Annotated in this window: 100 protein-coding genes, 3 tRNA genes, 3 pseudogenes and 1 riboswitch (2 of these 107 running past the window's edge); of the genes and pseudogenes, 53 read left to right on the forward strand and 53 right to left on the reverse strand. The window is 62.3% G+C overall.

The window, feature by feature from the left end; all coding sequences use genetic code 11:
- From LB543_RS02895 to LB543_RS02920, 6 genes are all read right to left on the reverse strand, one after another.
- Positions 1 to 204 carry the 5' portion of a type II toxin-antitoxin system VapC family toxin gene (locus tag LB543_RS02895; protein WP_140758924.1) on the reverse strand. 189 nt of this gene lie to the left of the window's left edge, so 204 of the gene's 393 nt are visible here — the first part of the coding sequence; its start codon is at positions 202 to 204; its stop codon lies off the left edge, out of view.
- Positions 204 to 446 (reverse strand): type II toxin-antitoxin system VapB family antitoxin, encoded by a 243-nt coding sequence (locus tag LB543_RS02900; protein ID WP_140812922.1) that lies wholly within the window; start codon positions 444 to 446, stop codon positions 204 to 206. Before LB543_RS02900 ends, LB543_RS02895 begins: the two co-directional genes overlap by 1 nt.
- A gap of 65 nt (positions 447 to 511) precedes the next feature.
- Positions 512 to 1,825, reverse strand: a complete 1,314-nt coding sequence (locus LB543_RS02905; protein WP_224612990.1) for an NAD(P)H-dependent oxidoreductase — start codon at positions 1,823 to 1,825, stop codon at positions 512 to 514.
- A gap of 168 nt (positions 1,826 to 1,993) precedes the next feature.
- Positions 1,994 to 3,382, reverse strand: coding sequence for a multicopper oxidase family protein (locus tag LB543_RS02910; RefSeq protein WP_224612991.1), 1,389 nt, complete (start codon positions 3,380 to 3,382; stop codon positions 1,994 to 1,996).
- A gap of 131 nt (positions 3,383 to 3,513) precedes the next feature.
- Entirely contained in the window at positions 3,514 to 5,085 is a 1,572-nt protein-coding gene (locus tag LB543_RS02915) for a DUF882 domain-containing protein (protein WP_224612992.1), read from the reverse strand.
- 1,470 nt (positions 5,086 to 6,555) lie between these two features.
- Positions 6,556 to 6,630: transfer RNA gene (locus tag LB543_RS02920), tRNA-Thr, on the reverse strand.
- A 161-nt stretch (positions 6,631 to 6,791) separates the two neighbouring features.
- On the opposite strand from LB543_RS02920, the gene LB543_RS02925 reads away from it, so the two are divergent.
- The 9 genes from LB543_RS02925 (at position 6,792) to yacG (ending at position 12,631) form a co-directional block, all read left to right on the forward strand.
- Positions 6,792 to 6,968 (forward strand): hypothetical protein, encoded by a 177-nt coding sequence (locus LB543_RS02925; RefSeq protein ID WP_224612993.1) that lies wholly within the window; start codon positions 6,792 to 6,794, stop codon positions 6,966 to 6,968.
- 129 nt (positions 6,969 to 7,097) lie between these two features.
- Entirely contained in the window at positions 7,098 to 8,390 is a 1,293-nt protein-coding gene (gene murA / locus LB543_RS02930; protein WP_224612994.1) for a UDP-N-acetylglucosamine 1-carboxyvinyltransferase, read from the forward strand.
- A gap of 304 nt (positions 8,391 to 8,694) precedes the next feature.
- The gene (locus tag LB543_RS02935) at positions 8,695 to 9,126 is read left to right on the forward strand and encodes a DUF2948 family protein (RefSeq protein WP_224612995.1); all 432 of its coding nucleotides are present in this window, start codon (positions 8,695 to 8,697) and stop codon (positions 9,124 to 9,126) included.
- A gap of 7 nt (positions 9,127 to 9,133) precedes the next feature.
- Positions 9,134 to 10,426, forward strand: coding sequence for a histidinol dehydrogenase (hisD, locus tag LB543_RS02940; protein WP_224612996.1), 1,293 nt, complete (start codon positions 9,134 to 9,136; stop codon positions 10,424 to 10,426).
- Positions 10,427 to 10,432: 6 nt separating this feature from the next.
- Complete coding sequence (locus tag LB543_RS02945; RefSeq protein ID WP_140812926.1) at positions 10,433 to 10,918, forward strand: UPF0262 family protein; 486 nt, start codon at positions 10,433 to 10,435, stop codon at positions 10,916 to 10,918.
- Positions 10,906 to 11,376, forward strand: a complete 471-nt coding sequence (locus LB543_RS02950) for a low molecular weight phosphatase family protein (protein WP_224613130.1) — start codon at positions 10,906 to 10,908, stop codon at positions 11,374 to 11,376. The genes LB543_RS02945 and LB543_RS02950 overlap by 13 nt, the downstream gene beginning before the upstream one ends.
- 197 nt (positions 11,377 to 11,573) lie before the next feature.
- Positions 11,574 to 11,792 carry a translation initiation factor IF-1 gene (infA, locus tag LB543_RS02955; protein WP_006329283.1) on the forward strand — a complete coding sequence of 73 codons (219 nt, stop codon included), beginning with the start codon at positions 11,574 to 11,576 and terminating at the stop codon, positions 11,790 to 11,792.
- 18 nt (positions 11,793 to 11,810) lie between these two features.
- A complete protein-coding gene (locus LB543_RS02960) occupies positions 11,811 to 12,437 on the forward strand; it encodes a Maf-like protein (protein WP_140758914.1) in 627 nt (208 codons plus the stop codon).
- Positions 12,434 to 12,631 (forward strand): DNA gyrase inhibitor YacG, encoded by a 198-nt coding sequence (yacG, locus tag LB543_RS02965; RefSeq protein ID WP_140812927.1) that lies wholly within the window; start codon positions 12,434 to 12,436, stop codon positions 12,629 to 12,631. The genes LB543_RS02960 and yacG overlap by 4 nt, the downstream gene beginning before the upstream one ends.
- Before the next feature lie 15 nt (positions 12,632 to 12,646).
- On the opposite strand, the gene LB543_RS02970 is transcribed toward yacG, so the two are convergent.
- The 6 genes from LB543_RS02970 to LB543_RS02995 form a co-directional block, all read right to left on the reverse strand.
- Positions 12,647 to 14,017, reverse strand: a complete 1,371-nt coding sequence (locus LB543_RS02970) for an alpha-glucosidase/alpha-galactosidase (protein WP_140812928.1) — start codon at positions 14,015 to 14,017, stop codon at positions 12,647 to 12,649.
- Between the two features lie 19 nt (positions 14,018 to 14,036).
- On the reverse strand, positions 14,037 to 15,704 hold the full coding sequence (locus tag LB543_RS02975) for an ABC transporter ATP-binding protein (protein WP_224612997.1): 1,668 nt from the start codon (positions 15,702 to 15,704) through the stop codon (positions 14,037 to 14,039).
- A gap of 10 nt (positions 15,705 to 15,714) precedes the next feature.
- Positions 15,715 to 16,851, reverse strand: a complete 1,137-nt coding sequence (locus LB543_RS02980; RefSeq protein WP_224612998.1) for an ABC transporter permease — start codon at positions 16,849 to 16,851, stop codon at positions 15,715 to 15,717.
- Positions 16,852 to 17,859, reverse strand: a complete 1,008-nt coding sequence (locus tag LB543_RS02985; RefSeq protein WP_140812931.1) for an ABC transporter permease — start codon at positions 17,857 to 17,859, stop codon at positions 16,852 to 16,854.
- A 157-nt stretch (positions 17,860 to 18,016) separates the two neighbouring features.
- The gene (locus LB543_RS02990) at positions 18,017 to 20,098 is read right to left on the reverse strand and encodes an ABC transporter substrate-binding protein (protein WP_224612999.1); all 2,082 of its coding nucleotides are present in this window, start codon (positions 20,096 to 20,098) and stop codon (positions 18,017 to 18,019) included.
- A 165-nt stretch (positions 20,099 to 20,263) separates the two neighbouring features.
- Positions 20,264 to 21,730 carry an alpha-glucosidase/alpha-galactosidase gene (locus LB543_RS02995; protein WP_224613000.1) on the reverse strand — a complete coding sequence of 489 codons (1,467 nt, stop codon included), beginning with the start codon at positions 21,728 to 21,730 and terminating at the stop codon, positions 20,264 to 20,266.
- Between the two features lie 213 nt (positions 21,731 to 21,943).
- Between LB543_RS02995 and LB543_RS03000 the strand changes: the two genes are divergently transcribed.
- Positions 21,944 to 22,852, forward strand: coding sequence for an AraC family transcriptional regulator (locus tag LB543_RS03000; protein ID WP_181178607.1), 909 nt, complete (start codon positions 21,944 to 21,946; stop codon positions 22,850 to 22,852).
- 22 nt (positions 22,853 to 22,874) lie between these two features.
- Here LB543_RS03000 and LB543_RS03005 read toward each other — a convergent pair whose 3' ends face one another.
- The 5 genes from LB543_RS03005 to LB543_RS03025 all read right to left on the reverse strand — a co-directional run bounded on the left by LB543_RS03005 (position 22,875) and on the right by LB543_RS03025 (position 29,152).
- A complete protein-coding gene (locus LB543_RS03005; protein ID WP_224613001.1) occupies positions 22,875 to 24,902 on the reverse strand; it encodes an aldo/keto reductase in 2,028 nt (675 codons plus the stop codon).
- Between the two features lie 36 nt (positions 24,903 to 24,938).
- On the reverse strand, positions 24,939 to 26,018 hold the full coding sequence (locus tag LB543_RS03010) for an ABC transporter ATP-binding protein (RefSeq protein WP_224613002.1): 1,080 nt from the start codon (positions 26,016 to 26,018) through the stop codon (positions 24,939 to 24,941).
- 8 nt (positions 26,019 to 26,026) lie between these two features.
- On the reverse strand, positions 26,027 to 26,863 hold the full coding sequence (locus LB543_RS03015) for a carbohydrate ABC transporter permease (protein WP_224613003.1): 837 nt from the start codon (positions 26,861 to 26,863) through the stop codon (positions 26,027 to 26,029).
- Complete coding sequence (locus LB543_RS03020; RefSeq protein WP_224613004.1) at positions 26,860 to 27,720, reverse strand: carbohydrate ABC transporter permease; 861 nt, start codon at positions 27,718 to 27,720, stop codon at positions 26,860 to 26,862. Before LB543_RS03020 ends, LB543_RS03015 begins: the two co-directional genes overlap by 4 nt.
- Positions 27,721 to 27,880: 160 nt before the next feature.
- On the reverse strand, positions 27,881 to 29,152 hold the full coding sequence (locus tag LB543_RS03025; protein WP_140758902.1) for an ABC transporter substrate-binding protein: 1,272 nt from the start codon (positions 29,150 to 29,152) through the stop codon (positions 27,881 to 27,883).
- 83 nt (positions 29,153 to 29,235) lie between these two features.
- Between LB543_RS03025 and LB543_RS03030 the strand changes: the two genes are divergently transcribed.
- The 4 genes from LB543_RS03030 to LB543_RS03045 all read left to right on the forward strand — a co-directional run bounded on the left by LB543_RS03030 (position 29,236) and on the right by LB543_RS03045 (position 32,675).
- On the forward strand, positions 29,236 to 30,129 hold the full coding sequence (locus LB543_RS03030) for a helix-turn-helix domain-containing protein (protein WP_224613005.1): 894 nt from the start codon (positions 29,236 to 29,238) through the stop codon (positions 30,127 to 30,129).
- Positions 30,130 to 30,300: 171 nt separating this feature from the next.
- Positions 30,301 to 30,376: transfer RNA gene (locus tag LB543_RS03035), tRNA-Phe, on the forward strand.
- Between the two features lie 86 nt (positions 30,377 to 30,462).
- Entirely contained in the window at positions 30,463 to 32,124 is a 1,662-nt protein-coding gene (locus tag LB543_RS03040; RefSeq protein ID WP_224613006.1) for a tyrosine-type recombinase/integrase, read from the forward strand.
- 71 nt (positions 32,125 to 32,195) lie between these two features.
- Complete coding sequence (locus LB543_RS03045) at positions 32,196 to 32,675, forward strand: hypothetical protein (RefSeq protein WP_224613007.1); 480 nt, start codon at positions 32,196 to 32,198, stop codon at positions 32,673 to 32,675.
- Positions 32,676 to 32,732: 57 nt separating this feature from the next.
- On the opposite strand, the gene LB543_RS34040 is transcribed toward LB543_RS03045, so the two are convergent.
- From LB543_RS34040 to LB543_RS03070, 6 genes and pseudogenes are all read right to left on the reverse strand, one after another.
- Positions 32,733 to 33,029, reverse strand: coding sequence for a M48 family metallopeptidase (locus tag LB543_RS34040; protein WP_318012949.1), 297 nt, complete (start codon positions 33,027 to 33,029; stop codon positions 32,733 to 32,735).
- A pseudogene (locus tag LB543_RS33850) lies at positions 33,004 to 33,459 on the reverse strand (M48 family metallopeptidase); the annotation flags it as partial. The gene LB543_RS34040 and the pseudogene LB543_RS33850, both read right to left, overlap by 26 nt.
- On the reverse strand, positions 33,446 to 34,711 hold the full coding sequence (locus LB543_RS03055; RefSeq protein ID WP_224613008.1) for a UvrB domain 3-containing protein: 1,266 nt from the start codon (positions 34,709 to 34,711) through the stop codon (positions 33,446 to 33,448). The pseudogene LB543_RS33850 and the gene LB543_RS03055, both read right to left, overlap by 14 nt.
- Positions 34,712 to 34,749: 38 nt before the next feature.
- Positions 34,750 to 36,744 carry a type I restriction endonuclease subunit R gene (locus LB543_RS03060; protein ID WP_224613009.1) on the reverse strand — a complete coding sequence of 665 codons (1,995 nt, stop codon included), beginning with the start codon at positions 36,742 to 36,744 and terminating at the stop codon, positions 34,750 to 34,752.
- Positions 36,741 to 37,955 (reverse strand): restriction endonuclease subunit S, encoded by a 1,215-nt coding sequence (locus LB543_RS03065; protein ID WP_224613010.1) that lies wholly within the window; start codon positions 37,953 to 37,955, stop codon positions 36,741 to 36,743. The genes LB543_RS03060 and LB543_RS03065 overlap by 4 nt, the downstream gene beginning before the upstream one ends.
- Positions 37,945 to 39,459 (reverse strand): type I restriction-modification system subunit M, encoded by a 1,515-nt coding sequence (locus LB543_RS03070; protein ID WP_224613011.1) that lies wholly within the window; start codon positions 39,457 to 39,459, stop codon positions 37,945 to 37,947. Before LB543_RS03070 ends, LB543_RS03065 begins: the two co-directional genes overlap by 11 nt.
- Before the next feature lie 93 nt (positions 39,460 to 39,552).
- Between LB543_RS03070 and LB543_RS03075 the strand changes: the two genes are divergently transcribed.
- Together LB543_RS03075 and LB543_RS03080 are read left to right on the forward strand one after the other, a co-directional pair.
- Positions 39,553 to 40,428 (forward strand): GIY-YIG nuclease family protein, encoded by an 876-nt coding sequence (locus LB543_RS03075; protein ID WP_224613012.1) that lies wholly within the window; start codon positions 39,553 to 39,555, stop codon positions 40,426 to 40,428.
- The gene (locus LB543_RS03080; RefSeq protein ID WP_224613013.1) at positions 40,421 to 40,909 is read left to right on the forward strand and encodes a hypothetical protein; all 489 of its coding nucleotides are present in this window, start codon (positions 40,421 to 40,423) and stop codon (positions 40,907 to 40,909) included. The genes LB543_RS03075 and LB543_RS03080 overlap by 8 nt, the downstream gene beginning before the upstream one ends.
- A 918-nt stretch (positions 40,910 to 41,827) precedes the next feature.
- Here the strand turns inward: LB543_RS03080 and LB543_RS03085 are convergent.
- The 7 genes and pseudogenes from LB543_RS03085 to LB543_RS03115 all read right to left on the reverse strand — a co-directional run.
- Positions 41,828 to 42,760 carry a DUF2971 domain-containing protein gene (locus tag LB543_RS03085; RefSeq protein WP_224613014.1) on the reverse strand — a complete coding sequence of 311 codons (933 nt, stop codon included), beginning with the start codon at positions 42,758 to 42,760 and terminating at the stop codon, positions 41,828 to 41,830.
- A gap of 1,100 nt (positions 42,761 to 43,860) precedes the next feature.
- Complete coding sequence (locus tag LB543_RS03090) at positions 43,861 to 45,057, reverse strand: hypothetical protein (RefSeq protein WP_224613015.1); 1,197 nt, start codon at positions 45,055 to 45,057, stop codon at positions 43,861 to 43,863.
- Positions 45,058 to 45,884: 827 nt separating this feature from the next.
- On the reverse strand, positions 45,885 to 46,496 hold the full coding sequence (locus tag LB543_RS03095) for a hypothetical protein (protein ID WP_224613016.1): 612 nt from the start codon (positions 46,494 to 46,496) through the stop codon (positions 45,885 to 45,887).
- Between the two features lie 757 nt (positions 46,497 to 47,253).
- Entirely contained in the window at positions 47,254 to 47,847 is a 594-nt protein-coding gene (locus LB543_RS03100) for a hypothetical protein (RefSeq protein ID WP_224613017.1), read from the reverse strand.
- 95 nt (positions 47,848 to 47,942) lie between these two features.
- Positions 47,943 to 48,539 carry a recombinase family protein gene (locus tag LB543_RS03105; protein WP_224613018.1) on the reverse strand — a complete coding sequence of 199 codons (597 nt, stop codon included), beginning with the start codon at positions 48,537 to 48,539 and terminating at the stop codon, positions 47,943 to 47,945.
- A gap of 318 nt (positions 48,540 to 48,857) precedes the next feature.
- On the reverse strand, positions 48,858 to 50,180 hold the full coding sequence (locus tag LB543_RS03110) for a hypothetical protein (protein ID WP_224613019.1): 1,323 nt from the start codon (positions 50,178 to 50,180) through the stop codon (positions 48,858 to 48,860).
- A gap of 907 nt (positions 50,181 to 51,087) precedes the next feature.
- Positions 51,088 to 51,314 (reverse strand): annotated as a pseudogene (locus LB543_RS03115) (transposase); the annotation flags it as partial.
- Positions 51,315 to 51,585: 271 nt separating this feature from the next.
- On the opposite strand from LB543_RS03115, the gene LB543_RS03120 reads away from it, so the two are divergent.
- Positions 51,586 to 54,288, forward strand: coding sequence for an EAL domain-containing protein (locus tag LB543_RS03120; RefSeq protein ID WP_224613020.1), 2,703 nt, complete (start codon positions 51,586 to 51,588; stop codon positions 54,286 to 54,288).
- A 20-nt stretch (positions 54,289 to 54,308) separates the two neighbouring features.
- On the opposite strand, the gene LB543_RS03125 is transcribed toward LB543_RS03120, so the two are convergent.
- Together LB543_RS03125 and LB543_RS03130 are read right to left on the reverse strand one after the other, a co-directional pair.
- Complete coding sequence (locus LB543_RS03125) at positions 54,309 to 54,530, reverse strand: hypothetical protein (protein ID WP_224613021.1); 222 nt, start codon at positions 54,528 to 54,530, stop codon at positions 54,309 to 54,311.
- A 710-nt stretch (positions 54,531 to 55,240) separates the two neighbouring features.
- Entirely contained in the window at positions 55,241 to 55,384 is a 144-nt protein-coding gene (locus LB543_RS03130) for a hypothetical protein (protein WP_224613022.1), read from the reverse strand.
- A gap of 131 nt (positions 55,385 to 55,515) precedes the next feature.
- Here LB543_RS03130 and LB543_RS03135 point away from each other — a divergent pair, with 131 nt between their 5' ends.
- The 4 genes from LB543_RS03135 to LB543_RS03150 all read left to right on the forward strand — a co-directional run bounded on the left by LB543_RS03135 (position 55,516) and on the right by LB543_RS03150 (position 58,822).
- Positions 55,516 to 56,190, forward strand: a complete 675-nt coding sequence (locus tag LB543_RS03135) for a GntR family transcriptional regulator (protein WP_224613023.1) — start codon at positions 55,516 to 55,518, stop codon at positions 56,188 to 56,190.
- Positions 56,191 to 56,911: 721 nt separating this feature from the next.
- Positions 56,912 to 57,208, forward strand: a complete 297-nt coding sequence (locus tag LB543_RS03140) for an adenylate cyclase (RefSeq protein ID WP_140758875.1) — start codon at positions 56,912 to 56,914, stop codon at positions 57,206 to 57,208.
- 430 nt (positions 57,209 to 57,638) lie between these two features.
- Positions 57,639 to 58,079 (forward strand): hypothetical protein, encoded by a 441-nt coding sequence (locus LB543_RS03145; protein ID WP_140758874.1) that lies wholly within the window; start codon positions 57,639 to 57,641, stop codon positions 58,077 to 58,079.
- A gap of 254 nt (positions 58,080 to 58,333) precedes the next feature.
- Positions 58,334 to 58,822: a hypothetical protein gene (locus LB543_RS03150; protein WP_224613024.1), complete on the forward strand. Its 489-nt coding sequence runs from the start codon at positions 58,334 to 58,336 to the stop codon at positions 58,820 to 58,822.
- A 16-nt stretch (positions 58,823 to 58,838) separates the two neighbouring features.
- Here the strand turns inward: LB543_RS03150 and LB543_RS03155 are convergent.
- Positions 58,839 to 59,000 (reverse strand): annotated as a pseudogene (locus LB543_RS03155) (alpha/beta hydrolase); the annotation flags it as partial.
- A 305-nt stretch (positions 59,001 to 59,305) separates the two neighbouring features.
- Here LB543_RS03155 and LB543_RS03160 point away from each other — a divergent pair.
- Positions 59,306 to 59,647 (forward strand): hypothetical protein, encoded by a 342-nt coding sequence (locus LB543_RS03160; RefSeq protein ID WP_135916977.1) that lies wholly within the window; start codon positions 59,306 to 59,308, stop codon positions 59,645 to 59,647.
- An 84-nt stretch (positions 59,648 to 59,731) separates the two neighbouring features.
- Here the strand turns inward: LB543_RS03160 and ggt are convergent, their stop codons facing one another.
- The 3 genes from ggt to LB543_RS03175 all read right to left on the reverse strand — a co-directional run bounded on the left by ggt (position 59,732) and on the right by LB543_RS03175 (position 65,319).
- Entirely contained in the window at positions 59,732 to 61,465 is a 1,734-nt protein-coding gene (ggt, locus tag LB543_RS03165; protein ID WP_224613025.1) for a gamma-glutamyltransferase, read from the reverse strand.
- Between the two features lie 365 nt (positions 61,466 to 61,830).
- Positions 61,831 to 63,123, reverse strand: a complete 1,293-nt coding sequence (gene rhaI / locus LB543_RS03170; protein WP_224613026.1) for an L-rhamnose catabolism isomerase — start codon at positions 63,121 to 63,123, stop codon at positions 61,831 to 61,833.
- Between the two features lie 93 nt (positions 63,124 to 63,216).
- Entirely contained in the window at positions 63,217 to 65,319 is a 2,103-nt protein-coding gene (locus tag LB543_RS03175) for a bifunctional rhamnulose-1-phosphate aldolase/short-chain dehydrogenase (protein ID WP_224613027.1), read from the reverse strand.
- 187 nt (positions 65,320 to 65,506) lie between these two features.
- On the opposite strand from LB543_RS03175, the gene LB543_RS03180 reads away from it, so the two are divergent.
- The 7 genes from LB543_RS03180 (at position 65,507) to LB543_RS03210 (ending at position 72,650) form a co-directional block, all read left to right on the forward strand.
- Positions 65,507 to 66,310, forward strand: coding sequence for a DeoR/GlpR family DNA-binding transcription regulator (locus LB543_RS03180; protein WP_140758870.1), 804 nt, complete (start codon positions 65,507 to 65,509; stop codon positions 66,308 to 66,310).
- Between the two features lie 54 nt (positions 66,311 to 66,364).
- Entirely contained in the window at positions 66,365 to 67,360 is a 996-nt protein-coding gene (gene rhaS / locus LB543_RS03185; RefSeq protein WP_140758869.1) for a rhamnose ABC transporter substrate-binding protein, read from the forward strand.
- A gap of 83 nt (positions 67,361 to 67,443) precedes the next feature.
- Positions 67,444 to 68,985, forward strand: a complete 1,542-nt coding sequence (locus tag LB543_RS03190) for a sugar ABC transporter ATP-binding protein (protein ID WP_224613028.1) — start codon at positions 67,444 to 67,446, stop codon at positions 68,983 to 68,985.
- The gene (locus LB543_RS03195; RefSeq protein ID WP_140758867.1) at positions 68,982 to 69,962 is read left to right on the forward strand and encodes an ABC transporter permease; all 981 of its coding nucleotides are present in this window, start codon (positions 68,982 to 68,984) and stop codon (positions 69,960 to 69,962) included. Before LB543_RS03190 ends, LB543_RS03195 begins: the two co-directional genes overlap by 4 nt.
- Entirely contained in the window at positions 69,959 to 70,960 is a 1,002-nt protein-coding gene (locus LB543_RS03200) for an ABC transporter permease (RefSeq protein ID WP_224613029.1), read from the forward strand. Before LB543_RS03195 ends, LB543_RS03200 begins: the two co-directional genes overlap by 4 nt.
- Positions 70,960 to 71,277, forward strand: coding sequence for an L-rhamnose mutarotase (gene rhaM, locus LB543_RS03205; RefSeq protein ID WP_140758865.1), 318 nt, complete (start codon positions 70,960 to 70,962; stop codon positions 71,275 to 71,277). Before LB543_RS03200 ends, rhaM begins: the two co-directional genes overlap by 1 nt.
- Positions 71,274 to 72,650, forward strand: a complete 1,377-nt coding sequence (locus LB543_RS03210; protein ID WP_224613030.1) for an FGGY-family carbohydrate kinase — start codon at positions 71,274 to 71,276, stop codon at positions 72,648 to 72,650. Before rhaM ends, LB543_RS03210 begins: the two co-directional genes overlap by 4 nt.
- On the opposite strand, the gene LB543_RS03215 is transcribed toward LB543_RS03210, so the two are convergent.
- The 3 genes from LB543_RS03215 to galE form a co-directional block, all read right to left on the reverse strand.
- Positions 72,651 to 73,454, reverse strand: coding sequence for an arginase family protein (locus LB543_RS03215; RefSeq protein WP_224613031.1), 804 nt, complete (start codon positions 73,452 to 73,454; stop codon positions 72,651 to 72,653).
- Between the two features lie 453 nt (positions 73,455 to 73,907).
- Positions 73,908 to 75,158: a D-amino acid dehydrogenase gene (locus tag LB543_RS03220; protein ID WP_224613032.1), complete on the reverse strand. Its 1,251-nt coding sequence runs from the start codon at positions 75,156 to 75,158 to the stop codon at positions 73,908 to 73,910.
- A 120-nt stretch (positions 75,159 to 75,278) separates the two neighbouring features.
- Complete coding sequence (galE, locus tag LB543_RS03225; protein WP_224613033.1) at positions 75,279 to 76,274, reverse strand: UDP-glucose 4-epimerase GalE; 996 nt, start codon at positions 76,272 to 76,274, stop codon at positions 75,279 to 75,281.
- Between the two features lie 279 nt (positions 76,275 to 76,553).
- Between galE and hemA the strand changes: the two genes are divergently transcribed.
- Entirely contained in the window at positions 76,554 to 77,831 is a 1,278-nt protein-coding gene (gene hemA / locus LB543_RS03230; RefSeq protein WP_224613034.1) for a 5-aminolevulinate synthase, read from the forward strand.
- A gap of 13 nt (positions 77,832 to 77,844) precedes the next feature.
- Here hemA and LB543_RS03235 read toward each other — a convergent pair whose 3' ends face one another.
- Positions 77,845 to 79,011, reverse strand: a complete 1,167-nt coding sequence (locus tag LB543_RS03235) for a pyridoxal phosphate-dependent aminotransferase (RefSeq protein ID WP_224613035.1) — start codon at positions 79,009 to 79,011, stop codon at positions 77,845 to 77,847.
- Positions 79,012 to 79,119: 108 nt separating this feature from the next.
- Positions 79,120 to 79,539: a large conductance mechanosensitive channel protein MscL gene (gene mscL, locus LB543_RS03240; protein WP_140765131.1), complete on the reverse strand. Its 420-nt coding sequence runs from the start codon at positions 79,537 to 79,539 to the stop codon at positions 79,120 to 79,122.
- A 246-nt stretch (positions 79,540 to 79,785) separates the two neighbouring features.
- Here mscL and LB543_RS03245 point away from each other — a divergent pair, with 246 nt between their 5' ends.
- Entirely contained in the window at positions 79,786 to 83,295 is a 3,510-nt protein-coding gene (locus LB543_RS03245) for a NahK/ErcS family hybrid sensor histidine kinase/response regulator (protein WP_224613036.1), read from the forward strand.
- A 66-nt stretch (positions 83,296 to 83,361) separates the two neighbouring features.
- Here the strand turns inward: LB543_RS03245 and LB543_RS03250 are convergent, their stop codons facing one another.
- Both LB543_RS03250 and LB543_RS03255 read right to left on the reverse strand, forming a co-directional pair.
- Positions 83,362 to 84,021, reverse strand: a complete 660-nt coding sequence (locus LB543_RS03250) for a response regulator transcription factor (RefSeq protein WP_027145680.1) — start codon at positions 84,019 to 84,021, stop codon at positions 83,362 to 83,364.
- Positions 84,022 to 84,143: 122 nt separating this feature from the next.
- Positions 84,144 to 84,575: a hypothetical protein gene (locus tag LB543_RS03255; protein WP_140765119.1), complete on the reverse strand. Its 432-nt coding sequence runs from the start codon at positions 84,573 to 84,575 to the stop codon at positions 84,144 to 84,146.
- 107 nt (positions 84,576 to 84,682) lie between these two features.
- On the opposite strand from LB543_RS03255, the gene LB543_RS03260 reads away from it, so the two are divergent.
- Positions 84,683 to 85,030: a DUF952 domain-containing protein gene (locus tag LB543_RS03260; RefSeq protein ID WP_224613037.1), complete on the forward strand. Its 348-nt coding sequence runs from the start codon at positions 84,683 to 84,685 to the stop codon at positions 85,028 to 85,030.
- Complete coding sequence (locus tag LB543_RS03265; RefSeq protein ID WP_224613038.1) at positions 85,030 to 86,109, forward strand: quinone-dependent dihydroorotate dehydrogenase; 1,080 nt, start codon at positions 85,030 to 85,032, stop codon at positions 86,107 to 86,109. The genes LB543_RS03260 and LB543_RS03265 overlap by 1 nt, the downstream gene beginning before the upstream one ends.
- Here the strand turns inward: LB543_RS03265 and LB543_RS03270 are convergent.
- Positions 86,102 to 87,442: an MATE family efflux transporter gene (locus LB543_RS03270; RefSeq protein ID WP_224613039.1), complete on the reverse strand. Its 1,341-nt coding sequence runs from the start codon at positions 87,440 to 87,442 to the stop codon at positions 86,102 to 86,104. The two genes, LB543_RS03265 and LB543_RS03270, sit on opposite strands and share 8 nt — an antisense overlap.
- Positions 87,443 to 87,572: 130 nt before the next feature.
- Here LB543_RS03270 and LB543_RS03275 point away from each other — a divergent pair, with 130 nt between their 5' ends.
- Positions 87,573 to 88,475: a histone deacetylase gene (locus tag LB543_RS03275; protein ID WP_224613040.1), complete on the forward strand. Its 903-nt coding sequence runs from the start codon at positions 87,573 to 87,575 to the stop codon at positions 88,473 to 88,475.
- A 3-nt stretch (positions 88,476 to 88,478) separates the two neighbouring features.
- Here LB543_RS03275 and LB543_RS03280 read toward each other — a convergent pair whose 3' ends face one another.
- A complete protein-coding gene (locus LB543_RS03280; RefSeq protein WP_027047739.1) occupies positions 88,479 to 88,742 on the reverse strand; it encodes a DUF6460 domain-containing protein in 264 nt (87 codons plus the stop codon).
- A gap of 476 nt (positions 88,743 to 89,218) precedes the next feature.
- Between LB543_RS03280 and LB543_RS03285 the strand changes: the two genes are divergently transcribed.
- From LB543_RS03285 to LB543_RS03325, 9 genes are all read left to right on the forward strand, one after another.
- On the forward strand, positions 89,219 to 89,836 hold the full coding sequence (locus LB543_RS03285; RefSeq protein ID WP_224613041.1) for an outer membrane protein: 618 nt from the start codon (positions 89,219 to 89,221) through the stop codon (positions 89,834 to 89,836).
- Between the two features lie 186 nt (positions 89,837 to 90,022).
- Positions 90,023 to 90,418: a hypothetical protein gene (locus tag LB543_RS03290; RefSeq protein ID WP_224613042.1), complete on the forward strand. Its 396-nt coding sequence runs from the start codon at positions 90,023 to 90,025 to the stop codon at positions 90,416 to 90,418.
- 46 nt (positions 90,419 to 90,464) lie between these two features.
- The gene (locus tag LB543_RS03295) at positions 90,465 to 91,139 is read left to right on the forward strand and encodes a response regulator transcription factor (RefSeq protein WP_224613043.1); all 675 of its coding nucleotides are present in this window, start codon (positions 90,465 to 90,467) and stop codon (positions 91,137 to 91,139) included.
- Positions 91,136 to 92,566 (forward strand): ATP-binding protein, encoded by a 1,431-nt coding sequence (locus LB543_RS03300; RefSeq protein WP_224613044.1) that lies wholly within the window; start codon positions 91,136 to 91,138, stop codon positions 92,564 to 92,566. The genes LB543_RS03295 and LB543_RS03300 overlap by 4 nt, the downstream gene beginning before the upstream one ends.
- Positions 92,567 to 92,690: 124 nt before the next feature.
- A complete protein-coding gene (locus LB543_RS03305) occupies positions 92,691 to 93,716 on the forward strand; it encodes a glycosyltransferase family 2 protein (protein ID WP_210241194.1) in 1,026 nt (341 codons plus the stop codon).
- Positions 93,709 to 94,410, forward strand: coding sequence for a class I SAM-dependent methyltransferase (locus LB543_RS03310; protein ID WP_140765097.1), 702 nt, complete (start codon positions 93,709 to 93,711; stop codon positions 94,408 to 94,410). The genes LB543_RS03305 and LB543_RS03310 overlap by 8 nt, the downstream gene beginning before the upstream one ends.
- A 230-nt stretch (positions 94,411 to 94,640) precedes the next feature.
- Positions 94,641 to 96,131, forward strand: coding sequence for a hypothetical protein (locus tag LB543_RS03315; protein ID WP_224613045.1), 1,491 nt, complete (start codon positions 94,641 to 94,643; stop codon positions 96,129 to 96,131).
- A gap of 83 nt (positions 96,132 to 96,214) precedes the next feature.
- Entirely contained in the window at positions 96,215 to 97,339 is a 1,125-nt protein-coding gene (locus LB543_RS03320) for an acyltransferase family protein (RefSeq protein WP_224613046.1), read from the forward strand.
- Positions 97,340 to 97,391: 52 nt separating this feature from the next.
- Positions 97,392 to 97,465 (forward strand) — tRNA-Gly (locus LB543_RS03325).
- Positions 97,466 to 97,708: 243 nt separating this feature from the next.
- Here LB543_RS03325 and LB543_RS03330 read toward each other — a convergent pair.
- Entirely contained in the window at positions 97,709 to 98,017 is a 309-nt protein-coding gene (locus LB543_RS03330) for a hypothetical protein (protein WP_224613047.1), read from the reverse strand.
- A 75-nt stretch (positions 98,018 to 98,092) separates the two neighbouring features.
- On the opposite strand from LB543_RS03330, the gene LB543_RS03335 reads away from it, so the two are divergent.
- Together LB543_RS03335 and LB543_RS03340 are read left to right on the forward strand one after the other, a co-directional pair.
- Positions 98,093 to 98,926: an FkbM family methyltransferase gene (locus LB543_RS03335; RefSeq protein WP_224613048.1), complete on the forward strand. Its 834-nt coding sequence runs from the start codon at positions 98,093 to 98,095 to the stop codon at positions 98,924 to 98,926.
- Between the two features lie 29 nt (positions 98,927 to 98,955).
- The gene (locus tag LB543_RS03340; protein WP_224613049.1) at positions 98,956 to 99,189 is read left to right on the forward strand and encodes a hypothetical protein; all 234 of its coding nucleotides are present in this window, start codon (positions 98,956 to 98,958) and stop codon (positions 99,187 to 99,189) included.
- Here the strand turns inward: LB543_RS03340 and LB543_RS03345 are convergent.
- A complete protein-coding gene (locus LB543_RS03345) occupies positions 99,158 to 99,910 on the reverse strand; it encodes a Stf0 family sulfotransferase (protein WP_224613050.1) in 753 nt (250 codons plus the stop codon). The two genes, LB543_RS03340 and LB543_RS03345, sit on opposite strands and share 32 nt — an antisense overlap.
- Positions 99,911 to 100,240: 330 nt before the next feature.
- On the opposite strand from LB543_RS03345, the gene LB543_RS03350 reads away from it, so the two are divergent.
- Positions 100,241 to 100,507 carry a hypothetical protein gene (locus tag LB543_RS03350; RefSeq protein WP_224613051.1) on the forward strand — a complete coding sequence of 89 codons (267 nt, stop codon included), beginning with the start codon at positions 100,241 to 100,243 and terminating at the stop codon, positions 100,505 to 100,507.
- 85 nt (positions 100,508 to 100,592) lie between these two features.
- Here the strand turns inward: LB543_RS03350 and LB543_RS03355 are convergent, their stop codons facing one another.
- On the reverse strand, positions 100,593 to 101,582 hold the full coding sequence (locus tag LB543_RS03355) for a LysR family transcriptional regulator (protein WP_140765085.1): 990 nt from the start codon (positions 101,580 to 101,582) through the stop codon (positions 100,593 to 100,595).
- Positions 101,583 to 101,873: 291 nt separating this feature from the next.
- On the opposite strand from LB543_RS03355, the gene chvE reads away from it, so the two are divergent.
- From chvE to LB543_RS03380, 5 genes are all read left to right on the forward strand, one after another.
- Positions 101,874 to 102,944, forward strand: coding sequence for a multiple monosaccharide ABC transporter substrate-binding protein (chvE, locus tag LB543_RS03360; protein ID WP_140765083.1), 1,071 nt, complete (start codon positions 101,874 to 101,876; stop codon positions 102,942 to 102,944).
- A gap of 165 nt (positions 102,945 to 103,109) precedes the next feature.
- The gene (gene mmsA, locus LB543_RS03365; protein ID WP_140765081.1) at positions 103,110 to 104,642 is read left to right on the forward strand and encodes a multiple monosaccharide ABC transporter ATP-binding protein; all 1,533 of its coding nucleotides are present in this window, start codon (positions 103,110 to 103,112) and stop codon (positions 104,640 to 104,642) included.
- A complete protein-coding gene (gene mmsB, locus LB543_RS03370) occupies positions 104,639 to 105,931 on the forward strand; it encodes a multiple monosaccharide ABC transporter permease (RefSeq protein ID WP_140765079.1) in 1,293 nt (430 codons plus the stop codon). The genes mmsA and mmsB overlap by 4 nt, the downstream gene beginning before the upstream one ends.
- A 203-nt stretch (positions 105,932 to 106,134) precedes the next feature.
- A complete protein-coding gene (gene araD1 / locus LB543_RS03375; RefSeq protein ID WP_140811320.1) occupies positions 106,135 to 107,127 on the forward strand; it encodes an AraD1 family protein in 993 nt (330 codons plus the stop codon).
- Between the two features lie 233 nt (positions 107,128 to 107,360).
- Positions 107,361 to 107,630: a hypothetical protein gene (locus tag LB543_RS03380; RefSeq protein WP_224613052.1), complete on the forward strand. Its 270-nt coding sequence runs from the start codon at positions 107,361 to 107,363 to the stop codon at positions 107,628 to 107,630.
- An 83-nt stretch (positions 107,631 to 107,713) separates the two neighbouring features.
- Here LB543_RS03380 and LB543_RS03385 read toward each other — a convergent pair whose 3' ends face one another.
- Positions 107,714 to 108,808 (reverse strand): 2'-deoxycytidine 5'-triphosphate deaminase, encoded by a 1,095-nt coding sequence (locus LB543_RS03385; RefSeq protein ID WP_224613053.1) that lies wholly within the window; start codon positions 108,806 to 108,808, stop codon positions 107,714 to 107,716.
- Positions 108,809 to 108,886: 78 nt separating this feature from the next.
- A riboswitch (SAM riboswitch) is annotated at positions 108,887 to 108,964 on the forward strand.
- A gap of 57 nt (positions 108,965 to 109,021) precedes the next feature.
- Here LB543_RS03385 and LB543_RS03390 point away from each other — a divergent pair.
- Complete coding sequence (locus LB543_RS03390) at positions 109,022 to 110,212, forward strand: O-succinylhomoserine sulfhydrylase (protein ID WP_224613054.1); 1,191 nt, start codon at positions 109,022 to 109,024, stop codon at positions 110,210 to 110,212.
- Between the two features lie 27 nt (positions 110,213 to 110,239).
- Here the strand turns inward: LB543_RS03390 and LB543_RS03395 are convergent, their stop codons facing one another.
- On the reverse strand, positions 110,240 to 111,391 hold the full coding sequence (locus tag LB543_RS03395; protein ID WP_224613055.1) for a ceramide glucosyltransferase: 1,152 nt from the start codon (positions 111,389 to 111,391) through the stop codon (positions 110,240 to 110,242).
- A gap of 220 nt (positions 111,392 to 111,611) precedes the next feature.
- On the opposite strand from LB543_RS03395, the gene apaG reads away from it, so the two are divergent.
- On the forward strand, positions 111,612 to 112,004 hold the full coding sequence (gene apaG, locus LB543_RS03400; protein ID WP_224613056.1) for a Co2+/Mg2+ efflux protein ApaG: 393 nt from the start codon (positions 111,612 to 111,614) through the stop codon (positions 112,002 to 112,004).
- A gap of 75 nt (positions 112,005 to 112,079) precedes the next feature.
- On the opposite strand, the gene LB543_RS03405 is transcribed toward apaG, so the two are convergent.
- From LB543_RS03405 to LB543_RS03415, 3 genes are all read right to left on the reverse strand, one after another.
- Positions 112,080 to 113,111, reverse strand: a complete 1,032-nt coding sequence (locus tag LB543_RS03405; RefSeq protein ID WP_224613057.1) for an Hsp33 family molecular chaperone — start codon at positions 113,109 to 113,111, stop codon at positions 112,080 to 112,082.
- Between the two features lie 129 nt (positions 113,112 to 113,240).
- Positions 113,241 to 114,152: an ornithine carbamoyltransferase gene (gene argF, locus LB543_RS03410; RefSeq protein ID WP_140757822.1), complete on the reverse strand. Its 912-nt coding sequence runs from the start codon at positions 114,150 to 114,152 to the stop codon at positions 113,241 to 113,243.
- Positions 114,153 to 114,168: 16 nt separating this feature from the next.
- On the reverse strand, positions 114,169 to 115,343 hold the 3' portion of the coding sequence (locus LB543_RS03415; RefSeq protein ID WP_224613058.1) for an aspartate aminotransferase family protein. 25 nt of this gene lie beyond the right edge of the window; the window shows 1,175 of its 1,200 coding nt (coding positions 26-1,200); the start codon falls outside the window, past its right edge; the stop codon is at positions 114,169 to 114,171.

The raw sequence follows: 115,343 nt of genomic DNA on the forward strand, positions 1-115,343 counted from the left end.
TTCGGCCTCGCTCAGCAGCGCCTCTATCGCCATTTCCGCGACTACCGGTTCGACAGCAAGCATCGTAGAAAGCCGCATCGACGCTTCGAGCACAACCAGCGCGGACGTTATCTTGTGAGGTGCAGCCGCCATCCGGTCGCTCCACTCGCCGGCATCCCCTTCTCCCGAAAGAATTGCGACGATTACGGAGGTGTCAACGAACATCAGGGATGTCCCCACATGTCGTCGATTTCATCCTTGCTCATAGGTCGGCCGCCGGGGCCGGCCTTGGCTTTAAGTTCATCCGCGATGGCAGCCAGCCGTTTCGCCAGGGGGATGTGTCCGTTTTCCCGTTTCAATTCAGACTCAAGCGCTTCGATAACCGCTTCGGTCATCGAAATCTTGCGTTTGGCGGCCAGTCGCTGTGCCAGTTCGCGTGCACGCGGGTCTCTGATTTGGAGGTTCATTGGTCGATCCTCGGCGACATTGCCACTACAATATAGTGCATTTGTCATGACTGCACCACGACGCACTATTTTCCGTATAGCATCTCATCCTGTAGCCAGCGCAGCGCGAACAGCTTGGTCGTCTGGTCGGGGGCCGCATTGTCGGCGGTCAGCAACTCGCCTTTCCTGACCTGTTTCAGCACCTTGCCGCCCTCGAGCAGGCCGACCGGGACGGCGTGCTGGGCGCGGGCTTCGCCGACGGTCATGGTCCAGGAGCGATAGCAGGTTTCGCCGATCGCATCGAAGGTCTCGCCGGCGGCGAGGTCGCGCTTGGCGACGGCGCAGACCTCGGCAACCGGCCGCGGCAGCGGCACCATGTCGGGCTTGCCGAACAGCACGATGCGGGCCGCTGTCAGCGGCACTTCCAGCGACGTCAGATGGTAGGGCCGGAACAGGCTGTAATAAGGGCCGTGGCCGATATGCAGGTCGTCCATGCGCTCGATGATGCGCGAATGCGTCGCCTCGACGATGACGAAGACACCAGGCGCCACACCCTTGCCGATGGTGTAATCGACGACGCCCTTCTTCAGCAGGAGGCCACCGTCCTCGCGCGGGATCAGCACCTTGACGAGGTCGTCGCGGTCGGTCTTGGGACCATGCATGCCCGGCACGTCGGGCACCAGCCCGGTGGCGTTGGCGATGGCGCACATCTCGACCATGGTCTTGGAGCCGTCGACGAACTCGACCAGCATGCGCGGGTTCATGTTGCGGCGGATCGCTTCGTCGCGATAGTCGTCGGGCATGGCATCATGGTTGAGCGGATTGTTCTTGCCCTTGCCGGCCGAGACGATGGTCAGGCCGAGTGCGGATGCGAACTCGATCAGCTCCATGCAGCTCGACGGCTCGTCGCCGGCGCCGACCGAATAGACGACGCCAAGCCGGTCGGCCTGCTGTTTGAGATAGCACCCGATGGTGACGTCGGCCTCGACATTCATCATCACCAGATGCTTGCCGTGCTCCATCGCCATCAGATCGAAGTCGGCGGCGACGCCAGGTTTTCCCGTGGCATCGATGACGACGTCGATCAGTGGATTGGTCACCAGCATCTCATTGGAGGTGATGGCGATCCTCCCGTCCTCGATGGCACCGGTGACTTTCGACGCGGTGTCGGCTTCGACCGCCATCGCCTCGTCGCCATAGGCGATGCGGATGGCGTCACGCGCGGTGTGCGGACGACGGGTCGAGACGGCGCAGACCGCAATGCCTGGCATCAGCATGCCTTGCGTGACGAGGTCAGTGCCCATTTCGCCGGAGCCGATGACGCCGATGCGCACGGGCCGGCCCTCGGCGGCGCGTCTGGCGAGATCGCGGGCAAGTCCCGTCAAGGCGACATTGGTCATGCAGGAATGTCCACAGCTTCTTGATTTCGGCCGAATTAGCAGGGACTGGGGCCCTGTGCCAACGAAACCGCCCGCGACCGGCGATTTCCAACGGAATCGTCGGCAAAAGGCGCGTTCGCCGCAAATTATTGGCCCAAAGGGTTGCCAATTGACATTGTCGTGACGGCTTCAGACCACCCTGACGTAGCTCGTCATGCCTGATTTCTGGTGCTCGATGATGTGGCAGTGCAGTAGCCAGTCGCCGGGATTGTCGGCGACGAAGCCCAGGCTCACCTTTTCATTGGGTTGGATGAGATAAGTGTCCGAAATCAGCGGCTGCACCGGACGCGTCGAGGACGACAGCACCTTGAAGCTCATGCCGTGCAAATGCATCGGATGCGATTGCGGCGTTAGGTTCTCCATGTCGATGATGTAGCTCTTGCCGAGCTTCAGTTCGGCCAAAGGTGCGGTTGGATCGGGCGTATCGCCCGGCCATGGCACTTTGTTGATCGCCCAGAAACTGTAGCCGAGCGAGCCGCAGATGCTGTCGCTCGGGACGTTCTCCGCCGTGGCGCTCAGCGCCAGCGAAATATGCTGGGCGGCGGTGAGATCGACCTCGGCCACCGGATTGGCCTCCAGCGGTGCAAGATCGCGACTATCCCGCTCGAGCGAGTTGCCCGTCGCGCGCAGCGTCGCGAGCACCTTGGGCTTGGTGCCCCTGACGTCCCGCAGGCTGACGATCGCGCCCTCTTCATCGGGCATGCGGATGACGAGTTCCATGCGTTGCCCCGGCCCCAGCAATAGGGCATCGGGTGCAAAACGATGCGGCACCGGGTTGCCGTCCAGCGCGATGACATCAGCTTCGGCGCCGTCGACGCGAAAGGCGTAGATTCGGGTGACATCGGTGATTGCAACGCGCAGCCGCACCAGCCCGCCGGCCGGCGCGTCATATTGCGGCTGGTCGAGCCAGTTCGCGGTGCGCACCGTGCCGTAAGTGCCGGTCCTGGCAGCATCGCGCGGCCGGAACTGGTCGATGAACTGAGCGTCGTCGCCAAGGCGCCAGTCGCGCAGATTGAGGACAAATTCGGCGTCGAATTTCGGATCGTTCGGGTTTTCGACCACGATCATGCCGGTCAGGCCGTGCCCCATCTGCGCCAGCGTGTTGCAATGCGGGTGGTACCAGAAGGTGCCGGCGTCGGGCGGCGTGAAGGCATAGTCGAAATGGTCGCCGGTGTAGACATAGGGCTGCACCAGGAAGGGCACGCCATCCATCTTGTTCGGCAGGCGAATGCCGTGCCAGTGGATGGTCGTCGGATCATCGATAGCGTTGACGAGGCGCGCGGCGAAGGGCTCACCCTTTTTCATCCTGACGACCGGAGGCATTCCGGCGTTGCCGTAGGTCAGCACATCCCTGGTCTGGCCGACATCCATGAGCTTCGCCCGGATTTTCGCCGTCTGCAGAACCACCGACTCAGGCGTGGCCGCGGCCCAGCCGCCAAGCCTGCTCATCGCGGCAAGCCCAACCCCGCTCGCGCCGGCGCTGGCGGCGGTTTTCAAAAGCCTGCGGCGTGTGATCATGTTGCGCTCCAACGGAAAAGCTGACTGCCATTCGCATCTTTTACCGTCAATAGCCGGACTGGCATCCGTTTGCCAACGACACCGGTCAGGGCGTCGCTTCTCGCGTGCCAGTGAACGGATGCCTTCGAGCTTTATTTGAAGCTGGCGATGGGCAGGAATTTCACCGCGGAGCCGGTGAAGCGGCGGTGATCGGACGCCTGTCGCCGTGGCTGGAATCCATCGAGATAGACCTGCTCCGGCGCCGTGCGGATGAAATTGGCGGCAATGATGGTTGCCGCTTTCGACCCGGCTCCGCCGGTGATGCGGCGACCGGTCTCGAGCGGCACGATGACGGCGCTGGCTTCGGGATCGAGACGCCGCTGGACACGGTCGGCCTTGGGGCTGGTCCTGACATGATCTTCGGGCTTCGATGCGGGGAGTGCAACCCGCTGGCCGGCCAGCGGATCGAGACCATCGTCGGCGTGACGCATGGCCAGCAAGGCACCGATTGCATCGGCGGGTTTGGCCGCGTCCGGCCGACGCGCCGGCCCCGTCTGGTCTTCCGGCCGCCATGTCGGGACCGGGATGTTTAGCGCTACTATGTCCGGACCAGCAATCGGGGGAGCGGCACCGGCCTTGCTCAAGGGAATCTCGGTGTTGGTTGCCGCCGGCAGTTCGGCCTGCGTCATAGACCCGGCGCGCGGCGCGAAGGCCGGCAACGGCACTGCGCTGGGCGCCATCGCCATGACGATCGCTTCAGGCGTCTTGCCGCCCTGTCCAGCCGGCGATTCCTCGGCCTGATCGACGGAAGCGATCTGGATATCCGTGCGTCGGGCTGCCTCCGGCGCCACGATGGCGATGCCCTGTCCGGCCTGTTTGAGTTCAACTGGCTTGGCCGGCTTGCGTGGCGCAGGCACGGCTTGCGCGGCATCATCCGCTTCGTCCGCGCCGCGCCCACCCAACAGCGACGCCAGCAGGCCGCGAGCCGGCTTGGGCTGGCCGCCGACGGCGCTTGCAAGTTCGATGTTGGGCGTGCCGGCGGCCTTGCGGGATTTGTAGGCGGCAAACGCCTGCTCGTAGCCAGGCAGCGGCTTGCCGTCGCTCGGCACATGCAGCGTATTGCCGTCCGGGAAGACCCTGGCCAGTTCCTGGCGGCTGATGCCCGGCCAATGCCGCACATTGCCGACATCCATGTGGATGAAGGGCGAACCGGAGGTCGGGTAATAGCCGACGCCGCCGCCCTGCATCTTGAGGCCGATGTCGCGCAGCTTCTTCAGCGGCACATCCGGCAGGAAGAAGTCCATGGCGCGGCCGACCATGTGCTGGCTTTCCCGGGCCACTCCTTTCGAGCGGCCGCGCAGCATCGCGTTGGTTGCCGGCGAGCGATAGGCGCTGACCACGTGGATATAGGCTGTCGAGCCGCTGGCGCGGTAAGCCTGCCAGACAAGGTCGAGCAGGCGCGGATCCATCCTGGTTGGCTCGTTGCGGCGCCAGTCGCGCAGCATGAAATTGATCTTCTTCAACCCCGTCTGATCGTAGCGCCCGTTGCGCTTGAAGACGATCTCGGCCTTCTCGCCGGTATGGAGATGCTGAATTCGCAGAGCGCGCGTTTCGGCGAACGCATCGGTGATGCACATGCAGAAGAAAGCGACGACGAAGGCCGGCAACCGGGTCCACCAGCGGAAACCGCCGGGCGCGCTCTGTTGGCTTTCAATCACACTCATGCCTTGCACATCGTTCCTGTTTCGGGCGATTCGACGTCCTCGCCGGATGCGGAGCCTTCTTTTCAGCACTCTCCTTCGCGCCGGCTTGACAAGGCGCACAGTCAGCCATCCCACAACACGTCATGTCGAAGAACAGCATCTTGGTTAACGAATCGTGTCATGCGGGGAACGCGTTTCGGCTGGAGATTGCCGAACGCCCGCCTTTGGGCGAAGCCACGTTGTCTTCCGGCTGAACGCGCCAACGGCAGATGCTATCGGACTGTTGCTGACACCGAGACGACTCCGCTAACGTTGAAGTAGGTCAGCCTCGTAGCAGATTTGCCCGCCTTTGCCTCTGGCACAGCTTGCGTTAGCATAGGTACAGATTAGCTATGCCTGACGAATAGAATTTCGCTGAGAACTGGGCCGAGCACCTGCTGTGGTCTTCGCTGTTGCTTATCGTGCTGACACGCGGCGCCGGCGCCTTCTCGTTCGAGGGACAGCAGCGGGGAACGCAATCGCGACTGGAAGCCGGCTTTCGAGCAGCGCCATTTTGAACGAAGGTCCTCTCCTGTCCCATTTCAGCACTAAGGTGCTGGTATCGTTCTTGCACATGACAGATTGCCGGTTGATCCCGGCCCTGGTCGCATAATCCGATCAGGTTGTAGGCTCGCCGGGCCAGATGGCGGGGTCTCCGCCCGGCGAGTTCTACCCATATCAGCCGTGCCATTGACAGCGGCTGCTGCCCGACAGGCTGTCGAGGTGTGTTCGACTGACCGTCGGCCTGACCGGCTTGGGCCCTTGTTGAGGCAAGCCGGCGTGTCGAAGCGGCTGGATGCCGGGATCGTCAAAGTGCTGTTTTGCCAGCCGCGCCGCGACGCTGGGGCCTTGACCGCAAGATAGCGTTTCACCAGCCATCCGCAGACATCAGATCAGCGGGCATGAACGGTCGGCCCAGCGGCATGGGTGCTAGGGGGACTGGCAGCGTCAGGCCGCTGGGCCTAACCGGCGGGGCTTTGAGGAGCGGGCGGCACGCCGGCTGATTTAGAAATATATGGTCCAGCTAATATAATGGGAACACATCAATACGAACGAAGGAACCGGTAAAAGGTGGAACATAGGCCGGTGGCGAAGTGTGTCACGAGCGTGTTCGAGAACGGGCGTTCTGCAAAGCCGATGTGCCTTGCATTGGGTCAATATGTCTGGCTCCGCTGACATCTCCGCACAGCAGGTCAACTCGGCACGTTACATTGCGCGTTGATCTCCCGGGCTCCATGCCCCGACGAACCGGTCGCCATCAGCGCTGCAGCTATCACGGGGCTCGTCGCAATCTGATCGACGATCCTGCTATTAATAGCGGCCGTCCCGAAAAAGCAGATATCGATTGCGTCCGGCCGCGAGATTCATGCCCTCTTGTTACGACTTTTGTAACGGAATAATGGGCGCAACGCCTTGCGTGTCAAATGGTTGAGGGATTTCAACAAGATAGACTGGTGCTGCGAGAGAGGATTGAACTCTCGACCTCTCCCTTACCAAGGGAGTGCTCTACCACTGAGCTACCGCAGCCGCCGATGGCGGGGCTTCTGCCATATCGAACCGGTAAGCGCAAGGCCAAGAACAACGCTTCTGTGAAAGCCTTTGCCGGATAGCTTTCCATGACATGGCGGCGCCACAATGTTGGCTATCCCTGAATGGCGGGTTGGCTGGTCGCCAGCCGGGGCGGGACGATGAGCGACAAGACAAATCCACCGAAGAGCAGCGAAATAATCCGCAAGAACCGGCTCGCCGAGCAATTGCGCGCCAATCTGCAGAAGCGCAAGGCGCAGTCGCGCTCGCGCCGCACAGGTGAGGCCGACCAGCGACCCGACGGGCTCACTGCTTCAAAGGAAATGCAGAAAGATTAACTCAAATCGGTCACTCTTGGACCGGGGTGGGCGAAATCCTATTTCTTGAACCAGATTGGCCAATGGTCTAGACGGGCCGATACTTAAACGATTGAACCGGCCTTTTCTGGCCGAGAGGGACGTTCTCCAATGGATCGCATCAGAATTGTCGGCGGCAACAAGCTTGCCGGAAGCATTCCGATCTCGGGTGCGAAAAATGCCGCCCTGCCGCTGATGATCGCCTCGCTTCTGACCGACGACACGCTGACGCTCGAAAACGTGCCGCATCTGGCCGATGTCGAGCAGTTGATCCGCATCCTCGGCAATCACGGCGTCGACTATTCGGTCAACGGCCGCCGCGAGAAGCAGAACGAGGGCTATTCGCGCACCATCAACTTTTCCGCCCGCAACATCGTCGACACCACCGCTCCTTACGAGCTGGTGTCCAAGATGCGCGCCTCGTTCTGGGTGATCGGGCCGCTGCTGGCCCGGATGGGCGAGGCCAAGGTCTCGCTGCCCGGCGGCTGCGCCATCGGCACGCGCCCGGTCGACCTGTTCCTCGAAGGCCTGCAGGCGCTGGGTGCCGATATCGATGTCGACACCGGCTATGTCATCGCCAAGACGCGGAATGGCCGCCTTGTCGGCAACCGTTACGTCTTCCCCAAGGTCTCGGTCGGCGCCACCCATGTGCTGATGATGGCGGCATCGCTCGCCAAGGGCGAGACGGTGCTCGAAAACGCCGCCTGCGAGCCCGAGATCGTCAATCTCGCCGAATGCCTCAACGCGATGGGCGCCAGGATTTCCGGCGCCGGCACGCCGACCATCACCATCGACGGCGTCGAAGCGCTGTCGGGGGCGCGCGTGCGCGTCATCCCCGATCGCATCGAGACCGGCACCTATGCCATGGCTGTGGCGATGACCGGCGGTGACGTCGTGCTCGAAGGCGCGAGGCCGGAGTTGCTGCAGACGGCGCTCGACGTGATTTCGCAGACCGGCGCGGAGATCACGCAGACCAATTCCGGCATTCGCGTGAAGCGCAATGGCGCCGGCATTTCGCCGGTCGACGTGACGACCGCGCCCTTCCCGGCCTTCCCGACCGACCTGCAGGCGCAGTTCATGGGCTTGATGACCATGGCCAAGGGCAAGTCGCGCATCACCGAGACGATCTTCGAAAACCGCTTCATGCACGTCCAGGAACTGGCCCGGCTCGGCGCCCACATCACGCTTTCGGGCCAGACGGCGATCGTCGACGGCGTGGCGAAACTGAAGGGCGCGCCAGTCATGGCGACCGATCTTCGCGCTTCCGTCTCGCTGGTCATCGCTGGCCTGGCGGCCGAGGGCGAGACCACGGTCAACCGCGTCTACCATCTCGACCGCGGCTTCGAGCGGCTGGAGGAAAAGCTTTCCAATTGCGGCGCGGTGATCGAGCGTATTTCGGATTAGCGATCCGCGGTCGCTTGGCGAAATCATCTGCGAAGCGCCCTTCTCCCCTCGCTATACGGGTAGAAGTGCTTGGCAGCGGCCGATGAGGGGTGCGCAAAACCTGAGGCAAATGCCCCCACAGCATGTCGCGGCGAATAGGATTCGCCCGACCTGCCGTAAGCTTCTGATTTTATGCATGTCGTTATCCCGGAACCGAGGACACTTCCAGGCGACATGCATTAGCAGGACCCCTGTCGCGGTTGCACCGATCCGAAAGACCGCCTAACAGAAAGGCTGATTGCCAACCTTCAGGTGTGAAATCCGCATGGCCTTGAAACTCATTGCGCTCGACGACCAGGATCTGAGCATCGTCTCGGCTCATCTCCAGGACGCCGTGATGAAGGTCTCGGACCTCGAATTCCTGCCCAAGGCCAAACGGTTCGTGCTGACCACGAACCGTTTCGTGTGGGAGGCCAAATCCGGCCTGTTTCGCCAGCACAATGAACGACGGCAGGCCGTGCTGCATTTCGACCGGGTGCTGGGCGCCAAGACCAACGGCATCGCCCGCGACAAGCCGGCCGAAATCCTCTCCCTGCTGGCGATCAGCTTCATCGAGATCAGCAAGCCCGCCGGCATCGTCGAACTGATCTTTTCGGGCGGCGGCACGATCATGCTCGATGTCGAATGCATCGAGGCCCGCCTTGCCGATATCGGCGGCGCGTGGGAAGCCACGTCGCGTCCCATACACAGGGCTTGAACATACGATGGCCATCACGCTCCGCCAGTCCGACGCCGATTTCGAGCAGCGTTTCGCCGCGTTCCTCCTGACCAAGCGCGAGGTATCGGCCGATGTCGACGCCGTGGTGCGCGACATCATCGCGCGCGTGCGTGCCGAGGGCGACGCGGCACTGATCGACTACACGCAGAAATTCGGCGGAGGCGACCTCGCCGAGCTCGGCATTGCCGTCTCCGCGAAAGACATCGCCGGCGCCTATGCCGAGGCCGATCCGGCCACGGTCGAGGCGCTGAAATTCGCACGTGACCGCATCCGGTCCCATCACCAGCGGCAAAAGCCGCAGGACGAACGCTACACCGATGCCGCCGGCGTCGAGCTCGGCTCGCGCTGGACCGCTATCGAGGCGGTCGGGCTCTATGTGCCGGGCGGCACGGCAAGCTATCCAAGTTCGGTGCTGATGAACGCCGTGCCAGCCAAGGTAGCCGGCGTCGAGCGCATCGTCATGGTCGTGCCGGCACCGCACGGCGTCGTCAACCCGCTGGTGCTGGTGGCGGCGGATATATCAGGCGTTTCCGAAATCTACCGCGTCGGCGGCGCGCAGGCGATCGCGGCACTTGCCTATGGTACGCAGACGATCAAGCCGGTGGCCAAGATCGTCGGCCCCGGCAATGCCTATGTCGCCGCGGCCAAGCGGCGGGTATTCGGCACTGTCGGCATCGACATGATCGCCGGGCCGTCGGAAGTGCTTGTGGTGGCCGACGGCGGCAATGATCCGGAGTGGATCGCGGCGGACCTGCTTGCCCAGGCCGAGCATGACGTGTCGTCGCAGTCGATCCTGATCACCGACGACCCGGCTTTCGGCAAAGCGGTCGAACAGGCGGTCGAACGCCAGTTGCAAAGCCTGTCGCGGGGCGAGACGGCGGCGGCGAGCTGGCGCGATTTCGGCGCGGTAATCGAGGTCGATACGATCGAGGCGTCGCTGCCGCTGGTCGACCGTATCGCAGCCGAACATGTCGAGTTGGCCATCGACGATGCCGAGGGCTTCCTCGCAAAGATGCGCAACGCGGGCGCGGTTTTTCTCGGCCGCCACACGCCCGAGGTCATCGGCGACTATGTCGGCGGCTCCAACCACGTGCTCCCGACCGCGCGCTCGGCGCGCTTCTCGTCGGGCCTGTCAGTGCTCGACTTCGTCAAGCGCACCTCGGTCCTGAAGCTCGGGCCGGAGCAGTTGCGCATGCTGGCACCGGCGGCGATCGCACTCGCGCAGGCGGAAGGGCTCGACGCGCATGGTCGCTCCGTCGCCATACGGCTGAACATGTAGGCCGGCATGACGGGCCACCATCAAACCCGCGCAAAACTGATCGATGTCGAACTCGATGAATCGATCGGCCGTTCGACGCCCGATGTCGAGCATGAGCGGGCGGTGGCGATCTTCGACCTGATCGAGGAGAACAGTTTTAAGCCTGTCAATGACAGCGGCACAGGTCCTTACCGGCTGAAGCTGTCGCTGGCCGAGTCCCGCCTGGTCTTTGCCGTGGCGCGCGAGGACGGCGCCGCCGTCGTCACCCACATCCTGTCGCTGACGCCGCTCAGGCGCATCGTCAAGGATTACTACATGATCTGCGAGAGCTATTACGACGCCATCCGCTCCTCGACGCCGAGCCACATCGAGGCGATCGACATGGGCCGCCGTGGCCTGCACAATGAGGGCTCGCAGACACTGATGGATCGGCTCTCCGGCAAGATCGACATCGACTTCGACACGGCGCGACGCCTGTTCACGCTGGTCTGCGTGCTGCACTGGCGGGGCTGATCCTGGTCCCCGGCGCCCTGCCCCACTCGGTCCTGTTCCTGTGCGGCATGAATGCCGTGCGCTCGCCGATGGCCGAGCAGCTGGCGCGCCGGGTGCTGCCCGCCACAATTTTCGTCGCCTCGGCCGGCGTGCGCGCCGGCGAGCGCGACCCGTTCGTCGACGCCGTGCTTGCCGAGGACGGCCTGACGCTGGGCGAACGCCATCCAGGGAAGCTGGACGATCTCGAGGACGACTATTTCGACCTGATCGTGACACTGGCGCCGGAGGCGCACCATGCCGCGCTCGAACTCACCCGCTCGCTTGCCGTCGAGGTGGAATACTGGCCGACGCCGGACCCGACCGGTGCCGGCGGCACGCGCGAACAGATCATGGCCAGCTATCGCGACGTGCGCGAGCGGCTGAAGTTGCGCATAAGCCGACGTTTTTTGCTTCCCGAAGCAAAAAACGCGACGGATTAAGCGTGTTCACAAGCGCACGATTATCATATAGGTTCCGCCGAAATTCCGGCTAGAGTCGGATGATTTCAGGTCTGTCCGACCTGAAATCATCCGACTCTAGGTCAAAGAAGTAGAGCATGATGTCGTCGGAAATCCGCTTCACACTTTTCGGCATCATGCTCTAGGCGCCGGAACTGTCATCCAAGCAAAGGTATCGAATGCCGAAGGAAGAAGTCCTCGAGTTTCCGGGTATCGTCACGGAATTGTTGCCCAACGCGATGTTCAGGGTGAAGCTCGAAAACGAACACGAGATCATCGCCCATACGGCCGGCCGCATGCGCAAGAACCGCATCCGCGTGCTGACCGGCGACAAGGTTCTGGTCGAGATGACGCCATACGACCTGACCAAGGGCCGCATCACCTACCGTTTCAAGTAAGATCAAGACCCGAGCGCGATGAGCATTTCGCAAAAGCTGGTGCTTGCCTCGGGTTCGCCGCGCCGCATCGAACTCTTGCAGCAGGCCGGCATCGAGCCGGACCGCATCCTGCCAGCCGATATCGACGAAACGCCGCTGCGTGCCGAGCATCCGCGTTCGCTGGCCAAACGCCTGTCGAAGGAAAAGGCCGAGAAGGCGTTCGCGTCGCTGAAGACCGAGACGGACTATGCGCCGAGCTTCGTGCTGGCCGCCGATACGGTGGTCGCCGTCGGGCGGCGCATCCTGCCCAAGGCCGAAACGCTGGATGACGCCGCCAACTGCCTCGGGCTGCTGTCCGGCCGTTCGCACCGGGTCTATTCCGGCATCTGCCTGATCACGCCAGGGGGCAAAATGCGCCAGCGGCTGGTCGAGACGCGGGTGCGTTTCAAGCGGCTGCCGCGCGAGGAGATCGACGCCTATGTCGCCTCGGGCGAATGGCGCGGCAAGGCCGGCGGCTATGCCGTCCAGGGTCTCGCCGGCTCCTTCGTCGTCAAGCTCGTCGGCTCCTACACCAACATCGTCGGCCTGCCGCTCTATGAGACGGCGGCGCTGCTCTCGGGCGAAGGTTTCAAGGCCCATCAAAACTGGCTGTCCGCGCGGCCATGAGCCTCGACGACAAAGTGACGCCGTTGCGGCCCAAGCGCCCTTGCCCCGAATGCGGCAAGCCGTCAGCGCGCGAGACCTATCCGTTCTGCTCGACGCGCTGCAAGGACATCGACCTCAACCGCTGGCTAAAGGGCGCCTATGTCATCTCGGCGCGCGACGACGAGGAAGAACCGGACTCTGACGAGCCGAAATGAAGCCAGGGCCGCCGGTCAGGCGGCCTGGTTCTTGCGATTTCCACGCGTCCAGGCTGGCAGCCAGTCGCCGTGAGCGGCCAGGAGATCATCGACCAGTGACCAGATCTGGTCGAGGTCGAGTTCGGCCGCAGTGTGCGGGTCCATCATCGCCGCGTGGTAGATGTGTTCGCGGTTTTCGCTCATCAGCGCCCGCACCGTCAGTTCCTGCACATTGATGTTGGTGCGGATCAGCGCCGTAAGCTGCGGCGGCAGGTCGCCGATATAGGTCGGCTGGATGCCGGAAGCATCGACGAGGCACGGCACTTCGGCGGCACAATCGCGGGGCAGCGAGGTGATGCATCCATTGTTGCGGACATTGCCGTAGATCACCGACGGCTCGCCGGTCCAGACCGAATTCATGATCGATGAGGCATATTCCTTGGACTCCTCGACCTCGATGCGCTGGGCCGAGTTATAGGCCTGCGCCTGGTCTTTCCAGCGCTCGATCTGCTCGATGCAGCGCTTGGGGTACTCATCGAGCGGAATGCCGTATTTCTCGATCAGATCGGGGCGGCCGTCCTTGATGAAATAGGGCGTGTATTCGGCAAAATGTTCCGAGCTTTCGGTGACGAAATAACCCAGCCGGGTCAGCATCTCGTAGCGCACCTTGTTGGGGCAGCGGGGGTTCCAGCCGGGCTTCGGCGCGCGGCCTTCGCGATAGGCGCGCACAAGATCGGGATAGAGGTCGCGGTAGGATCCGTCCGGCTGGCGATGTTCGAACTTCAGGTAGAAGGCCATGTGATTGATGCCGGCCGAGCGGTAACGAATCTCGTCGTAGGGAAGGTCGAGATCGTGCGCCAGTTCCATCGCCGTGCCTTGCACCGAGTGGCACAGCCCGACCTGCCTGATCTCGGGGTATTTCTCCGATATCGCCCAGGTGTTGATCGCCATCGGGTTGACGTATTGCAGCATGATCGCCTGCGGACACACGGCAAGCATGTCCTCGCAGATCTTCCAAAGATGCGGCACGGTCCTCAGGCCGCGCATGATGCCGCCGACGCCGAGCGTATCGGCGATCGTCTGGCGCAGGCCGTATCTCTTCGGCACCTCGAAATCCGTAACGGTACAGGGCTCATAGCCGCCGATCTGGAAGGCGACGACGACGAAATCGGCGCCCGCCAGCGCCTTGCGCTGGTCCGTGTAGGTTTCGGCCTTCGCCTTGACGCCGAGTGTGGCGATCAGCTTGTTGACGACGACGGCGCTTTCTTCCAGCCGCTGCGGATTGATGTCCATCAGCGCGATCGTGGCGCCCGAAAGCGCCGGGCGCTGCAGCACGTCGCCGACGATGTTCTTCATGAACACCGTCGAACCGGCACCGATGAAAGTGATCCTGGGATGTCTTGCCAATGTAACCTCCGGCATGTGTTCAGGCCACGTCGAAAGCGGCCCTGACGAGCCGTTCGGTGTAGGCAGTCTTGGGATTGGTGAGGACCTCGTCGACGGGTCCCTGCTCAACGATCTTGCCGTGCTGCATGACGATGACGCGGTGGCACAGCGCGCGCACCACCTTGAGGTCGTGCGAAATGAAGAGGTAGCTCAGGCCGCGCTCATCCTGCAGCTTGCGCAGCAGATCGATGATCTGCGCCTGGACGGAGAGGTCCAGCGCCGATGTCGGCTCGTCGAGCAGGATGAATTCGGGTTCGAGCGCGATGGCCCGCGCAATCGCGATGCGCTGGCGCTGACCACCGGAGAATTCATGCGGAAACCGCGACAGGATATCGCCCGGCATGCCGGCGCTGACCAGCGCCTCGCGCACCCGCTCGACCCGTTCGCGCCGTGTCGCGCCGATGCTGTTGACGATCAGCCCTTCCTCGATGATCTGGCCGATCGTCATGCGCGGGTTGAGCGAGGAGAACGGATCCTGGAAAACGATCTGCATGCGCGAACGCAGCGGCCGCATCTGCGCTCGCGACAAGCCATGGATAGGCTGGCCATCGAAGCGGATCTCGCCGCGTTTGGCGTCGGTCAACCTCAGCAGCGCCTGGCCGAAGGTGGTCTTGCCGGAACCGGATTCGCCGACCAGGCCCAGCGTCTCGTGGCGGCAAAGCTTGAGGTCGAGATCGTTGACGGCGACCAGTTCACGCCAGTCGGGCTTCAGGAACGTGCCGTGGCGCAGCATGAAGCAGACGCGCACGCCATTCGCCTCGAGGATGGTGCCTGAGCCCTCCGGCAGCGGTTGCGGTCGGCCGCGTGGCTCGGACGCAAGCAGCCGCTGCGTGTAGGGATGACGCGGAGCGGCGAAGAGCCGTTCGGTGACGTTGTGCTCGCACATTTCGCCATGCTGCATCACATAGACATAGTCGGAAAACTTGCGCACCACGGTGAGATCGTGGGTGATCAGGATCACCGCCATCCGCAGCTCTTTCTGCAGATTGCGGATCAGGTTGAGGATCTGTGCCTGGACAGTGACATCAAGCGCGGTCGTCGGCTCATCGGCGATCAGCACGTCGGGATCGTTGGCGAGCGCCATGGCGATCATCACGCGCTGCCGCTGCCCGCCCGAGAGCTGGTGCGGATATTGTTTGAGCCGCGCCTCGGGTTCGGGAATCTGCACATGCCGCAGCAGTTCGAGCGCCCGTGCCCAGGCTTGCTTGCGGCTCACCTTGCGATGCACCCGGATCGCCTCGACGATCTGGCTGCCGACGGTGTAGATAGGATTGAGCGAGCTCATCGGCTCCTGGAAAATCATCGAGATGCGGTTGCCGCGCAGCTTGCGCCGGGCGCTTTCGGGGAATTTCAGGATGTCCTGACCGTCGTAACAGATGCTCGATTTCGGCGACACGGTGGCGCGGCGCGACAGCAACCCCATGACGGTGCGCGCCGTCACCGACTTGCCGGAACCGGATTCGCCGACGATCGCGATCGTCTCGCCGCGATAGAGCTGGAACGAGATGTCCTTGACCGCCTCGACGACGCCGTGCTCGACCTTGAAGGCGACCTCGATGTTGCGGGCATCGATGACGGGCTCTCCCTGGCGCCCATCATGGTCAAGGCGGAAGGCTGGTGCGAAGGGCTCGGCGAGTACGACGGTCATCCCGGTCCCCTCAATACGGATCGACGGCATCGCGCAGGCCGTCGCCCAGCGCGTTGAAGGCAAAGACGGTGACGAGCACGAAACCGACCGGCGACAGGATCCAGGGATAGGTGCCGATGACCGAATAGGTCGCGGTGTCCTGCAGCATCAGGCCCCAGGAGATCAGCGGCGGCTTGACGGCAAAACCGAGGAACCCGAGGAAGGATTCGAGCAGCACCACCGTCGGGATCGCAAGCGTCACGGCGACGATCACGTGGCTCATCACATTGGGGAAGATGTGCTGCAGAATGATGCGTCGGTCAGTGGCCCCGACAGCCATGGCGGCGCGCACATACTCGATGCGCGCCAGCGCCAGCGTCTTGCCGCGCACCTCGCGCGACATCTGCGCCCAGCCGAGCGCCGACATGACGATGATGACGAAGGCGAGGAACACATCGGTCGGCGCGGTGACCGGGATCAGCGTCGTCAGCGCCAGATAGAGCGGCAGTTGCGGGAAGGCGAGCACCAGTTCGACGAAGCGCTGCATCCAGACATCGAACCGGCCGCCGAAATAGCCGGAGACCATGCCGACGGTGGTGCCGATGACGGTGACGATGAAGACGACCGTCAGCGCGATCATCAGCGAGACGCGCGAGCCGTGGATGGCGCGCGACAGCACGTCGCGGCCGAACTTGTCGGTGCCGAGGAAATGCACCGGCTGGCCGTCCGTCGAGGCGAAGAAATGCCGGTTCGCCGGTATCAGCCCGAAGAGCTTGTAGGGTGCGCCCTCGACGAAGAAGCCGAGCAGCCTCGGATGGTCGTAGTCGGGGCCGACGATGGGCTGGAAGGTGACCGGATCGAGGTCGGCCGAATCGGCCAGCGCGTAGACCCTCGGCCGCGCGACGAAATTGCCGTCCTTGTCATGGAAGGACGGCACTTGCGGCGGAGCGAAGCCGACATCGGTCGCCTTCGGGTCCATCGGCGCCAGGAATTCGGCGAACACGGCCATGACCAGGAGCAGCACCACCAGCCAAAGCCCGGCCATACCGGTCCAGGAGCGCTTCAGCCGGCGCCAGACCAGCGCCATGTAGCTCTCATTGCCGCGTGTGGGCGCCACCGTGGCTCGCTCGGCCGGCAGTGGCGGTGGTGAAGGGTCCCGTGCCAGCATCTAGCCCTCCCCGAACTGGCGCACGCGCGGATCGAGCAGGACGAGCAGCATGTCGGCGATGATGTTGCCGACGATCAGCGTCGCCGACAGCACCATCATGAAGGTGGCGGTGACATAGACGTCGCCGACCGCCATCGAGCCGACGATCGCCGGACCGACGGTCGGCAGCGCGAAGATGATGGCCGTCTCGATCTCGCCGGTCAGCATATAGGGCAGCACCACGCCCTGATACATGACCAGCGGATGCAGTGCGTTGGGCACCGCGTGGCGCATGACGACGGCTCCGCCGGTCAGTCCCTTGGCTCTCGCCGTCTCGACATATTGCGCGTTGAGCGTGTCGAGCAGATTGCCGCGCATGACGCGCATATTGTAGGCGAGGCCGCCGAAGGTGGCGATGGCCACCACCGGCCAGACATGCTTGACCAGGTCGACGAATTTGGCCCACGACCATGGCGCACCGCCATACTGCGGCGAGAAGAACGAGCCGATCTCCGACACGTTGAACTGGAAGACCAGGAGATAGACGATGATCAGCGCCATCAGGAAGCGCGGCACCGTCATGCCGAGGAACGAAATCGCCGACAGGGTCGAGTCGATCCAGGTGTATTGCCGGGTCGCCGCCCAGATGCCGAAAGTGATGCCCAGCACCGAGGCGAGCAGATGGCAGACCAAAGCCAGAAGCAGCGTGCGCGGCAGGCGCTCGCCGACGACGTCGGCCACCGGCTTGTTGTAATAGAGGCTGTAGCCGAAATCGCCGCGGGTGACGATGCCGCCGACCCAGTTGAGGTACTGGACGGGCAGCGGCTTATCGAGGCCGTGTTCGACGCGATAGGCCTGGGCTTGCGCGTCGGCCTCGGCGAAAGAGGCTCCGCCCTGGTTGATGAGCTGCGAGCGGATGTAATCGGCATAGTCGCCCGGCGGCGCCTGGATGATGGCAAAGGTGACCAGGCTCAGAATAGCGAGAACCGGTATTGCCGACGCTATGCGCGTGAGCAGGAATCGCAGCATGGACGGTCCGCTTCCTCATCTCGCCGGGTCGCTCCCTTGGAGGGGCGTTCGGAGGGTTGGTTTGTCCCGGCCGCGCCCGCGGCGCGGCCGGGTCTCTCTCAGTCAGGGGAGGTAAACTTACATCGGGGCCCTTAAACTTACATCGGGGCCCTTAAACTTACATCGGCCCCTTGTCTCCGGGCTTGCCGGGAAGCTCTTCGGGGAACAGTTCGTATTTGGCCTGCTTGTCGGCCGCGACGAAGACCCGTTCGCGGATGATCGAATCCTCGGCCCAGTTGAACATGAAGATCGGCGTGCCCTGCGGAATGTTCGAGAAGCGCTTGTTGATGATCAGCGCGCCGGGATATTCCGTCAGGCCGATATTGTACACGTGTTCGGTCGAGATCTTCTGGAAGTCCCGCATCAGACTGGCGCGCTGGTCGTTATCCGCCGACGAGACGAACTTGTTGACGATGTCGACGAGATCCTTCTCGAAAGGCATCAGATCGACCTCGCCACTTTCCGGCGCGCGGTGATCCCAGCTGGTCTTGGGGCCGACTGGAGCGAGCTGCACGGTGTTCTGCACCACGGAGGTCAGCTCCTGCTCATTGCGCCGGATCAGCCAGTCGAAGCGGCCTGAGTATTGCGTTGCATCGCGCTGGGTGCCGTTAAGCCCGTTGAGCACGATCCGGAGGCCAAGCTTCTCCATCTGCGCGACCACGCCTTCGGCGAGGCTCTTGTCGGTCGTGTAGTCGTTGTTGACCAGCATCACGATCTCGACATTCTTGCCGCCGGCGGTACCGGCCGGGAAGTTGACGAAACCATCGCCGTCGGTGTCCTTCAGGCCGGCCTTGGCGAGTTCGGCCTTGGCGCCCTTGAGGTCGAAAGGATAGTAGACGGTGGATTTGCGGTCATAGAAGCTGGTGCCCGAGGAGAGGCCGCCCGGATAGATCGCGGTGAACGGCCCCTTGACGAGGGAATCGCCCAGCGCCTTGCGGTCAAGCGCCATGGTGACGGCCTTGCGGAAATCCTCGTTGCGGTTCAGTTCGCGGATCGCCTGGCCGCGCTCGTCCGGGTTGCCCCAGCCATTGGCGGAAAAGTTCAGGCGCAGATTGTAGCCGATCAGCCGCGGGCCGAAGGCCAGACGTGCCGGCGCATTCGGCTCCGCCGCGCGCTTCAGAGAGGCAACGAAATTTTCCGGCTGCTCAAGATTGGAGAAGTCGCCTGCACCGGCGACAGCCTGAACGTCGCGGTCGGCCCAGGTCGACAGCTTGTAATGCAGCTCGTTGAGATAGGGCAGTTGGTTGCCCTTCTCGTCCACCTTCCAATAGTACGGATTGCGGCGCATGACGATGATGTCGTCGGCCCGATATTCGACCGGCACCCAGGCGCCCATGACCGGCATGTTCATATATTCCGGCGGGAAGGCGTTCTTGAACTGGTCGTAGGTGTTCTTCGAATATTTCGGGTGCTGCGGCTTCAAGATGTGCGAGGGACCGGGGCAGAAGGTGCCATAGGCCATTGCGTAGAGGTGCTGTTTCGGGAAGGCATCCTTGAAGGTCCACTCGACGGTGTAGTCGTCGATCTTCTTGAGCGTCGTGCCGACGCCGAAGGTTTCCTGGGTGGCGCCATTGAGCGGCGAGACGTTGGGATCCATGACCTCGTCGTCCCAGTAGAACATGACATCGTCGGCGTTGAATGGCACGCCGTCGGACCATTTGGCACCTTCGACGAGATGCATGGTCAGCTTGTGGCCATCGGTTGACCAATCCCAGCTTTTGGCGAGGTTGGGCAGCGGCTCGGTGTCCTTCGCCTCGACCTGGAACAGCGGCGCGGTGCGCGTCAGGCATTCGGAAAGGCCGATGTCGATGCCGCCCCAGCCTTGGGTCTGGCCGGCGCCGTAGTTCCAGCCTTCCGGCCGGCCCCCGATGACATGGCGCATCGTATCGCCGTACACGCCGATGCCGTCCGGCATGTTGCCGGTCTTGAAGACCAGCGGCTCCTTCGGCAGCCGATCTTTCACCGGCGGCAGCTTGCCTGCCTTGACGTATTTTTCCGTGACCCAGTCGGGCTCGTGATACTCGGGCAGCGCCTTGAACTCCAGGATGGAGTCGCGCGCCACGTACTTGATCTTGCCCTCGGCCGGAAACGTCGCCGGCACCGGCGGGACGGTCGGTTCGGAAGCGAAAGCGTTGAGCGCCGGAACGGAGACGCTCAGCGCCAGTCCTGCGGCAATGCCAATGCTGCGTAGGTTCCTCATTGTCTCCTCCCTCGTGTTCAGACGTCTGCTGCTGCTCGTCTTGTCTTGTTTATGCCTCGACGCAATTGCGGATGGAAAACCGCTTCACACTTTTCCTGGAACTGCTCCCGGACGACTGACTGCGATGGACCTGCCTCCCGTGGGTCCGCCGCCGCGCCCGGTTTTTCAGCCAGCCTGTTTCAGTGCGGCTTTTTCGGCGCGCAATTCCTCGATCGAGCGCACGTTCCGCCGCGCGGCACCCGCCCATTCGCGGGTCTTGACCGCTGATTTCGACAACCGCTCCTTGGCCGGCGGAACCGCATGGGCATATTGCGGCAACCACTGTGCCTGGGCGACGACCATTTCGTCGACCATCTGCCAAACCTCCTCCGGCGTCGAGACGGCGCCGACCAGCGGGTCGTGCAGCACGGCGAGCTTCAGAAGATCGATGTCGCCTGAGATCGCGGCATGGACCGACATGCGCTGGACGTTGATCGAGGCCATGCAGGTGGCGGCACAGGCTTCCGGCAGCGTGATGCCGGCGGCCATGTTGATGCCGAAGCGGTCGACGAAACCGGGTGACTCGATAATGGCGTCGCGTGGCAGATTGGTGATCACGCCGTCGTTCTTGACGTTGAAGTGGCCACGATAGACGCGGTTGGTTTCCAGCGCCTCCAATATGTGGCTGGCATGCTCGTTGGAGCGCTTTGACGCATCGATCGGCTTCGACGCCGCTTCGAGGAATTGCGGGTATTCGGTCTCGAACCAGTTGCGGGTCTCAGTGGAATAACGGAGGTAACCGCCCGTCTCGCCATGGATCCAGTCCGACATGTCGATCCAGCGCGTGATCTCGTCGGGACGCTTGCGGTACCAGGGCAGATATTCGGAGAGATGCCCGTTGCTTTCGGTCGAATAGACGCCGAAACGCTTGAGCACGTCGATGCGAAGCTTTTCCTGCCGGGAATAGACCGGGTGCGCCTCGAAGGCGGCGACCAGTTCGTCCTTGCCGATTTCACGGCCGTTCAGCCGCAGCTCGATGAACCAGGTCTGGTGGTTGATCCCGGAACAGACATAATCGAGTTCCCGCGGCGATTTCGCGCCCAGCACCTCGGCAATCTGTTCGGCGCCATGCTGGACTCCGTGGCAGAGACCGACCGTGTCGACCTTGCCGTATTCGATCGCCGCCCAGGTGTTCATCGCCATCGGGTTGGCGTAGTTGAGGAATTTCGCATTCGTCTCCGCTACCTCGCGAATGTCCCGGCAGAAATCGAGGATCACTGGAATGTTGCGCTGGCCGTAGAGGATGCCACCGGCGCAGATGGTGTCGCCGACGCACTGGTCGATGCCATATTTCAAGGGAATGCGGATATCGTCGGCATAGGCTTCGAGGCCGCCAACCCGCACGCAGCTGATGATATAGCGCGCGCCCTCGATCGCCTTGCGGCGGTCGGTCGTCGCGGTCACCCTGGTCGGCAATCCGTTCGCCTCGACGATCCTGTCGAGGATCGCCTTGATCATCCCAAGATTGTGCTCGCTGACGTCAGTCAGCGCGAATTCGATGTCCTTGAATTCCGGCACGCAGAGAATGTCGGTGAACAGCTTCTTGGTGAAACCAACGCTGCCTGCGCCGATAATAGCGATTTTGAAACTCATCACCTTCACCTCGATCCAATCGAATGCTAGGCAAGGAGCAGCAAGGGAGGAAAACGGCCACACGCCTTGGCGTGCAAGCCATTCAAGCCGGAATCCGGCTTTCTCTCCTCCCGCCCGCTCCTCGATCGCGGGTTATTCGCGTTCTTCGAGGCGGGATTATGCGCATATTCGCGGGCGCGGCCAGAGAAGGATTATGCTTTCAGGGGTAATTTTGTGCTGCGGGATTTGATCGCCAACGGACAGTCGATGCGCACGGTCTCGCTGCCGCGCGGCCGCCAGCGCCTGCATGCCATGCCGACGAGCACGGGCTATGAAGTGCGCGAGGACGTGACCTATGACTGGGACGGGCGAAAGCGCGGCCAGACACCGTTCACCGTGCTGCAGCATACGATCAGCGGTACCGGCCGGCTGCGCTACGAGAGCCGGGATTACCGCCTGCAGACGAACGACACGCTGCTGGTGCTGGTGCCGCACAACCACCGCTACTGGCTGGCGAAGGGCGACCGCTGGGAATATTTCTGGATCTCGATGAACGGCGAGGAGGCGTTGCGCATCCACAAATCGATCCTCGACGTGTCGGGACCGGTCTTTCGGCTGCAGCCGGCGACGATCGATCATCTCGCCGATTGCAGCCTTCGCCTCATCCAGGGGGCCGCTTCGCCAGGCGCTGCTTCGGCCATCGCCTACGAGGCGGCGATGGCGCTCTATGACGATGTGTTCGGCTCGCACGCCTTTGCCGAAAAACAGAGCGCCATGCAGCCGGTCATCGATCACATCAACGCCAATCTCGACAAAGCCCTGCCGGTGGCGGACCTCGTCCAGATCAGCGGGCTCAGCCGGGCCCATTTCTCGCGCTGCTTCGCCGAGAGCGAGGGCCTGCCGCCCGCCGAGTTCGTGCTGCAGCAGCGGCTGCAACGGGCGGCGAAACTGCTGACCAAGGCGGACTTCCTGCCGGTAAAGGAAGTGGCCATCCTGTGCGGTTTCGAGGACGCGAATTATTTTTCGAAGGTCTTCCGCCGGCTTTACGGCACGACGCCCAGCCAGTTCCGCACGACCGGCATGTATGCCAGCCTGCAAATGCCGGCCAGGCGCGGCGTCAGGCTGTCGGACGACGAAGCCTGACGCCGCTTGGGACCTTGTTTTGTCAGGCCGCGTGCAGGCTGCCGCCGTCCAGCCACTCGAGTTCGGCAGGCGAAAGCGCGATGTCCAGCGCACGCAAGCTGTCGTCCAGTTCGCCCAGCGTGCGGGGCCCTATCAACGGAACCGACGGGAAAGGCTGATTGAGCACATAGGCCAACGCAATGTGGATCGGGCTCTTGCGCAGCCGTGCGGCGAGTTCGATCGCGCGGTCGCGGCGGCCGAAATTGCGCTCGGAGTACCAGACCCGAACCAGTTCCTCGCTGTCGCGCCTGTCGCGCCCGGCGCGGTCGGTGAAGAAGCCCCGCCCCTGGCTCGACCAGGCGAAGTTCGGCATCTGCCTGGACGTCAGCCAGGCTTTCCAATCATCGGTGGAGGAGGTGACGCAGCCGGCCCAGATCGGCTCCAGCATTTCGGCCAGCGAGAAGTTGTTGGAGAGCACGCCGGGCTTCTGCTTGCCGGTGCGCTCGGCATAGGCAATCGCCTCGTCCATGCGCTGCATCGTCCAGTTCGAGCCGCCGAACGGACCGCGAATGCGCCCGGCCTTGACCTCGCGGTCCATGGCGTCGACGAATTCGCCGACCGGCACGTCCGGATTGTCGCGATGCATGAAATAGACATCGACATGGTCGGTCTGCAGGCGGTCTAGCGACTGGGCAAGCTGCTTGGCGATCACGTCGGGATAGCAGAGCGGCGAATGCGCGCCCTTGGCGATGACGACCGACTGCTCGCGCACGCCACGGTTCCTCAGCCATTGGCCGAGCAGCGTCTCGGTGTAGCCGCCGCCATAGACATAGCCGGTGTCGAAGAGATTGCCGCCAGCCTCGAAGAAGGCGTCGAGCAGGATCGACCCGGAGGAAAAGGTGCGAAAATCCTCGAAGCCGAGCGCCACCACGGAGGCCGGCTTCGCCAGGCCCGGAATGGTGCGCTTGCCGATCGCGGTGCCGCCCGGGCGCAAGGGTCGCCCGGAGATGGTGTTGGTGCGTAGCGAGGCCTTCTCGATCTCATATTCCAGCCCCACCGCCGCGCGCCATCTGTCGAGCACGCGCAAGGTGCCGAGGCTGTCGGCCCAGCCCATGCCCGGCCAGGCGAATTCCTGACGCCCGGCGCGGATCGCCTCGCCGGCGGCATCGACCTCGAAGGAATAGACATGGCGCTTCTCGTTGACGCTGATGGTCTCTTGCGCGCCGTCGGCACCGATCACGTCGATCCGGCCGAGGCCGACATCACGGTCGCCGCCGGCGAACCAGAAGTCTGGCACCTCGATACGCCCCTTGGTGCCGAAGATGCGCAGGACGTTGTCCTGGTTGAGCGAGATGCTGCAGGAAACCTCGGCGACGATGCCGCCGGGAAAATGCAGCAGGGCCGAGGCCCACTCATCGACGCCGGACTGGCCAAGATGGGCAGCGCCGGCGACCTTGTCGGGTTCGGCGAATGGCGTTCCTGCGGCAGCGCCGGCAATCAGCCGCACCATCGAAACGGGATAGCCGCCGACATCGAGGATGCCACCGCCGGCGAGATCGTTCGCGTAGAGCCGGTGCTGCGGCATGAAATCAGGCATGGCGAAGCCGAAGCTCGACTTGATCATCCTGATCTCGCCGATGACGCCGGACTTGATCAGGTCGACCAGTTGCAGCGTCTGCGGATGCAGCCGGTACATGAAAGCCTCGCCGAGGAAGATGCCGGCCTTGCGCGCCGCATGCATCATGGCGTCGGCCTCGAAGGCGGTCAGCGCCAGCGGCTTTTCGCACAGCACATGCTTTCCGGCTTCCGCCGCCCTGATCGCCCATTGCACATGACCGGGATGCGGGACCGCGATATAGACGGCGTCGATCTCAGAGTCGGCGAGCAGAGCGTCATAGCCATCGAGGACGCGGGCGCCGGGAAAGCTCTCGGCCAGGCCCGGCTTGCCGGGATTGCGCGCGCCGATGGCGACCAGTTTGCCGGTATGCGAACCGGCGACGCCGCCGGCAAAGGCCTTGGCGATGCCTCCCGGCCCAAGAATGCCCCAGCGAATGGGCGTGGTTGAAGTCATGTCATTCTCCTTGCGGGCTGGGAAAGGGGCGGCCGGTCAGCGCAGCCGCAGCCCTTTTTCGTCGAACAGGTAGGATTTGCGGATGGAAACGGTGACATCTGATGTCTCGGGGACTTTTGCCGCGTCGCGCTGGATCACCACGTCCTCGCCATGGGCCGTCCTGGCATAGAGAAAGCTCGTGCCGCCGAGGTGCTCGACCACGTCGATGGCGACGGTGAGGTCGGCGTCGCCCTCCCCCGCACTGCCGAAATGTTCCGGCCGCACGCCGACGATGACCTTGCTGCCCGGTTCGGGCGCGGCGCCTGTCAGCGGTTGGACGACACGGGTCTTCTCCTCGCCCGCCAGTTCGACCACAACGCCTTTTGCATCACGCCCGACAATGTGGGCCTTGATGAAGTTCATCTTCGGCGAACCGACAAAGCCGGCCACGAAAATATTGTCGGGATTGCCATAGAGATCGAGCGGCCGGCCGATCTGCTCGACATGGCCGCCGCGCAGCACGACGATCCGGTCGGCGAGCGTCATCGCCTCGGTCTGGTCGTGGGTGACATAGACCATGGTGGCGCCGAGTTCCTTGTGCAGCCTCGAGATCTCGACCCGCATCTGGACGCGCAGTTCGGCATCGAGATTGGAGAGCGGCTCGTCGAAAAGGAACACTTGCGGCTCGCGCACGATGGCGCGGCCGATGGCGACACGCTGGCGCTGGCCACCGGAAAGCTTCTTGGGGCGGCGATCCATCAATTCGCTGATGCGCAGGATCTCGGCCGCGCGCTTCACCCGCCGCTCGGTGTCGGCCTTGGGGTTGCCGGTCATGCGCAGCCCGAAGGAGAGGTTCTGTTCGACGCTCATATGCGGATAGAGCGCGTAGGACTGGAACACCATGGCGATGCCACGGTCGGCCGGCTCGACATCGTTGACCACCTTGCCGCCGATGGCGATCTCGCCGCCGCTGATGTCCTCCAGCCCGGCGATCATCCGGAGCAGCGTGGACTTGCCGCAGCCCGACGGGCCGACGAAGACGACGAACTCGCCATCGGCGATGTCGATGTTGGCGCCATGGACGACCTCGAAGGCGCCGAAGCGCTTGGCGACATTGGTGAGTGTGACGGTGGCCATTCTGCTCCCTACTTGACCGCGCCGGCGGCGATGCCGGCGATGAAATGACGCTGCAGGAGCACGAAGACGATGAGCATCGGCACGGTCAGCATCACCGCGCCCGCCATGATGCCGCCCCACGATACTTTGGTCAGGCCGATCAGCGTGCCGAGCGCCACGGGTGCTGTCATCGAACCCGGCTGGCTGTTGATGAGCAGCGGCCACAGATAATTGTTCCAGGAGGCGAGGAACAGGATGATGCAGAGCGCGGCCAGCATCGGTCGGGCCAACGGCAAGGCGATGAAGACGAAGATGCGCCACTCCTTGACGCCCTCGACGCGGGCGGCATCGAACAGGTCATCGGGCATCATGGAAAAGCTCTGGCGCATGAACAGCACGCCAAGCGAATTGAACAGCGGTGGCACGACCAGCGCCACCCATGTGTTGGCGAGCTTGAAGTCGCGCGCCACCATGATGAATTGCGGGATCAGCACCACCGCATAGGGCAGCGTGATGGTGCCCAGGATGATGGCGACGACCACGCTTTTGCCGAAGAACTGGTAGCGGGCCAGCGCCCAGCCGGCCATTGAGGTCAAAAGCACCGACAGGACGGTGTAGGTCACCGCCACGCAAACGGAGATGATGATGGCGCCGACGAAGTCGGTGTCGCGCTGCAGATTGTTGAAATTGTCGATGAAATTGCCGTGCGGCAACAGTTCGATGCCGGGGCTGAAGATGCCGTTGTCGGGCATGGTCGAGAACACCACCATCATCCACAGCGGAAACAGCCAGATCAGCGCCAGCGGCGTGAGGAAGAGGTGCAGCGCGATGCTTCGTTTCAGTCTTGCCGATGAGAGTGAGCTCATTTCGGTTCCCTCGTCAGCCACAGCTGCACCAGCGTGATGGCGATCGCGAGACCCGCCATGGTGTAGGCGACGGCCGAGGCATAGCCGAAGTTGAGCGAGCGGAAACCCTGGCGGTAAAGCAGCAGGCCGAGCGTCTCGGTGCCACCGCCCGGCCCGCCACGCTCGGTGATCAGGAACGGCTCGGTGAACAATTGCATGGTGCCGATGATCGACAGCACGGCGCAGAAGACGATGACCGGCTTCAACAGCGGCAGGGTGATGTGGAAGAATTGCTTGAGCTTGCTCACCCGGTCGAGCGTCGCCGCCTCGTAGACATCGTCGGGAATGGATTGCATGCCGGCAAGCAGGATGATGGCGTTGTAGCCGGCCCAGCGCCAGGTGACCGCGATCATGATCAGCGCCATGGCCGGCGTGACATTGGAGAACCAGTCGATCTTGGGCAGGCCGATGCTGTTCAGGAGCTTGTTGACGATGCCGAAATCGAGGCTGAACATCAGCCGGAACACCGCCGAATAGGCGACCTCGCCGACCACGACCGGGGCGAAGAAGGCGAAGCGGTAGAGACCGCGCGCCTTGAGCAGCGGCGAATTCAGCAGCACCGCCATTACCATGGCCAGCGCGATCATCACCGGAACCTGGATGACAAGGATGAGCAGCGTGTTCTTCAGCGCGTTGAAGAAGGCAGGGTCGCCGATCAGCCGGCCCCAGTTGAAGCTCGGTGCGAAGCGCCACGGCACGGTGCGCGTCGCCTGGAACGAGATCAGGAACGAGGAGATGATCGGCCACACCCAGAAGATGGCGAAGATCAGGAGATAGGGTGTGAGGAAGCGATAGGCCGTGGCATTGCGGTTGCGCATCTTTTCTCCTCCTCCTTTCTGCTTTTCTGGTTTGTGCAGGCGGCAATTGCCGAAGTAGGCGCCGCCCCTCATCCGCCTGCCCGTCCTCCGCAGCAGCTGCGGAGAGTGGACCGGCACCTTCTCCCCTTATAGCGACGGGGAGAAGGAAGCTGTCGGCACCTCAGGACTTGACAGGCAGGCCAGTCGCCGAGGCGATCTGGCTGGCGGCATCGTCGAGTGCCGCCTTGGCGTCGGGATAGCCGCCGGCCAGATATTTGGTCTGCACGGCGCGCACGATGATCTCGGCATCGCTCTGGAACTGCGTGCCGCGGCTCGGAACAACCTTGGGCAAGGTGCCCAGAATATCCTTCCACACCGCCTGGCCACCCCAGTAGGGCAGGCCCTGGCTGACATAGGGGTCGTTCAGGGCCGAGACCAGCGAGGGGACGAGACCGAACTCCTTCAGCATGGTGATCTGGCCTTCATTGGTGCCGAGCGTGTATTTCAAATACTCGTAGGCGGCTTCCTTGTTCTTCGACGCCGAGGTGATGGCGAGCGAGGAGCCGCCGAGATTGGCGGCGCGCGGGCCGTCCGCGGTCAGGCTCGGCATCAGGTAGACGCCCCATTTGCCGTTTTCGCCGGCCGATTCGGTGCGGATGGTGCCCTCGTACCAGCCACCATAGACCTGGGTGGCGACGGTTCCGGCGGTGTTGTTGGTGATCTTGGTGCTCCAGTCGGCGGAAGAGACGATGCCGGCGTCCTTCATCTCCTTGACCTTGGTCATGGCGTCGACGCATTTGGGCTGGTTGACCGTGATCGACTGGCCGTCCTCGGCGAAATAGGCGCAGCCCTGTTCGTTGGAGATCATGCGGAAGAATTCACTGTCGCCGTTGAAATCGGCGTTGGTCATCGAGACCCCCGGATTGGCGGCCTGGATCTTCTTGCCGGCGGCGATGAAATCGTCCCAGGTCTTGATCGATGCCGGATCGACGCCGGCCTTCTCATAGAAGTCGCGGCGATAGAAGGCGGCGACCGGGCCGGAATCCCACGGCATCGCATAGGCCTTGTCGCCGACTTCGAGTTCGGTGCGCTTGAAATCGGGGAATTTCTTCTGGTCCTCAGCCGTGTAGCCCAGCGTGTGCAGGTCGACGAAACAGTCGGGGAACTGGCTCCAGTAATTCTCGGCCTCGCCATTCTCGATGGTGACGATATCGGGCAGGCCGACGCCACCGGCCGCGCATCCGGCGATCGACTTGTCATAGGTCGGCTGGTTGCCGAGATCCTGGACCGTGACCTTGATGTCGGGATGCAGCTTGTTGAAGCCGGCAACCGTTGCTTTCAGGGATGAAGCGGCGATATTCCAGCTCCAGATCGTGATTTCGCCGGATTGTGCGAAAGCCGGGGCGGAGCCCAGGGCAAGCGCTAGCGCGGCGCAGGACAGTGTGATGCGCATTGAAATCCTCCCATTTCATTTGCTCTCTCTGCGAGCGTGGCTAGATTAGGCACCGGCAAAGGCCTGTCCCTGACAGAGGGAATATGAAATTGGCGGAAAGTAAGATGTCTGACAGGCCGTTTTACCAGCCCGGCGCCAGCAGCGTGGAAGGCCTGCCGCTGCTGTTACAGATGTTCCACACCAATCCGCTGGTGATGCTCAAGCCGCACTGGCACGCCCAGGTCGAGGTGAATTTCATCGTCCGCGGCACCGTCCACTACCGCATGAACGAGCACCAAATAGCGCTTTCGGCCGGCGAGATGTGCCTGTTCTGGGGCGGCCTGCCGCACCAGATGGACGATTTGAGCGACGACGCCGTCTATGCCGGCGCGCATCTGCCACTGGTGCACTTCTTTCGCCTGCATTTGCCGGCGGACGTACGCCACCGGCTGATGACGGGTGCGACGCTGGTAACCAGCGCCACCGATCAATCCGACAACGACAATTTTGCCCGCTGGAACCGCTATGCCCGCTCTGGCGATCCGGCCAAGGCCGAGCACGCCGTCAACGAACTCCTGCTCAGGCTGGAGCGGGTGCGGTTCGAGCCCTACCGGCTGGTGCCGGGAAACGCCGCCGGGCAGGAAGGGGGCACTCCCTTCGACCAGCAGTCGTCGCGCAATGTCGGGCGTATGTGCGATTTCATCGCCGAGAATTTCCTCTACGACATCGATTGCATGAACATAGCGGCGGCCGCCGACATCCACCCGAAATACGCCATGAGCCTGTTCAAGAAATCGACCGGCATGACGCTCAACGAATATGTCAACCTGTTGCGGCTGAGCTACGCGCAGGCGCTGTTGATGCATCAGGACGCCAATGTGCTGCGCGTCGCCATGGATTCAGGCTTCGGCTCGCTCAGCGCCTTCAACAAGTCCTTCCGCAAGCTGGCCGGCATGACGCCGTCCGACTTCCGCAAGAGACTGGCAAGCGCCAGATAGGCGTGCGCACGGCATGGAAACAGGCCGATCGAACGGCATTTCTTTTCCTCAAGGAAATCCACATCTGGGCGCTGGACAGGCCGAATTCCCGTGCTATAACCCACGCGCTTTCAAGGGGCGCCACGGCGTCGCCATGAAATCCGGAACACGAGTTTTCGTTAGCCGGAGCAGGCCCAGATAGCTCAGTTGGTAGAGCAGCGGACTGAAAATCCGCGTGTCGGTGGTTCGAATCCGCCTCTGGGCACCATCTTTCTTGTCACCCCAACAAGATCAAGAAGATAAGCCAAATCAGCATGTTGCGCTCGCCTGACTGTGTTACAAAGGTGTGCAACTATGCTCTATCGGCTGGTCCGTCCCGTGAAGCGAACAGGTTCCTCCAAACAGCAATTCGTCCAGCGCATCCCCGCTGACCTGCGAGATCGCATGGTCGGCATGAAGCTGGCTGTCCCGATCGGCGGAGAGACGGCGTTCGTCACCATCACACCGAAGACCGAAAGCATTCGCTTCTCGTTGAAGACCGGGGACCCCAGCGCGGTGAAGAACCGGCAGGCGGACGCAGCGGCATATCTGGAGCAAATCTTCCGATCGCTGCGGGAGGATAAGCCGGTCGCACTCACGCATCGTCAAGCCGTGGCCCTTTCTGGCGAGCTCTACCGTGCCTGGGCGAGCGATTACGATCATCGCAGCACCATCTCCTTCGTGCAGAATGCAGATGGCACCGTCGAGCGCGACGACAGCTTGGACCTTGACCTGTTGGAGGCGGGCTATGCGTCTATCGTCAAGAAGCTCGGGAGGCTGAAGGAGGACGGGGATGCCCCAGCTGTGGAGAATGCCTTGGGGCCGCTCGTCGATCGGTTGCTGCTTGCTCATAGCATTCCTGCGATCGACCCGGCGTCCCGCCCGATGGTGCTTCGTGAATTCTTGAAGGCACTCCGTGAGGGGATGGAGGTGCGACAGCGGAAGGCGGGCGGCGATTATTCGCCCGATCCTCGCTCCGAGCGGTTTCCCGAGTGGAAGGCTCCCGGCAGGCCGCAGACCGCGCCGAGCGTCTCGCTAACGGGCCTGGTCGAATCCTGGTGGCAGGAGGCGAAGGCGTCGGGCCTCACTGCAAGCACGCACGAAAGCTACCGCAAGGCGGCTGCAACGCTGGCGGCGTTTCTGAAGCACGACGATGCCTCCCGCGTGACTGCCGACGACCTCGTTCGCTTCAAGGATCACCTCTTAGTCACCGTCAATCCAAAGACCGACAGAACCCTCAGCGCCAAGACCGTGAAGGACAGCTACCTTTCCGGCCTTCGGAGCGTCTTTAGCTGGGCGGTCAATAACAGGAAGATGGGGGCGAACCCCGCTACCGGCATCACCATCAAGGTCGGCAAGCAGCGACGGCTTCGCGAAAGCTGGTTCACCCCCAGGGAAGTCACAGCCATCCTTACAGCCTCGGCCAACGCAAAGAAGGGTCCAAAGGAGAAGCCGCAGCGCCATGGCCTCATGCGATGGGTTCCCTGGCTTTGCGCGTATACCGGCGCTCGCGTCGGCGAGATCGTGCAGCTACGCAAGGAGGACGTCCGCCAGGAGGGCAAGCACTGGATCATCACAATCACGCCGGAAGCGGGGACTGTGAAGGATAAGGAACGTCGGGAAGTGCCGCTGCACCCGCATCTGGTTGAGACGGGGTTTCCGGCGTTCGTGAAGGCTGCGGCGGACGGGCATCTCTTCATGTGGTCTGGTACTGACCGGTCTGCCTGGAGGACAGCCAAGAATCGCCTCACCGAATTTGTGCGCACCGTCGTCAAGGACCCGAACATTCAGCCGAACCACGCTTGGCGGCATACGTTCAAGACAATGGGCTCGGAGGCCGGAATCCAGGACAAGGTGCTCGACGCAATCTGCGGCCACGACCCGCGAACGGTCGGCGAAGGCTATGGCGGAGTGACACTGGTCACCAAAGTGAAGGCGATGGACGCTTTCCCCCGGTTTAAGATCGACCGAAACTAACTCGCCGTCAGAGGGCCTCGATTATCCGTTGCAGTCTGCTATGACCTCGGAGGTGGCTAGGGAAACACATTATGATCGAAAAGCAGGACCGCCAAAAGCAGCTCGCCGTTCGGATTGCGGAGAACGCCACACCCGACCAGAATCACGCCCTGCAGACCCTTGTGGTAAAGCTACTGGATCTTCACCAATCGGACTTGCCCGTTTACGAGAAGGGGCGAGCCGCTATCTCCGCGACAATCAAGAGCAAGGCGATCTGGCCTGTCCTGAAGATCATCGCCTTCGAAACCAAGAAGCATGGTTGGGATAAGCGCTCGGCCGCGCAACGATTAGGGCTCAGTGCGGCCGCTGTCGGAGTTGCGATGTTTGGCGGTGCAAATGCAGGGATTGCCGCCCTCGGCGGCGCGGTTGGGGTTCCACTTTGGGTGGTTCTGGGCGGCGGCGCGATGTTTGCTCGATACCTTTATGAGGAACTTCAACGATCGCAAAAAGGCGAGAGTGGAGCGACATATTCGGTGTTGGATGGTGAACGCGTCGAGCCTCCGAAGAAGTAGCACCCATGACGCCAGCGGTGCCGCCGCTTGCTCTGCGCCCCGTCATATCCAAATCACTCAGTCATTTAGGATGATCTCGGCGCTGTGATCGAGACGGGACTTGACTGCCTCCCAGCCTGGCATGGAGCGCGTCAGGAGGCGGAAGAACTCGGGGCTGTGGTTGTGTTCCCTGAGGTGGCAAAGCTCGTGGGTGATGACGTAGTCGATCGCCTCGCGCGGTGCCTTGACCAGGAACGGATTGAGTGTGACCGAACCGCCTGTCGCGCAACATGTCGAGCAGGCGAAATGCCGGCGGCTCCTGGACCCACGGCAGCGCCTTCGAGATTGCCTCGATGCGGCCGGCGAAATAGTCACGCGCCCTGATGCGATACCAGGCCCGGATGCGAGCCCGAAGCGCCGACCCGTCGATGCTGTCCGTGGCGACGATTAGAAGGCCACGCTTCAGCTTTATGGACCGCTCGGCCTTGGGGACCTGCACCACCTTCAGGACATAACGGCGGCCGAGATAGAGCGCCTGCTCGCCGCTGACATATTGCCGGGGCAGGACATGCTCGAAGCGTTTGCGGGCATCGGTGACGTGCTGGATAACCCAGCGGGCACGTTTCATTACCGCCTTGCGGATGGCCTCCTCGCTGGCGTTCTCGGGCGCTTCGACCTCGACGGCCCCATCGGCATGAACGTGGATGGCAATGCGCTCGCGGCGGGCCGGGTTGACCCGCACGGAATAGGCGATGCTCTCGTCGCCATAGCGGAGCGTCGACAGGTTGCGCTCAGAGAGTGCCACGCGAGGCCCCCAGGCGGACGATCTCGACAATCCGGTCTACTAGCGCCTGAGCCTTGTCCAACCCGCCCAGCGCCCTGAAATAGCGCGGCAGGAGTTGCCTCCTGATTTCGGCTTCGATGTTGGCCGGGTTGATGGAGAGCGTCGCCACCGCGTTGCTCACCACCTCGTCGACATGGAAGGCCTCGGCGACAAGCCAGTCCTCGCCGCGATCCCGCGCCGTCACCTCGCCCAGCACCAAGGGGAACAGACCGAAATAGGCCTGCGCGTGTGGATTGTCGGGAAAGCGGTGGGGAACATGGGGATTGGCCCGCATTCTCGCCTTTTCCTCCAGGTCCTTGAACAGGATGTATTGCTTATGCGGATGATCGAAGAGGGATTCCGCCTCCTTGATCGCTTGGCGTAGCAGGTCGGAAAAGACCGCTTGGGCATACGGGTCATCGGCCAGCGTTTGCTCGATGGTCTTTGTCAGCCGCGTCTTGATGACATCGGTCTCGGCTCGGGTCTTGTCGTCGCTCCAGCCGGTGTCATAGCCGGCCTGTTTGTTGTCGCTGAAGCCGGTGAGGTCGATGACGCCTTCCGATTCCTTGATCTCGACGCCGACGACCTGCTTGTCGACCAGCTTGCGTATCTGCTCCTCATAGGCCGAGAAGTCGACCGTCTCCATGGCGTCCTGCTTGGCCTGGATGCGCAGCTCGGTGAAGAACTTCAGGTCCGTCTTGTAGCCGGCGATCGTGGCCTCGCTAAAAGAGCCGTCCTCGAAAAAGGCGCGGGATGACAGGGCGAGCTTGAGGCACATGCCGAACTCGGTCAGCGCCGCATAGAAATCCTCGCGCACCTTCTGGTTTCGGTCATAGCTTACGCCACCGTCACCCAGGACCGAATCCGGGGTCAGCACCAGACGGAACTGCTCGCGGTCACCCTTGTTCTTGACGCTTGCGAAGGTTGCCCACAACGCGGCATGGAGGCCGGGCAGGCGCTTGTATTCGGTCGAGACGCTGGCGAAGGTGCCTTCAAGGTCCTCGATGTCGTAGCCGCCTTGGGTGCGCTCGGCGAGGTCCTGGTAGTCCTTCAGCGAGGTGTCGAGTTCCTTCAGGATGCCGCGATAGTCGATCAGAAAACCGAACTGCTTGGACTCATGAAGCCGATTCACCCGCGCAATGGCCTGGAGCAGGTTGTGCTCCTTCAAATATTTGTCGATGTAAAGCACCGCATTGCGCGGCTCGTCGAAGCCGGTGAGCAGCTTATCGACCACGATGAGGATGTCGGGCCTGCCGGGGGTGGAGAAATCCTCTATGACCGTCCGCTCGTAGCCTCCGGATCGTTACCGACATTGGCCGCCCACCATTTCTGGACTTCCGGGGTCTTCGCCTCGTCGGTGTCCTCATGGCCTTCACGGGTGTCGGGCGGCGAGATAATGACGGCGCTGGTGACGAGACCGGTGGCGTCGAGCGCTTGCTGATAGCGGATGGCGGAGAGCTTGCTGTCGGTCGCCAGTTGCGCCTTCAGCCCGGTGCCAAGCTCCTTGAAATTCTGCGAGAAATGTGTGGCGATATCCCAGGCGATGAGGTCGATGCGGTTGCCGGCGCGGTAGACACTGCCTCGGGTGGCGAACTTCTTCTTGAGGTCGGATTGCTGCTTGTCGGAAAGCCCCGTGGTGATCTTGTCGAACCATTTGTCGATGGCTTCGGCATTCACGTCGACCACCGGCCGGCGCTCTTCATAGAGAAGCGGGGTGACCGTCCCGTCCTCGACCGCCCGCTGCATGGTGTAGGCGTGAAGGATCGGCCCGAACTTGTTCTGCGTCTTATCGTCCTTCAGCAGCGGTGTGCCGGTAAAGGCGATGAAGGCGGCATTGGGCAGCGCCTTGCGCATCCGCTCGTGGTTCTCGCCGCCATGGCTGCGATGTCCTTCGTCAACTAGCACGATCAGGTCTTCAGAGGCGTTGTGGCATTCCTTGAAGCGGGTCGCCGAATTGAATTTTTGCAGCAGCGTGAACATGATGCGCTCGGTGCCCGTGCCGATGCGTTGCGCCAGGTCGCGGCCGGATGAGGCCTTGGCGTTCTCGCCCTCCTTCTTCGTCGCTACCGCAGAGCCGAAAGCTCCGCCCGCCATGAAGGTGGTCGACAGTTGGCGCTCCAAGTCGACCCGGTCGGTGATGACGAAGATGCGGCAGCGGGCAAGAGCGTCATGGATCAGCAGCGCCTTCAGCAGGAAGACCATGGTGAAGGACTTGCCGGAGCCGGTCGTGTGCCAGATGACGCCTCCTTCTCGGCCGCCGTCGCGGTTGCGCTTCTCCATGCGCTCCAGCATCGACTTTACGCCGAAGACCTGTGGATAGCGGGCGGCGATCTTGCCCAGCTTGCGGTCGAAGAGCAGGAAATAGCGGATGGACTCCAGCAGGCGATCGGGCCTCAGCAGGGAGACAATGAGCCGATCCTGTCCGGTCGCGGCGACAGGCTTCGACCAAAGGCCGTCGAAGAAGGCACGGACATAATGCGGGCGCTCGGCGAACAGGGCGGAATGCTGTTGCGCCGTCAGTGGGGCATTGGCAAGCGTGTCGATCGCAGCAGCCGGGATTTCCTCCTCGCGCCACATCGACCAGAATTTCGCCGGGGTCTCGGTGGTCGCGTATTTGCCATCCTGCCCGGAGATGGAAAGCAGGAGCTGGGCATGGGCATAGAGCGCGGGGATGCCATCCGGCTTCTGGTTGCGAAGGTGCTGCGAGACCCCCTCGGCCAGCATCAGTTTTTCGGCACGGCTTCCGGTCGGGCGCTTCGCCTCGATGACGGCTAAGGGGACGCCGTTGACGTAGAGCACGATGTCGGGCCGGAAGCGGCCATGCCCGCCCTCGCGTTCGACGGAAAGCTCCTCGGTGACCTGGAGGCGGTTGCTCATTGGGGCCGCGAAGTCGACCAGCGGCACGGTAACGGAATGCTTGTGGCCGTCCGGCATGAACTCGGAGACGGTGACGCCAAGGGCAAGATGCTTCCAGATCCGCTCATTAGCCGCCGTCAGGCCCTCGTTGAGGCCGGTGTCATTGAGCGCCTTCAGCACCTGGGCAATGCTGCTGGCGGAGAGCGCATGGCTCGTGCCGCGATAGGAGAACCGCCAGGCGGAAAGATGGTCGCGGACGGCGGATTCCAGGATGACGGCGCGTTCGGACCCGCGCAGAATGAGACATTGGGCCGGCGACAGATAGGACCAGCCGAGCTTCAGCAAGAGGGCGAGTGCCGGGACCTTGGCCTGGATTTCTTCTTCGGTCCTTGGGCGCTCGGGAGCGTTCACACCGTCACCCGCCACTTGCCCGTCAGGAGCTGCTGCATGAGGGCGGCCTTCTCCGCGCGGTAAAGCTTGATCGAACTCTTGAGCCGCTTCGCTTCTGTCTCCACTGTGGCAATCGCGTCCGCAATCCGTTCCTGCTCTTCAAGGGTCGGCAGTTGGATAGGAGCCTCCTCGATGGAGCCTACCCTTAGGCCAAAGCGCGTTGCCCCGTTTGCGCGAGACGCAAAGTAAGTCTGTGTGTGAGGATGCTCAAAGTAGAACTTGAGGAAGCGGCCTGACGCGCGAGGGCCCGGCCGAATAATTGCGAGATGATAACCGCAAACCAGATCATCGGCAGTCGCCGAAACGTATGCAGGCACCGCTATATCGCTCGGGGTTTCGCTGTCCTTTGTTATCAGCACATCGCCAACATGAAGCCCAAATTTCTTGATCTGAGCGGATGTAGCTGTTGCTTCCATAAATGGGAGTGACGGTTGCAATATATCGTTGGCATAGACATCCATATAATTGCAGAGCCTGACCGGGATGTCGCCATCGACCGATTTCTTGTCGACGTTCGACACGATGACCTCGGCGACGTCCCGTAGAGTCTGGCGAGCCCAAGGCCCTCCAAAGCCATTCAATCGTCTCTTTCCCGTGAGCAGTTGCTGCATGAAGGCACGCTTCTGAGCCACTGCATTGGCGAGCAGTTTTTCGGTGGTCTCAATGGCCGCATCCCAGGTCGAGAGGATTTCGGCGATCTTCTTTTGCTCAGGAATTGGAGGGACAAGAAACCGGAGTTGCCCAAGGTGCCGAAGAGATATGAATGGTTGTGCTCCGCCTGACCTGGCTTCCCGGCCAATTCGGCTTTCCTCCGACCGAAATGCCTGGAATAGAAACTTAGGATCGATGTGTTCGGGGTTTGGTTTTAGCAAAGCAACATTCTTCATGCTGAACTCGAATGTCACGTTCACCGCCGCGCATTGGCCAACTCCAGCGCCAATATTCACAACGACAAGATCGCCAAATTGCGGATTGCATCGTCGATAGATTTCGCGGTGATCATCCTCCGTCAGAAAAAGACAATCGTCAAAACGTATGTGTCCGTCTTTTACATGAATGGCTGTAATATATGGAATGCCGCCATCGACTGGGGTCGGGGTATCATGCGTACCGTCCGTAACTTTCGAGCAGAGCTGACGGACATTCGCGGTTCGCCACTCCTCAGGCACCATAGCCAAGTTCCCTCAAGAAGCGTTCCATCCTCGTCTCAAGTTCATCCATCTCCACCTTCAGCTTCATTCGCTCGGCCCGCACCGCCAACAGGTCTATCTCCTCCTCCTCCTCGAAGGTGTCGACATAGCGCGGAATATTGAGGTTGAAGTCGTTATCGGCGATCTCTTTTGCCGTGGCCAGATGGGCATATCTGTCGATCGAAACTCGGTCATCGAAGGCGGCGAATATCTTCAGAAGCTGCTGCTCGCCGAGGCGGTTCTGGTTGGTGCCTTCCTCGTAGTCGCGGCTGGCGTCGATGAAGAGCACGGTGTCGTCCGGCTTCTTCTTTCGGAAGACGAGAACGGCGGCGGGGATGCCGGTGCCGAAGAACAGCTTTTCGGGAAGGCCGATGACAGTATCCAGAAGGTTCTCCTCGACCAGCTTGCGGCGGATTTCGCCCTCGCTCGATCCCCTGAAGAGCACGCCATTCGGTACGACGACAGCCATGCGGCCAGTGCGTTGCTTCATGGTCTCGATCATGTGCAGGATGAAGGCGTAGTCGCCCTTGGTCTTCGGCGGCAGACCGCGACGAAAGCGGCCGAAGCGGTCGGCGCCGGCCTTCTCCGAGCCCCATTTGTCGAGGCTGAAAGGCGGATTGGCGACGACGACATCGAAATGGCGCAACCGGTCTTCCGCCGTGCGTAGCTTCGGGTTACCGATCGTGTCGCCCCACTCGATCTGGTGGTTGGTCTCGCCGTGCAGGAACATGTTCATCTTGGCCAGCGCCCAGGTCGAGCCGATCGCCTCCTGGCCATAGAGCGCGTATTTCCTGGAGCCGGTGTGCCTGGTAATCTCCTGCCCGCATTTCATCAGCAGAGACCCCGAGCCGCATGTCGGATCGCAGATGTCGTCACCTTCCTGGGGCTCGACCAGCCGCGCCATGAGGGTGGAGACTTCGGCGGGCGTGTAGAACTCACCGGCCTTCTTGCCGGCGGACGCCGCGAAGCGAGAGATGAGGTATTCGTAGGCGCCGCCGATAATGTCGAGGCTACCTACCCGGCTTGGCCTCAGGTCGAGGCTATCCTTGGCGAAATCCTCCAGGAGCAGGCGCAGGATGTCGTTCTTCTGCTCCTCGTCGCCCAGCTTGTTGGCATTGAAGGAGATGTCTTGGAACACGTCGCGCAGCTTGTTCCCGTTCGCTTCCTCGATGGCGTGAAGGGCCTTGTCGATCCGCTCGCCGTTGCCGGCCTTGTGGCGGTCACGATGGAGGTCATAGAAGCTCGCGCCCTTGGGCAGCACGAACTGCTCGTTCTTCATCAACGCCTCGATGAGGTCGGGATGGTTGCCGTGCTCCTTGCGGTAGGTCTCGTAGTGGTCCTTCCACACATCGGAGATGTATTTCAGGAACAGCATGGTGAGCACGTAGTCCTTGTAGACCGATGCGTCGACTGTACCCCTAAAGGTGTCGCAGGCCGCCCATGCCGCCTTGTTGATTTCCGCCTGCGTTACGCGACCTGATGCCATGATGCCCCCTTCGAATCGGCTCGAATACACCAGCCTGCATCACTCTTTGCAATCTCAAACGCACAAGGCATTCTGCGGCGGGGAGGCGAAAGAATGAAAATCTACGCAAAGTACTTCCATGGGTTCGATCCGATCGATTGGCCCGCAGTGACCTTCAGTTTGGAAGCTGCGGCCCATTCTCTAGTCGAACGATATGAACCGGGAAACAGGATGGTTTTCTTAGCCACCAGAGGAGCCCCCGTTAACTCGATGCGCGGCAAGATCGTCGGGATGATGGAGTTCGGTCAAGAAAGGGGGCGGGTAGAGCAGTATTTTACAGATGCAATGATTGCGGCAGGGACGGAGCGTTACGGGGCGTTTCAGTGGCCATGGGCGGTGAAGGCACTTAGGGCCTGGCAATTCGACGAGCCGTATCCCCTGACACGGGCCATACTCGGCAAAGTCCCGATGAAGGCCATCCGCCATCCATGGCTTTTGCCGGCCAAGCTTGCAAGCAGGGTGTTGAGGCTCCCACACCACGAGGTCCCATTGTCTAGGCCCTTCACGATGTCTAGCAGCGAGCTAAGAAAGGTCCAGCGACGAACCTCCTACAGGCGGTCGCGGTCTAAGGGACCTCCCCCAACCAGCTATGAGGCACTGGTCCTTAGAAGTTGCGACGGCCCGTGCTTCACCTATCTGTTGAGGTTTGGCGCCCGCGATATTTGGAAAATCGGAATCAGCATCGATCCTGATCGCCGATTAGCCGAAATCAACGCTCACGTCCCAACAGAAGTTCTGGATGAGCAATGGCAGATTGAGCGACTTGCTCGCTTCGAGAATGCCATGACAGCATACGATGTCGAACAGGCGATGCTGGATCACTTCCGCTCCCATCGAACAAGAGGCGAGCGCATCTGGCTCCCATTGGCCCAAGTCTCTGCGGGTTGGGATGCCATGGTTAGCGTAGAGGGGCGGCTGGCGAATGCATGAGAATTTTCGGGCGACGGTTGAAACGCTGGTGCCATCGTTCAACCGACTTCTGGAGATGCATCCCATTGTTGGAGAGCGTTTCCCGACGGTGCACCTGCCACAGGACGGACGCCTTCGAGGGGTATATCTGCTCACGGAAGGTGGCTGCCACCTCTATGTCGGACGCACGAACGACATCGTCGGCCGGTTCTACGCACATCGTCGGGAAAGCTCCGGCGACGGGGTCGCCCCGTTCGCGTATCGGCTGGCATGCCTAACGAGCGGGCGAACCGGCAGGTCTTATGTCAAGGGTCATCCCGACACCCGCGCCGAAAAGATGAGGGATCTGGATTTCCAAAAGCATTTTTCCGCCGCGAAGGCCCGAATTCGAAACATGGCCTTCCGGTATGTGATCGAACCGGACGCGGTCAATCAAGCAATTCTGGAGGTCTACTGCGCCGTCGCTTTAGAAACTCCCCACAACACGTTCGACAACCATTAGCGAAATTACGGAACGCTCAACGTTCAGCGAAGGGGGAACTATGGGATGGGAATCAATCGCGGCGCTAGCTGCCGTGTTGTTCGGTACGACGACGGTCATTCAGTCTTATCTGGCTCTGCGGACGGACAAGCGTTATCGGGAGGGGGAAAAGAAGGACCGGGAACGCCAGCGCGACACGGAGATGACACGGTGGGGCAGTGAGGTCATCGACGTTATGGCGGAAATCGAAACGGCGTGTGCGCCGCTGACCGAGGGGGGCAGTTACAGTTTGGCCGCTATCGAGACGCTTAGCCATCGCGCCAGCGCTTTGCTAGACCGAGGCCGACTATTCTTTCCGAATGTGCCGTCTGGAGACGGATCACCGGCTGACGAAGGTGTACGCGTACGCGTGTTGGATCAGGTACTGAAGGCCTGCTACGTCGCAAGACATCTGGTGGTTCACGGTCACAGCGAAGGTCTAGAGTTAAGGCAGCAAATCTGGCAGGCGCGAGGCAGTTTCGTAAGACTTCTGCAAAACGAGATGGCGGGCTCGCTCCGTCAGGTTGGCGAGGATAGCAAAGGCGACCACGTGCCCGTTGACCCACTGACTTGGGACCCGGTTACCCGCATCCTGCGACTTCCTGCTGTGGATGGGGAACCCGCAACGAACTCTGTGTTGCCGAGCCGTGCAACAACCAGACGGCAACGGCTAAAAAACTCATAGAAAATTGCGTGCGGCGATATCGCATGCGCAACCCGTCTCTGGGCACCAATCGCTTAGGCAGGCAGCTTTACTGCCTCCACAAGCGCCTTCTCCGGCTCCTGCTCTGCATAGACATTCAGCGAAAGATCAAGGGTGCCTACGAGGTCCAGCATGGCGCGGGTTCGCTCGCGGATGGAGATTGCACATGTGCGCCTGCAGCATCGCCCGGTGAGCACCTACCCGGCAGGCCGGTGCAGGGTTCGAATTTCGTGCCGAAAGCCGACAGAAGAGCGAACCGCCTCCATGATCTCGACATTCGGATATCTATCTGCCAGCGCCTTCAACTCCTGGCGGCCTTCGTCCGGCACCGCGAGGCCGAAGATGAGACCGTCTAGTTCCAAATCATGGAAGGGAAGGTCCTCGGGAGCCTCTGTCTTGTTGCGGCCCGCGCCAGCGAAAATGCGCCACTCCTTCTCATATGACCAGTCTGATCCTTTAGTGAAGACCATTCGATGGCTGGCAACGGAAGGGTTAATCGAAGCAAGTCCGGCAAACATTTCGGCCAGGAAATCCTCATCCACGAGCTTTGGTAGATGATCGACGTACTCTACCGGCTTGGCCATCCCGAAGGGGCTGCTGAGCGCAGCGATCGATCGAAATCTCAGCACCGCGCCCCGATTTAGCTCACCATAGTGCGCCCACATGGACGTGTTGATTGGATCGGTCGTCAAGCACAGAATCTTGCTGTCCGCCATCAGCTTACGGATATCGGCATTGATCCCCGGTAGGCTGGCCATCATCCGATCAAAGCCCTCTTCAAAGCCCTCGCCAAATTCCTTCTCGAATTGATCGCGGCTAAGATCGGGAACACGCAGACCCATGGTCCGGACCACGGCTCCAAGGATGTTGCCCGCCACAACAGCCCTCTCGCCTTTGAAGACTTCCCACAGCTTGGCTAGGGATGCTTCCTTGAGCCTGGCTCTATCTGCCGTAATCGCCAGATCGAATTGGATATCATAGGGATCGTTCAATGTGCCGGGCGTTGACCACCTGAGAGTCCCGTTAGTCAAGACGGCCTTCGCTGTACTGAAGCTCATGTATTTGAAGAAGTGAACGCGGCTGTTATTCCAGCTTGTCGGGACGCAAGGCAGCATCTCATCAAAGTTCATTGGTATGCCCGCTATGGCAGAACGCCAGATTCGATGTTCAATTGATAAACGTTAGTCGGGCGATTCGGGAACAGACCGCAAGCCGATCTCACCGAGGCTACAGCGGGTCGGCGAGCGGAGGGTATCGCGGTGGGAGAAGCCAGGAGGCGGGAGACGTTCTCCCAGCGAATCCGAAGAGAGCAGCCCTTCTGCATCTTCTGCGGCGGTGGGACCCCTAGCGAGACCGTAGAGCACTACCCCCCGCGTGGCATCTTCGATGGCAAGCATCGTCCGCGAGGTCTTGAGTTCGGAGCATGCAAAGTATGCAACGAGGCATCGCGCGAGGCTGACCTCGTGGTCGCAATGCTGAGCCGCATGATGCCCGACTCCAAGACAGCGGCCGGGCGGGCGGAGGGTCAGAAGCTCATCCACTCGACGCTTCGTATACCGGGATTCTCCAAGGAGGTGCGCCCCGAGAGAGACCAGCTTAGCACTTTGATGCGTTACCGAGACATCGCCGCCCAGCTCCCTTCATGGAGCTTCCTGAGGATCGACGGGCCGATAGTGGCCAGGTCCATGACCATCTTCGCCTCCAAGCTGGGCCTCGCGCTACACACGGCCACCACAGGGCGCATCCTACCGACCACCGGGGCCGTTGCTGTCCAGTGGTACTCCAACCTCCAAGCCTATCAGGACGCGTTGCCGAAGGAGTTTTGGCTATGTGTGGCCCAGATCGAACGCTCCGCCAGGGCGACTTTGAGGTGGGCGAGCAGTTTCGCGTCGCCAGCGTACTCCCCGAAGACAGTAGCGCAATGTCAGCTCATTTCGCAGTCTTCAGGCAGTCGTTTGCCGTCTTGATGTTTGCCACCGAAGAGCCCGATGAGGCCCAGAAGGGCTGGGCTGTCTCGCCAGGGTTCCTGAAGCGGCCCCTTGAGGTGATCCCTGTGCAGCAGACCCTTAGCTGAGAGAGGGCTTCGCCCCTCATCGTCACCTCAAGGTAATGCGAGAGTCCGGTGCTTAAGGCAGTCACATTGAGCACCTATTTCCGGTGGGCCGACGATGAGGCGGAGCGGGGGCCTTCCAATACCCTAAGGCCCCACCTGGAGCCCTTTAGCAGCGAGTTATTTCCTTATAGCAGCGACTTGTTGGCCAGCCTTCTCCTCGACCGGCAGGGCTGCCCCCACCAGCCGCCTGGACTCTTCACGCATTGCCGCCATGGCCGCCGCCTTGGCGCTTTCGGCCACAAGCACACAGTCATGGATGGGCAGCGCCACCACGCCCTGTGCGATGAGCCGGAGAAGGACAGCCACCAGGATGTTACTCTCGGCGTTGGCAAGCTTTGGCCCGATGTTGGTTCCAAGGAGGTGCGCGATGGGGGGATGCTTCGCCTCTATCCCCGCCGTGAGCCGCTTGGCCGTCCACCCCGCAGGCAGTAGTTCCCGCAGTTCCCCAGAGAGGCGGCGCAAGGTCCCATCCCGGAAGAAGAGTGACGCGACGGCCTTCTTTACGGCGTCCCGGTGCCCTTCCAAGCCTGCCACCGCATACGGGTCTCCAGCCGGCAGGGCTGCCCCGTGGAGGGCGTAGGCGAGGTGAACGTACATGGCGCGATAGTCCAACTCCACCAAACGCTCCCCGCCAATTGTGAGGCCTACCCGCCTCGCCCGTGGGAGAGACTGCCAGAAGCCCCCGAAAAGCCTCCCGTGGCCATCGAACGTAGGCGGAGCCTCTGGACCGTCGACGAGAAAGACCCTGACGAGTTGATGAGGGGGTTGCCGCTCGCCGCAGAGCCGAATGTCGGCCTCCGCCAGTGCATCGTTGATGGTCTCCATTTCCGCTCGCAGCCGCAAGGTTTCCCCTGTGTCCGGGTAGTCCACCAACGGCTTCGGCCTAGCCCTCCCGACGACCGCTTTGAGGATGACCGTCTCTCCACCAGGAGCGCGGCTGATGTCCACCAGCGATGCGCCGGCCTGGGTCAACATCAAGCGGAGCCGTGCTGAAGGCTCGGCGGTTGTCCGCAGATGCTTGAAGACCGCCGGGTGATAGACCGCCAGCCCGTCCTCGGCCAGCGACTTGAGGATGTCGATGAGGGGGCCGCGCGGCAAGTCCCTACGGTCGTAGCGAGTGGCGGCCTTCTTGTCGGCCTGGAAGGCAAGGCGCGTGCCCGACGGATGGCGAAGGGCCACCAGTGCGAGGTTGACAACGAGGTTCTGGATAATCGCAAGGCGGCGCTCGGCGGCGTCGGCCCGTGGCTTACGGGTTGGGTTGCGGGCGAAGGCTGCCTCAACCTTGGCGTGGAGTGAGGCCGCTGCGTCAGCCAAAGGGGATTGCTCCCGCACGGTCAGCCACGGGTCGTGCATGAGGGTGGGAGGCAGGGGAGGTACGGTGCGCTGCCCCAAGTCTTCGCCACCTAGAAGGACCAGCGGTGGGTCATGGTCCTGTTCCGATCTCTCGTCAAAGTGCGTCACCGTTCGTGCCTCCCCGCCGCCTCCACCACCTCACTCACCGCCTCTGAGTCCGCGACGATCCCGGCGATGTCCTCGATGTTCTGCCCGAGGAGCCGCATGAATGCCCCTCCGCGCGAGGGTAACGAGAGAAGGTGCCATAGAGGGCGGAGCGGACATGGGTTCCCGAGGCAAGCCGATGGGCCATCTTGGCGATCTGGACATACTGGAACTCCCGGTTGGCCCTCGGCCCCAGAGCTGACTGGGCGGCCTTCACGGTGAGGGTGATTAGGAGGAGCTGTCCCCCCGATTTCCCGGCCTCATGAAGCCGCGCCAAGGCGTTCCGCACCTTCTCTTCCGTACCGGCCCATCGAGCGTCCTGCGCCGTCCGGGAGGCGCCACTTCCAGCCAGGAGGCCATTCAGGGCGGCGACAACCTGGGTCAAGCTGAGGTCGCCCTGATGAGCCTTGAGCCACTGCCGCGCCGCCGCCTGGAAGGGGCGCAGCTCTGCCATCGTGTAGCTCCTCCGCCAGTGGGTGCCGTGGCGACGTCTGAATTCGACGTGGCGCTTGCACAGGGTCTCCGAGAGGCCGTTCCTGGCGGAGCGCTGCGTGAGATTCTTGCAGCCAGGGGCGACACAGCGGCGGGGTGAGAGGTCGGAGGGAGCGGCAGCGCGGTACTCGATGTCGCAAGGAGACCCGCTGCTATCCATGGGCAGCCTCCAGGCGGCTTATCAGGCCATCCGGGTCGGGGTCGTTGTCGGTAGCCGCGATGAAGTTGAAAGGGTCTTTGTGCTGGGCGGCGATGGTCGAGATTATGCGGAGCATCTTGAGGGCGACACGGAGCCCGGACTTCGCCGACTGGACCGCGCGGTGGTATCCTTCTGGCTCCTCCACCCTCGCCTTGAACGGCACCAACCCCCACTCTCCGCGATCCCGGGCCTCCTGGATGGGCTTGAGAAACTCGAAGCCGTCGAAAGGCGTCTTACGGTCGGCCTTGAAGCCCCTGCTGCGGGACACGTGGACGAGCTGGCCCACCAGCCCCTTAGTGTGGACGATGAGCTTGGTGTCCTCTTGCCGGTGCTCTAGGACGCGGAGTACGGCGGCAGCTCTGAGGGTATCGTCGCTCTTGGCGCAGCCGGCCCCCCAAAGGTAACGCAAGTTTCTCTGCCCCCATAGAACGACTCCGTAGGAACCGGCGTGTTGAGGCGGGGCAAAGGCTTCCGGTTGCGGCCCTCGGTCAATTTCGATGATCGCGCGGAGGGTAGTCGGATCGTTTCTCTCCTCAGGGTCGAATGGAACTTCGATAACAGACATTAGTTGTCTCCTTCCTCGTCAGCGTTGGCATTGGGTTGGTCGCTGCGCCCGCTCTCGGCCTTGCCCGGGCCTGGAGGGTGGGCGATGCAGCCACTCTATGCGTGGCCTTTTGCTTGTTGGGGGGCGATAGGTGCGCGGCTCGTGCACAGCGGTTTCGACACTGCCGTGTCATCATCAGCGGGAGGGCGTCACTCCCGGACCATTTCCACCCCTCATCCCGTGTTCTCCACCTAGCTACCTAGGCGCCGTAAGGGAGGAGCAGCACCGACCCTCTTCGAGCCGAGTGGACAGATGGTATGTGCTTAGGCCCGTCTGTCAGAGGCCGCCCTAACCCTCGCGCGGAGGGCCGTAGTTCATCGCTTCAAGGGGAAGCGGAGTAGGCATCATCCGGGCCGCGCATCGGCGTGTCCAAATAGAGGGCGACTCCCCGGACGTATGTCTTGGGCATATCCTGGCGCCGCCCTGTTGGAAGAGGGCGCTTCGGAGTAGTGTTCAATTTTTGTGAGTGATGTATTTTGAATACGGCCTTCAAATAGCGAAAACCTCTGGAAATCGCAAGCAGTATTTAGAAATTTCTCAAACAACCTCAATATGTTGCTCGAACAGTGGCGGATTTACTAGACGCACTATTTTACTATCCGAGGAATTTCAACGGGCTGCCCTCGATCAGTGGCGGCATCGTAAGAGCCTACCGGGCGCGAGAAAGCCTCCAATTCGCCCACCGTAAGGACCATCGCAGCGCCGCCCTTTCAGCTACTTAGCCGGGACCAGCCAACAGGCGGTCGACCTTCGCTATAAGGTCGCGCCCCTTGGCAGTCAGGAAGACGATCTTCTTGCGGCCATTGTCGGGATGTCGCGCGGTCTCCACCAGCCCGAGGCCAGGCGTTCCCTTCCGGTATCCGGGGCCAAGGTACCTAAGATGCTGGGACATTGTGGTGGGCGATACGTCCACGCGTTTCGCAAGTTCCTCTAATGTCATCGCATCACCGCCAGGCCTCCGAGGGTCAAATCCGCAGATGGCAGCCGCCAGGAAAGCGATGGAGATGCCCAGCGGCATGTCTCGGGCCTGGGACTTGATGAACCGCGTGGCCTCTAGGAGGCGGGTGATGGCTGAGCCTGCACCGAACCCCGAGGGGCTGCCAGTATCATCCGAGTAGAACCCAGCGACCTCCGCGCGTACTGAAATGACATGCTGGAGCCAACACTCAAGGCCTCGCCTGGCCCTCCAGTCCATCAGGAAAGGACCGATCTCGAAGTCCTCTAGGCACTCGACGGCGAAGGCAATGGCGGTTGTTGGGTCTTGGAATTCCTCGGAGGACACCGGGAGTGGTGCCAGGGTCGGGGCGGTCATGCGCAGTCTCCTGTTAGAGTTGCGCTCCCCAGTATGGCCACGCCGAGCCCTCAGGCAACAAGTTTAACCTGTGCAATGACGGAGGGTGCAGGCCCCTACGCCGACCGGAGAATACGGAAGACACTCGCCCTCCCAATCCCCAGCTCCTCGGCGATGGCGTCCCCGCTCTTGCCCTCTGACTTGAGCCTGATGACCTCGGCGGCCTTTCGCTGGGCCGTGGGAGCCCTTCCCTTGTACTTTCCCTCGGCCTTGGCCTTGGCGATACCCTCCCGCTGCCGCTCCAGCATCAACTCCCGCTCGAACTCCGCGATTGACCCCAGGAGGTTGAGCATGAGCTTTCCTGTCGGGGTTGCCGTATCGAGGCTCATCGCCAGGATACGGAGGGCAACACTCTTGGCGCGTAGCTTGGCGGTGATATCCACGAGGTCAGCCACGGAGCGCGCAAGTCGGTCAAGCTTGGTGACTATGAGGGTGTCTCCCTCCCGAAGGTAGTCCAAGGTCCTCTCCAGCTCGGGCCTCTTGGCCGCCACGGAGGAAAGCTCCTCGCGAAAGACCTTGGAGCACCCGACGGCGGAGAGGTCTCTTAGCTGGGCCTCAAGCCCGGCCTTCTGGTCGGTGGTGGAGGTGCGGGCGTAGCCGACGAGGTGCCCGTTCGGCGTGGCGGTCGGTGTGGTCGGCTCCGGTGCTTGCATGGCGGCTCCCCTTCGGATCATTAGACTCTTTAAGGATGTGATCCTTCTGTATCAAAAAGTCAATCGCCATTCGTGTGAGACTCTAAATGACCTATTCTGACCGACTCACTGGGGCAAGCCCATGTGAGACCGGCCGGGAAACTATTATATTCGTTGCGCTTTCGACGGCCACGCTCCAGAATCCCTTCCGTCAGGCTCTGGCCTGTTGAAATCTGTGCCAAGTCGGCCTGGGATGGGGTGGCACGGGGGGAAACTCGCCCGCTGTCACGTAAATTGAGCGCCTCGCGAGAGCGACCCTACGAGCGATCCGGGAGCGCTCTAGGCTGGCGGAGGACGCCGAACGACAGACGCCGGATCATCCCCTAGACGGTCTTCGAGGATAGTCAGCATCGAGAGATGATGCTGATGAATGGAGTTGTTTTCACAGGGGCAATCGTCAGGAGTGACCTCCCGAACCCATCTCCCGTCGTCTTCTATGCGGTAGTGCCATCCCATATTGATGCCGCATCCGGCCATCTGCCGTCCTGGATGATCAACCGCGAAGTCCGCCACGGAGAACAGGCCGTTGTCACATTTCGATATGGCAACGCCCTTCAAGTATTCAGTCGAAAGACGGCCCGGCCTGCGCACGAGGCTGTCAATTTCGAATACGAAGTGACGACCCTCCCCCTGGACGATCTCCGCCACCCGTGGGAATCTCTCCGCAATCGGGTCCGCGAACCCATAGACCACGATTTCGGGTACATCGAAAACTAGCACATCGGGCGCAACCTTCTCGGCTGGTGCAGGCGCCCCTTCATAGTATGCGATATGCGGTGGATTATGTTTCCGGAAGCTATCGTGGTATTCGGGAAACTCGAAGGCCTGTTGGAAAAACTTCAGATCTTTCTTCTTTTCGTTTGGCAGCCTCATTTTCTGCCAAGGCATGCTGGTGAGCAGTTCGAGTACCGGGTCTTCATCCGTATTCGGAAACAGATGGACCGTTTCCACGATGCCACTTTCCTGTGCGAGAGCCCGGAAGATGCTTCTTGGGCCTTGGATGGTCGCAAGGATACAATCGACCGGCAAGTCTTCGTAAAGCGGACCCACAAGCCAGGCTGCCTGCGCATGAAAACGCGGACGACAATCAGGGAGCTCGATGGAAGACAGATCGATGAGCCCGAGCCTCCTCTTCGCCATCGCTTCCTTGGAGAGCACATAGAGAAAGCCCGTACCCTCCTCGTACGCGTATTTAGCCATCAGCTTGACTAGGAAAACAGGGTCTTCAAAGCAATCCTCACAGAGTTCGATCGAGCGGCTGCCGCTGAATGCGTGGGACGCGAACCAGGCCGAGACCGCCGGATTGGAAGATGCGTCGAGATAGAAGGAGCGCCAACCATAGTGCTGAAGAACCGCTTGGGTAAACTCTGTGCTGATTTCGCGATGATCGCGGCCTAGCAAGGCGGCAAGAATGAATCCGGAATAGTGTGACCACCTCAGCATCAAGGGTGGTATGCACCCGTTGCGAGAGAATGATGTGTTCATTTTCGGCGCGTCGTCAGTCCCGAAGTGCCGCACCTGGCCTCGAAAGAGAGCGTCCGGCCCGAACGCGGCCAGCGCTGCCTTCAACTCTTCCACGGTCGCTATCGTGTGCTTCTTCATATTTCCACTATTACCTGAAAGCGTACGGAAGAGCAGAGGCGTTCGTTCGTTGTTCGATCTCGCCGGCGACGGTTCACATTCCTCGTCACGATCATGCCACGGTCAAGCCGATCCATGCGAAAGAAGACTACCCTTACGGTCACCTGCCGCAGGCACGAAGTGCACCAGGCCCTCTCATGTCGTCAGAGCGGTCTTGATCCTAAATCTCCTCCGGCGCAGTCATCAATGACCAGCTATGCACCCAGCCTCGGCCGTAGCGAGGCGGTTCGATATGCGCATAGAAGTCGGTCAATCGCCTCGCCGCAATGAGCGTCACCAATCGGTCGGCTATCTTTCGATCGACCCAAATAGAACAGCGAACCACGGGCTTCACAGAATTAATCATTCCTGGCTTGAAGCCACTGTCTTCCAATGAGCCCTCAAGAGGGGTTCCTCTACTTGCGCCGTTTGACCATTGGTGGATTCCGGTCGGCTCGTGCTCTCATCCCCAATTAGTCTCGGTCAAACCCTAGGCAAGACTGTGTCACAGGCCTGTGCAACAAGGGATGGACGGACGCCGAAATTGTCCTTATAAATCAATGGTAAGCGAACGCGCGAGCGCAATCCGCCTCTGGGCACCATCCCCTCTTCGCCCCACAGCCCCTTTCGCCGAAGCTTCTACGCCTCAGTATCCGCAAATAACTGAATTTGCTTTGTTTTTCGGTACGAAAGCGGCGCTTGAGCGAATTTCATCGCGGTTCGGCAAATTTCGTCCAACGGGGCGAGGTGTTGGTATTTTTGTTGGTATCTGAGGCCCTGCTGGTATCGAAGCACCAACGGGGGGTCCACAAATGGCTCTCTCCGACGTGAAATGCCGCAACACCCTGCCGCGGCATCGCGGCATTCCGATTTTCGGGGTAACGGCACAGACTCCGACGAACCAGTGGAACAGAAAATCGTATTCCTGGCGCTCCATCAAAAGCCGCTCCGAGCGGATCGAGTGGAATGCCTGCAACCGGATCGCCCGCAGCAGCTTCCCTGGCGGTTCGACGGTCTCCCGATCGGCGAATACAGCGCAGCAAAATCATGCTCCAGCGAGATTCTTGGCTTTGAGGCAAGCATGACGCGCTTTTGTCGAAGCAGTGTCCGTATCATATGGCAACAGACGCCGCGCAAGGCTCATGGCCGACCTGCTGATCGAGCGCTGACATCGGCGAACTTCTGCAGCGCAATTCGCTTTGTCTTGTAGATGACAACCGTTTCAATTTTCCGCCGCCGATCGGCCAAATGGCCAGCCAGACAATCTCCAGGTCAATCTGCGGAAGATGTTCACGGACAATTAGTAGACATCAATTAACCTGGCGATGATCTTAGCTCATTCCCGGCCAAATTGTTTTGCTCGGCAGGCCGAATTGGAGAACGCTACTTGGTCGCGGAATCGTCAAGGGCCGCTGTGGAGCCAGCCGGTCAGACCCATCTGGCCGCGCTGTCGAAGCTGGCCGTTGCCTCCTATGAAACCCTAGAGCGCGAGCTCAGGGCCACGATTGCCGTGCTCGAAGCCCAGGCACGACGCTTCGAGATGGCAATCGACAACATCCCGCAAGGCATCTGCTTTTTCGACGTCGATGAGCGGCTGATCCTGTGCAACCGCCGCTACGCCCAGATATACGGCATCGCGCCTGACAAGCTGCAGGCGGGCATTACACTTGCCGACGTCGTCGAACACCTGCTCGCTGCGGGAACATCCGCGATGGACGGCCCGGCCTACCTGGCTTTCGCCCGCTCGATCAGTTCCAGCACCGGGTCGAGGACCTGGATCGCCGAACTCAAGGACGGTCGCATCATCCAGGTCGGCCGTCAGCCGATTCCCGGCGGGGGCTGGGTGTCGACACATGAGGACGTCACCGAACTCGCCGCCAGCCGCGTGGTGGTCAGCGAACGCGTTTCGCTGCAGGCGCTGATCGACTGGGTTCCCGACTATCTGTGGGTCAAGGATTCCGAAAGCCGATTCGTCGTGGTCAACAAGGCACTCGCCGCCGACCATGGAAAACGGGATACGAGCGAAATGATCGGCCTCAACGATTTCGATCTGCACGCGCCCGAACTCGCCCGGCAGTTCCGCGCCAACGAGCAGGATCTGCTGCGCAGCGGCCAGCCGATGGTCGACAAGGAGGAATTCATCATCGATGCTTCGGGCACCGGCAAATGGCTGTCATCGACGAAAGTGCCCCTGCGAAACGCCGAGGACGAAATTTTCGGCCTGGTTGGCATCGCCCGCGACATCACGGCGCGCAGGCAAGCGGACGATCTGCGGGATGGACAGGCGCATATCCTGGAAATGATCGCGACAAGTGCGCCGCTTCCCGAGGTGCTCGAACGTCTGATGCGCCTCATCGAGTCGCAACTGAGCGGTATAGTGGGCTCGGTGCTGCTGCTCGACAAGGACGGCACTCATCTGCACCACGGTGCGGCGCCCAGCCTGGCGAAGGAGTACACCCACGCCATTGACGGCACCCGCATCGGCCCCAAGGTCGGCTCCTGCGGCACCGCCGCCTACCGGCGCGAGCGTGTCATCGTCACCGATATTGTGAGCGATCCCTTGTGGGAAGATTTTCGCGATCTGGTGAGGCCCTATGGCTACCGTTCCTGCTGGTCGACGCCGATCCTGTCGCATACCGGCGTGGTGCTCGGCGTCTTTGCCATGTATTCGAAGACGGTGCGCGAGCCGACAAAGGCCGAGAGCAATCTCATCGATTTCACCACCCGCATCGCCGGCATCGCCATCGAGCGCAAGCTTGCCGAAGACCGCATCCATTTCATGGCCAACCACGACACGCTGACCGGGCTGCCCAACCGCGCCCTGCTCGGCGACAGGCTCTCGCAGGCCATCCTCTATGCGCAGCGCTACGACCGCTGGGTGAGCGTGGTGTTCATCGATCTGGACAATTTCAAGCTGGTCAACGATACGCTCGGCCACAATGCCGGAGACATGCTGTTGAAGACCCTCGCCAGCCGCATGGTCAGATGCGTCAGGGCGACCGATACCGTCGTGCGGCTGGGCGGCGATGAATTCGTCGTCGTGCTCTTCGACCAGGATCCGGATGTCGACCTGGTTGGCGAGACCTTGCAGAAGCTCCGGACGGCGATCGCGGAGCCCGTTTGTCTGGGTGAGCGTCACATCAGGGCAACGGCCAGCATGGGCGTTGTCAATTACCCTGACGACGGCGCGACCGCCGATGTGTTGCTGGCCAATGCCGATGCCGCGATGTACCGCGCCAAGGAGCTTGGCCGCGACAATTTCCAGTTCTATGCGCCCGAATTCAACGCGACGGCCCACGAGAAATTCCTGCTGCAGGAGGAGTTGCGCAACGCGCTGGCGCGCGGCGAATTCACACTGCTCTACCAGCCGCAGGTCGATCTTCGCTCCGGCAACGTCTTTGCTGCCGAGGCATTGATCCGCTGGAACCATCCGAGCCTCGGACTGATCGCACCGATGAAGTTTATCCCAATGGCCGAGGAGACCGGCCTGATCGTGCAGATCGGCGACTGGGTGCTGCACGAAGCCTGCAGACAGAACAAGGCCTGGCAGGACGCAGGCCTGCCGCCGCTGGTGGTGTGCGTGAACGTATCGGCAAGGCAGTTCAAGGAAAAGAACCTGATCAGCCACGTGATCGACGCGCTGGAGGACAGCGGCCTGGAGGCGAAATATCTCGAGCTTGAGCTGACCGAAAGCCTGATCATGCAGAATGTCGACACGGCGGTGGCGATGATGAACGCGTTGCAGGGCCTCGGCGTGCAGATCTCGATCGACGATTTCGGCACCGGCTATTCCAGCCTCAGCGCACTGAAGACCTTTCCGGTGGCGCGGCTGAAGATCGACAAATCCTTCATCAACGATCTCGCTACCGACGAGAACGACCAGGCCGTCGCCAGCGCCGTGATCTCGCTTGGCCAGAAGCTCAATCTCAGGGTGATCGCCGAAGGCGTCGAGACGGATGACCAGGTGGCGTTCCTGCGCAAGAACAATTGCGACGAGATGCAGGGCTATCATTTCAGCAAGCCGGTCTCGGCCGAGGGGTTCGCGAGACTGCTCGACAAGGAGCAAGGCGGTCACACTTCGCCAGAATGAGATTCATTTGGCGAAGCCGCCTACTTGCCGTACCGCGCTTCCAGCGCGTTGGCGAAGCGCTCGCAAAGCAGTTCTCCGGTCGCCGCAGTCAAGTGAAGGCGCAGGCGGCTCCCTTGGAGATCCACCAAGATGATAACAATTCCTCGATCGGAATATCCGGTCTCCTCAAGGACGTCGGTGACAACGAAATCCTGTATCTCACGGACCCGCTGTGGATCTTTTGGCATCATTGTTTCCAGCATCGAACGGATCGTGGGCGGAAGCTCCGTCAGTCTGTCAGACTTGCGGCCGCCTAAATTAGCAGATCGGCCAACCACCCGTCGATACATTAGTGATAACTAATTGTCTTTGATCGTTACGGACAAGTAAGAGTTCCAAAGATCCCTGCACCAAAAATTGTGGAGGAGAGGACGATCTTGCTAGCTCACGCGCTAAGAACTATCGGCATCTAGAATATAATTCAGGTGCATCGGCACGGGAAATGCCCGTGCGACATTCGGGAACAGAACCAACCAACAGAAATATTTTGTTGGTATTTCTGTTGGCTGGCATCGCCACCTTGCCAGTCGCAACCATCTGAAAAGAAGGAGAATTTCTTTCTTTTTAGATTCCGCCTCTGGGCACCATCCCATCTTGGTCCGTTCCGGACACATGGGTTACGGTTCGTGCCGGAGACATGGGTAACACTTTTGGCCCGAATGGGTTGGAGTGGTTCGAGCCTTGCATGTCTCATCGATGCTGCCAGCATAGCGCCGGATCTCCGAGATCACGGCATGGGCGCCCCGCCTCTTCCGGATAGGAGTTGGCAAAGAAGATCAGGCTGAACTTCATGCCCGGTTCTCGTCGGCCGCGCCGCCGCATCCGCCATTCCGGCCGCGACGCGGTCAGTCATCCGGTCGCCGCGAAACAATAGAGGATTGGCTGGCCCGGTTTGCCCGGGCCGGCCTCTCGATCAGAATGCCGGCTCGACCGAGCCGACATTGTTCTTGGTGACGACGGTCAGCGGGATCGGCAGCCGGTCCCTGACCTCCTTGCCGTCCATGATCTCGGCCATGGTGTTGATCGCCAGGCGGCCATCCTCGACCGGGGACTGCACGATGCAAGCTGGATTCCGTGACCTGAGCAACCACTCCATCGTGGGCAGAGATTACCTTCGGATTGGGTGCATTCCGATTTACATTCTAATATAAACTGATCATTTCCGTTGAACGAAGCTACGGATTTGCCATGGACCTGGATCCTTCGACCCTCAATCGGGCTCTGCCGCTCCGCGATCAGATCTATCAGAAGATCCGCAACCTGATCGTCGTCGGGCAGATGAAGCCCGGGGAAGTGATCAACGAGGTGGCGATCGCCGAAGCGCTCGGCGTCTCGCGCACGCCGGTGCGGGAAGCGGTCAAGCGCATCAGCGACGAGGGTCTGGTGAAGATCCTGGCCCAGACCGGCACTTATGTCGCGCCGATCAGCCGCGCCGACCTGGAGGAAGCTTATGTCATCCGCCGGGCGCTGGAGATGGAGAGCGCCAAGCGCGCGGCCGTCAAGCTCACGCCGGCGTCAGCGGAATTGCTCAAGGACAATATGGCGGCCCACCGGCTCGCCATATCGCGCGGCCGATACGCCACCGCGATCCAGCTCGACGACGTCTTTCATCGCACCATCGCCGAGATCTGCGGCCTGCCGATGATCTGGCGGGCTGTCGACATCTCCAAGGCGCAGATGGACCGCGGCCGCTACCTTGCCATTCCCAAACCCGGCTATGGCGAACAGACGATCGAGCAGCATGAAGCCATTCTCGACGCACTCAAGCGTCACGACGCCGAAGGCGCCGCGAAGGCAATGGAGCACCATCTCGAGACGTCGTTCCGCAACACGCTCGAAGTCGCCGCCGACCTGCTCGGCTGAAGCCGCCGGCACGGGCAACCGAACCGGATCGTCACATGCGAAGAATGGGGCTTTGTATCGGCCTGAAGGCGGAGGCGATCGCGGAATACATGCGCGTCCACGCCGCGGTCTGGCTGGAGGTGCTGGCGGTTAGGCCGCGCCGACATCCATTCGATTTACGTGCGCGAGCCCGAGAACCTTCTTTTCGCCAATCAAGTCGGATCGAAGCCCCTATGGCAACCTTCCGGCGCATCGAGAGCGCGTTCCTCTTCGGACTCCGCGCGGACATTCGACTGGGAGGGAACGCTCGATCGCTCTCGTACCGCATGCGCTGTTGCAGGCGTGTTCGCGTGGCGTCGCTTAGGTTTTCTTGTCGCCATTGGGGTTTGGTGCCGGTGCCTCTCGCACGTCTCGCGGTGGCGGATCGACATGCTCAAGCTCTGAAGGTGCTTCCTTGTCCGGCCGACTGACGGGCGGCTGCGGGCCGGGCTTCGGCTGTGGTTCCTTGATCTTGGCTGCCATATCCAGTTAACCGGAATCCATAGGTCCCTGTTCCATTATATCTTACTTAAAAGACGGGAGGCCGAAGCCGCAGGGCCAAAACGTGTCACGGTGAAATAAACAGATCACAGGTTTGCGATAGTCGGGACGAATGGTGGTCCGAAGAGCGTTCTAACTTTAGTTCGCCGGGTGCTCACAAGACCCCGAGCACCCAAAATCAAATGCTTTTGGGAGAACGACCATGAAACATCTCCTGGTTCCGATGATGGCAGGCTTACTGATGGGTTCCATTGGCATGGCCCTGGCCACCAATGTCCACACGGTGACGGGCACGACAGGTCAGCCCGGCCAAACCATCGGAACCCCTCAAACAGGAAGTGCGACCCCCGGCCACGCCAGCTCTGCCCCGGGCTCGGCCTTCAACCCGGATGGAAATGCCGGAACACATTACGCGGGCACCCAGCCGCAAAACTCGAAAAATCCGAAGAGCGTATCTCAGTACGACGTGGCCGGCTTCCAGCAGTCCCATAATCATTAGAGCGGCTCAGTGTTTGTTGGAATCGCCGAACCGCTCTAACTCTTTGTTTTTACGCAATTCCCTAGGGAAAGCGCTACGCACTTTTCCTGGAATAGCTCTAGGTGGCAGCACGATCCGCGGAACACTGGCCCGGTCGCCGAAGCAGCCGGGCCAACACATTCACCAGTCGACATCACTTGCCGGCGCGGACCAGGCTCCGGAAACTCCTCAGCACCGCGCGAAAAAGGGGCGAATCTGCTGCCCCGAACGTTTTCCAACCTCGGATTTCGGAAATTATCGGGACCAGGCCCACGTCCGTCGGCCTGGTGGGGCCCGTCACAAAGATCGATCGACGGAACGACTTTGCGCTCACCGGACTTCTGTCGGATTCAATTTGCTTGGTGATCCATCGACCGTAGGGCAAACTTCCCGCGGGGCTGCAGGAGGTGAAATGAGAGCACGCGCAGCAACGCTCGGGGACCTCGAGGACGTCTTCCATGGCCTGTCCAAGCGGATGTCGGAGGAATACGCGGCGGCCGGCAAGGACAGCAAGATCGCCTACGACAATCTGATGATGAACTTGAAGGAAGGCCGGGCGCACGCGCTTGTCGAGGGCGAGAAGGCCGTGGCGATCATCGCCTGGCATGAGAACAGCGACGCCGCCGATACGCTGTTTGCCGCGCAGGAGGATTTCTTCCGCGGCTCGACCGTCCGTTTCTGCAAGCGGCATATCAGGCATATCCAGGCGCTCGCCGGCAACCTTCCCATCCACTCGCGCAGCTGGCTGCAGGGGCCAGATGTCGCCAGATGGTTCGGCATCATCGGCTATGTCGAGCGCGGCCAGGAGAACGGCGCCAAGCTGTTCGAACTGCCGCCGGCTCGCCTCCGCTGAGGAACTCCGGCTGCGGCGGGTGTTCCTCCTTGCCGCGAACGCCGACTGTATGTCGCCCGCCCGCGCAAATTGGTTGATGCGGTCACCGTCTTCGGCTCCAATCGCTTTAACTCGGCGGCCTTGCGAATTGCTGCACTCGGCCGCCTTATGGACTGCCTCGGCAAGCGACTTGCGCAGGGCGAGATTTGGCAGGATGTTGCCGGAGGGCAACCGGGGCCAAACCGGCAGGCCGAGATCGATATGGCTGCTGTAAAATGTCGCGAGCTTGCTTCGCCTTTCTTACCTTTGTTGCCTTGCTGACGCCGGTAGAGGCAGGCGAGCGTATGTCTCATCTGTTTGACCGCTCCAACCTGCCGATCGCCTATTTTCGCGAATCGGATCTTGTGACCGCATACACGACTGCAATGGCGCGCTTCCGTCTGCAGTTCGCAGGGCATGCCGGCGAAACCAATCTTGCGATCCCCCTCGAACCATTGCTTTTGCGAGCGGAATTCCGTGCGCGGACATGGCGCTCGGCGGACGGCAGCTTGTTGCAAGGCTTCGCCGGCAAGGGCGGCTTCCGGTTGACTATCGGTAACTGCCTGGCGCGTATTTGCGCAGCCAGCGAATGCAGCGATGCCGGTTGGCCAGTTTACGCCTGCAGCGACGGACGCAAGCGCAAGATGTCCGTCACCGATTTTGTGACGGCAAGATTCGATGGCATCCCCTATCGTCGATTGAGCGCCTCCCCTTCACAGGAATGAAGGCGCGAGGTGGTTCTTACCCCGGCAGGTGTTCAGCCAGGGCGATATTCCTTTGCCGCACCGCGAAAGCCGCCTGCACCGCGCGGTTGACCGTCACCGGCAGGATCGACGTGTGGTCTTCGCCGGCGTGCAGCTCGAAGCTCGCCCGCAGGCCTGGGAGCGCGTCGAGGCGTTGCGCCGAGGGCAGTGTGCCGAACAATCCGGCCGGGACCTGCCGGGCGCTGCGACTTCCCGCCGCAGCCGCCTAGGCCTACCGGAGCCGAATTGATCGGCGGCATTATCTTTTCCCCGCGGACACGGCCCATATGGGTGGGCGTGCCATCCGGGCGGCAACGCCGTTGCATTCGAGCCAGGTGGCCGAAAGAACGGTGACAAGCGCGGCCGGAAAGTGTTGAAGATGTCGGTCAACATGGAGAGGGACGTGCGATCGGGTTGCGCTCGGCAGGCGTTGATGGTTTGTTGCCGGTCAGCGGAGATCAAGTGATGCGAGAATCCATGGGTCAAGACGAATACGGGTCGGCGAGCCCCTTCGATCCGGACGACCTGCCGAATTTGAACGCGATCGGACCAGGGATCGGCAACAACGACTTCGAGAAATACGCGGTCGCCGTGATCATCGTGTTCGGCGCCCTGATCATCGGCGGGCTGATGGCAGCGTCGATGACTTTCGGCCATCGCAACGGCTTCCTCTTCGCGCTGGGCGGCGCGACGTCGGCCTGGATATCGGGTAACGCGCTGCTGCTCGACCGGCCACGCATCTATGCGCTGTTCGTCGGCATCGCCGCCTTGATGCTGATTGCATCGACCATCACGCTGGTGACCTGACGGCTGCTGCCGGGCCATGAAGCGGAGGCCGGTCCCGAAAGGCGGAATCCGGCCTCGTCAGGCAAGGAACAGGCTTGCGGCCTGTCAATATCCAAGCGCTTCGCCCGATGCCGCGCGGCTGTCTATGGCGCCATTGTAGCGCGCGCCACCGCCCTTCTCGATTTCCGCCAGGCTCTTGCCACCGACCAGGATTCCGGCCGCCTGACCCCAGGTCTGGTCAGCGAGATCGAGGTGATACCCCATGCCGGCCAGCAGCCTTTCGGTGTCGGGCGAAAGTCCGAACGGCTCGACATAGACGGTGTCGGGCAACCATTGATGATGGATACGCGGCGCGTCGATCGCTTGCTGGATGTTCATGCCGTGATCGATGACGTTGACGATCGCCTCCAGCGTGATGGTGATGATGCGCGAACCGCCGGGGCTGCCAATGACCATGAACGGCTTGCCGTCCTTGGCCACGACTGTCGGGCTCATGGAGGACAGCGGCGTCTTCTTCGGCTGGATGGCGTTGGCTTCGCCCTGCACGAGGCCATAGAGGTTGGGCACACCGGGTTTCTGGGTGAAGTCGTCCATTTCGTTGTTGAGCAGGATGCCGGTGCCGTCGGCGACGACGCCAGCGCCGAAGGAGCCGTTCAGCGTGTAGGTGACCGCGACCGCATTGCCGTCCTTGTCGATGATCGAATAATGCGTCGTCTCCTTCGATTCGCCGAAGCCCTTCGGCATGAGGTCCTGCGACACGCCGGCGTGGAACGGATCGATCTTGTCGCGGATGTCCTTGGCATAGGCTTTATCCAGCAGCTTGGAGACCGGGTTGTCGACGAAATCGGGATCGCCGAGCGCCGAGTTGCGGTCGACATAGGCGTGGCGCATCGCCTCGACCATGACATGCACGGTCTCGGCCGAACCAGCACCGAGATAGGAGAGCGGATAGCCCTCCAGCACATTGAGGATTTCGCAGATGATGATGCCGCCCGAGCTCGGTGGCGGCGAAGAGATGATCTCGTAACCGCGATAGGAGCAGGTGACGGGCTTCAGTTCGCGCACCGTATATTGCTCGAAATCACCCTTGGCCAGAATGCCACCCTTGGCGCCGCTCGCCTTGACGATGGCGTCGGCGATGGCGCCTTTGTAGAAGGCATCGGCACCTCTTTCGGAAATGGCCGAGAGCGACGCGGCAAGATCGTGCTGCGCCAGCTTCTCGCCGATGCCATAGGGCTTGCCGTCCGGTTTGAGGAAGATGGCGGCCGCCGCCGGATCCTTCGCCAACCTTTCGGCGCCGCCGGCGAATGAAGCCGCATCGCCCTGATTGAGGATGAACCCCTCCTTGGCATAGGCGATCGCCGGCGCCATCAGGTCCTGCCTGGACAAGGTGCCGTATTTCTGGCGCGCCATTTCGAAACCGGCGACGGAACCGGGGACGCCGACCGCGAGATAGCCGTCGAGGCTGGCGCCCTTCACGGGGTTGCCGTCCTTGTCGAGATACATGGTCTTGGTCGCGGCAAGCGGCGCCCGCTCGCGGAAATCGAGGAAGGTCGATTTGCCGTCCTTGAAGCGGATGGTCATGAAGCCGCCGCCGCCGATATTGCCGGCGTTGGGGTAGACCACGGCCAAGGCATAGCCGACGGCGACCGCGGCATCGACGGCGTTGCCGCCCTTCTTCAACACCTCGACGCCGACTTCGGAAGCCAGATGCTGGGCCGTGACGACCATGCCGTTCTCGCCCTTGGCGGGTGCTGGAGAGGCGGCGAAGGCCGATGGCGAAAAGGCGAAGGTGATGGAAAGGCTGAGGGCGATCAGCGTTCGGCGAGTGAGGTGCATGGCGGGGCTCCTAGGCGGGGGACGCTTAGGAAAGACCGTTGGAGCGCGTTAGTCCAATAACAATTGAAGTAGCGAGCGGCTCCTACTCGATGGCTTCGGTTGGTCGACCTCTTCGAGGATAGGAATTTCCAAAGTCGGCGCCGCCCCTCATCGCCCTGCCGGGCACTTCTCCCCGTATAGGGACGGGGAGAAGGGTGCTCTCGCCGTCGGTTTCGCCAATCGTCAACGTGGCAGAACAAGTGCCGAGGTCGCGGCCATCTCCCTTCTCCTCGTTCACGGGGAGAAGGTGCCGGCAGGCGGATGAGGGGCAGCGCCGACGCCGACAATTATCGAAGATTTGTCCGAAGCGATCCCAGATTTCGCCTTCAAACAATCCCGCCGGAGCCGCCGGCGACCGCCGGGCGTTCCGCCGCGACCTTGGCGCGGTAGCCCGCTGACCGGTAGGCGGCGACAGGATCGATGGCGCCGCCGGTTTTCAGCCGCGCCATGGCCAGGATCGGCTCGATGTCGGTGCGGTAAGCTGCCTTCAGCGTCTGCGTCGCCATCAGCGCGTCATTGCCGTCCTGAAAACCTTCGAGCGCCTTGCGGTCGACCAGCAGCGCCTGCGCATAGGCGCGCTGCACTTCGACCGCCGACAACATCAGGCTTTCGATCGGGTCGGTGACGTTGTGGCTTTGGTCGAGCATGTGCGCCGGGTCGAAACCCTCGGCGCCGGAAAGCTCGGCATCGACCAGTTCGTTGAAGACCAGGAACAGCCGGTAGGGGTCGATCGAACCGGCGTCGAGGTCATCATCGCCATATTTGGAATCGTTGAAATGGAAGCCGCCGAGTTTCTTGAACTGGATCAGCCGCGACACGATCATCTCGATGTTGACGTTGGGTGCGTGGTGGCCGAGGTCGACGAGGCAGAACGCCTTGTCGCCCAATTCCTTGGCGATGATGTAGTTGGTGCCCCAGTCCTGCACGACGGTGGAATAGAAGGCGGGCTCGTACATCTTGTGTTCGGTGAACAGCTTCCAGTCGGCGGGCAGGCCGGCATAGACCTCCCGCATGGCATCGAGATAGCGCTCGAACGCCTTGGCGAAATTGACCTGGCCAGGGAAATTCGAGCCGTCACCGATCCACACCGTCAGCGCTTTGGAGCCCAGCGTCTTGCCGATCTCGATGCATTCGAGATTGTGCTCGATTGCCTGGCGACGCGTACCGGCATCGGCATGCGACAGCGAACCGAACTTGTAGGAGAGCTTCTGGTCCTTCGCATCCGAGAAAGTGTTGGAATTCATGGCATCGAAGCCGAGGCCGAAGCGGGAAGCCGCCTGCTTCAGCCGGTTCGGGTCGGCCTTGTCCCACGGGATGTGCAGGGAGACGGTCGGGGTCGCCTGCGTCAGTTGGCTGATGACAGCGCAATCCTCTATCTTGTCGAAGATATCACGCGGTTCGCCGGCACCGGGGAAGCGGGCAAAGCGCGTGCCGCCGGTGCCAACGCCCCAGGACGGGATCGCCACGGCGAATTTCTCGACCTTGTCCCTGATCGCATCGATGGCGATGCCGCGCCGGTCCAGCCGCTCGCCGAGCGAGGCGTAGTCGCGCTCGAGGTCGGCCTTGCGCGCGGCATTGTTCTTATCGACGATGTCGGCGGAAATGATGGTTTCGGACAACTGCTGTTCCTCCCAGTACTCGTTCGGCTGGCGCCGCCCCTCATCCGCCCTTCGGGCACCCTCTCCCCGTGAAACGGGGAGAGGGAAGGGTCCTTAGCGTGTAAAGCTCTGTGCGTTGCCGGCGTCGACATTGATGATGTTGCCGGTCGACTTGGCCGACATGTCGGAGGCCAGGAAATAGATCGCCTCGGCGATGTCTTCCGGAAAGACCGAGCGCTTCAGCATCGAACGCGAGCGGTAATGCTCTTCGAGATCGTCGGTCGACATCTTGTACGCGGCAGCGCGTTGTTCCTTCCACTCGCCGGTCCAGATCTTCGAGCCGCGCAACACCGCATCCGGGTTGACGACATTGACCCTGATCTGCGCTTCCGCGCCTTCCAGCGCGAGACAGCGGGCCAGATGAATCTCGGCCGCCTTGGCCGTGCAGTAGGCAGCGGCATTGGGTGACGCGGCAAGGCCGTTCTTGGAGGCGACGAAGACGACGTTGCCGCCGATCTTCTGCACCCGGAAAAGCCGGAACGCTTCGCGCGAGACCAGGAAATAGCCGGTCGACAGGATGTCCATGTTCTTGTTCCACAGCGCCAGCGTCGTCTCCTCGATCGGCGCCGAGGAGGCAAGGCCAGCATTGGAGACCAGAATGTCAATGCCGCCGAACTCGACTGCCGTCTCGGCGAAGCCGGCGACGACCTGATCTTCAGAGGTGACGTTGATGAGAGCCGCCCGGACGAAATCCTTGCCATAGGCCTTGGCCAGTTCCTCATTGGCGCCGGCGAGCGCCGCCTCGTCGATATCGGCCAGCACCACGCAGGCGCCTTCGCGCAGCAGGCGGTTGGCCGTGGCCCGGCCGATGCCGCCGGCGCCGCCGGTGACCAGCGCGATCTGGCCGGCGAGAGACTTCGGCTTCGGCATGCGCTGCAGCTTCAAATCCTCGAGCAGCCAGTATTCGATGTCGAAGGCTTCCTGCGCGGGCAGGCCGACATAGGACGAGACGGTCGAGGCGCCCCGCATGACGTTGATGGCGTTGACGTAGAACTCGCCCGAGATGCGCGCCGTCGCCTTGTCGCCGGCGAAGGTGAACATGCCGACGCCGGGCATCAGATAGACTACCGCGTTGGGGTCGCGGATGGCCGGCGAATCCGCATGCTTGCAGCTGTCGTAATAGGCCTGGTAGCCGACACGATATTCGGCAATGTCGTCTGCGAGGCGCGCTATGACGGCATCGACATCAGGCTTTGCCGGATCGAATTCGATGACCAGCGGGCGGATCTTGGTGCGCAGGAAGTGGTCCGGGCACGATGTGCCGAGTGCGGCCAGCGGGCGCAGATCCCTGGAGTTGACGAATTCGAGGACGGCGGAAGAATCGTCGAAATGGCCGAGCTTGTGGCTCTTTTCCGAGATTAGGCCGCGGATTTTCGGCATCAGCTTGGCCGCAATGGCACGGCGATCGGCGGCGTCGAGCGACTTCACCACCTCGCCTCCGAAGATCGCCACGCCTTCGGAGCGGCGCTCGAACCATTCGATCGCCTGGTTGATCACCGAAATCGTCGTCTCGTAGCACTCCTTTGGCGTGTCCCCCCAGGTGAACAGGCCGTGGCTTTCGAGGATGACGCCCTTGGCGGTGGGGTGTTCGAGGCAGAATTTCTCCAGCCACAGGCCGAGTTCGAAGCCCGGCCGTTTCCACGGCAGCCAGCCTATGGCATCGCCGAAGATTTCATTGGTCAGCGCCCTGGAATCCTTCGCCGCGGCAATGGCGATTATGGCATCGGGATGCATGTGGTCGACGAAGGGCTTCGGCACGTAGGCGTGCAGCGGCGTGTCGATCGAGGCCGCGCGTGGATTGAGGTTGAAGGTGCAGTGGGGCAGATAGCCCACCATCTCGTCCTCGTGCTCGACGCCGCGATAAAGCCCCTTCAGTGCCCGCAGCTTGTCCATGTAGAGGGTGGCGAAGCCGTCGAGTTTGATCGAGGCGCTGTCGCCGCCCGAGCCCTTGACCCAAAGCACCTCGACATTCTCACCGGTGAGTGGATCCTTCTGCCATATCTTCGAGGATGTGTTGCCGCCACCATAGTTGGTGACGCGCTTGTCAGAGCCGAGCGTATTCGAGCGATAGACCAGAAGCTCGGGCTCGCTCATCCCCTTCGCCTTCGCATCATCCCACAGATTGGCGAGGCGCGAGCCGGAGCGCTTGTCGAGCATAGGTAATCCTCCCTTGGGGCGCGGACGATGCGCTCCTTTTTCGCCGGGGAATGTCTACGCAAGAGGCGAGCTTGTCAATCACAAACGATCAATATCAATCATATTGCAGTGCACAATGAAATTATATGATCGGAAATGATTGACACTGCTCGTTTTGAGTGCCTAGATGCCGAGGCAGGGAGGAACGATGCACGAAAAAGAGCGCCACAGGATCATTCTGTCCGCCGTCCAGGAAAAGCCTGTGGTGACGGTACAGGAGATGGTCGACCTGACGGAGTCGTCCGAAGCGACGATCCGGCGCGATATCGCGGCCCTCCATGTCCAGAAGCGCCTGCGCCGCGTGCGCGGCGGCGCCGAGGCGATCTCGCCGCCTCAGTTCATCGGGCTGGCCGGCCGTCCCTTCTCGGTCAACGAAACACTCAACGCCGCGCAGAAGCGAGCCATCGCACGCGAAGCCGTGGAATTATGCAAGGACGGCGAGCCGATCATCATCAATGGCGGCACCACCACCTTCCAGATGGTGCATTTCCTGACCGGCCGCCGCATGCCGATCTTCACCAACTCGTTCCCGATCGCCGAGCATCTGCTCAAGCACTCCAAGAACACGGTGATGCTGTCGGGCGGCACGATCTATCGCGAGCAGAACATCATCCTGTCGCCCTTCGACAATGACGTGACGCGCAATTTCTATGCGCGCCGCATGTTCATGGGCGCGCAGGGGTTAGGGCCGCTCGGCCTGATGGAGGGCGATCCGCTGCTGATCCAGGCGGAGCAGAAGCTGATCGACCAGGCCGACGAACTGGTGGTGCTGGTCGATTCCTCGAAATTCCGCAAACGCTCCAGCCTGATCCTGTGCGGTCTTTCGCGCATCGCCACCGTCATCACCGATGACGGCATCGAGGACCGCGAAGCCAAGATGCTGGAAACCGCGGGGGTGACGCTGATCGTCGCCCGCAAGTCGACAAGGGAAGAATCTTCACTGCAGGCCTGAGACGAACTCACGCCGCAGCGGCGATGGAATGCAACGCTCAAGGGAGGAAATTCGATGAGCTTCTTGAAGAAACTGATGGTCACGGCGGCCTTCTCGGCCGCCATGTTCGTGAATGCCGCCTACGCGGAAAACGTCAAGATCGCGCTGGTGGTGAAGTCGCTCGGCAACGGCTTCTTCGATGCCGCCAACAAGGGTGCCGAAGAGGCAGCCAAGGAACTCGGCGACGTCGATATCATCTACACCGGCCCGACCAAGGCGACCGCCGAGGCGCAGATCGAAGTGGTCAATTCGCTGATCGCGCAGAAGGTCAACGCCATCGCGATTTCCGCCAATGACGCCGACGCGCTGGTGCCAGTGTTGAAGAAGGCCATGGAGCGCGGCATCACCGTCATCTCCTGGGATTCGGGCGTCGCCAAGGAAGGCCGCCAGCTTCACCTCAACCCGTCCGACACCGGCCTGATCGGCGAGACCATCATCAAGCTTGCCGCCGACTATCTGCCGGAAGGCGGCGACGTCGCCATCCTGTCGGCGTCCTCGACCGCGACCAACCAGAATTCCTGGATCGAAGCGGCCAAGAAGGTGCTGCCGGAGAAGTTCCCCAAGATCAAGCTCGTCGCCACGGTCTATGGCGATGACGACTCGGCCAAGAGCACCGACGAAGCCAAGGGCCTCTTGAAGTCCTATCCGAACCTCAAGGCGATCATCGCGCCGACCACCGTCGGCGTCGTCGCCGCCGCCCAGGTCGTCACCGACGAGAACCTGATCGGCAAGGTCAACGTCACCGGCCTGGCGCTGCCGTCGGAATTCAAGAAGTTCATCGACAACGGAGCCAGCCAGGCGGTTGCGCTGTGGAACCCGATCGACCTCGGCTACTCCGCCGTCTACCTCGCCCATGACCTGGCGGTGAAGAAGGAAGAAGCCAAGCCCGGCGCCACGCTGTCGATCGGCCGCGTCGGCAAGGTGACGCTCGACGACACCAATTCGGCCGCGATGGCTCCGCCCTTCAAGTTCGACAAGAGCAACATCGAGAAGTTCTCCAAGATCTATTGATCTCTGAGCCTTTCAAGCAGACGCGGCGGGGCTTTGGTCCCGCCGCGACTTCAAACGGACCTAGTTTCAGGGCTTGATACGATATGGACACGACGGCCCAACACAGCGAGACGAAGGAGCGGCCTCCAGCTTCTGCTCCACGCCTGACGCTGTCCGGCATCTCCAAGAGCTTTCCCGGTGTGCGGGCGCTGCACAATGTCAGCCTGTCGCTTTATCCGGGCCAGGTAACCGCGCTGATCGGCGAGAATGGCGCCGGCAAGTCGACGCTGGTCAAGATCATGACCGGCATCTACCAGCCCGACGCAGGCACAATCAGCATTGACGGCCAGGCCGTCACCTTGCCCAGCGCGCACGCGGCCTTTGGAGTTGGCGTCACCGCCATCCATCAGGAGACGGTTCTGTTCGACGATCTCAGCGTCGCCGAAAACATCTTTCTCGGCCATGCGCCGCGCACGCGCTTCGGCACCATCGATTGGCGCACGATGCGCAAGAATGCGCGCGAAGTGCTCGACACCATGCATGCCGCCCATATCGACGCCGATGCGCGGCTCAGGGACCTCGGCATCGCCAACAAGCATCTGGTCGCCGTCGCGCGCGCCATGTCGATCGACTCTCAGATCGTCATCATGGACGAGCCGACGGCCGCGCTTTCGATGAAGGAGATCGAAGAGCTTTTCCTCTTGATCGAATTCCTCAAGGAGCAGGGCAAGGCGATCCTGTTCATCAGCCACAAGTTCGACGAGATCTATCGCATCGCAGACCGCTATACCGTGTTCCGCGACGGCGAGATGGTCGGCGAAGGCCTGATCAGGGATGCCGGCCAGAGCCAGATCGTGCGCATGATGGTGGGCCGCGCGGTCGATCATATCTTTCCGCAGCGCAAGGCCGAGATCGGCGCGCCGGTGCTCTCCGTTTCCGGCCTGTCGCACCCGACCGAATTCAACGACATCGGCTTCGAACTGCACAAGGGCGAGATCCTCGGCTTCTACGGCCTGGTCGGCGCCGGGCGCAGCGAGGTCATGCAGGCGATTTCAGGCATCACGCGCACCAGCAGCGGCACGATCACGCTGGAAGGCAAGGCGATCGCGCCAAAATCGGCGGCTGAAGCAATCGAGGCCGGCATCGTCTACGTGCCGGAGGAGCGCGGCAAGCAAGGGGTGGTGATCGGCCTGCCGATCTTCCAGAATGTTTCTCTCCCATCGCTCGCCCGCACCTCCAAATCCGGCATGCTTCGGCTGGCGGAGGAATTTTCGCTGGCCCGTTCCTTTACAGAGAGGCTTGACCTCAGGGCTTCCTCGCTCAGCCAGGATGTCGGCACGCTTTCAGGGGGAAACCAGCAGAAGGTGGTTATCGCCAAATGGCTGGCGACGACACCCAAGGTGATCATCCTGGACGAGCCAACCAAAGGCATCGACATCGGCTCCAAGGCCGCCGTGCACGGCTTCATGGCGGAGCTCGTCGCACAGGGCCTGTCGGTGATCATGGTGTCGTCGGAACTGCCCGAAATTCTCGGTATGTCCGACCGCGTCGTCGTCATGCGCGAGGGCCTCGTCGCAGCGGTCTACGACAACAAGGGACTGGACGCCGAGACGCTGGTCAGGACAGCAGCGGGGATCGCGGCATGAAGGCTTTCCTGAAATACCGCGAAATCTGGCTGCTCGCGGCCATCGTCGTGCTGATCGGGCTGATCTCGACGCGCTTTCCCGCCTTTGCCGATGCAGGCAACCTGCGCCAGGTGTTCAACGACACCTCGATCCTGATGATCCTGGCACTCGGCCAGATGGTCGTCATCCTGACACGCTCCATCGACCTGTCGATGGCCTCGAACCTCTGCTTCACCGGCATGGTGGTGGCGATGCTGAACGCCGCGCATCCGGCGATCCCGATCCCGCTGCTGATCGCCGTCGCGCTTGCCGTCGGGCTGGTGCTCGGCGCAATCAATGGCCTGCTGGTGTGGCGGCTGAACATCCCCTCGATCGTGGTGACGCTGGGCACGCTCACCATCTATCGCGGCGCCACTTTCGTCCTGTCCGGCGGCGCATGGGTCAATGCCGACAAGATGAGCCCGGATTTCATCGGCTTCCAGCGCGCGGCTTTCCTCGGCATTCCAGTTTTGTCCTGGATCGCCATCCTGGTCATCGCGCTCTTCTTCGTGCTGATGACACGCACGCCGCTCGGCCGCTCGATCTATGCCATCGGCGTCAATCCGACGGCATCTGTCTATACCGGCATCGATGTCGGCCGCACGAAATTCATCGTCTTCTGCATCTCCGGCATGATCGGTGGCCTCTGCGGTTATCTCTGGATTTCGCGCTACGTCATCGCGTCGGTCGAGGTCGCCAACGGCTATGAGCTCAACATCATCGCCGCCTGCGTCATCGGCGGCATCTCGATCGCCGGCGGCATCGGTTCGGTCGGCGGTGCCGTGCTCGGTGCGCTGTTCCTCGGCATCATCTCCAACGCGTTGCCGGTCATCAACATCTCGCCCTTCTGGCAGATGGCGATTTCGGGCAGTGCCATCATCCTGGCCGTCGTGCTCAACGCGCGCGGCGAACGCCAGCAGGGCCGCATCATCCTCAAGAAAGTGGAAGCGGTGACATGACCGACGTCCCTGCCCCGCGCCACATTCCCGACCGACTCGACAAGCCGCTCTCTTCGGCGATCTTTTCCTGGGAAGCGCTGCTGGTCGTGGTGGCCATCGCGATCTTTGCCATCAACAGTTTTGCCTCGCCCTATTTCCTCGATCCGTATTCGCTGTCCGATCTCACCTTCAACTTCACCGAGAAGGGTCTGATCGCCTTTGCAATGGCATTGCTGATCATCTCCGGCGAGATCGATCTGTCGGTGGCCGCCATCATCGCGCTGGCATCGACCATGATGGGCATGGCGGTGCAGGCCGGCGCCGGCACGCCAGTGCTTGTCCTGATCGGCATCGTCGTCGGCCTCGGCTGCGGCGCCTTCAACGGGCTGCTGGTCACGCGGCTCGGCTTGCCGTCGATCGTCGTCACCATAGGCACGATGAGCCTGTTTCGCGGCATCGCCTTCATCATTCTCGGCGACCAAGCTTACAAGGGCTATCCCGAAAGTTTCGCCTTCTTCGGCCAGGGTTACGTCTGGTGGGTGGTGTCGTTCGAACTGGTGCTCTTCCTCATCGCGGCTGTCGTCTATTGGTCAGTGCTGCATCGTACGAGTTTCGGCCGCCGCGTCTTCGCCATCGGCAACAACCCGGTCGCGGCACAGTTTTCCGGCGTGCGAGTCGGCCGCATAAAATTCATCCTGTTTTGCCTGACCGGCCTGATGTCGGGCATCGCCTCGGTGCTGATCACCTCGCGGCTCGGCTCGACCCGGCCGTCGATCGCGCAGGGCTATGAGCTTGAGGTGATCACCATGGTGGTGCTCGGCGGTGTCAGCATTCTCGGCGGCGCCGGCAGCATCGTTGGTGTCGTGCTTGCCGCCTTCATCATGGGGCTGGTGACCTTCGGCCTCGGCCTGCTCAACGTGCCCGGCATCGTCATGTCGATCTTCATCGGCCTGCTGTTGATCATCGTCATCGCGCTGCCGATCGTCTGGCGGCGGTTGCGCGGGGGACGCCTGGCCTGATGCCCGAGAAATACGCATTCAAGATGATGCTCAAGCCCGGCATGAAGGCCGAGTACAAAAAGCGCCACGACGAAATTTGGCCGTCACTGGTCGCGCTGCTGAAACAGGCCGGCGTCTCCGACTATTCGATCCATCTCGACGAAGAGACCAACATCCTGTTCGGCGTGCTGTGGCGGCCCGATGGTCACGGCATGGATGATCTGCCGAAGCATCCGGTGATGCAGCGCTGGTGGGCTGAAATGGCCGACATCATGAAGACCAGGCCTGATAACGAGCCGGTGGCGGTGCCCCTGGAAATAATGTTCCATATGGAATGAGCGCGATCCGCCACATCGCCGTCATCGATATCGGCAAGACCAACGCCAAGGTGGCGCTGGTCGATCTCGCCACATTGAGCGAGGTGGCGCTGCGCCGCATGGCGAACGCACCGGTGCGACAGGCGCCCTACCCGCACCACGATGTCGAAGCGCTGTGGGCGTTCATCCTCGACAGCCTTGCCGTCCTCAACCGCGAACAGCGCATCGACGCGATTTCGATCACCACCCATGGCGCGACAGGCGTGCTGGTAGATGACTCCGGCGAACTCGTGCTGCCTGTTCTCGACTATGAATTCGACGGGCCCGACGAGCTTGCGGAAGGCTATGACGCGATCCGCCCGCCCTTCGCCGAGACCGGCACGCCGCGCCTGCCGCTCGGCCTCAATCTCGGGGCGCAATTCTTCTGGCAGCAGCAAAGCTTCCCGACGGAGTTCGCCAGGGCCGCCGCGATGCTGATGTACCCGCAATACTGGGCGCTGCGCCTGACTGGTGTCGCCGCCAACGAGGTCACCTCGCTCGGCTGCCACACCGATTTGTGGAACCCATGGACGGCGGATTTTTCGGCGCTTGTCGACCGCATGGGCTGGCGCGACCTGATGGCGCCCGTGCGGCCGGCCAGGGATCGTCTTGGCCCGATCCTGCCCGAGCTTGCGCAGCGCACCGGCCTCGACCCACAAACGCCGGTCCTTTGCGGCCTGCATGATTCCAATGCCTCCCTACTGCCGCATCTCCTGTCCGACGCGCCGCCCTTCTCGGTGGTCTCGACCGGCACCTGGGTGGTGTCGATGGCGGTCGGCGGCAAGGCGGTCGCACTCGATCCGGCAAGGGATACGCTCGTCAATGTCAATGCACTCGGCAACCCCGTGCCCTCGGCGCGGTTCATGGGCGGCCGCGAATTCTCGCTACTAACCGAAGGCTCGGCGCAGAACTGGAACGATAGCGACGTCACTGCGGTGCTGGCGCGCAAGACATTGCTTTTGCCTTCGATCCAGCACGGCTCGGGGCCATTTCCGCATCACACCGCCGCATGGCGCAAGGGCGAGGCGATCCCTCCCGGCCAGCGCTTTGCCGCCATCTCCTTCTACCTGGCGCTGATGACCGCCACCTGCCTCGACCTGATCGGCGGCGATGGCCCGACGACCGTCGAGGGACCTTTCGCGCGCAACCAGTTGTTCACGCGGATGCTTGCCGCGAGCAGCGGCCGCCCGGTCATCGCATCGGAAGCCGCTACCGGCACCAGCATCGGGGCCGCCCTGTTGGCGTCGGATCAGCGGGCCGTGCATGGCAAGGGCCAGACACAAGAGCCGCCGGCCGATCCGGCCTTGGCGGAGTATGCGCGCGCATGGCGAGCCGCGGTCAAGGCTATTGGCTGATCAGAGGATCCGCTTGCCGAAGGCCGACATGACGAAGTTGACCGCGTCGGTGCCGATCCTGGGCTCCAACTCGGCAGTCAGCCCCGAAACGCTCATCGACAGCAATCCGCCGGAAAGCGCGATCGCCTCCATCGCCTGATGCGTCTCGCGCACGGTGAGGCCGCCGGAACCAGCCGCCCAGCCGGCGAATTCGGTCACATCAGGCGAGTAGCTGACGTGAAAGCCTTGCGTGCCCGAGGTGGCGATGCGGATCGCCTCATGCATCAGGTCGCGCATGCCCATGGCGTCGATGTCGGTCATGGTGAAGGCCGAGACGCGCGAATCCTTCAGCACCCGCACTTCGGCCGGGTCGGCATGGCGCAGTCCGATGATGACGACGTTTTCCGGCGACAGCTGCGGCTGCAGCGCGCCGGCCTTGTGGTCGAGGCCAAGCGCGCGCGCCAGCACCGACACTTCCGGCAGGTCGATGCCGTCCTCTTCCTCCGGCATCAGCGCGGCGATGGAATCGATCCAGATCAGGCCGAAGGAATGCGTCGCACGGGCCGTCGCCGTCAGCGCCTTGTGCGCAATGCGTCGATCGGCGCCCGCGGCAAGCCGGATCAGGCCCGAGGGCGGCCGGTCGATGTCGGCCAGTTCGACGACGTCGAAATTCATTGCCTCCAGCCGGGCACCGGTTGCTTCGCGCGCGAGGATGCGAGCCGCTTCCGCTTCGGCCGAGATCGACACCATCTTGCGGCCGGAGAAATCCGCGACATCGTGCGTCGGTGCTTTTTCCACATATTCCGAGGTCATTGCCAAAAGCATGGCGCCATAGCTCATGCGGAAGGCGACGCGATCGCCAACGGCGAGCGGCGGATCGGCGTCCTGGACATCGAGCAGCAGATGGTCGCTCGACGCCCCCCGGGACCCGTATCCCCTTGGCGATCGGCGCCAACCCTTCGACCAGCACGTCCTCGCGGCCGATATTGGCGATGGCGCGCAGCCTGTCGCCTTCGTCGGGAAAGACAGGCTGGTTGCCGAAGGCGTCGTAGCCGGAGGTGCCTATCGGCCGTGACGTAGACGGCGGATGTTCTCGAAGCGCGATTCGGCGATCCCGGCGACGCCGCCGCGCAGCATGGCGCGCGCCACCTGCGGCATGCCGCAAGTCCCTTGGTGACGCCGAACACCTTGATGCCCGAAAGTGCGCAGCGGTCAACGACGGTGCGAGCGTTGCGCTCGATGTGGCCAAGGTCGATGGCGACTTGCGGTCCCGACCTCTTATCCCCTGTAGACCAGGCCCTGCGGGTCGATCTCCGGCTTGCGGCCGGCGACGAGGTCGGCGAGGAATTTTCCCGAGCCGCAGGCCATGGTCCAGCCGACATGGCCGTGGCCGGTGTCGAGGTAGAGGTTGCGGTATTTCGCCTGGCCGATGACCGGCACCGAGTTCGGCATCATTGGCCGCAAACCTGCCCACAGCTCGGCTTTTTTCTCATCGAAGGCGCCGGGGAACAGGTCCTTGCCGGTCCTGAACATGGTGGCGAAGTCGCTGGGCTTGTGGGTACGGTCGAAGCCGGTGAATTCGGCGGTCGAAGCCAACCGCAATCGATTGCCGAGGCGCGAATAGGCCATCAGCTGATCCTCGTCGGCGCCGCCCATGGTCGGGCCCTTGCTCTCATCCTCCAGCGGAATCGTCGCCGTATAGCCCTTCACCGGATAGACTGGCAGGTCGATGCCGTAGCGCCGGCCGAGCAGACCGCTTTCGGGACCCATCGATATGACGACGGCGTCGCCGGTGACCGGTCCGGCCGACGTCATCACCGCGCGGATCCGGTCGCCCTCGATATCGAGGCCCTCGACCGTGGTGCCGTAGCGAAACCTCACGCCAAGCTTTTCGGCGGCATAAGCAGCGAGCTTTTCCACGAACTGCCGGGAATCGCCGGTCTGGTCGATCGGCGAGTAGACGCCACCGGCGATCTTTTCCTTCACGCCGGCAAGACCTGGTTCAAGCTCGACCAGCCGGTCGCGGCCGACGATCTCGATCGGCAGGCCATGCTCGGCCAGATAGCGGTAATTGTCGGTGCCGGTGTCGAGACTGTGCTGCGAGCGGAAGAAGTAGAGGATGCCCTTCTTGCGCTCGTCGTAGTGGATGCCGGCATCGGCTGAAATGGCGTTGATGCAGTCGCGCGAATAGAGCGCGAGGCGCAGCTTGACCTGGCTGTTGGCACGCAGGCGGGCCACCGTGCACTGGCGCAGGAAGCGCAGGCTCCAGGCGAGGAAGTAGGGATCGAAGCGCAGCCGCACCTTGATGCCGAGATCATGGTTGTAGAGCCCGCGCAGGAACGTCCTAAGTGCCGCCGGCGAGGCCCACGCGGTGGCGTCGCCGGGAGACACCAGCCCGGCATTCGACTGGCTGGTGCCCCGCGCCGGCGCCGGATGACGCTCGATCACCGTGACTTCGTGACCGTCGGCGGCCAGGTAATAGGCCGCCGCCGTACCGACGACGCCGGCTCCAAGCACCGTTATCTTCATGCCATCCCCCAAAGCTCTTCGCGGCACCGCGCCTCCACGCCGTGTCGCGAATGCTTCCATAGCGCTTCGCCGCGCGCCTTGCGAGCCCCTGGGAACTTGTAAGCCCCTGGGGAAAGCGCCTCAGCTCCGCGCGGAGTTCTTGCTGGTCAGGATGCGCTCCCAGGCCAGCGCATCGTTGACGATCTGGTCGAGATCGTCACGCTGCGGGGTCCAGCCGAGTTCCGACCGGGCGAGATCGGAATTGGCAACCACCGCCGCGGCATCGCCGGGACGCCGGTCCCCCATCCTGACCTCGAAATCATGGCCAAAGGCGCGCCGCACGCTGTCGATGACCTCGAGCACCGAATAGCCGTGGCTGTAGCCGCAATTGGCGACGAGGCTGGCGCCGCCGGCGCGCAGCCGTTGCAGCGCCAGACGATGCGCGGCGGCCAGATCGCTGACATGGATATAGTCGCGCATGCAGGTGCCGTCGGGCGTCGGATAGTCGGTGCCGAAGACCTGCATGAACGGGCGCTTGCCGAGCGCGGTTTCGCAGGCGACCTTGATCAGATGGGTGGCGCCCGGCGTCGACTGGCCGGTGCGCCCCTTCGGGTCGGCGCCGGCGACGTTGAAATAGCGCAGCGCCGTGTAGCGCAGGTCATGGGCCATTGCCGCGTCGCGCAGCATCCACTCGCTCATCAGCTTGGACAGGCCATAAGGCGATTCGGGCGCCAGGCGGGCATCCTCGCGCACCGGCTCCAGTCCGGCGCCGCCATAGACGGCGGCTGTCGAGGAGAAGATGAAATTCGGCACGCCTTCGCGCACCGCGGTTTCGATCAGCGTGCGTGTCTTCGAGGTGTTGTTCTCGTAGTAGGCGAGCGGGTCGGCGACCGATTCCGGGACGACGATGGAACCGGCGAAATGGATGATCGCGTCGACCTTGTTTTCCCTGATGACCGAGCTCACCAATTCCTTGTCGGCGACGTCGCCGACGATCAGCCTTGCCTCCGGCGCCACCGCCCATTCGAAGCCGGTCGAAAGCCGGTCGAGAACGACCACGCTTTCGCCCGCATCCAGCAATTCCCAGACCATATGGCTGCCGATATAGCCGGCGCCGCCTGTCACCAAAACCGTCATCCAAATCCTCGCTTACCCAAGATCTATCGGAAACTGTCTCAACAACCGCCTTACTGGAAAGTCTGCCGTCTGCCCATTAAAACCCAAGGTAACCAGCGTTCACTTGATGTGGCATCGTGCTGAAACAAAAGTGAACCAAAGAGTGTGCCACGGATTGGGAATAGGCCACGATCCGCCGTCGTTAGGAACAGGTCCGAGGCGTGGCATTTTGACCAAATCGGCCCGGTGGACGACCAATAGGGCAATGATTATGATCCCGCGCAAAATTGGGAAGCCGACATGAATTACCAGCGTTTCTTCGAGGACGCGATCGACCAGCTGCATGCAGAGCGTCGCTACCGCGTTTTCGCCGACCTCGAGCGCATCGCGGGCAAGTTTCCGCGCGCCATCTGGCGCGCCAATGGCCGCGCCGAGGAAATCACCGTCTGGTGTTCCAACGACTATCTCGGCATGGGCCAGCATCCCGATGTCATCGCCGCGTTCCAGAACGCGGCAGGCAAGATGGGCTCCGGCGCCGGCGGCACCCGCAACATCTCCGGCACGTCCAACCCGCTGGTCGAACTCGAGCATGAGCTTGCCGACCTGCACGGCAAGGAAGCGGCCCTGGTGTTCACCTCCGGCTTCGTCTCCAACGAAGCCTCGATCTCGACCATCGCACGGCTCTTGCCCAATTGCCTGATCATCTCGGACGAGCTGAACCATGCCTCGATGATCGAAGGTGTCAGGCGCTCGGGCGCCGAGAAGAAGATCTTCCGCCACAATGACGTCGCGCATCTGGAAAGCCTGTTGCAGACGGCAGGCCGCGAACGCGCCAAGTTGATCGTCTTCGAAAGCGTCTATTCGATGGATGGCGACATCGCGCCGATCAAGGAGATCGTCGAACTCGCCGAGCGCTACAACGCCATGACCTATATCGACGAGGTCCATGCGGTGGGCATGTACGGGCCGCGCGGCGGCGGCATCACCGAGCGCGAAGGCCTGGCCGACCGTATCGACATCATCGAAGGCACGCTGGCCAAGGCGTTCGGCACGCTGGGCGGCTACATCACCGGCACCAGCGCTGTCATCGACGCGGTGCGCTCCTATGCGCCCGGTTTCATCTTCACCACCGCGCTGCCGCCGGCGATCGCCGCCGCGGCCACAACGTCGATCCGGCATCTCAAGCGCTCACAGGCCGAGCGCGACGCCCAGCAGCGGCAGGCGAGCCGAACCAAGCAGATTCTTGCCGCCGCCGGCCTGCCGGTGATGGAGTCCGCCACCCATATCGTGCCGGTGCTGGTCGGCGATCCGGAACTTTGCAAGATGGCTAGCGACCGCCTGCTCGGCGTGCACGGCATCTATATCCAGCCGATCAACTACCCGACGGTGCCGCGTGGCACCGAACGGCTGCGCATCACGCCGACGCCGTTCCATTCGGACGCGTTGATCGCCGAATTGCAGGATGCGCTGGTCGAAACCTGGGACGCGCTGGGCATTCCCTATGGTTCGGCGGGACGGCCTTCAGTGGCCAAGAGCGACCGCATCATCCCGCTCTTGGTGCCCAAGTCGGGCGGTTAAGCCCGCCACCTGCTCAAACAGTCTTTATCCATCTTGCCAGCCGGCTTGCCGCTTCCTCGAGCTGGTCGAGGCGGCGGTGGAAGCACAGCCGCAGGAACGCCTCGCCACCGGGGCCAAAGGCGGTGCCGGGCGCCAGGCCGACATTGGCCTTGTCGACAATGTCGAAGGCAGCGCTGCGTGAATCCGTGATGCCGTCGACGGTGAAGAACAGATAAAAGGCGCCTTGCGGCACGGTGAAGCGCGCCTTGCCGGTTTCGCCGAGAATGCCGCAGACCAGGTCACGGGCCTTCCTCGCTCGCTCCACCTGTTCGGCGACGAAGCCATCGCCTTCGTCGAGCGCCGCGACCGCGCCGCGCTGCATGAACTGGGCGACGCCCGAGTTCGAATACTGGATCAGGTTCTCGAACACCTGCTGCAGGCTAGGATGCGTCTTGATCCAGCCGACGCGCCAGCCGGTCATCGCCCAGTTCTTGGAAAAACTGTTGACGAACAGGATACGGTCTTCCGCCTCCGCGATGTCGAGGAAGGATGGCGCGCGGCCATGACCATAGTGGAACAGCGAATAGATCTCGTCGGCGATGATCCACAGACCCTTGGCACGGGCGAGATCGAGGATCGCCCGCAAGGTCTCATGATCGGCGGTCCAGCCGGTCGGATTGGACGGCGTGTTGATGAACAACGCCTTCGTGCGCGGCGTGACCACCGCAGCGATCTTCTCGACGTCGCATGACCAGCCATTTCCGGAATGGTCGAGCGTGACCGGCACCGGCACGGCACCCGCTATCGCGGCGGCGGCGTCGAAATTCGGCCAGGCGGGCGACAGGTAGATCACTTCGTCGCCGGCTCCCGCAAGCGCATCGAGCGCCAGCTGGATGGCATGCATGCCTGAGCCGGTGACGATGAATTGCTCCTCGGGGAAGGTCTTGGCGAAATGCCTGGAATAGTAGCGGGCAAGCGCCTGCCTGAGATCAGGGAGGCCCCTCTGCCAGGTGTAGAACGTCTCGCCGCCGGCCAGCGCCTTCGACGCGGCATCGGTGATGAAGGACGGCGTCGGCAGGTCGCCCTCGCCGGCCCAGAGCGGGATCAGGCCTTCGCGCAGCCTGCCGTAGTTGACGACGGCGACGATACCGCTTTCAGGTGCGGCCAGGGCCTCGGGGCGCAGGGTCTGGATCAGGGTCATCGGTGGGTCCGTTGTCTCGGGCGTTCGTAAGCGCTGCTTACCAGATACGAAAACAGAAAACCCCGGCCGCGAACGACCGGGGTTTTGGTCCAGAAGAACCCTATCCGTCTATCGCCTGGCCAGCAGATCGCGGATTTCGGTCAAAAGCTGTACATCGGCCGGCGGAGGAGCTGCCGCTGCGGCGGGCTTTTCCTTCTCCAGTCGCCTGCGCATGTTGTTCACGGCTTTGACCATCAGAAAGATGACAAAGGCTATGATCAAAAAGTTCAGCGCCACGGTGATGAAGCTGCCGTAGGCGAAGACCGCACCTTGCTTGCGCGCATCTTCCAGGTTGGTAGCGGTCACGTTGTGCGAGAGGCCAATGAAGTAGTTGTTAAAATCGACCCCTCCGAGAGCGCCGATAAAAGGCATGATGACGTCGTCGACCAGCGAAGTGACGATCTTGCCGAAGGCAGCGCCGATGATGACGCCGACGGCCAAGTCCATCACATTGCCCTTGGAAATGAACTCCTGGAATTCTTTCAGCATTCGACCCTCCTTATGACCGGCCGTGCTGCCGCTCCCACCTTCCCGGCATCGACCCAAATCAAACATAACAAAAACCGGAAGTTGCAACACGGGCAAAAAGAGAAAACAGCCGGTTTCTTCTTACCTCGGGCAGCCGCCGGAAATCATCGCCCGCATGCGCCGAAAGCCGCGATGGACTTGGCGCCCAAGCTGTGATTGCGTCTGACCCGGCCAGGTTAAAATCGGCACAGGGAGGATCTTGCCGGCGTGCAGGGCTTGTTCATCGTCATCATTGCTATCGCCTATGTGACGCTGCTGTTCGCCATCGCCAGCCTGGGCGACCGCCGCTCGGCGATTTCGGGGCCCGGCCGGGCACGGCCTTTCATCTATGCGCTCAGTCTTGCCATTTACTGCACGTCCTGGACCTTCTTCGGCTCGGTCGGCCTTTCCTCCGAACGCGGCCTCGAATTCCTCGGCATCTATACAGGTCCGGTGCTGGTGTTTGTGTTCGGCTTTCCGCTGCTCAACCGCATCGTGCGGCTGGCCAAGACCGAGAAGATCACCTCGGTCGCCGACTTCCTCGGCGCGCGTTACGGCAAGAGTTTCACCGTGGCCGCGATCGCCACGCTGATCGCCACGATCGGCGCCGTGCCCTATATCGCGCTGCAATTGAAGGCGATCTCCGGCTCGGTCAGCCTGATGGTCGAGCACTATACGGGCTCGCCGCCCTCGTTCGATCCGTTCGTCAGCGACATCTCGCTGGTCGTCGCCATGCTGCTTGCGCTGTTTTCGGTCCTGTTCGGCACGCGCCATGCCGACGCCACCGAGCACCAGGACGGGCTGGTGCTGGCGGTCGCGGTCGAGACCGTGGTCAAGCTCGCCGCCTTCCTGGCCATCGGCCTGATGGTCACCTTCCTGATCTTCGGCGGGCCGGGCGACATGTTCGACCGGCTGGCCGAGAATGGCCAGGTGCGGCAGGCAATGGGCTATTCGACGTCGCTCGCCACCTGGCTGGTGCTGACGTGTCTCAGCGGCTTCGCCATCATCCTTTTGCCGCGGCAGTTCTACGTCACCATCGTCGAGAACCGCAGCGAGGCCGAACTGCGCACGGCGACTTGGGTGTTCCCGCTCTACCTCGTGGCGATCAACCTGTTCGTGCTGCCGATCGCCTTTGCCGGCCTGACGCTGGTCGGCACAAGAACGAGCAGCGACCTTTATGTGCTGTCGCTGCCGCTGTTCAGCGGCCATGATTTCCTGGCCATGGCCGCCTTCATCGGCGGCCTGTCGGCGGCAACCGCAATGGTCATCGTCGAGAGCGTGGCGCTGTCGATCATGATCTCGAACGACCTGGTCATCCCGTTGTTCGTGCGCCGGCTGTTGCGCACGACCACCTCCGAGAACGAGGATTGGTCGACGCTCATCCTCAATGTACGGAGGGCGTCGATCTTCATCCTTCTGTTCATTGCCTTTCTCTACTATCGCGAGAGCACCAACAGCGCCCGGCTGTCCTCGATCGGCCTGATGTCCTTCGCGGCGATCGCGCAGTTCGCGCCGGCCCTGATCGGCGGATTGATCTGGCGCGGCGCCAACGGCCGGGGCGCGGCGCTCGGCATGGTCGCCGGCATCCTGGTCTGGGGCTACACGCTGCTGGTGCCGTCGCTCGTCGCGCCCGATACCGGCATCATCGTGCATGGGCTGTTCGGCTTCGAGGCGTTGCGGCCGCAGGCCCTGTTCGGCACCGTCGCCGAACCGCTGAACCACGGCGTGCTGTGGAGCCTGTCGGTCAACGCGCTGTTCTTCGTCTTCGGATCTCTGTCGCGCGCGTCGGTGCCGCTGGAGCGCATCCAGGCGTCGATCTTCGTGCCGCGCGAAGCCGGCCCGATGCCGAGCCTGCGCCGTTTCCGCACCGCCATCACCGTCAACGACCTCAAGGACACGATCGCACGCTATCTCGGTGTCGAGCGCACCGAGCGGTCCTTTCAATCCTTCGAGAAGAGCAACGGCACCTCGCTGCACGGCAACGAGCAGGCCAGCATGGACGTCATCCGCTTTTCCGAGCAGCTGTTGGCCAGCGCCGTCGGCTCCTCCTCGGCGCGGCTGATCCTGTCGCTGCTGTTCAGACGCCACGACCGCGAATCCCGCGACGCCTTCCGCCTGCTCGACGACGCCACGGAAGCGCTGCAGCACAACCGCGACCTGCTGCAGATCGCGCTCGACCAGATGGAGCAAGGCATCACCGTCTTCGACCGCGACTTCCGGCTGATCTGCTGGAACCGCCAGTACCGGGCGCTGTTCGACCTGCCCGACGAGATGGGCCAGGTCGGCGTTTCGCTCGACCAGATCCTTCGCCATCTCGCCGAGCGCGGCGACATTCCTGGCGACCAGCGCGTGACGATGCTCAACCGGCTGACCAGCTTCGTCAGCCCCTGGCAGATGGAACTGAAGACCAGCGGCCGCATCCTGGAACTGCGCTCCAACCCGATGCCCGACGGCGGCATCGTCGCCACCTATGCCGACATCTCCGGCCGCGTCGAGCAGGACCTGGCGTTGAAGCGCGCCAATGAATCGCTGGAGCAGCGCGTCAAGACCCGCACCATCGAACTGACCAGGGTCAACGAGGAATTGACCCGGGTCAACGAGGAGCTGGCACAGGCCCAGATGCTCGCCGAAGAGGCCAATCTCGGCAAGACACGCTTCCTTGCCGCCGCCGGTCACGACATCCTGCAACCCTTGAATGCTGCCCGGCTCTATTGCTCCTCGCTGATCGAGAGGGCCGGCAAGGGGCCGGCCGGCAAGGCGGCCATCAACATCGAATCCTCGCTGGAATCGGTGGAGACCATTCTGGGCGCCGTGCTCGACATTTCGCGCCTCGATGCCGGCGCCATGAAGCCTGATGACACCGCCTTCAGCCTTGATGGCCTGCTGCGCCAGATCGGCAATGATTTTCGGCCACTGGCCGCGGAGAAGAAGCTTGGCCTGACGATCATGCCGTCGTCGCTGACGGTGACGACGGACCGCAACCTGTTGCGTCGCCTGATCCAGAATCTTGTTTCCAACGCCATCAAATACACCCGCCGGGGCCGCATCCTTGTCGGTGTGCGGCGGCGTGGCGACTTGGCGGAGATCCAGGTCATCGACACCGGCATCGGCATTGCCGGCGACAAGCTGAACACCGTCTTCCATGAGTTCACCCGGCTCGACGAAGGTGCGCGCGAAGCCGAAGGTCTTGGCCTCGGCCTCTCCATTGTCGACCGCATCGCCCGAGTGCTCAGGCTCGAAATCCGCATCTTCTCCAATCCGGGCAAGGGCACGCGCTTTTCCGTCATCCTGCCGGTGGCGGCCGCGCAGGAGCCGCGACACGAGGTCGAGACCAGGGCGCCGGCCCGCGCGGCGGCTTCGCTGTCGGGGCTGCATGTGCTGTGCATCGACAACGACATCCGCATCCTCGATGGCATGCGGCTGCTGCTCGAAGGCTGGGGCTGCAATGTCGCCACGGCGACCGGCTCGGGGGATCTGGACGGGGCCGCGATCCACCGTCCGGACATCGTGCTTGCCGACTACCATCTCGACCGCGAAACCGGTCTCGACATCATCATCAGGCTGCGCGCGACCCACGGTGACGACCTGCCGGCCGTGCTGGTCACGGCCGACCGCTCCAACGAGGTGCGAGCAGCGGCGGCAGGCCTCGACATCCCGATGATCAACAAGCCGCTGAAGCCGGCGGTCCTGCGTTCTATGATGGCCAGGTTCAGGCCGATGGTGCGGGCGGCGGAGTGATGTCGAGGCACCCAGGCCCATCACCTGTCTCAGCGAGAATAGCCGCGAGCACCAGGCGCCTGGCCTTCAGCCCGCCGGCTGCAGCGGGTCGCTGCCGATCTTGGACAGCAGGATCACCGCCTGGGTGCGGCTGTCGACGCCGAGCTTCTGCAATATGGCCGAGACATGTGCCTTGATCGTCGCTTCGGAGACGCCGAGTTCATAAGCGATCTGCTTGTTGAGCAGGCCCTCGGCCAGCATGCCGAGCACGCGGGTCTGCTGCGGGGTCAACGCCTGCAGCCGCTTGATCAGGTCCGATATTTCGGGATCGCGTTCGACGCCGAGATCGACGCCGACAGGTGCCGCGATATCGCCGGCAAGCACCGACTGCACGGCGCCGCGGATTTCTTCCATGCTGGCCGACTTCGAGATGAAACCGGAGGCGCCGAGATCGAGAGCGCGCCGGATGGTCGCCGGATCGTCATGCGCCGACACCACGACCAGCGGCACCGCCGGATGGATGCCACGCAACGAGATCAGGCCGGAGAGGCCGCTGGCGCCAGGCATCGACAGGTCCAGCAGCACGAGATCGACATCTTCATTGGCCACGACCAGCGCCTTGGCGCTTTCGAAATCGCCGGCCTCGTGGATGGCGGTGACATTGCCGATCCCCGCAAGCGCCTCGCGCAGGGCGCCGCGAAACAGCGGGTGGTCGTCGGCGATGACGAAGGTATAGCCTGACGGCAAGATGTCCCTCCCCGAATCCCGATTTACTGCTTTTTGCGGGATCAGTCGGACGATTATGAGGGGCCGCGCGCTGTTTTCAAGCGGCAAAGCCAGCGCGCCGCGTTTTCCCTCGTCACTAGCGCTCAGGTCTTCTGCGAGTTGGGCTGGGCGCCGCCGCTGTCCTTGTCCATATCCTTGACGATGCCCATGAAGCTCTTCAGGAAGCGCTCCATATAGCTCATCGTCTTGTTGAAATCCTCCTCGCTCGGCAGTGTCGATTCGAGGCGGGCGGAGAGCGAATTCTCCAGCCTGGTGACACGCTCGTCCATCGCCTTCATCGAGGTCTGCAAGCGATCGACCTCGTCCTGGTAGGCGGCGCGTTCATCGGCCGCCATCTTGCAGACGAGCTGGCCCGAATGCTCCTCGCAGATCGACATCGCGCCGGTCTGCGTATCCATGCGGACATAGCCGTTATCAGACTTTTCCAGCCGGTAGCGGTCGGCTTCTTCCGAATAAGCTGAGGCCGCGACCAGTGAAACGAGCGCGGCGGGGATCAAGATGTGCTGCAGACGCATGTTGTCCTCCATGGCCAAAGCCTGAAATATCGCATGTTTGCGCCGGAAATGGGGAAGACCCTTGGCGTGGCCTTCCCCGCGCGACTGGTTCGGATTATAGCGCAACCATGTCACAGATTATCTACAAGATAAGTCCGCAAGCGCCTTGGCGCGAGGCCGAAGCCAATGGCCACTTTACCGGCGCGCCAATCGACGTCGCCGACGGCTTCATCCATTTTTCGACGGCCGAGCAGGTCGAGGAAACCGCGGCCAAGCATTTTTCCGGCCAGACCGACCTTCTGCTGGTCGCCATCGACGGAACCGGCCTGGGCGATGCGCTGAAATACGAAGTCTCGCGCGGCGGCGCGCTGTTTCCGCATCTCTACGGCGTGCTCGACCTGAAGTCGGTGCTGTGGGTCAAGCCGCTGCCGCTCGGTGCCGACGGCACTCACCAGTTCCCGGCCCTGGAGGGGTAATGAGCGTGCTCGACCGGATCGGCCAGAAGCTGCTGTTCACCTTCGATCCGGAAACCGCGCACGGCCTGTCGATCGCGGCGCTACGCTGCGGCCTGCCGGTCGGCGCGCGGACGGTTCGCGATACAAGGCTGAAGGTCAGCCTTTGCGGTCTCGATTTCCCCAATCCGCTTGGCATGGCGGCTGGCTACGACAAGAACGCCGAGGTGCCCGATGCGCTGCTTGGCCTCGGCTTCGGCTTCGCCGAGGTTGGCACCATCACGCCCCTGCCGCAATCCGGCAATCCGAAGCCGCGCATCTTTCGGCTGACATCGGATGAAGCCGTCATCAACCGGCTGGGCTTCAACAATGAGGGCCATGCCGCCGCTGAAAAACGCCTTGCGGCGCGCAAGGGGCGCACCGGCATAGTCGGCGTCAACATCGGCGCCAACAAGGACAGCACCGACCGCGTCGGCGACTATGAGCGCGGCGTCGCCCGCTTCGCGCCCCACGCCAGCTATCTCACCGTCAACATTTCCTCACCCAACACGCCGGGCCTGCGCACCATGCAGGCGCGCGAACAGCTTGGTGAGCTCCTGTCGCGCGTCATGGCCGCGCGTGCGGCGGCAATCGCGCAGCCGCCGATCTTTCTCAAGATCGCGCCGGATCTGGTCGAGGCCGAGATGGAGGATATCGCCGCCGAAGTCATGGAAAAACGGATCGATGGCATCATCGTTTCCAACACCACCATTTCCCGCCCGGCGCTGCGTAGCGGTGACGTCGCGCGGGAGACGGGCGGGCTTTCGGGAAAGCCGCTGTTCGAGCGCTCGACCATCGTGCTGGCCAAGATGCGCAAGCTGCTCGGGCCGGAAATGGCCATCATCGGCGTCGGCGGCGTCAACTCGGTCGAAACCGCACTGGAAAAGATCCGTGCCGGCGCCGATCTCGTCCAGCTCTACACCGGCATGATCTATGCCGGACCAGCGCTACCGGGCCGGATCGTCGCCGGAATGGCACGCTTTGCCGAAACAGAGAACCTCAGGTCGATGCGCGAGTTGCGCGACAGCCACCTCGACCAGTGGGCGTCGAAGCCGCTCAGCTGAACGCCGTTCGCACCCTGACCCGCAGAATCGTCAGCAGGCTCAATCCCCGCACGAGCAGGAAGACGTGCAAGGCCGCCCACAGGCCGTGATTGCCGAAGGCGGGCGCAAGCGTGATCAGCGCGGCGGCAAAGACGAGGAACGACAAGAGCATCATGTTGCGCATGTCGCGCGACCATGTCGCGCCGATGAAGACACCATCCATCTGGAAGGCAAGCACGCCACTCAGCGCGGTGAACGCTGCCCAAGGCAGGTAGGCATCGGCTACTGCGCGGACATCCTGCGACGTCGTGACGACAGCGACCAGATTAGCGCCGGCCAGCAACAGCACCAATGTCGCGCCACCGGCCAAGCCGAAGCCCCAAAACAGGGTCAGGCGGACCGCCTGCCGGAAGGGTTGCGCCGCACGCGCGCCAACGGCGCGGCCGGCGAGCTGTTCGGCGGCCGTGGCGAAACCGTCGAGGAAATAACCGGCGACGAGGAAGAAATTCATCAGCACCGCGTTGGCGGCGAGCGTCACTGTTCCGAACTGTGCGCCCTGGCGGGTGAACAGCGCGAAGGCGGCAAGCAGCGAGAACGAGCGGATCATGATGTCGCGGTTGAGCGACAGCATGCGCAGGAAGGCGCCCATGTCGAGCAGGCGGTGGCGAGGCAAGGGCGGGCTGGATCGGAACCGGCGCACCACGATCGCGAGACCAAGCAGCATGGCGAGGAATTCGCCGGTGACGGTCGCCCAGGCGACACCGGAAACGCCCCAGCCAAGTTCAAGGCCGAGCAGGAAGCAGAGCGCGATGTTGATTCCGTTGAGCACCAGTTGCAGGACAAGCCCGAGCCCGCCCTCGCCACGCCCCAGGACATAGCCAAGGATGGCGTAGTTGATCAGCGAGAACGGGGCGGCGAGCAGCCTGATCCTGACATAAACGCCCATCGCCTCGCTGACGCGTGGTCCGGCATCCATGAACCACTGGCCGCCAACGGCGATGAGCGGCGAAAGCGCTGCCAGCATGGCGCCGGCAACGACCGCGATCAGCACGGCGCGCCAGAACACCGCCTGTTCCTCGAGAGCGTCACCACGCCCGAAAGCCTGGGCGACGAGGCCGGTGGTGCCCGAGCGCAGAAAGTTGAAGCTGGTGAAGACGACGTCGAAAGCCAATGCGCCGGCCGCCAGGCCGCCAAGCAAGGCGGCATCACCGAACTGGCCGACAACAGCCGTATCGACCAGGCCAAGCAGCGGCGTCGTCAGATAGGCGAGCGTCATCGGCACGGCGATGGCAAGCACCGAGCGGTTGGTGACGGAAAAGGCTCTGGCGTCGGTTGGGATGGCACCCTTGTCCAAAGATTGCTGCCTTGCTGATTGCGACTTGATCGGGGAACCGATGTGCCTCATTTTCCGGCCACCACGCAATCGCCCGTCCGCGACGGCCAACCGAAATCCCGCTCTGGCGCGAAGCCATCCGACCCAGTTCATGCTCCTGCAGATCGTCCATCACCCCGACTACGACGCCGGCTTCGCCACCAACCATCGCTTTCCGATGAGCAAATATCCGCTGCTGATGAAGGCCTTGCGCGCACGCGGACTGGCCGGACCCGGCGCGCTCAACACAGCTGAACCCGCGCCGGCGCCGTGGCTGAAGCTTGCCCATGCGGCCGCCTATGTCGACCAGGTCCTCTTGTGTTCCGTGCCGGAAAAAATCGAACGCGAGATCGGCTTTCCGGTCGGCCCGCGCGTTTCGCTGCGCGCGCAGCTTGCCACCGGCGGCACTGTGCTGGCAGCCCGGCTTGCCTTGCGCCACGGCATTGCCTGCAACACCGCCGGCGGCAGCCATCACGCGCGGCGCGCGCAAGGCGCCGGCTTCTGCACCTTCAACGATGTCGCCGTCGCCTCGCTGGTGCTGCTCGCGGAGGGTGCGGCGCAGAAGGTCCTGGTGGTCGACCTCGACGTGCATCAGGGCGACGGCACGGCCGATATTCTGGGCGATGAGCCACGCGTGTTCACCTTTTCCATGCATGGCGAGCGCAACTACCCCGCACGCAAGATCGCCTCGGACGTCGACGTCGCGCTGCCCGACGGCACGGGCGACGCGGCCTATGTCGAAAGGCTTGATACCATCCTGCCGGAGCTCTCCAGCCGTGCGCATTGGGACATCGTCTTCTACAATGCCGGCGTCGACGTCCATGCCGGGGACCGGCTCGGCAGGCTGGCGCTTTCCGACAACGGCCTGCGCGCCCGCGACGAGATGGTCGTCGGCCATTTTCGGGCGCTCGGCATTCCTGTCTGCGGTGTCATCGGCGGCGGCTATTCCACCGATGTGCCGGCACTTGCCGCGCGTCACGCCATCCTGTTCGAGGTGGCGTCGGGCTATGCCTGAAGGTCACTTCCGGTAGTTGGCGATCCTGAGCAGGATGAAGGCCGGCACGACGATCGCGGCACCGAGCAGGATGTAGCCGAGGAAGCGGTCGATGGCGTGGAAGCCGAGATTCCAGAGATCGATGAAGAACTTCTGGATGCCGTAGAATACATCCATCGGCGACCAGCCGAAGGCGTTCATGACCAGGCCGACGAGAAAGGATACCACCAGCAGCTTCAGGATAACCCTGAGCGGCGAGTCGCCGAGAAAGCGCGTCAGTGCGGACAAGGCCGTCTCCCGATTGAGATGCCCGGACTCGTGGGCACGGCCCAGAGATACGTGCTTGACGGCCATCCATCAAGCCGGTGCGGTCTGTACGGGGAAACTGATAAGCCGCAGCCAGATGTTGAGCGCCATCGAAAGCCCGGATCGCTCAAGCGCCTGACAGAGCGGCTTCCGAAAGCCCGCAATTCTTAAGTTCGGGTAAACAATTTCATTTTAATTTATTGAAAATAAAGCACAAAACCGTCATTTTCCGGTTTTGCGCAATGTGCGTGCAATTTTCACTTGCGAGATACCAGGCGTCTTTCAGGTGACGGACCGCGCGGCGCTCTGCCCCTACCACCGCCGGTGAAAGCCGGTCCCCAGAACCGCGCGACCATCCCTGAAAGACACCCATCGGAGCTGACCGCCTCAACGGTCAGGCTCCTCGGCAATTAACCAGCGTATCGGGTGCGGATGCGCGTTTGTGTTGGAGTAATGCAGTGTCCCCTCAAGCAAAGATCGTCCTGACGGCGAGTGCCCTCGCCCTGTGTCTTCTCGGGCCGGCGATGGCCGCCGACCTCTCACCTGCCTACAATGATCCCCCTGCCTTCCAGTGGAGCGGCGCCTATGTCGGCGTCCATGGCGGCACGGCGTTCACGGGGATGCCGAACCCGTTCGCCGGTCGAAACGGGTTCAGCGGCGGCGTCCAGGCCGGCTACAACCAGCAGATGGGCCCGGCGGTTCTCGGCGCCGAGATCGAAGGTTCCTATCTGGGCGGCGCCGAACACGATGTCCGGGGCGGCAAGATCAAGGAGAAATGGCGCGGCGCGGCCAAGGCGAAGGCCGGTGTGAGCTTCGACCAGACGTTGCTGTTCGGAACCGGCGGCGTGGCCATGACCAGGTTCGACAAGGGCGACGGCGTGAGGAGCAGCGACGGATGGAAGGTCGGTTACCTCGTCGGCGCCGGCATCGAGCAGGGTTTCGCCGGCGGCCTCTCGGCCAAGGTCGAGTACGACTATGTCCGCACCCCCGGCGTGGAAACGACATCGGCCCTAGGCAGATCCAAGGAGACGATCGGCAGCCATGAGTTGAAAGCCGGCATCAACTACCGGTTCTAGAAACAGCAAGTGGGCCGACCCCGATCGCGCGATGGCCGCAACGGCATCGCGCGATCTTGTCGTCGATGCATCGATGCCCGGACGCGGACGTTCCCTCGAGGAAAGAGCAATCCATGCTTGTCGCAATGTCGATGTAATCTTCGCAATCTAGGTCCCCTGCGTGAATTTTCACCATGGGAATCAGCAATGTCCACGCATCGCTCCGGCCGACGGACGTCCAAGCTATCGTTGCTATCGTTCATTGCGAACGCACTCGCATTGGCGGGTTGCGCCTCCGACATCATGAAGAATTATGTCGGACAACCGGTCGAATCGGTCGTTCTGGATTACGGTCCGCCGACGGCGATCGTAGACCTCGGTCAGGGAGAGCGCGCCTATCAGTGGCGCCAGGTCTCGACGTCAGCGGTTTCCGGGACATCGAGTGGCGAAGTCCGCCACACAAAACACGGAACCGTCTATGAAGAGACCGAAACGCCCGGCTATATCGAGCGTCAGGAATGCTTCTACACATTTTACGCCCGCGCTTCCGGCGGCCGCTGGTTCATCACCAATTTCCGCCGGCCAAAGCTGGAATGCGAATGAACCGCCGAACCGCAAATCCTGCGGCAGTGGGTGAAGGAGAACGCCAATGCGCGTCCTGCTGATCGAGGACGAACCGGAAATGGCCTCCGTGCTGAAGACCGCCCTGGAGCGTCTGGACATCATCGTCGACCATGCCGCGACCTTGGCCGACGCCGAGGCGGTGGCTCGTCTGGGCCATCACGACGCCGTGGTGCTGGACCGCCGGCTGCCGGATGGCGACGGCCTCAGTCTGATCCCGCGCCTGCGCGCCCTGCATCTGGATGCGCCGGTGATCGCGCTGACGGCGATGAGCGGGCTGGACGACCGGGTCGCCGGGCTCGATGCCGGCGCCGACGACTACATGGTCAAGCCTTTCGCCACGGTGGAACTCGTCGCGCGGCTCCACGCCCTGCATCGCCGCTCGTTCACCTCACGCGCCAACCAGACAATGGTCGGGCGCCTCACCTATGATTTCCGCCATCGCGAGGCGCTGGTCGAGGATCAGGCGCTCGATTTGCCGCGACGTGAAAGGCTGGTGCTTGAAACGCTCATCCGCCGGCCGGGCCGGACGATCATGCGCAGCGCTCTCGAGGAAGCCGTCTACGCCCTGGACGACGAGATCGGCTCGAATGCGCTCGACGCACATGTCTCGCGGCTGCGCCGCAAGCTCGACGATGTCGCCGCCGGCATCGAGATACGAGCGATCCGCAATCTTGGCTATCTCCTGCGGGCAGCCTCGTGAAGAAGCTGCGCGCGCGCTCGCTGCAATGGATCCTGGTCCGCCGGCTGATTCTGCTCCAGGCGGCGACGCTGCTCCTCTTCATCGTTTTGTGCGCGGCAGCCCTCTGGATCGCCAATCCGAGGCTGCTCATCGACAACGAGGCTGCTGTCGCGGCCGTCAAGGATGCCGTCGACCGCGACAAGGATGGCAGGCTGATTGTCCGTGAAACGCAAGACCTCGCCGCGTTTCGCCAGAGCTTCCCCAATGTCTGGTACATCGTTCGCGACGGTAGCGGGCAAAGCGTCCGTTCCGGCACGATACCGGATGTCTACGCCAAGGACCTTGGTGGCCTGCTCGGCCAAGCAGACCACGCCACGATCGGATTCTCCGACAAGGACACGCGGCCGGAAGCCTATATCGAAAACGCTTCGACCAAAGCCGGCGCGGTACAGATCATCGCCGCGACGCAGTCGTCGCGCCAGGAGACCGACGGGCTCGAGATCAACATTTCGGCGACGGTGGAGGTCGCCCGGTATCCGGACGGCAGCAGGAACTGGGAGCGCGCCCTGCCGGCGCTTGCGCTCGTCATCGCGATCCTGTTGCTGCCCATCGTCCTCGTCATGGGCGCCACCACGCTGGTGACGACGCCGGCCGTGGGCCGGCGCTCCTTTGCCGGCCTTGTCGAAACCGTCCGCCAGGCTGCCCGCATCGATATCGGTACCCGCGCGATGCAGTTGCCGGTCAAGCACGTGCCGCAGGAAATCGCGCCGCTGGTGCATGCCTTCAACGAGGCTTTGGCCCGCCTCGCGCAGGGATACGACCGGCACAACCGTTTCCTCACCGACGCGGCGCACGAATTGCGCACGCCGATCGCCATCCTACGCACACGCGCCGAGTTGCTGCGACAGGAGCCGCAAAGCGTGCGGCGGCTGCATGATATCGAGCGCCTGTCGCATCTTGCCCAGCAACTGCTCGACCATCAACTGCTCGACCGTCCATCCGACCAGCGCGAGATCGTCGATCTCGACGATCTGGTCAGCCGGGTGGCGGCCGACTTCGCGCCACTCGCCATCGAGGCCGGCTACGACCTTGCCTTCGAGCCTTCTACCGACAAGACACGCGTCGAAGTCAACGTGCTGCAGATCGAGCGGGCACTCGCCAACCTCATGCGCAACGCCATCGAGCATGGCGGCGGCGGCGGTACCATCACGATTGCGATCGACAGGACGGGCGGCATCGAAGTGCGCGACGAAGGCCCGGGCATTCCTGAGGAAGAGCGAGAGAATGTCTTCGAGCCCTTCTATCGCCTGCAGCCGCAGTCGCGCGGGGCCGGCTTGGGCCTGAACCTCGCCCGGCAGATCGCGCTGCGGCACGAGGGAACGATCAGGATCCTGGCGGGCTCATGGCGCGGTGCCCGCATCCGCATGGAACTGCCGGTTCGTTCGTGACCCGGGCCGTTGAAGGCGCCAAACGCATGGCGGCCGGCCAGCCAGCGGCCGCGCCGATCGCTGATTTATCTGTTTTCTAACCAATTGCCGCTATTGCCATTTCCAAAGCGGGAGCCAGGCTTTGGTGGGAACGGGAAAAATCGACGCGCACCGCGCACCCATGTTGTCGGTCGTCGTGCCTTGCTACAATGAACGCGACGGCGTGGCGGAGCTTCACCGACGCGTCAGCGCGGTATGCCTCGAGCAAAGCCTCTCCTACGAGGTCGTGCTCGTCATCGATGGGGCGACCGACGGCACCCGCGAGGCCATTTTCGAACTGGCCGAAAAGGACGACCATGTGGTCGCCATCGATCTTGCACGCAACTACGGCCACCAGATCGCCTTGAGCGCGGGGCTGGAATTCTGCCGCGGCCAGCGCATTCTCATTCTCGACGCCGATCTCCAGGATCCGCCCGAACTGCTGGGCGCGATGATGGCCAGGATGGATGAAGGCTTCGACGTCGTCTACGGCCAAAGGGTGAAACGGGACGGCGAAAGCTGGTTCAAGCTGGCCTCCGCCTCGATGTTCTACCGTCTGCTCGGCAGGATGGTCGATGTCGAGATCGCGCCGGACTCCGGAGATTTCCGGTTGATGAGCCGCCGTGCGCTGGACCATCTGATCGCGATGCCCGAACGCTACAGGTTCATTCGCGGCATGGTGAGTTGGATCGGGCTGAGGCAGGTCGCCTTCCCTTATGAACGGCACCGGCGCTTTGCCGGCACAACCCATTACCCGCTGAAGAAGATGGTTCTTCTGGCGGTCGACGCAATGACCAGCTTTTCGATCGTGCCTTTGCGCTTTGCCTCGCTGCTGGGGATGATGTCCGGCCTGCTCGGTCTGCTCGTACTTGGCTATACGCTGTTGGAATGGTCTGTCGGCAATGTGCTGCCCGGCTGGACGAGCCTTGCCGCGATCATGCTCATCCTGGGCAGCGTCCAGCTTCTGGTGCTCGGCATCTTCGGCGAGTATCTCGGCCGCATGTACATGGAGACGAAGCGGCGGCCGCTCTATTTCGTCAACGAGATCGTTTCGCGTGGCCAGTCGGCCAAGGACAGCGATCTCCCGGTCCATCGCCTGCAGGAGATGGCAAAGAGGGCGGCCCGTGCTTGAGGCCGAATTCGACCAGCTTGCGCGCGAGTACCAAGAGCAGCATGCCGCGAGCATAAGGCTCAGTGGTGAGTCGCCGGACTTCTTCGCGAAATACAAGGTCGACGACGTCGCGGCGACACTGGGACGGGCCGGCGTGAAGCCCAGGCGCATACTCGACTTCGGTGCCGGCGTCGGCAATTCGCTCGGCTATATGCGCGCAGCGTTCCCCGATAGCGAGATCGTCCTGCTCGATCCTTCGCGGGAATCGCTCGACATCGCCAGCGAACGTTTCCCTGGTCAGGCCGCGTTCGCGCATTTCGACGGCCAGACCATCCCCTTCGCCGACGGTAGCTTCGACCTTGCTTTCGCGGCTTGTGTTTTCCATCACATCCCCGGGAACCTTCAGATCGGACTGTTCGCGGAGATCGGCAGGGTGCTGGCCAATGGCGGCAGTTTCTTTGTCTTCGAGCACAATCCGTGGAATCCGCTCACCACCCACGCGGTAAGGAACTGCGCCTTCGACGAGAACGCGGTCCTGATAAGCTCGCCGCAGATGGGCAGGCGAATGGCCGCGGCGGGCCTTTCCGGCACTCGGATCGTCTATCGGATTTTCTTTCCCAGACTGCTTGCAAAGCTGCGGCCGCTTGAGCGTTTCCTGACCAAGATACCTGTTGGAGCCCAATATTTTGCGCATGTGGTCAAGCCGCTCGTTTGACTGTCCGAGGATGCTGCCATCTGGCGCCGTCGGCCTGTTGAACACGACGCTGGGATGCGCGGTCATTCCAGCGAGGTTGGCGCTCTCGCCGAAAACCCGTTTGTCCATCTGGCGGGAAACCGGCTCTTCGCTGCCGTTTTTCATCCCGGCTAGGCCCGTTTCGTTCGTCGGTGGCGCGGATGCCCCCGATCGGTCGACAAGAATAGAGGCGAAATGGCCTGGAGCGCGACATGAACCAGGTTGAGGCAATCGTTCCGACCACGTCGCGGCTCGAGGATGCGCAGCGCATCAAGCTGGTATTCTGCCTGTTCGCAGCCTCCATCATAGCTGCTGGATTGGCCCCATTCGCGGGCTCGACCCTCAAGGACCCCGACAGCTGGTGGCAAGTGAAAGTCGGGCTGGATTTCCTGGCAAACCGGACATTTCCAACGGTCGATCCCTATTCCTACACTTTTGCCGGGCATCCGTGGATCGCAAAGGAATGGCTGGGGCAGGTCTTTCTGAGCGTTGCCTATAGTATCGGCGGATGGAATGGCGTCGCCGCGCTGATCATCGCCGCGATAGGGCTGACAGTCTTCGTGACGGCATGGTTCCTCAGCGCGTGGCTGAGGCCGATAGTGGCGGTAGCGCTGACATTCATCCTGGCCTTCCTGATCGCCCCTATCTATACGGCGCGTCCCCACGTCTTCACCTTGCCGATCATCGTCATCTGGACGGCGGTGTTGTTTCGTGCATCGGCAGAGGAGCGGGCTCCGCCCTGGTGGCTCCTCGCGCTGGTTGTGCTCTGGGCCAACCTCCACGCTACCTTCACCTTGAGCTTCGTCATCACCGCCTTCGCCGGTCTCGATCTCCTGGCGCGCATCGGCCTGTCGAAACCCGCTCTCTTGGCGAAGTGGGTGGCGTTTGGCCTGCTCTGTCCGCTGGTCTGCCTCATCCATCCCTATGGTGTGCAAGCCATCCTGGCCACGCTCACCGTTGCCCATGGCAATGAGGCGGTGCCGCTGATCCTGGAGTGGCGGCCGTTCAATGCCCCGGAACAGGACATGCAGGAAGCCGCGATACTGGTGGCGCTTTTCGGGCTTATGACGTCAAGGTTGCGGATCGGCTGGGCCAAGGCGTTGTTCATCGTCTTCACCTTGCATGTCTACCTGTCGCATCAGCGCTTCGTCTATCTGTTCTTCCTGCTTGTTCCGCTGGTGGTTGCGGTCGAAGTCGCGCGCCAGTACCCCGCCCTGTCAGCCAGCGTCTGGCTGAACGAAAAGCGTGACGGACTGGAAAAATTCTTCGCCGGCCAATTCCATCTGCTCTGCGGCGCGACGGCGGTGTTGCTGGTTGGCGCGGCGCTTGCACTCAACAACGCCTACCAGGTCGCGCCGAGCCCGAAGACGTCGGCCAGCGGTGCCCTTGCATTCGCCAGGGATCACCACCTGTCCGGCAATGTCTTGAATTCCTACAATTTCGGCGGCACGCTGGTTTTCCATGGCATCAAGACCTACGTCGACGGCAGGACGGACCAGCTGTTTCTCGACGGTTTTATGAAAGCCGACGACGCAACAGGGCAAACCGGCGGAAAACCGCTGCTCGAGGCCCAGTTGAAGAAATACGCCATCGGCTGGGCACTGCTTACGGCCGATGACACCCGCATCCCCTTCTTCAATGAACTGGGCTGGAAGCGGGCCTATGCCGACGACTATGCCGTGATCTACCTGCCCGGCGCCTGATTCACCCGATCCCGCAAAACCGGCGTGGCCAGCGTTCGAAGGCCTGGCATTCACATCCGGGCCAAAATCACGCGGACCGCCCCGTGCCTGTCGCCACGCGCGTGCTTCAATTCGCTCCGATGGTCTGGGTCGGCCTCATCTCCTATTCGCTCTACCTTGTTCACTGGCCGATCAATTCCTTCGTCCATTATCTCTCGCTGAAAGCCGTCTCGGTGCCGACGATCGTCGCAATGACGGTGGCCAGCTTCGCCCTGGCGACCTTCTCCTGGAAGTATGTCGAGCAGCCTTGCCGGCGGAAGCGGGCCTTCACCGCCGCGCTGCCTATCTTCGCCTTTTCGGCGACGGCGATCGCCCTGCTGTGCGTAGGCGGTCTGGCCGGTATGCTCGGCAACGGCTTTCCGCAGCGGTTCCCCGATTTCTCGACGCAACGGATCGTGGTGGGCGACTGGCGCAACAGCGTCTGCTTCAACGAGGGGGCGAGCCGGATCGAGGATTGGAACCTTGCCGACTGCACGCGCACGCATGGCTTTCCCACCAATGTGCTGCTGTGGGGCGATTCCTTCGCGGCTCACTACGTTTCGGGCCTGGAGGCCAACGCGCAGAAAATCCAGGCCAACGTCATCCAATATACCTATGCCGGCTGCCCACCCAACCTGTCCTTCTTTTCCTATGCCAGGCCGAACCGCACCCGCTTCAACGAACGGGTGCTGTCGATCATCCGCGATGCCAATATCCAGGCGGTGATCCTGAGCGGCCGATGGACGGACTACCAGGCCAGGGGCTTCGGCGGACTGCAGACGAGGATCGACCGGCTGCGTGACATGGGTGTCAAGGTCTATGTCATCGGCCAGTCTCCGGAATTCATCGCCGACGTCCAGAAGATCGCTTTCTTTGCAAAACACGAAGGCGCCGTGAGTACATCCTGGCCTATGGCCATGGATGCCGACATCAACAAGCAGGTGCAGCTCTTCGCCAAGGGCGCGACCTTCATCGACCCGCTCACCTATCTGTGCGACGCCATCGGCTGTTCCTATGCGGATGCCACCAGCAAGCAGTTTCTCTATTTCGACTATGGTCATTTCTCTTCCGCCGGCGCGACGCTGGCCGTCTCGAAATACTGGCCGAGCTTCGCCGCCGGCGGCGAAGTCGCAAAGGTCAGGGAAGAGGCGCCGACCGTCACTGGTGAACTGGCGAAGCCCTCATTGTGAGACCGGTTTGCGATTGCCCAAAGCCATGCGGTCATGATAACGAGGCTGCAGCGCGGGTATGATGTAATGGTAGCCTGTCAGCTTCCCAAGCTGAACGCGCGGGTTCGATTCCCGCTACCCGCTCCAGCAGGCTACACAAGGCGTTGCGGCTGATCGGGGTTGGCCGAGATTCCGGCGGTTTTACACCATCGGTTCCGGCATCGTCCATGCTCGAATGTTGCATCTTCGGTCCACAGGAACTGGAAGAGAGCGCTGGTGTCGGCGTTTGCCCGTTCCGTGGCGCCTGACGAGCATTGCCTGTGGTGCGTCCGTTGCATCGGACATACCCGGTCGGGGTCGAGGCTCGCCATGTCTGCTTCAGATCCCCCGTCAGCACCAGATATTGCGTGTCGGTGCCCCGCTGGGCGGGTCCGGGACAACGGTTGTCGGCACCGAGATATTGTCTACAACCCAGATGGTCGAGACGCCGGCGTCCTCGATCCTCAAATGATAGTGGATCTGCTCTGCCGGGAAGACTGGTGGGAACATGCCGCCCGAGTTGGCGACCACCGGAAATCGTTCCGGATCACAGTGCGGCGTCAGCGTACCGGCATCATAGAAATACGCCTGCGCGCCGCTGTACGGCGTGGCGCTGGCGTTAAGCCACGGCACTAGACCCCGTTCCCAGAGAATGGACATAGGTTTCTTCAAAATCAATTTTGCAGTGTTGTTAGAAAGCGGACTTACCGCTAGTACTACCGCATGGGGCTAAAAATGTTTCGACCATTCGACAGGGCGCTAAAGCGCTCGCGCGACAAATTGTTCGCCGGACTCCGTACCTTTGACGGGTTTCGGTACTTCAGCCTGCTGACGATCAATGAAGACATAGTTTTGGTCACAAGGCAGTTCGCTGACCACAGGCTTGTTTTCTCGCCTCATGAACTAGTAGGCCGGCACCTTTTCAGGAATGGCCAATATCAGCGAGCCTTGGCTGACAGGGTACTTGAGATAATCGGCCAGCCCTTTGGGAAAACGCTGTTGGAGCTAGGCGCAAACATCGGGACACATAGCGTCTATCTCACCAGGCAAGGGCATTTTGACCGGCTGATCTGCGTCGAGCCGGCGCCGAACAATATCCACCTGCTGAAGCAGAACCTTGCCTTGAACGGGCTGGCTGAGAAAACCTCGGTCATCGAGTGTGCGGTTGGGGACAGGGATGGGACAGTCGATTTCTATTTTGACGAGAAGAATTTTGGGGCCAGCAGCATGACTGATCACGGCGGAACATCGGTTCAAGTCCCACTGCGCCGCGTGGACGGCATACTGCAAGACCTCGACGTCAGCCCGGAAGAGATCGGGCTTGTATGGATGGATATCGAAGGCGCCGAACCCGATGCGATCAGATCCATGGGGGAGATTGTGGATCAAGGTGTTCCGATTCTCATGGAATACGTGCCCGGCCGTTACGATCGAGCCAAAGTCTCCGAAATGACGGAATACCTGGCCCGCTCCTATCGACGATGCATCGTGTTCGACGGCAAGTCCGAGAAACAGGCCGATATCCGCGAACTGCCAGAAGATACCTACGATATCCTACTTTTGCCGTAGGCCTTCAATCGTTTCCTTGTGAGTGCCATATGCGCGAGATGGAGCAGAAATTCTTACGCATCACTCAGATGCTGGTGACGCTCGCCGTTTCAGGCACTGCCGCGCAGATGCACTGGACGAGCAACGGCCCCTCGATCGGCGCGTGGGGTCTGATCGGCGCAATCGCCTATACGTTCGTCTACTGCTGGTCTACGCCGGAACCTGTCCAGATGGCAGGGCTGTCAGGAATGCCTAAGCCTGGCCGATTCGCATCTCCTTCTTGAGGAGGAACCGGGCGAGGTTGTTGATATTCCGCGGCGCCACCTTCTTGGGCAGATGCGCCAGCAGGTCTTCCGATTTGACGTCGCTGCGGAACCGCTCCGCCCAATCTTCGGTGAGGTTGTCCCGCTGCAGGCGCAAATTCGTCTCGAACTCTCCGTCCGGCATTTCCATCGACAACTGCCGGGCCACCGACGCGACGTAGGGACGAGGATCGTCCAGCAGATCCTCGTAGAAAAAGTGATCGTAACGCAGATCGGCCAACCGCAGGTAAGCCTCCCAGAAGGCATAGCTCTGCTCGATCAGGAAATAGGCTTGGCAGATGCCGGCGAAGTCGTATTGCGGAACCAGGTCCGCGCCGTCCATCGTGCTTCTCCAATGGCCTGACGCCTTCGCCCGGCAATAGGAAATCGCTTGGCGAAGACGGTCCCGCCGTTCCAGCAGGATCAAACCCATGGCATGGCGCCGGCTGCATTCCGCCAGGAAGTCGGCGCCATATTTGGCCTGCGACCAGTGAAGATGCCGTGGAAACAGCTTCACGGCGAACGTGCCGTTCGCGGTTCCGCCGCGATCGATCACGGCGGATAGCAGATCATCAAAGGATTTCGGCTTGCAGCCCAGATTGGCCGTGTCGAGCCATTCGGCTGACTTGCCAAATAATCCCGTGCTGTTCGTGAGGCTGCCAAGCCATTCAGAACCGCTGCGGGCTTCGGTCAATGTTGCCACGCCCCTCATGCGTGCCGAGTGCCTCCAGATTGTAGACGCGGGATCACAATTCTAGAATACGGTTCTTCTTGGTCGCCCCTCGGCATGGTCGCAGCTCCGCTCGACAACTCCGCAACGGAGATGGGCTGGCATGTTCCGTCGATTCGATATTAGAATAAGCTAAATTACTTAATCAGTCACGGTCAGGTGATCGGCCACGCTGTGGTGGCCGTCAACCAGAAGCGATTACAGCCAGACGCGGAGCCAGACGCGCTCGCGCCGGCAGCGGACGCGGCGGCGGCCGTGGCGCCAGTAGCTGCGGCAAACCCGTCTCCAGCCGCGGCGGCGTCCATGGCGGCGACGCCAGTAGCCATCGGGACCGCGATGTCTCCAGCGACGCCAGCGGCGATCGGAGACCTGCTCCAGTTCGACCTGATCGTCCCCTTCGAAGACAGCCGGATCCGGCTTGTCCAATTCATCGAGAATTCCATTGCCTTGGGGAACTCCGGCAAGCGCGCGGCCAGGTCCGGCCACGCTCGCAAACGCCACTGCCCCCGCGACGCCAAGCATTCCAGTAAGAAACAACCGACGTTCCATGAAAACCTCCCGAGTTGTTGACCACCGACACCTCGTTCCCTCGCCCGAAACAGGCTCCAGCGCGCATGCCGATTTTTTTGAACGCGCGACGGCGATTCTCGTTCCATCAGCCCACTTCGCGCAGGATGAAATCATGCAGCATCTTGGCCGCCGGCGACAGTACGCGATTCCTGACCGTGATCAGGCTGTAGGGCCTGACCTCGATGTCGAATTCGGTCTGGACGACGTCGATGGCGCCGGCAAGCCCGTCCGGGTTCTGGATGAACTTCGCCACCTGCACCGATACCGGCGCGATGGCATCGGATTGCGCGACCATGACCAGCGTGAGCAGCAGCGAGCTGGTGTTCAAGATCCGGTCCGGCAGCGCGATGTTGCGGTTCAGGAAGTTGCTCTCCATCGCTTGGCGCAAGGGCGAACCGCCGGACTGGAAGACCCAGTCATAGGCAGCGGTGTCTTCCAGCCGCACCACATTACCCCTCGCGAGCGGGTGGCCGCGGCGTACGATCAGGCAGGCCTTCTCGACGCCGATCACGCGGGATTCGAACAGCCGCGGATTGAGGTCGTCGGGAATGCGGGCGATGATGAAGTCGTGGCGCGAGGCGATCAGCTCGCGGGCGAGCACGTTCGACGTTTCGACCTGCATGGTGATCTCGATGCGCGGGTAGATGCGGCGGATCTCGCGAATCGCCGGCACGGCCAATTCGATCGCCGGCGCGGTCACGGCGCCGAGGAACACCGAGCCGCCCTTGCCGGCCTTGAGCTCGGCAATCTCGCGATCGGCTTCGCGCATCTCGAGCAGGATCGAGCGCGCCCGCCTGGCAAGTGCCTGGCCATAGGGGGTGAGGGTTACGCCGCGCGGCAGCCGTTCGCACAGCTTGACGTCGAGCACCGCCTCCATCTCGGCGATCATGCGCGAGGCGGCCGGCTGGGAGATGTTCATGACCTGGGCCGCGGCGCTCACCCGTCCGTGATCGTCGAGGGCGGCTATCATGCGCATGTGGCGCAAGCTCAAGCCACTGCGCAGGAGTGTTTCCCCGTCTCCCGGGAGCTTCTCGTAACTTACCGGAATCGCATCGGGATCGCGCAACGCCGCCATGATCTTCCAGCCTTTCCGTCGATTCTTCTCGGATGCTAGACCATACCGGTTTCGGTATAGCAACCACCAAAGATCGCATTTGACAGTTATGGCAAAGCGACCCACCCTCCGCGCGTTCCGAGGTGCAGGGGTCGGTAACGAACAAAATCGTATCGATTGAAACTGCGTCGCGGAGCCGATTGGGAGGATACCGGAGATCGATAAAGCCGACAGCGGCGCGTTTGCGCTCCTGTCCGGTTGCGCGACCCGCGAAGCCCCGAGGTGTCGCGTCCATCAACCAGGGAGAGTAATGTGAAGATTATCAAGACGCTGGCCGCCGTGGCGGCCCTTGGCATCGCTGCCATGAGCTATCAGGCGCACGCGGCCGACAAGGGTCTTGTCGGCGTGCTGATGCCGACCAAGACCTCGCAGCGCTGGATCAACGACGGCGACGCCGTCAAATCCCAGCTCGAGGCTCTCGGCTACACTGTCGACCTGCAGTATGCGCAGGACGACATCCCCAACCAGCTCAGCCAGCTGGAAAACGAAATCACCAAGGGCCCGAAGGCGCTGATCATCGCCTCGATCGACGGCACCACTTTGTCGGATGCGCTGCAGAAGGCCAACGACGCGGGCGTCGTCGTCGTCGCCTATGACCGCCTGATCAAGAAGACTCCCAATGTCGACTATTATACCACCTTCGACAATTTCGGCGTCGGCGTGATCCAGGCGAATTCGCTGGTCAAGGGTCTCAAGGAGCGCTTTCCGAACACCAAGCCGTGGAACGTCGAACTGTTCGGCGGCTCGCCGGACGACAACAACGCCTTCTTCTTCTACAACGGTGCGATTTCGGTCCTGCAGCCGTTGATCGACGACGGCTCGATCAAGATCAAGTCCGGCCAGATGGGCATGGACAAGGTCGGCACGCTGCGCTGGCTGGCGGCAACCGCCCAGGCCCGCATGGACAACCTCCTGTCGGCGAACTACTCGGACGGCAGCCGCGTCGATGGCGTTCTGTCGCCCTATGACGGCCTGTCGCGCGGTATCACCGCATCGCTGCGCGCCGTGGGCTACGGCACGGCCGCTCAGCCCTGGCCGATCGTGACCGGTCAGGACGCCGAGACCGCCTCGGTCAAGCTGATCATCTCGGGTGAGCAGTACTCGACCGTGTTCAAGGACACCCGCGACCTGGCCAAGGCCACTGTCGGACTGGTCGACAAGGTGCTCTCGGGCGGCAAGCCTGACGGCCTCGACACCAAGACCTACAACAACGACGTCAAGGTCGTTCCCTCGATCCTGTTGACGCCGCACGAAGTCGACAAGTCGAACTACCAGAAGCTGGTCGTCGACTCCGGTTACATCAAGGCCGAAGACCTGAAGTAATCCCGGTTATAAAATCAGGGGTCCTGCGCAACGCAGGGCCCCTTTTCGTTCAGAAGCGACCCCGGTATTGTTTCTGCCGGCCTAGAGCAATTCCAGGAAAAGTGCGTAGCGGTTTTCCGTCAGGAATTGCGTAAAAACAAGAAAGTCTAGGAGGAGCTTGCCCTGATGACCTCGACGATTTTGGAGATGCGCGACATCACCAAGACGTTCCCCGGCGTGAAGGCGCTCTCGAACGTCAACCTCAGCGTAGAGGAAGGCGAGATCCACGCCGTGGTCGGCGAGAATGGCGCCGGCAAGTCGACGCTGATGAAGGTGCTGTCGGGCGTCTATCCCTCCGGCACCTATGATGGCCAGATCATCTTTCAGGGCCAGGAATGCCATTTCAGAGGCATCCATGACAGCGAACACAAGGGCATTGTCATTATCCACCAGGAACTTGCGCTTGTGCCGATGCTGTCGATCGCCGAAAACATTTTCCTCGGCAACGAACACGCCAGATACGGCGTCATCGACTGGCACGCCAACGAGGCGCGTACGTCCGAGCTTTTGAAGAAAGTCGGTCTCAGGGAAGACCCCAAGACGCTGATCACCAATATCGGCGTCGGCAAGCAGCAGCTGGTCGAGATCGCCAAGGCGCTCAGCAAGGAAGTCAAGCTCCTGATCCTCGACGAACCGACGGCATCGCTCAGCGAGAAGGACAGCCAGGCGCTGCTCGATCTTTTGCTCGAGTTCAAGCGGCAGGGCATGACCTCGATCCTGATCTCCCACAAGCTCAACGAGGTGAACCGCGTCGCCGACAAGGTGACGGTGATCCGCGACGGGCGCACGATCGAGACATTGCCGCGGAAGGAGATCAGCGAGGACCGGATCATCACCTCCATGGTCGGCCGGTCCCTTGACGATCGCTACCCGCCGCGCGAGCCTGATATCGGCGACGTCATTTTCGAGGTCAAGGACTGGTCCGTCTACCACCCGATCCATGCCGAACGGCAAGTGATCAAGAGCATCGACCTCAAGGTGCGCAAGGGCGAAGTTGTCGGCATCGCCGGGCTGATGGGCGCCGGCCGCACCGAATTCGCCATGAGCCTGTTCGGTCGCTCCTATGGCCGGCACATCAGCGGGGAGGTGCTGCTCAACGGCAAGCCCGCAGACCTTTCGACAGTGGGCAAGGCAGTGCAGAACGGCATCGCCTACGTCACCGAAGACCGCAAAACCTATGGGCTGAACCTCATTGACCACATCAAGCACAATGTGACGCTGGCCAACCTCGCCGGCGTTTCCAATGGCGGCGTCATCGACGATATGCGCGAAATGAGCGTCGCCAACGACTATCGCAAAAAGACCAATATCCGTGCATCCAGCGTCTATCAGCTGACCGGCAATCTCTCGGGCGGCAACCAACAGAAGGTGGTGCTGTCGAAATGGCTGTTCGCCGACCCGGAGGTTCTGATCCTCGACGAGCCGACGCGCGGCATTGACGTCGGTGCCAAGTACGAAATCTATACAATCATCGCTCGCCTCGCCGCCGAGGGCAAGGCGATCATCGTCATCTCATCGGAAATGCCGGAACTGCTCGGCATCTCCGACAGAATATATGTCATGAACGAAGGGCGCATGGTCGGCGAGATGGCGGCAAGCGACGCCAGCCAGGAAAAAATCATGCGCGCTATTGTTCGCGGAGAAGGAAAAGCATCATGAGCACAGACAGCGCTCCCGCGCCGCAAAGCGGCACCGCCGAGGACGTCAAGCAGGGTCCTCGCATCGCCGTCTCGGCGCTGACGACGAACCTGCGCGAATACGGCCTGATCATCGCGCTGATCGTCATCATGCTGTTCTTCCAGTACACGACGTCGGGAACGCTGTTCAAACCGGTCAACCTCAGCAACCTGGTGCAGCAGAACTCGTTCATCATCGTGATGGCGCTCGGCATGCTGCTGGTCATCGTCGCTGGCTATATCGATCTCAGCGTAGGATCGGTCGCCGGCTTCATCGGCGCACTTGCCGCCATGATGATGGTCATCTGGCCGCTCGGCATGTTCAGCAACCCACTGGTGGTCTCGATCGTCTGCCTGGTCGTCGGCGGGTTGATCGGTGGGGCCCAAGGCTACTGGATCGCCTATCACCGCATACCAAGCTTCATCGTGACGCTCGCCGGCATGCTGATCTTCCGCGGCATCTGCCAGGCGCTGCTTGGCGGCGGCTCCTCGGTCGGTCCGCTTCCCGACAGTTTCAAGGCGCTGAGTTCCGGCTTCATCCCGGACGTGATCGGCCCGCTGACGCTGATCCCACCGACGGTGAATGCCGCCGGCAAGACCATTGTCGGCAGCGGGCTCACGCTGCACATGACGACGATCGTGCTGGGCGTGGTCGCGGTGCTCGCCTACGCCTATTTCGGCTTCAGGGGGCGGCGCAAGCGCGAACGCCACGGTTATGAGGCCGAGCCTTTCACGCTGTTCGTCATCAAGACCCTGGTAGGCAGCGCGCTGGCGCTGTTCCTGGTCTTCCAGTTCGCGACCTATCGGGGCCTGCCGATCGTGCTCCTGGTGATGGGCGTGTTGATTTCATTGTTCGTCTTCGTCACCAAGCGCATGACCATCGGCCGCCGCATCTACGCCATGGGCGGCAACGCCAAGGCGGCGCAACTGTCGGGCATCAACACCGAACGGCTGACGCTCCTGGTGTTCGTCAATATGGGCGTGCTGTCGGCACTCGGCGGCCTCATCATCGCCGCGCGTCTCGGCCAGGCCGTGCCGGCCGCGGGCCTCGGCAGCGAGCTCGACGTGATCGCGGCCGTCTTCATCGGCGGCGCCTCGGCGATGGGCGGCGTCGGCCAGGTCATCGGCGCGGTGGTCGGCGGCTTCATCATGGGCGTGATGAACAACGGAATGTCGATCATGGGCGTCAATGTCGACTGGCAGCAGGTGGTCAAGGGACTGGTCCTGCTCGGGGCCGTCATCTTCGACGTCTACAACAAGAACAAGGCTTAAGGGCCGGGGGCGAGGACTAGGAGGCATACGGGTTCTAGATCGCGAAGCTGCCGGCGGCCCGTCGGCACCAAGAAGTCCGGGGAAGGACCAGGCTCGCGAACGCAATCCGGACGAAGCGTTTCAACCGTGGCGCGTTTCCGCGCCGCGCCGGTCAAGGTTTGCCCATTGGCAGCCGGATACAGATAAATGAGAGAGGACTGATCATGCTGATCTCGCAGATTCTCGACGACGCCGAGACGATCCGTGTCGTTGCCCGCAGCGGCGGGAAGACCCGGATCATCAACGGCGCGCGCAGCGTCTATTCGCTGGCGATGGAGGCCGCCCGCACCGGCGTCGGCCTGGCCGCCCTGATCGAACGCAAGGGACTTGGCGAGACAATCGATCTGGACGCCGCCTACAAGAGGGGGCGCCTCCTGTCGCCGATCAATCACCCCGACCCGGCGCATCTGCATCTGACCGGCACGGGGCTGACGCATCTCGGGTCGGCCGCCACGCGCGATTCCATGCACAAGAAGCTCAGCACCGACGGGGAGGAGCAACTCACCGATTCCATGAAGATGTTCCGCATGGGGCTGGAAGGCGGCAAGCCCGCGAAAGGCCAGGTCGGCGTGCAACCGGAATGGTTCTACAAGGGCAACGGCACCATGGCGGTCGCGCCTGGCGCGGCACTCATGTCACCGGCCTTTGCCAAGGATGCCGGCGAAGAACCGGAGGTCGCCGGGATCTATGTCATCGGCGATGACGGCGCGCCGTTCCGTGTCGGCTTCACGCTGTCGAACGAGTTCTCGGACCATGTGACGGAGCGCGTGAACTATCTGTTCCTCGCCCACTCCAAGCTGCGCAACGCCTCGTTCGGGCCGGAGATCCTGATCGGCGACCTGCCTTCGGACATCCGCGGCACGTCGCGGATCCTGCGCGACGGCAAGACATTGTGGGAGAAGCCGTTCCTGTCGGGCGAAGCGAACATGTCGCACACCATCGCCAATCTCGAGCACCACCACTTCAAATATTCGGCGTTCCGCCAGCCGGGCGACGTACATGTGCATATGTTCGGCACCGCGACGCTGTCCTTCGCCGACGGCATCAATACCGAGGCCGGCGACGTGTTCGAGATCGAGGCAGGGGATTTTGGTCTGCCGCTGCGCAACCCGCTGGAAATCGAAAAGCCGGTGAAGGTGGCGGTGAAGGCGCTGTGATGCGCCAGACATCAGGACGTCATAGATGGTCCTATGACAGGCTTTGACATATGGTCTTGAGGTATTTGCCAGGCGCCGTACGAAGCCTTGGCTTCGTGCTCTTGCTCGCGCATGCGTCGTCCGTGGCTTATGGAGCCGCGCAGTGCAGTCCCAAATCCTATGGCGAAGCACTCGGGCTTATGAAGAACCGGCTTCTGACGTCCGGTTACTCAAGTCCTCAGGTCGAATTTCTGATGCAAAACGCTGACCAGCGAATGTCCACGCTTGGCGGTGCGAAACTGAACGAGGCGGCCAAGCCATGCGGGATAGACTCAGCCCGAGCCCATGTCCTCGGCTGCCTGGACAAAGTCCTGTTCCCCTTGGAAGGATCAAAGGCTTCGCTTGACGCTGCAAGGCAGATACGCATCTGGGGTAAAACGCAACTCGCACGGCGCGAACTGCTGTTCATCGGCAGCTTCAATGCGTGTCTCGGCACTGCGAGAAAGCGCATGTTTCACGGCTAGAATAGTCAAACGTCAAACGGATGCTGAACTCGTCGGGGCTGGAGAGGTCGGCTAAAGCTCTGCATGGCCTCATGGCGTCAGGATCAGCGCGCGGCGCGGAAATGCTTGGACAGCTTCAGGCCTTGCGCCTGGTAGTTGGAGCCCAGGTCGGTTCCGTAGAGCGCCTGCGGCCGCTTCAGCATGTGCTCGTAGACCAGCCGGCCGACGATCTGGCCATGGTCGAGGATGAACGGCACTTCGTGGCTGCGCACTTCGAGCACCGCCCGACTGCCGGTGCCGCCGGCCGCCGAATGGCCGAACCCCGGATCGAAAAAACCGGCATAGTGGACACGGAACTCGCCGACCAGCGGATCGAAGGGCGTCATCTCGGCGGCGTAGAGCGGCGGCACATGCACCGCCTCCTGGCTGACGAGGATGTAGAACTCGTCGGGATCGAGCACCAGTTCGCCGGCGCCGCTCTTGTGGATCGGCTCCCAGAAGTCGACGACATCCTGGGCGGCACGCTTGTCGACATCGACGAGGCCAGTGTGGTGCTTGCCGCGATAGCCGACCAGCCCATCCTTGTCGCCGTTGAGATCGATCGACAGCGCGATGCCGCCGCCCGAAATGTTCGGCGGCTCGGTGGCGACCAGCATCTCGGCGCGGTGCAATTCATGCAGTTCGGCTTCCGAAAGCAGCGCGTTGCCGGTTCGAAAACGGATTTGAGACAGGCGCGAACCGGTGCGCACAATGATCGGGAAGGTGCGCGGGCTGACTTCGAGATAGAGCGGACCCTGATAGCCAGCGGCGATCTTGTCGAACTCATGGCCCCGGTCGGTCATGACGCGGGTGAAGATGTCGAGCCGACCGGTCGAGCTCTTCGGATTGGCCGAGGCCGAAATGTCAGCCGGCAGGGCCAGGCTTTCGAGCAGCGGCACAATATAGACGCAGCCGGTTTCGAGAACCGCGCCTTCGGTCAGATTAATCTCGTGCAGCTGCAGCCGATCGAGCTTTTCCGAGACCTTGTGGTAGGGACCGGGCAGGAACGAGGCCCGCACCCGCCAGGCCTTTTCGCCCAATCTGAGATCAAGACTGGCCGGCTGGATCTGGTCGGCATCGAGCGCACGCGGCGACTTCAGCGCGCCGGACTGGAACAGCGCCGAAATGTCCTGATCGGGAAGAATGCCTGTCTGCCGCAAAGTCTGGCTCCTGGGCCTTTGATACAAACCTCTTAATGAAGCCGGCAATTGACGCAAGCGTGGCGCGGGTCTAAAGGGTCGTTATCCCGTGGTGATTTGGCCGGTCGGCTTGCAGCCACGTTAAACAAGTCGCTAAAGGACCGTCGGGCCGCAAGGCCGTATGGACCGGTTGCGACTTTTTCGCGGCCGGTTTTTTTGTGTTTGGATAGGACGATGACGAGCAAGACGCGCAATTGGAAGCCTCAAACCGCACTCGTGCATGGCGGAACCCTGCGTTCCGGCTTCGGCGAAACCTCCGAGGCGATGTACCTGACCCAAGGCTATGTCTACAAGACCGCCGAGGCGGCGGAAGCCCGCTTCAAGGGCGAAGAGCCTGGCTTCATCTATTCGCGTTACGCCAACCCGACCGTCGACATGTTCGAAAAGCGCATGTGCGCTCTCGAAGGCGCCGAGGACGCGCGCGCCACGGCGTCGGGCATGGCTGCGGTGACGGCGGCCCTTCTGTGCAGCGTCAAGGCCGGCGACCATATCGTGGCGGCGCGCGCGCTGTTCGGTTCCTGCCGCTGGGTGGTCGAGACGCTGGCGCCGCGCTATGGCATCGAGGCGACTTTGGTCGACGGCACCGATATCGCGAACTGGGAAAAGGCGGTCAGGCCGAACACCAAGCTGTTCTTCCTGGAAAGCCCCACCAATCCGACGCTGGAAGTCGTCGACATCGCCGCCGTCGCTTCGCTTGCCAATTCGATCGGCGCAAGGCTTGTCGTCGACAATGTCTTCGCCACGCCGCTACAGCAGAAGCCGTTGCAGCTTGGTGCGCACATCGTCGTCTACTCGGCCACCAAGCACATCGACGGCCAGGGTCGCTGCCTGGGCGGCGTCATCCTGTCGGACAAGAAGTGGATCGACGAAAATCTGCACGACTACTTCCGCCACACCGGCCCCAGCCTGTCGCCGTTCAATGCCTGGACCTTGCTGAAGGGTCTCGAGACGCTGCCGCTGCGCGTGCGCCAGCAGACGGAAAGTGCCGGCAGGATCGCCGACTTCCTGGCCGAGCAGCCGCAGATCGCCCGCGTCATCTATCCTGGCCGGGCCGACCACCCGCAGGCCGCCATCGTCAAGAAGCAGATGTCGGGCGGCTCGACGCTGATCTGCCTTGATGTCAAGGGCGGCAAGCCGGCGGCCTTCGCCCTGCAGAACGCCCTCGACATCGTGCTGATCTCGAACAATCTCGGCGATGCCAAGAGCCTGATCACCCATCCGGCGACGACGACGCACAAGAACCTGAGCGACGAGGCCCGCGCCGAACTGGGCATCGGACCTGGCACGCTCAGGCTGTCTGTCGGCCTGGAGGACGCCGACGACCTGCTGGAAGACATCGCGCAGGCGCTGAAGGCCGCCAAATAGGCTGTTCAGGAGCGTCGTCCGCGGCGATCAGGCGCGCGACGGCGTCTCCTCCAGTTCGGCTGTCTTGGTGCGGATGGTCATGGCGTTGCCGCGCCAGTCGACGGCGCCGCCGAGCCAGCCGCGCGCCCAGATGAACGGGAGCATCACGTCGCGCGCAATCATCGCCGCGACCATGCGCGGCGACAGGTGCCAGCCCTTGGACAAGGCCAGCGCGCACTCCGGAAGGTAGAAGGCCGCCAAGACGGCAATCGCGGTTGCCCAGAGGCTGACGCCCGCGCTCGCCGCCGCAACCAGCGCAAGCGCGAGAGGAACCGCCGCGCCAGTCAGGATTTCGGGCGCGAAGAACAGCGGGAAGGTAACGCGGCGCAGGCGCGCCCAGCGGGCCTGGCGCGACCAGATCTCGCCAAGCGTGCGCTGGCCGAGCGGCTGCTCGAAGGGCGCAGCAACGAGATTGACGCGCAGGCCGAGGCCGTTGACCAGCTTGGTCGCGGCGGCGTCCTCGGCGATCTCGGCGGCCAGCGCGCGAATGCCGCCATTTGCGTCCAGCATCGGCTTGTTCCACAGCATGCTCTTGCCCTGGGCAAAGCCGAGGCCGAGCGCCTCGCCGGCATACTGCCAGCGGGCCTGCAATGTGTTGAGGAAGGCGCATTCTACATCGGCCCAGAAACCCTCTGGTCGCGAGCCGATCGGCGTCGAGCAGACAAGGCCGGTGTCGGGCCGCCATGCCGCCATCATGTGCTCGACATAGTCCCTCGGCATCAAGACGTTGGAATCGGCAAGGATGACCCAGTCATGGCGCGCCGCTTCCCAGCCCTTGACGCAATTGTTGAGCTTTGGATTGGCGCTGACACGGTCGTCACCGATCATTAGCCGGGCCGGCACCTCGGGAAACCGGGCAATCGCCCTGTTTATCAGTTTGACCACCGGGTCGTCGGTATGGGCGACGCAGAAAATCAGCTCGTAGCGTGGCCAGTCGAGCGCGAAGGCGCGCTCCAGCGTCTCATGCGTGAACGGCTCGACGCCACGCGACGGGACGATGATCGACACCGGTTGCGACTTGCCGGCCGGCGGGGCGATCATGCCGCGCCGTTTCAGCTGTGAGGCGGCGAGCGAGATGCTGGCGGCGTTTGAAAGGATGAGTGCGGTCGAAAGCGAGGCGGCTATGAAGGTGAGTACCATCGAGATCTGGTCACTCCGGAAAGGCGGCCCGCATCGTGGCCGTTTTCAACAGTTCGACAGAGCGCCGAGTCGCCCGGTTCGTGCACACCACCATTGTCGTGTGTCACTTAAATGACATTCTTTGCCGGCACCTGCGGTTCAAGGTCGGGCGCGACAAGACGCGCACGTTGACCTGCTCACCGGGAGCGCCGAAAATCGTCGGACTGTTTTGGAGCCGCTCATGTACCGCGCCGTGACGCGCAACATCGAAGTGCAGGTCAGGCCGTTCTATCTCGAGGACCGTTCGGATCCCTCGGAGAACCGCTATGTCTGGGGCTATCAGATAACGATCGACAACCAGTCGGACGAGTTGGTGCAGTTGTTGTCGCGCTACTGGCACATCACCGATGGTGCCGGCCGGGTCGAGGAAGTGCGCGGCCCGGGCGTTGTCGGCGATCAGCCCGAACTCAATCCCGGCGACAGCTATCAATACACGTCCGGCTGCCCGCTCTCGACGCCGTCCGGGATCATGGTCGGACGCTACACGATGCGCAACAAGCGCGGCGAGACGTTCGACATCGCCATCCCCGCCTTCTCGCTCGATCTGCCGGGAACAAGGCGCACGGTGAACTGAGCGCCGACGGTCGCGCTGCCCCTCATCCGCCCTTCGGGTACCTTCTCCCCGTGAACGGGGAGAAGGTAAGATACCTCACTGAGCCGCAAATTCCGCCGGATCGAAGTCGTACTGCGTAGAACAGAACTCGCAGGCGACATGGATGCCGCCATCCTCGGTGCTGTCCTTGATCTCCTGCGCGGAGAAGCCCTCGAGGATGCCACGGATCTTGTCCCGGGAGCATGAGCACTGGTCGGTGACGGGAACGCCTCCGAAGACGCGCACGCCATGCTCGTGGAACAGGCGATAGAGCAGCCGCTCGGCGCCGATGGTCGGGTCGATCAATTCGGTCGGCTCGATGGTGCCGAGCAAGGCCAGCAACTCCTGCCAGGAATTGTCCGTGGGATCATGGATCTCCTCGCGCGGATCGCCATCCCCGCCCGGCAGATCCGGGATGCGCATGCGCTCGGAGGCCTGCGGCAGGAACTGCGCCAGGATCCCGCCGGCGCGCCACTGCTCGCGCGCGCCGCCGACACCGGGCGTCAGCAGCTTGGCGACCGAGAGCCGGATATCCGTCGGGATCTGTTCCGACTGGCGGAAATAGGTGCGCGCCGCATCTTCCAGCGTCTCGCCGTCGAGCTGGACGATGCCCTGATAGCGCTGCGTATGGGCGCCCTGGTCGATGGTCAGCGCCAGCACGCCGCTGCCAAGCAGTGTTTGCTGCGAGGTCTCGCCGGCCGCAATCAGTGTCTCCAGCCGGTCGGCGTCGAAACGCGCATAGGCGCGCAGCGCCGAGGGCGTGGAAAAGTCCGCGACCAGCATGTCGACAGGCCCGTCGGTGCGGGTCTGCAGGATGAACTTGCCTTCGAACTTGAGCGAGGTGCCGAGCAGCACCGTCAGCACACAGGCTTCCGCAAGCAGGCGGGCGACCGGCTCGGGATAGTCGTGGCGGCCAAGGATGGCGTCGAGCATCGGCCCGAGCTGCACCGTGCGGCCACGCACGTCGAGCGGACCGACTTCGAAGGGAACGACGTGATCGTCGCCGGCGTAGCCGAACTCGCCGAGTTTGGGGTGATGTTCAGTCACTTGATGGCTTTCCAACATGACAAAGCTCCAGGGCGCGGCCATGCGGCCCTGGTGGGCACATGCGTCCAAACGCGCTTGATTTGCGTGATGCGGCGCAGATAGGCATCGCGCCCCCGCGGATCAAGCGCCTGGGCATTTCAAGCGCCCAGACACGTCATGCGCTCAGACACATCAAGCACCGAGGCACCAGGCTAGCACGGCCTTCTGGGCGTGGAGCCGGTTCTCGGCCTCGTCGAACACCACCGAATGCGGCCCGTCGATGACCTCGTCGGTCACCTCCTCGCCGCGATGCGCCGGCAGGCAATGCATGAACAGGGCGTCGGGCTTTGCCCTGGCCATCAGCGCCGCATTGACCTGGTAGGGCGAGAAGACATTGTGGCCGCGGGCACGGTGTTCCTGGCCCATCGACACCCAGCAGTCGGTGACTATGCAGTCGGCCTGGTCGACGGCTTCCTCGGGCGAGCGGGTGAAATGCAACTTGCCGCCATGCGCCTTGGACCAGTCGACATGCTTCTGCGCCGGTTCGCTGCCTTCGGGCACGGCGACGTTGAGGTTGAAGCGGAACCGGGCCGAGGCCTCGAGCAGCGAGTGCAGCACATTGTTGCCGTCGCCGGTCCAGGCAATCGTCTTGCCGGCCACCGGACCGCGATGCTCCTCGAATGTCATGATGTCGGCCATCAGCTGGCAGGGATGGGTGTCGTCGGTCAGCCCGTTGATCACCGGAACGGTGGCATTCTCGGTTAGCTCCAGCAGCCGCTCATGGGAGGTGGTGCGGATCATGATCGCGTCGACATAGCGCGACAGCACCTTGGCTGTATCGGCGATGGTCTCGGAGCGACCGAGCTGCATCTCGGTGCCGGTCAACATGATGGTCTCGCCGCCAAGCTGGCGCATGCCGACATCGAAAGAAACGCGCGTGCGCGTCGACGGCTTGTCGAAGATCATGGCCAGCACCTTGCCTTCGAGCGGCTTGGTCCGCTCGCCGGCCTTGAGACGCGCCTTTCGCGTCACCGCATCATCCAGCATGAAGCGCAAATCGCCTTCGGAAACGGTGGAAAGATCGGTAAAATGGCGAACTGACATCAGGAATGGTTCCGGATTACTTCGCGGCGGCGGAGGCGATCGCCTCCGACAGGACCTTGGCGCCAGCGCGGATGCGGTTGAGCGCTTCGTGAATCTCGGCGTCGGTGACGGTGAGCGGTGGCAGCAGGCGAATGACGTTGTCGCCCGCCGGAACGGCCAGCAAATGCTGGTCGCGCAGCGCCATGTTCACCTTGCCGTTGGGCATCGCGCATTTGAGGCCGAGCATCAGCCCGGTGCCCCTGATATCCTCGATCACCTCGGGGAATTCGTCGGCTATCGACGCCAGCCCCTGCTTCATCAGTAGCGCCTTGCGCTGGACATCCTCCAGGAAGCCGCCTTCCAGCACGACGTCGAGCACGGCGTTGCCGACCGCCATTGCCAGCGGATTGCCGCCGAAGGTGGTGCCGTGCACGCCGGCGGTCATGCCGACGGCCGCCTCGTCGGTGGCGAGGCAGGCGCCCATCGGGAAGCCGCCGCCAATGCCCTTGGCGATTGCCATGATGTCGGGCGTCACCGCAGACCACTCATGCGCGAACAGCTTGCCGGTACGGCCAATGCCGCACTGGACCTCGTCGTAGATCAACAGCAGGCCATGCTGCTCGCAGAGCTGCCGCAGCCGCTTCAGCGACTGTGTCGGCACCGGGCGGATGCCGCCCTCGCCTTGCACCGGCTCGATCAGGATCGCGGCGGTCTCGGGCGTGATCGCCTTTTCAGCGGCGTCGATGTCGTCGAAACCGACCTGGTCGAAGCCTTCGACCTTGGGTCCGAAGCCTTCGAGGTATTTGTACTGGCCGCCGGCCGCGATGGTCGCCAGCGTGCGGCCATGGAAGGCGCCCTCGAAGGTGATGATGCGGAAGCGCTCGGGATGTCCCTTGACGAAGTGGTAGCGCCGCGCCGTCTTGATCGCGCATTCCAGCGCCTCGGCGCCGGAATTGGTGAAGAACACCTTGTCGGCGAAGGTGGCATCAGCCAATCGCTCGCCGAGCCTGCTCTGGCCCGGGATCTCATAGAGATTGGAGACGTGCCAGAGTTTCGCCGCCTGTTCGGTGAGTGCCGCGACCAGATGCGGATGGCCGTGGCCAAGCGAATTGACCGCTATGCCGCCGGCGAAATCGAGATATCGCTCGCCCTTGTCAGTAACCAGCCAAGTGCCTTCCCCATGGTCGAAGGCCAGGGGTGCGCGAGCAAAGG

The sequence above is a fragment of the Mesorhizobium sp. ESP7-2 genome, assembly GCF_020164715.1.
Classification (GTDB): domain Bacteria; phylum Pseudomonadota; class Alphaproteobacteria; order Rhizobiales; family Rhizobiaceae; genus Mesorhizobium.

Bases quoted from the DNA above. Each gene is read 5' to 3' on its own strand.
- LB543_RS02900 (WP_140812922.1), bottom strand. From the start codon at position 446: ATGAACCTCCAAATCAGAGACCCGCGTGCACGCGAACTGGCACAGCGA.
- LB543_RS02905 (WP_224612990.1), bottom strand. From the start codon at position 1,825: ATGACCAATGTCGCCTTGACGGGACTTGCCCGCGATCTCGCCAGACGC.
- LB543_RS02910 (WP_224612991.1), bottom strand. From the start codon at position 3,382: ATGATCACACGCCGCAGGCTTTTGAAAACCGCCGCCAGCGCCGGCGCG.
- LB543_RS02915 (WP_224612992.1), bottom strand. From the start codon at position 5,085: ATGAGTGTGATTGAAAGCCAACAGAGCGCGCCCGGCGGTTTCCGCTGG.
- LB543_RS02925 (WP_224612993.1), top strand. From the start codon at position 6,792: ATGAGCGACAAGACAAATCCACCGAAGAGCAGCGAAATAATCCGCAAG.
- murA (WP_224612994.1), top strand. From the start codon at position 7,098: ATGGATCGCATCAGAATTGTCGGCGGCAACAAGCTTGCCGGAAGCATT.
- LB543_RS02935 (WP_224612995.1), top strand. From the start codon at position 8,695: ATGGCCTTGAAACTCATTGCGCTCGACGACCAGGATCTGAGCATCGTC.
- hisD (WP_224612996.1), top strand. From the start codon at position 9,134: ATGGCCATCACGCTCCGCCAGTCCGACGCCGATTTCGAGCAGCGTTTC.
- LB543_RS02945 (WP_140812926.1), top strand. From the start codon at position 10,433: ATGACGGGCCACCATCAAACCCGCGCAAAACTGATCGATGTCGAACTC.
- infA (WP_006329283.1), top strand. From the start codon at position 11,574: ATGCCGAAGGAAGAAGTCCTCGAGTTTCCGGGTATCGTCACGGAATTG.
- LB543_RS02960 (WP_140758914.1), top strand. From the start codon at position 11,811: ATGAGCATTTCGCAAAAGCTGGTGCTTGCCTCGGGTTCGCCGCGCCGC.
- yacG (WP_140812927.1), top strand. From the start codon at position 12,434: ATGAGCCTCGACGACAAAGTGACGCCGTTGCGGCCCAAGCGCCCTTGC.
- LB543_RS02975 (WP_224612997.1), bottom strand. From the start codon at position 15,704: ATGACCGTCGTACTCGCCGAGCCCTTCGCACCAGCCTTCCGCCTTGAC.
- LB543_RS02980 (WP_224612998.1), bottom strand. From the start codon at position 16,851: ATGCTGGCACGGGACCCTTCACCACCGCCACTGCCGGCCGAGCGAGCC.
- LB543_RS02985 (WP_140812931.1), bottom strand. From the start codon at position 17,859: ATGCTGCGATTCCTGCTCACGCGCATAGCGTCGGCAATACCGGTTCTC.
- LB543_RS02990 (WP_224612999.1), bottom strand. From the start codon at position 20,098: ATGAGGAACCTACGCAGCATTGGCATTGCCGCAGGACTGGCGCTGAGC.
- LB543_RS02995 (WP_224613000.1), bottom strand. From the start codon at position 21,730: ATGAGTTTCAAAATCGCTATTATCGGCGCAGGCAGCGTTGGTTTCACC.
- LB543_RS03005 (WP_224613001.1), bottom strand. From the start codon at position 24,902: ATGACTTCAACCACGCCCATTCGCTGGGGCATTCTTGGGCCGGGAGGC.
- LB543_RS03010 (WP_224613002.1), bottom strand. From the start codon at position 26,018: ATGGCCACCGTCACACTCACCAATGTCGCCAAGCGCTTCGGCGCCTTC.
- LB543_RS03015 (WP_224613003.1), bottom strand. From the start codon at position 26,863: ATGAGCTCACTCTCATCGGCAAGACTGAAACGAAGCATCGCGCTGCAC.
- LB543_RS03020 (WP_224613004.1), bottom strand. From the start codon at position 27,720: ATGCGCAACCGCAATGCCACGGCCTATCGCTTCCTCACACCCTATCTC.
- LB543_RS03025 (WP_140758902.1), bottom strand. From the start codon at position 29,152: ATGCGCATCACACTGTCCTGCGCCGCGCTAGCGCTTGCCCTGGGCTCC.
- LB543_RS03030 (WP_224613005.1), top strand. From the start codon at position 29,236: ATGAAATTGGCGGAAAGTAAGATGTCTGACAGGCCGTTTTACCAGCCC.
- LB543_RS03040 (WP_224613006.1), top strand. From the start codon at position 30,463: ATGCTCTATCGGCTGGTCCGTCCCGTGAAGCGAACAGGTTCCTCCAAA.
- LB543_RS03045 (WP_224613007.1), top strand. From the start codon at position 32,196: ATGATCGAAAAGCAGGACCGCCAAAAGCAGCTCGCCGTTCGGATTGCG.
- LB543_RS03065 (WP_224613010.1), bottom strand. From the start codon at position 37,955: ATGGTGCCTGAGGAGTGGCGAACCGCGAATGTCCGTCAGCTCTGCTCG.
- LB543_RS03070 (WP_224613011.1), bottom strand. From the start codon at position 39,459: ATGGCATCAGGTCGCGTAACGCAGGCGGAAATCAACAAGGCGGCATGG.
- LB543_RS03075 (WP_224613012.1), top strand. From the start codon at position 39,553: ATGAAAATCTACGCAAAGTACTTCCATGGGTTCGATCCGATCGATTGG.
- LB543_RS03080 (WP_224613013.1), top strand. From the start codon at position 40,421: ATGCATGAGAATTTTCGGGCGACGGTTGAAACGCTGGTGCCATCGTTC.
- LB543_RS03085 (WP_224613014.1), bottom strand. From the start codon at position 42,760: ATGAACTTTGATGAGATGCTGCCTTGCGTCCCGACAAGCTGGAATAAC.
- LB543_RS03095 (WP_224613016.1), bottom strand. From the start codon at position 46,496: ATGTCTGTTATCGAAGTTCCATTCGACCCTGAGGAGAGAAACGATCCG.
- LB543_RS03100 (WP_224613017.1), bottom strand. From the start codon at position 47,847: ATGACCGCCCCGACCCTGGCACCACTCCCGGTGTCCTCCGAGGAATTC.
- LB543_RS03105 (WP_224613018.1), bottom strand. From the start codon at position 48,539: ATGCAAGCACCGGAGCCGACCACACCGACCGCCACGCCGAACGGGCAC.
- LB543_RS03110 (WP_224613019.1), bottom strand. From the start codon at position 50,180: ATGAAGAAGCACACGATAGCGACCGTGGAAGAGTTGAAGGCAGCGCTG.
- LB543_RS03125 (WP_224613021.1), bottom strand. From the start codon at position 54,530: ATGCTGGAAACAATGATGCCAAAAGATCCACAGCGGGTCCGTGAGATA.
- LB543_RS03135 (WP_224613023.1), top strand. From the start codon at position 55,516: ATGGACCTGGATCCTTCGACCCTCAATCGGGCTCTGCCGCTCCGCGAT.
- LB543_RS03140 (WP_140758875.1), top strand. From the start codon at position 56,912: ATGAAACATCTCCTGGTTCCGATGATGGCAGGCTTACTGATGGGTTCC.
- LB543_RS03145 (WP_140758874.1), top strand. From the start codon at position 57,639: ATGAGAGCACGCGCAGCAACGCTCGGGGACCTCGAGGACGTCTTCCAT.
- LB543_RS03150 (WP_224613024.1), top strand. From the start codon at position 58,334: ATGTCGCGAGCTTGCTTCGCCTTTCTTACCTTTGTTGCCTTGCTGACG.
- LB543_RS03160 (WP_135916977.1), top strand. From the start codon at position 59,306: ATGCGAGAATCCATGGGTCAAGACGAATACGGGTCGGCGAGCCCCTTC.
- ggt (WP_224613025.1), bottom strand. From the start codon at position 61,465: ATGCACCTCACTCGCCGAACGCTGATCGCCCTCAGCCTTTCCATCACC.
- LB543_RS03175 (WP_224613027.1), bottom strand. From the start codon at position 65,319: ATGCTCGACAAGCGCTCCGGCTCGCGCCTCGCCAATCTGTGGGATGAT.
- LB543_RS03180 (WP_140758870.1), top strand. From the start codon at position 65,507: ATGCACGAAAAAGAGCGCCACAGGATCATTCTGTCCGCCGTCCAGGAA.
- rhaS (WP_140758869.1), top strand. From the start codon at position 66,365: ATGAGCTTCTTGAAGAAACTGATGGTCACGGCGGCCTTCTCGGCCGCC.
- LB543_RS03190 (WP_224613028.1), top strand. From the start codon at position 67,444: ATGGACACGACGGCCCAACACAGCGAGACGAAGGAGCGGCCTCCAGCT.
- LB543_RS03195 (WP_140758867.1), top strand. From the start codon at position 68,982: ATGAAGGCTTTCCTGAAATACCGCGAAATCTGGCTGCTCGCGGCCATC.
- LB543_RS03200 (WP_224613029.1), top strand. From the start codon at position 69,959: ATGACCGACGTCCCTGCCCCGCGCCACATTCCCGACCGACTCGACAAG.
- rhaM (WP_140758865.1), top strand. From the start codon at position 70,960: ATGCCCGAGAAATACGCATTCAAGATGATGCTCAAGCCCGGCATGAAG.
- LB543_RS03210 (WP_224613030.1), top strand. From the start codon at position 71,274: ATGAGCGCGATCCGCCACATCGCCGTCATCGATATCGGCAAGACCAAC.
- LB543_RS03215 (WP_224613031.1), bottom strand. From the start codon at position 73,454: ATGCTTTTGGCAATGACCTCGGAATATGTGGAAAAAGCACCGACGCAC.
- LB543_RS03220 (WP_224613032.1), bottom strand. From the start codon at position 75,158: ATGAAGATAACGGTGCTTGGAGCCGGCGTCGTCGGTACGGCGGCGGCC.
- galE (WP_224613033.1), bottom strand. From the start codon at position 76,274: ATGACGGTTTTGGTGACAGGCGGCGCCGGCTATATCGGCAGCCATATG.
- hemA (WP_224613034.1), top strand. From the start codon at position 76,554: ATGAATTACCAGCGTTTCTTCGAGGACGCGATCGACCAGCTGCATGCA.
- LB543_RS03235 (WP_224613035.1), bottom strand. From the start codon at position 79,011: ATGACCCTGATCCAGACCCTGCGCCCCGAGGCCCTGGCCGCACCTGAA.
- mscL (WP_140765131.1), bottom strand. From the start codon at position 79,539: ATGCTGAAAGAATTCCAGGAGTTCATTTCCAAGGGCAATGTGATGGAC.
- LB543_RS03255 (WP_140765119.1), bottom strand. From the start codon at position 84,575: ATGCGTCTGCAGCACATCTTGATCCCCGCCGCGCTCGTTTCACTGGTC.
- LB543_RS03260 (WP_224613037.1), top strand. From the start codon at position 84,683: ATGTCACAGATTATCTACAAGATAAGTCCGCAAGCGCCTTGGCGCGAG.
- LB543_RS03265 (WP_224613038.1), top strand. From the start codon at position 85,030: ATGAGCGTGCTCGACCGGATCGGCCAGAAGCTGCTGTTCACCTTCGAT.
- LB543_RS03275 (WP_224613040.1), top strand. From the start codon at position 87,573: ATGCTCCTGCAGATCGTCCATCACCCCGACTACGACGCCGGCTTCGCC.
- LB543_RS03290 (WP_224613042.1), top strand. From the start codon at position 90,023: ATGTCCACGCATCGCTCCGGCCGACGGACGTCCAAGCTATCGTTGCTA.
- LB543_RS03295 (WP_224613043.1), top strand. From the start codon at position 90,465: ATGCGCGTCCTGCTGATCGAGGACGAACCGGAAATGGCCTCCGTGCTG.
- LB543_RS03315 (WP_224613045.1), top strand. From the start codon at position 94,641: ATGAACCAGGTTGAGGCAATCGTTCCGACCACGTCGCGGCTCGAGGAT.
- LB543_RS03330 (WP_224613047.1), bottom strand. From the start codon at position 98,017: ATGTCCATTCTCTGGGAACGGGGTCTAGTGCCGTGGCTTAACGCCAGC.
- LB543_RS03335 (WP_224613048.1), top strand. From the start codon at position 98,093: ATGTTTCGACCATTCGACAGGGCGCTAAAGCGCTCGCGCGACAAATTG.
- LB543_RS03340 (WP_224613049.1), top strand. From the start codon at position 98,956: ATGCGCGAGATGGAGCAGAAATTCTTACGCATCACTCAGATGCTGGTG.
- LB543_RS03350 (WP_224613051.1), top strand. From the start codon at position 100,241: ATGGCGGCGACGCCAGTAGCCATCGGGACCGCGATGTCTCCAGCGACG.
- LB543_RS03355 (WP_140765085.1), bottom strand. From the start codon at position 101,582: ATGGCGGCGTTGCGCGATCCCGATGCGATTCCGGTAAGTTACGAGAAG.
- mmsA (WP_140765081.1), top strand. From the start codon at position 103,110: ATGACCTCGACGATTTTGGAGATGCGCGACATCACCAAGACGTTCCCC.
- mmsB (WP_140765079.1), top strand. From the start codon at position 104,639: ATGAGCACAGACAGCGCTCCCGCGCCGCAAAGCGGCACCGCCGAGGAC.
- araD1 (WP_140811320.1), top strand. From the start codon at position 106,135: ATGCTGATCTCGCAGATTCTCGACGACGCCGAGACGATCCGTGTCGTT.
- LB543_RS03380 (WP_224613052.1), top strand. From the start codon at position 107,361: ATGCAAAACGCTGACCAGCGAATGTCCACGCTTGGCGGTGCGAAACTG.
- LB543_RS03390 (WP_224613054.1), top strand. From the start codon at position 109,022: ATGACGAGCAAGACGCGCAATTGGAAGCCTCAAACCGCACTCGTGCAT.
- LB543_RS03395 (WP_224613055.1), bottom strand. From the start codon at position 111,391: ATGGTACTCACCTTCATAGCCGCCTCGCTTTCGACCGCACTCATCCTT.
- apaG (WP_224613056.1), top strand. From the start codon at position 111,612: ATGTACCGCGCCGTGACGCGCAACATCGAAGTGCAGGTCAGGCCGTTC.
- LB543_RS03405 (WP_224613057.1), bottom strand. From the start codon at position 113,111: ATGGCCGCGCCCTGGAGCTTTGTCATGTTGGAAAGCCATCAAGTGACT.
- argF (WP_140757822.1), bottom strand. From the start codon at position 114,152: ATGTCAGTTCGCCATTTTACCGATCTTTCCACCGTTTCCGAAGGCGAT.